At 68.7% G+C, this 112381-nt stretch carries 116 protein-coding genes and 1 pseudogene; 56 read left to right on the top strand and 61 right to left on the bottom strand.

Features of this window, described 5'->3' with window-relative positions; translation table 11 throughout:
• Positions 1-199: 199 nt before the first annotated feature.
• Positions 200-1327 (top strand): phosphoserine transaminase, encoded by a 1128-nt coding sequence (gene serC, locus SK571_RS17290; RefSeq protein ID WP_319985116.1) that lies wholly within the window; start codon positions 200-202, stop codon positions 1325-1327.
• A gap of 63 nt (positions 1328-1390) precedes the next feature.
• On the opposite strand, the gene SK571_RS17295 is transcribed toward serC, so the two are convergent.
• Positions 1391-2503, bottom strand: a complete 1113-nt coding sequence (locus tag SK571_RS17295; protein WP_319985432.1) for an ABC transporter permease — start codon at positions 2501-2503, stop codon at positions 1391-1393.
• 146 nt (positions 2504-2649) lie between these two features.
• Here SK571_RS17295 and SK571_RS17300 point away from each other — a divergent pair, with 146 nt between their 5' ends.
• A complete protein-coding gene (locus SK571_RS17300; RefSeq protein ID WP_319985433.1) occupies positions 2650-3771 on the top strand; it encodes an RNA-guided endonuclease InsQ/TnpB family protein in 1122 nt (373 codons plus the stop codon).
• 41 nt (positions 3772-3812) lie between these two features.
• Here the strand turns inward: SK571_RS17300 and SK571_RS17305 are convergent, their stop codons facing one another.
• The 3 genes from SK571_RS17305 to SK571_RS17315 are packed head-to-tail and all read right to left on the bottom strand — an operon-like array spanning position 3813 to position 6006.
• Entirely contained in the window at positions 3813-4463 is a 651-nt protein-coding gene (locus SK571_RS17305) for an ABC transporter ATP-binding protein (protein WP_319985117.1), read from the bottom strand.
• Positions 4460-5500 carry a peptidoglycan-binding domain-containing protein gene (locus SK571_RS17310; RefSeq protein WP_319985118.1) on the bottom strand — a complete coding sequence of 347 codons (1041 nt, stop codon included), beginning with the start codon at positions 5498-5500 and terminating at the stop codon, positions 4460-4462. The genes SK571_RS17305 and SK571_RS17310 overlap by 4 nt, the downstream gene beginning before the upstream one ends.
• Before the next feature lie 8 nt (positions 5501-5508).
• On the bottom strand, positions 5509-6006 hold the full coding sequence (locus tag SK571_RS17315; protein WP_319985119.1) for a hypothetical protein: 498 nt from the start codon (positions 6004-6006) through the stop codon (positions 5509-5511).
• An 89-nt stretch (positions 6007-6095) separates the two neighbouring features.
• Here SK571_RS17315 and SK571_RS17320 point away from each other — a divergent pair, with 89 nt between their 5' ends.
• The 7 genes from SK571_RS17320 to SK571_RS17350 all read left to right on the top strand — a co-directional run bounded on the left by SK571_RS17320 (position 6096) and on the right by SK571_RS17350 (position 10667).
• On the top strand, positions 6096-6755 hold the full coding sequence (locus SK571_RS17320; protein WP_319985120.1) for a response regulator transcription factor: 660 nt from the start codon (positions 6096-6098) through the stop codon (positions 6753-6755).
• Positions 6752-7891 carry a sensor histidine kinase gene (locus SK571_RS17325; protein ID WP_319985121.1) on the top strand — a complete coding sequence of 380 codons (1140 nt, stop codon included), beginning with the start codon at positions 6752-6754 and terminating at the stop codon, positions 7889-7891. Before SK571_RS17320 ends, SK571_RS17325 begins: the two co-directional genes overlap by 4 nt.
• Before the next feature lie 101 nt (positions 7892-7992).
• Complete coding sequence (sepH, locus tag SK571_RS17330; RefSeq protein WP_319985122.1) at positions 7993-8922, top strand: septation protein SepH; 930 nt, start codon at positions 7993-7995, stop codon at positions 8920-8922.
• A gap of 16 nt (positions 8923-8938) precedes the next feature.
• Positions 8939-9304: a hypothetical protein gene (locus SK571_RS17335; protein ID WP_319985123.1), complete on the top strand. Its 366-nt coding sequence runs from the start codon at positions 8939-8941 to the stop codon at positions 9302-9304.
• A 42-nt stretch (positions 9305-9346) separates the two neighbouring features.
• Positions 9347-9754, top strand: coding sequence for a hypothetical protein (locus tag SK571_RS17340; RefSeq protein ID WP_319985124.1), 408 nt, complete (start codon positions 9347-9349; stop codon positions 9752-9754).
• Between the two features lie 96 nt (positions 9755-9850).
• Positions 9851-10282 carry a hypothetical protein gene (locus SK571_RS17345; protein ID WP_319985125.1) on the top strand — a complete coding sequence of 144 codons (432 nt, stop codon included), beginning with the start codon at positions 9851-9853 and terminating at the stop codon, positions 10280-10282.
• Positions 10248-10667, top strand: a complete 420-nt coding sequence (locus SK571_RS17350; protein WP_319985126.1) for a hypothetical protein — start codon at positions 10248-10250, stop codon at positions 10665-10667. The genes SK571_RS17345 and SK571_RS17350 overlap by 35 nt, the downstream gene beginning before the upstream one ends.
• On the opposite strand, the gene SK571_RS17355 is transcribed toward SK571_RS17350, so the two are convergent.
• Positions 10657-10881 (bottom strand): hypothetical protein, encoded by a 225-nt coding sequence (locus tag SK571_RS17355; protein ID WP_319985127.1) that lies wholly within the window; start codon positions 10879-10881, stop codon positions 10657-10659. The two genes, SK571_RS17350 and SK571_RS17355, sit on opposite strands and share 11 nt — an antisense overlap.
• Before the next feature lie 157 nt (positions 10882-11038).
• Between SK571_RS17355 and SK571_RS17360 the strand changes: the two genes are divergently transcribed.
• The 3 genes from SK571_RS17360 to SK571_RS17370 all read left to right on the top strand — a co-directional run bounded on the left by SK571_RS17360 (position 11039) and on the right by SK571_RS17370 (position 15445).
• Positions 11039-12778, top strand: coding sequence for an ABC transporter ATP-binding protein (locus SK571_RS17360; protein ID WP_319985128.1), 1740 nt, complete (start codon positions 11039-11041; stop codon positions 12776-12778).
• Entirely contained in the window at positions 12775-14616 is a 1842-nt protein-coding gene (locus tag SK571_RS17365) for an ABC transporter ATP-binding protein (protein WP_319985129.1), read from the top strand. Before SK571_RS17360 ends, SK571_RS17365 begins: the two co-directional genes overlap by 4 nt.
• 235 nt (positions 14617-14851) lie before the next feature.
• The gene (locus tag SK571_RS17370) at positions 14852-15445 is read left to right on the top strand and encodes a DUF2537 domain-containing protein (protein WP_319985130.1); all 594 of its coding nucleotides are present in this window, start codon (positions 14852-14854) and stop codon (positions 15443-15445) included.
• A gap of 9 nt (positions 15446-15454) precedes the next feature.
• Here SK571_RS17370 and SK571_RS17375 read toward each other — a convergent pair whose 3' ends face one another.
• A complete protein-coding gene (locus SK571_RS17375; protein WP_319985131.1) occupies positions 15455-16246 on the bottom strand; it encodes a TrmH family RNA methyltransferase in 792 nt (263 codons plus the stop codon).
• Between the two features lie 209 nt (positions 16247-16455).
• Here SK571_RS17375 and SK571_RS17380 point away from each other — a divergent pair, with 209 nt between their 5' ends.
• Positions 16456-17952 (top strand): glutamate--cysteine ligase, encoded by a 1497-nt coding sequence (locus SK571_RS17380; RefSeq protein ID WP_319985132.1) that lies wholly within the window; start codon positions 16456-16458, stop codon positions 17950-17952.
• Between the two features lie 6 nt (positions 17953-17958).
• On the opposite strand, the gene SK571_RS17385 is transcribed toward SK571_RS17380, so the two are convergent.
• The 3 genes from SK571_RS17385 to SK571_RS17395 form a co-directional block, all read right to left on the bottom strand.
• On the bottom strand, positions 17959-18924 hold the full coding sequence (locus tag SK571_RS17385; RefSeq protein WP_319985133.1) for a hypothetical protein: 966 nt from the start codon (positions 18922-18924) through the stop codon (positions 17959-17961).
• A gap of 80 nt (positions 18925-19004) precedes the next feature.
• Entirely contained in the window at positions 19005-19415 is a 411-nt protein-coding gene (locus SK571_RS17390) for a hypothetical protein (protein WP_030467775.1), read from the bottom strand.
• 5 nt (positions 19416-19420) lie between these two features.
• Positions 19421-21064 (bottom strand): ABC-F family ATP-binding cassette domain-containing protein, encoded by a 1644-nt coding sequence (locus SK571_RS17395; protein ID WP_319985134.1) that lies wholly within the window; start codon positions 21062-21064, stop codon positions 19421-19423.
• A 90-nt stretch (positions 21065-21154) separates the two neighbouring features.
• Here SK571_RS17395 and SK571_RS17400 point away from each other — a divergent pair, with 90 nt between their 5' ends.
• Complete coding sequence (locus SK571_RS17400) at positions 21155-21775, top strand: superoxide dismutase (protein WP_319985135.1); 621 nt, start codon at positions 21155-21157, stop codon at positions 21773-21775.
• Positions 21776-21906: 131 nt separating this feature from the next.
• Here SK571_RS17400 and SK571_RS17405 read toward each other — a convergent pair whose 3' ends face one another.
• Both SK571_RS17405 and SK571_RS17410 read right to left on the bottom strand, forming a co-directional pair.
• Positions 21907-22671 carry an ABC transporter permease gene (locus SK571_RS17405; RefSeq protein ID WP_319985136.1) on the bottom strand — a complete coding sequence of 255 codons (765 nt, stop codon included), beginning with the start codon at positions 22669-22671 and terminating at the stop codon, positions 21907-21909.
• 6 nt (positions 22672-22677) lie between these two features.
• Positions 22678-22941: a DUF2530 domain-containing protein gene (locus tag SK571_RS17410; protein ID WP_319985137.1), complete on the bottom strand. Its 264-nt coding sequence runs from the start codon at positions 22939-22941 to the stop codon at positions 22678-22680.
• Between the two features lie 16 nt (positions 22942-22957).
• Here SK571_RS17410 and SK571_RS17415 point away from each other — a divergent pair, with 16 nt between their 5' ends.
• From SK571_RS17415 to SK571_RS17425, 3 genes are read left to right on the top strand one after another with little or no spacing between them, the layout of a single operon-like run.
• Complete coding sequence (locus tag SK571_RS17415; protein ID WP_319985138.1) at positions 22958-24391, top strand: NCS2 family permease; 1434 nt, start codon at positions 22958-22960, stop codon at positions 24389-24391.
• A 40-nt stretch (positions 24392-24431) separates the two neighbouring features.
• Positions 24432-24857, top strand: a complete 426-nt coding sequence (locus SK571_RS17420; RefSeq protein ID WP_406601993.1) for a MarR family winged helix-turn-helix transcriptional regulator — start codon at positions 24432-24434, stop codon at positions 24855-24857.
• A gap of 58 nt (positions 24858-24915) precedes the next feature.
• Positions 24916-26196 carry an MFS transporter gene (locus SK571_RS17425; protein WP_319985139.1) on the top strand — a complete coding sequence of 427 codons (1281 nt, stop codon included), beginning with the start codon at positions 24916-24918 and terminating at the stop codon, positions 26194-26196.
• A 191-nt stretch (positions 26197-26387) separates the two neighbouring features.
• On the opposite strand, the gene SK571_RS17430 is transcribed toward SK571_RS17425, so the two are convergent.
• Positions 26388-29162 carry a sacsin N-terminal ATP-binding-like domain-containing protein gene (locus tag SK571_RS17430; protein WP_319985140.1) on the bottom strand — a complete coding sequence of 925 codons (2775 nt, stop codon included), beginning with the start codon at positions 29160-29162 and terminating at the stop codon, positions 26388-26390.
• Positions 29159-29896, bottom strand: coding sequence for a DUF3027 domain-containing protein (locus tag SK571_RS17435; protein WP_319985141.1), 738 nt, complete (start codon positions 29894-29896; stop codon positions 29159-29161). The genes SK571_RS17430 and SK571_RS17435 overlap by 4 nt, the downstream gene beginning before the upstream one ends.
• Positions 29897-29954: 58 nt before the next feature.
• Here SK571_RS17435 and SK571_RS17440 point away from each other — a divergent pair, with 58 nt between their 5' ends.
• The 3 genes from SK571_RS17440 to SK571_RS17450 are packed head-to-tail and all read left to right on the top strand — an operon-like array spanning position 29955 to position 32680.
• Positions 29955-30707 carry a glutaminyl-peptide cyclotransferase gene (locus SK571_RS17440; RefSeq protein WP_406601994.1) on the top strand — a complete coding sequence of 251 codons (753 nt, stop codon included), beginning with the start codon at positions 29955-29957 and terminating at the stop codon, positions 30705-30707.
• Positions 30708-30711: 4 nt separating this feature from the next.
• Positions 30712-32214, top strand: a complete 1503-nt coding sequence (locus SK571_RS17445) for an MFS transporter (RefSeq protein ID WP_319985142.1) — start codon at positions 30712-30714, stop codon at positions 32212-32214.
• Between the two features lie 31 nt (positions 32215-32245).
• The gene (locus SK571_RS17450; protein WP_319985143.1) at positions 32246-32680 is read left to right on the top strand and encodes a DUF2771 family protein; all 435 of its coding nucleotides are present in this window, start codon (positions 32246-32248) and stop codon (positions 32678-32680) included.
• Here the strand turns inward: SK571_RS17450 and SK571_RS17455 are convergent, their stop codons facing one another.
• Positions 32681-33265, bottom strand: coding sequence for an HD domain-containing protein (locus SK571_RS17455; protein WP_319985144.1), 585 nt, complete (start codon positions 33263-33265; stop codon positions 32681-32683). It lies immediately after the preceding gene.
• 13 nt (positions 33266-33278) lie between these two features.
• Positions 33279-33668, bottom strand: a complete 390-nt coding sequence (locus tag SK571_RS17460) for a cold-shock protein (RefSeq protein ID WP_266042053.1) — start codon at positions 33666-33668, stop codon at positions 33279-33281.
• Between the two features lie 124 nt (positions 33669-33792).
• Here SK571_RS17460 and SK571_RS17465 point away from each other — a divergent pair, with 124 nt between their 5' ends.
• Positions 33793-33996 carry a hypothetical protein gene (locus SK571_RS17465; protein WP_319985145.1) on the top strand — a complete coding sequence of 68 codons (204 nt, stop codon included), beginning with the start codon at positions 33793-33795 and terminating at the stop codon, positions 33994-33996.
• On the opposite strand, the gene SK571_RS17470 is transcribed toward SK571_RS17465, so the two are convergent.
• Positions 33968-34585, bottom strand: a complete 618-nt coding sequence (locus SK571_RS17470; RefSeq protein ID WP_319985146.1) for an HAD family hydrolase — start codon at positions 34583-34585, stop codon at positions 33968-33970. The two genes, SK571_RS17465 and SK571_RS17470, sit on opposite strands and share 29 nt — an antisense overlap.
• Positions 34586-34637: 52 nt before the next feature.
• On the opposite strand from SK571_RS17470, the gene SK571_RS17475 reads away from it, so the two are divergent.
• Together SK571_RS17475 and SK571_RS17480 are read left to right on the top strand one after the other, a co-directional pair.
• The gene (locus tag SK571_RS17475; protein WP_319985147.1) at positions 34638-35180 is read left to right on the top strand and encodes a TetR/AcrR family transcriptional regulator; all 543 of its coding nucleotides are present in this window, start codon (positions 34638-34640) and stop codon (positions 35178-35180) included.
• A gap of 55 nt (positions 35181-35235) precedes the next feature.
• Positions 35236-36438: an Nramp family divalent metal transporter gene (locus SK571_RS17480; RefSeq protein ID WP_319985148.1), complete on the top strand. Its 1203-nt coding sequence runs from the start codon at positions 35236-35238 to the stop codon at positions 36436-36438.
• Here the strand turns inward: SK571_RS17480 and SK571_RS17485 are convergent.
• A complete protein-coding gene (locus tag SK571_RS17485) occupies positions 36420-37370 on the bottom strand; it encodes a Gfo/Idh/MocA family protein (protein ID WP_319985149.1) in 951 nt (316 codons plus the stop codon). The two genes, SK571_RS17480 and SK571_RS17485, sit on opposite strands and share 19 nt — an antisense overlap.
• Before the next feature lie 21 nt (positions 37371-37391).
• On the opposite strand from SK571_RS17485, the gene SK571_RS17490 reads away from it, so the two are divergent.
• Complete coding sequence (locus tag SK571_RS17490) at positions 37392-37766, top strand: YccF domain-containing protein (protein WP_319985150.1); 375 nt, start codon at positions 37392-37394, stop codon at positions 37764-37766.
• Positions 37767-37823: 57 nt separating this feature from the next.
• Here the strand turns inward: SK571_RS17490 and SK571_RS17495 are convergent, their stop codons facing one another.
• The 5 genes from SK571_RS17495 to SK571_RS17515 form a co-directional block, all read right to left on the bottom strand.
• Entirely contained in the window at positions 37824-38216 is a 393-nt protein-coding gene (locus SK571_RS17495) for a VOC family protein (protein ID WP_319985151.1), read from the bottom strand.
• Between the two features lie 79 nt (positions 38217-38295).
• The gene (locus tag SK571_RS17500; protein WP_319985152.1) at positions 38296-39894 is read right to left on the bottom strand and encodes an AMP-binding protein; all 1599 of its coding nucleotides are present in this window, start codon (positions 39892-39894) and stop codon (positions 38296-38298) included.
• Between the two features lie 14 nt (positions 39895-39908).
• Positions 39909-40694, bottom strand: a complete 786-nt coding sequence (locus SK571_RS17505; protein ID WP_319985436.1) for a metallophosphoesterase — start codon at positions 40692-40694, stop codon at positions 39909-39911.
• 53 nt (positions 40695-40747) lie between these two features.
• Positions 40748-41539, bottom strand: coding sequence for an HAD-IIA family hydrolase (locus SK571_RS17510; RefSeq protein WP_319985153.1), 792 nt, complete (start codon positions 41537-41539; stop codon positions 40748-40750).
• 4 nt (positions 41540-41543) lie between these two features.
• The gene (locus tag SK571_RS17515; RefSeq protein ID WP_319985154.1) at positions 41544-41990 is read right to left on the bottom strand and encodes a MarR family winged helix-turn-helix transcriptional regulator; all 447 of its coding nucleotides are present in this window, start codon (positions 41988-41990) and stop codon (positions 41544-41546) included.
• Positions 41991-42105: 115 nt separating this feature from the next.
• Here SK571_RS17515 and moaA point away from each other — a divergent pair, with 115 nt between their 5' ends.
• Positions 42106-43164: a GTP 3',8-cyclase MoaA gene (moaA, locus tag SK571_RS17520; protein ID WP_406601995.1), complete on the top strand. Its 1059-nt coding sequence runs from the start codon at positions 42106-42108 to the stop codon at positions 43162-43164.
• Complete coding sequence (locus SK571_RS17525; RefSeq protein WP_319985155.1) at positions 43161-43424, top strand: MoaD/ThiS family protein; 264 nt, start codon at positions 43161-43163, stop codon at positions 43422-43424. Before moaA ends, SK571_RS17525 begins: the two co-directional genes overlap by 4 nt.
• On the opposite strand, the gene SK571_RS17530 is transcribed toward SK571_RS17525, so the two are convergent.
• Positions 43388-45823 carry an ATP-binding protein gene (locus tag SK571_RS17530; protein ID WP_319985156.1) on the bottom strand — a complete coding sequence of 812 codons (2436 nt, stop codon included), beginning with the start codon at positions 45821-45823 and terminating at the stop codon, positions 43388-43390. The two genes, SK571_RS17525 and SK571_RS17530, sit on opposite strands and share 37 nt — an antisense overlap.
• A 464-nt stretch (positions 45824-46287) precedes the next feature.
• On the opposite strand from SK571_RS17530, the gene SK571_RS17535 reads away from it, so the two are divergent.
• On the top strand, positions 46288-46929 hold the full coding sequence (locus tag SK571_RS17535; protein ID WP_319985157.1) for a transglycosylase family protein: 642 nt from the start codon (positions 46288-46290) through the stop codon (positions 46927-46929).
• Positions 46930-47383: 454 nt separating this feature from the next.
• On the opposite strand, the pseudogene SK571_RS17540 reads toward SK571_RS17535, so the two are convergent.
• The 4 genes and pseudogenes from SK571_RS17540 to SK571_RS17555 all read right to left on the bottom strand — a co-directional run bounded on the left by SK571_RS17540 (position 47384) and on the right by SK571_RS17555 (position 50470).
• Positions 47384-48276 (bottom strand): annotated as a pseudogene (locus tag SK571_RS17540) (molybdenum cofactor biosynthesis protein MoaE).
• Positions 48273-48746, bottom strand: coding sequence for a cyclic pyranopterin monophosphate synthase MoaC (gene moaC / locus SK571_RS17545; RefSeq protein ID WP_266042020.1), 474 nt, complete (start codon positions 48744-48746; stop codon positions 48273-48275). The pseudogene SK571_RS17540 and the gene moaC overlap by 4 nt, the downstream one beginning before the upstream one ends.
• Before the next feature lie 48 nt (positions 48747-48794).
• Positions 48795-50177, bottom strand: a complete 1383-nt coding sequence (locus tag SK571_RS17550; RefSeq protein ID WP_319985158.1) for an NAD-dependent malic enzyme — start codon at positions 50175-50177, stop codon at positions 48795-48797.
• Positions 50178-50284: 107 nt separating this feature from the next.
• Complete coding sequence (locus SK571_RS17555) at positions 50285-50470, bottom strand: hypothetical protein (RefSeq protein ID WP_266042018.1); 186 nt, start codon at positions 50468-50470, stop codon at positions 50285-50287.
• An 86-nt stretch (positions 50471-50556) separates the two neighbouring features.
• On the opposite strand from SK571_RS17555, the gene SK571_RS17560 reads away from it, so the two are divergent.
• Positions 50557-52809, top strand: a complete 2253-nt coding sequence (locus SK571_RS17560) for a helicase-associated domain-containing protein (RefSeq protein WP_319985159.1) — start codon at positions 50557-50559, stop codon at positions 52807-52809.
• Positions 52810-52926: 117 nt separating this feature from the next.
• Positions 52927-53238, top strand: a complete 312-nt coding sequence (locus SK571_RS17565) for a hypothetical protein (RefSeq protein WP_319985160.1) — start codon at positions 52927-52929, stop codon at positions 53236-53238.
• 143 nt (positions 53239-53381) lie between these two features.
• On the opposite strand, the gene SK571_RS17570 is transcribed toward SK571_RS17565, so the two are convergent.
• From SK571_RS17570 to SK571_RS17585, 4 genes are all read right to left on the bottom strand, one after another.
• The gene (locus tag SK571_RS17570) at positions 53382-53987 is read right to left on the bottom strand and encodes a GTP-binding protein (protein WP_093605474.1); all 606 of its coding nucleotides are present in this window, start codon (positions 53985-53987) and stop codon (positions 53382-53384) included.
• The gene (locus tag SK571_RS17575) at positions 53968-54552 is read right to left on the bottom strand and encodes a DUF742 domain-containing protein (RefSeq protein WP_245983028.1); all 585 of its coding nucleotides are present in this window, start codon (positions 54550-54552) and stop codon (positions 53968-53970) included. Before SK571_RS17575 ends, SK571_RS17570 begins: the two co-directional genes overlap by 20 nt.
• Before the next feature lie 216 nt (positions 54553-54768).
• Positions 54769-55188, bottom strand: coding sequence for a roadblock/LC7 domain-containing protein (locus SK571_RS17580; RefSeq protein ID WP_030470879.1), 420 nt, complete (start codon positions 55186-55188; stop codon positions 54769-54771).
• Positions 55185-58526, bottom strand: coding sequence for a nitrate- and nitrite sensing domain-containing protein (locus SK571_RS17585; protein ID WP_319985161.1), 3342 nt, complete (start codon positions 58524-58526; stop codon positions 55185-55187). The genes SK571_RS17580 and SK571_RS17585 overlap by 4 nt, the downstream gene beginning before the upstream one ends.
• A gap of 484 nt (positions 58527-59010) precedes the next feature.
• Here SK571_RS17585 and SK571_RS17590 point away from each other — a divergent pair, with 484 nt between their 5' ends.
• Positions 59011-59988: an ABC transporter substrate-binding protein gene (locus tag SK571_RS17590; RefSeq protein WP_319985162.1), complete on the top strand. Its 978-nt coding sequence runs from the start codon at positions 59011-59013 to the stop codon at positions 59986-59988.
• 58 nt (positions 59989-60046) lie between these two features.
• On the opposite strand, the gene SK571_RS17595 is transcribed toward SK571_RS17590, so the two are convergent.
• The 4 genes from SK571_RS17595 to SK571_RS17610 all read right to left on the bottom strand — a co-directional run bounded on the left by SK571_RS17595 (position 60047) and on the right by SK571_RS17610 (position 62812).
• On the bottom strand, positions 60047-60868 hold the full coding sequence (locus SK571_RS17595) for an LppU/SCO3897 family protein (protein WP_319985163.1): 822 nt from the start codon (positions 60866-60868) through the stop codon (positions 60047-60049).
• 83 nt (positions 60869-60951) lie between these two features.
• Complete coding sequence (locus SK571_RS17600) at positions 60952-61509, bottom strand: LppU/SCO3897 family protein (RefSeq protein WP_319985164.1); 558 nt, start codon at positions 61507-61509, stop codon at positions 60952-60954.
• 182 nt (positions 61510-61691) lie between these two features.
• The gene (locus tag SK571_RS17605) at positions 61692-62174 is read right to left on the bottom strand and encodes an LppU/SCO3897 family protein (RefSeq protein ID WP_319985165.1); all 483 of its coding nucleotides are present in this window, start codon (positions 62172-62174) and stop codon (positions 61692-61694) included.
• 50 nt (positions 62175-62224) lie between these two features.
• Complete coding sequence (locus SK571_RS17610; RefSeq protein WP_319985166.1) at positions 62225-62812, bottom strand: LppU/SCO3897 family protein; 588 nt, start codon at positions 62810-62812, stop codon at positions 62225-62227.
• A gap of 109 nt (positions 62813-62921) precedes the next feature.
• On the opposite strand from SK571_RS17610, the gene SK571_RS17615 reads away from it, so the two are divergent.
• A complete protein-coding gene (locus tag SK571_RS17615) occupies positions 62922-64562 on the top strand; it encodes a DNA repair helicase XPB (RefSeq protein WP_319985167.1) in 1641 nt (546 codons plus the stop codon).
• Positions 64559-64987: a hypothetical protein gene (locus SK571_RS17620; RefSeq protein WP_319985168.1), complete on the top strand. Its 429-nt coding sequence runs from the start codon at positions 64559-64561 to the stop codon at positions 64985-64987. The genes SK571_RS17615 and SK571_RS17620 overlap by 4 nt, the downstream gene beginning before the upstream one ends.
• Here the strand turns inward: SK571_RS17620 and SK571_RS17625 are convergent.
• Positions 64961-65629: a phosphonatase-like hydrolase gene (locus SK571_RS17625; protein WP_319985169.1), complete on the bottom strand. Its 669-nt coding sequence runs from the start codon at positions 65627-65629 to the stop codon at positions 64961-64963. The two genes, SK571_RS17620 and SK571_RS17625, sit on opposite strands and share 27 nt — an antisense overlap.
• A complete protein-coding gene (locus SK571_RS17630) occupies positions 65626-66372 on the bottom strand; it encodes a GntR family transcriptional regulator (protein ID WP_319985170.1) in 747 nt (248 codons plus the stop codon). The genes SK571_RS17625 and SK571_RS17630 overlap by 4 nt, the downstream gene beginning before the upstream one ends.
• Here SK571_RS17630 and SK571_RS17635 point away from each other — a divergent pair.
• The 4 genes from SK571_RS17635 to phnE are packed head-to-tail and all read left to right on the top strand — an operon-like array spanning position 66355 to position 70200.
• Positions 66355-67896 carry an FAD-dependent oxidoreductase gene (locus tag SK571_RS17635; RefSeq protein WP_319985171.1) on the top strand — a complete coding sequence of 514 codons (1542 nt, stop codon included), beginning with the start codon at positions 66355-66357 and terminating at the stop codon, positions 67894-67896. The two genes, SK571_RS17630 and SK571_RS17635, sit on opposite strands and share 18 nt — an antisense overlap.
• Positions 67896-68783: a phosphate/phosphite/phosphonate ABC transporter substrate-binding protein gene (locus SK571_RS17640; protein ID WP_319985172.1), complete on the top strand. Its 888-nt coding sequence runs from the start codon at positions 67896-67898 to the stop codon at positions 68781-68783. The genes SK571_RS17635 and SK571_RS17640 overlap by 1 nt, the downstream gene beginning before the upstream one ends.
• A complete protein-coding gene (locus SK571_RS17645; RefSeq protein ID WP_319985173.1) occupies positions 68783-69400 on the top strand; it encodes a phosphonate ABC transporter ATP-binding protein in 618 nt (205 codons plus the stop codon). The genes SK571_RS17640 and SK571_RS17645 overlap by 1 nt, the downstream gene beginning before the upstream one ends.
• Positions 69397-70200: a phosphonate ABC transporter, permease protein PhnE gene (gene phnE / locus SK571_RS17650; protein WP_319985174.1), complete on the top strand. Its 804-nt coding sequence runs from the start codon at positions 69397-69399 to the stop codon at positions 70198-70200. Before SK571_RS17645 ends, phnE begins: the two co-directional genes overlap by 4 nt.
• On the opposite strand, the gene SK571_RS17655 is transcribed toward phnE, so the two are convergent.
• A complete protein-coding gene (locus tag SK571_RS17655) occupies positions 70118-71629 on the bottom strand; it encodes a trypsin-like serine protease (protein ID WP_319985175.1) in 1512 nt (503 codons plus the stop codon). The genes phnE and SK571_RS17655 overlap by 83 nt on opposite strands.
• Positions 71630-71758: 129 nt before the next feature.
• Here SK571_RS17655 and SK571_RS17660 point away from each other — a divergent pair, with 129 nt between their 5' ends.
• The 5 genes from SK571_RS17660 (at position 71759) to SK571_RS17680 (ending at position 75730) form a co-directional block, all read left to right on the top strand.
• Positions 71759-72439 (top strand): response regulator transcription factor, encoded by a 681-nt coding sequence (locus SK571_RS17660; protein ID WP_266042003.1) that lies wholly within the window; start codon positions 71759-71761, stop codon positions 72437-72439.
• Positions 72436-73812 (top strand): ATP-binding protein, encoded by a 1377-nt coding sequence (locus SK571_RS17665; RefSeq protein WP_319985176.1) that lies wholly within the window; start codon positions 72436-72438, stop codon positions 73810-73812. Before SK571_RS17660 ends, SK571_RS17665 begins: the two co-directional genes overlap by 4 nt.
• 83 nt (positions 73813-73895) lie before the next feature.
• Entirely contained in the window at positions 73896-74327 is a 432-nt protein-coding gene (locus SK571_RS17670; protein ID WP_319985177.1) for a GerMN domain-containing protein, read from the top strand.
• Positions 74328-74335: 8 nt separating this feature from the next.
• A complete protein-coding gene (locus SK571_RS17675) occupies positions 74336-75268 on the top strand; it encodes an o-succinylbenzoate synthase (RefSeq protein ID WP_319985438.1) in 933 nt (310 codons plus the stop codon).
• 45 nt (positions 75269-75313) lie between these two features.
• Entirely contained in the window at positions 75314-75730 is a 417-nt protein-coding gene (locus SK571_RS17680; protein WP_319985178.1) for a DUF6892 domain-containing protein, read from the top strand.
• Here SK571_RS17680 and SK571_RS17685 read toward each other — a convergent pair.
• The 8 genes from SK571_RS17685 to SK571_RS17720 form a co-directional block, all read right to left on the bottom strand.
• Complete coding sequence (locus SK571_RS17685; protein WP_319985179.1) at positions 75727-76818, bottom strand: CapA family protein; 1092 nt, start codon at positions 76816-76818, stop codon at positions 75727-75729. The two genes, SK571_RS17680 and SK571_RS17685, sit on opposite strands and share 4 nt — an antisense overlap.
• A gap of 26 nt (positions 76819-76844) precedes the next feature.
• Positions 76845-77441 (bottom strand): SRPBCC family protein, encoded by a 597-nt coding sequence (locus SK571_RS17690; RefSeq protein ID WP_319985180.1) that lies wholly within the window; start codon positions 77439-77441, stop codon positions 76845-76847.
• A complete protein-coding gene (locus SK571_RS17695) occupies positions 77438-78262 on the bottom strand; it encodes an FAD binding domain-containing protein (RefSeq protein ID WP_319985181.1) in 825 nt (274 codons plus the stop codon). The genes SK571_RS17690 and SK571_RS17695 overlap by 4 nt, the downstream gene beginning before the upstream one ends.
• Positions 78259-80685, bottom strand: a complete 2427-nt coding sequence (locus SK571_RS17700) for a xanthine dehydrogenase family protein molybdopterin-binding subunit (RefSeq protein WP_319985182.1) — start codon at positions 80683-80685, stop codon at positions 78259-78261. The genes SK571_RS17695 and SK571_RS17700 overlap by 4 nt, the downstream gene beginning before the upstream one ends.
• A complete protein-coding gene (locus SK571_RS17705; RefSeq protein ID WP_258947081.1) occupies positions 80682-81215 on the bottom strand; it encodes a (2Fe-2S)-binding protein in 534 nt (177 codons plus the stop codon). Before SK571_RS17705 ends, SK571_RS17700 begins: the two co-directional genes overlap by 4 nt.
• Positions 81216-81295: 80 nt before the next feature.
• Positions 81296-82387 (bottom strand): XdhC/CoxI family protein, encoded by a 1092-nt coding sequence (locus tag SK571_RS17710; protein WP_319985183.1) that lies wholly within the window; start codon positions 82385-82387, stop codon positions 81296-81298.
• Positions 82380-83354 (bottom strand): vWA domain-containing protein, encoded by a 975-nt coding sequence (locus SK571_RS17715; RefSeq protein ID WP_319985184.1) that lies wholly within the window; start codon positions 83352-83354, stop codon positions 82380-82382. The genes SK571_RS17710 and SK571_RS17715 overlap by 8 nt, the downstream gene beginning before the upstream one ends.
• Complete coding sequence (locus SK571_RS17720; RefSeq protein ID WP_319985185.1) at positions 83351-84181, bottom strand: AAA family ATPase; 831 nt, start codon at positions 84179-84181, stop codon at positions 83351-83353. Before SK571_RS17720 ends, SK571_RS17715 begins: the two co-directional genes overlap by 4 nt.
• 29 nt (positions 84182-84210) lie before the next feature.
• Here SK571_RS17720 and SK571_RS17725 point away from each other — a divergent pair, with 29 nt between their 5' ends.
• Positions 84211-84594, top strand: a complete 384-nt coding sequence (locus tag SK571_RS17725; RefSeq protein WP_319985186.1) for a VOC family protein — start codon at positions 84211-84213, stop codon at positions 84592-84594.
• Between the two features lie 84 nt (positions 84595-84678).
• A complete protein-coding gene (locus SK571_RS17730) occupies positions 84679-84909 on the top strand; it encodes a PspC domain-containing protein (protein ID WP_319985187.1) in 231 nt (76 codons plus the stop codon).
• On the opposite strand, the gene SK571_RS17735 is transcribed toward SK571_RS17730, so the two are convergent.
• The 5 genes from SK571_RS17735 to SK571_RS17755 form a co-directional block, all read right to left on the bottom strand.
• Positions 84910-86280, bottom strand: coding sequence for a beta-N-acetylhexosaminidase (locus SK571_RS17735; protein WP_319985188.1), 1371 nt, complete (start codon positions 86278-86280; stop codon positions 84910-84912).
• Complete coding sequence (locus tag SK571_RS17740; protein WP_245777631.1) at positions 86277-87110, bottom strand: carbohydrate ABC transporter permease; 834 nt, start codon at positions 87108-87110, stop codon at positions 86277-86279. Before SK571_RS17740 ends, SK571_RS17735 begins: the two co-directional genes overlap by 4 nt.
• Positions 87107-87991 (bottom strand): carbohydrate ABC transporter permease, encoded by an 885-nt coding sequence (locus tag SK571_RS17745; protein ID WP_319985189.1) that lies wholly within the window; start codon positions 87989-87991, stop codon positions 87107-87109. The genes SK571_RS17740 and SK571_RS17745 overlap by 4 nt, the downstream gene beginning before the upstream one ends.
• 2 nt (positions 87992-87993) lie before the next feature.
• Positions 87994-89271, bottom strand: coding sequence for an extracellular solute-binding protein (locus tag SK571_RS17750; protein WP_319985190.1), 1278 nt, complete (start codon positions 89269-89271; stop codon positions 87994-87996).
• Between the two features lie 79 nt (positions 89272-89350).
• Positions 89351-90010, bottom strand: coding sequence for a copper homeostasis protein CutC (locus SK571_RS17755; RefSeq protein ID WP_319985191.1), 660 nt, complete (start codon positions 90008-90010; stop codon positions 89351-89353).
• A gap of 355 nt (positions 90011-90365) precedes the next feature.
• Here SK571_RS17755 and SK571_RS17760 point away from each other — a divergent pair, with 355 nt between their 5' ends.
• Positions 90366-90971: an RNA polymerase sigma factor gene (locus SK571_RS17760; protein ID WP_030480626.1), complete on the top strand. Its 606-nt coding sequence runs from the start codon at positions 90366-90368 to the stop codon at positions 90969-90971.
• A gap of 5 nt (positions 90972-90976) precedes the next feature.
• A complete protein-coding gene (locus SK571_RS17765; RefSeq protein ID WP_169746023.1) occupies positions 90977-91453 on the top strand; it encodes a carboxypeptidase regulatory-like domain-containing protein in 477 nt (158 codons plus the stop codon).
• A 143-nt stretch (positions 91454-91596) separates the two neighbouring features.
• Here SK571_RS17765 and SK571_RS17770 read toward each other — a convergent pair whose 3' ends face one another.
• Entirely contained in the window at positions 91597-91794 is a 198-nt protein-coding gene (locus SK571_RS17770) for a DUF397 domain-containing protein (protein ID WP_319985192.1), read from the bottom strand.
• A 23-nt stretch (positions 91795-91817) separates the two neighbouring features.
• Positions 91818-92702, bottom strand: a complete 885-nt coding sequence (locus SK571_RS17775; RefSeq protein WP_319985193.1) for a helix-turn-helix domain-containing protein — start codon at positions 92700-92702, stop codon at positions 91818-91820.
• A 407-nt stretch (positions 92703-93109) separates the two neighbouring features.
• Here SK571_RS17775 and SK571_RS17780 point away from each other — a divergent pair, with 407 nt between their 5' ends.
• From SK571_RS17780 to SK571_RS17795, 4 genes are all read left to right on the top strand, one after another.
• Positions 93110-93448, top strand: a complete 339-nt coding sequence (locus SK571_RS17780) for a hypothetical protein (protein ID WP_319985194.1) — start codon at positions 93110-93112, stop codon at positions 93446-93448.
• Positions 93449-93542: 94 nt separating this feature from the next.
• Complete coding sequence (locus tag SK571_RS17785) at positions 93543-94082, top strand: hypothetical protein (protein ID WP_319985195.1); 540 nt, start codon at positions 93543-93545, stop codon at positions 94080-94082.
• Positions 94083-94137: 55 nt separating this feature from the next.
• Positions 94138-94890 carry a DddA-like double-stranded DNA deaminase toxin gene (locus SK571_RS17790; protein WP_319985196.1) on the top strand — a complete coding sequence of 251 codons (753 nt, stop codon included), beginning with the start codon at positions 94138-94140 and terminating at the stop codon, positions 94888-94890.
• Positions 94887-95441 carry an Imm1 family immunity protein gene (locus SK571_RS17795; protein WP_319985197.1) on the top strand — a complete coding sequence of 185 codons (555 nt, stop codon included), beginning with the start codon at positions 94887-94889 and terminating at the stop codon, positions 95439-95441. Before SK571_RS17790 ends, SK571_RS17795 begins: the two co-directional genes overlap by 4 nt.
• Positions 95442-95686: 245 nt before the next feature.
• Here SK571_RS17795 and groL read toward each other — a convergent pair whose 3' ends face one another.
• The 4 genes from groL to SK571_RS17815 form a co-directional block, all read right to left on the bottom strand.
• Entirely contained in the window at positions 95687-97306 is a 1620-nt protein-coding gene (groL, locus tag SK571_RS17800; protein ID WP_319985198.1) for a chaperonin GroEL, read from the bottom strand.
• A 236-nt stretch (positions 97307-97542) separates the two neighbouring features.
• Positions 97543-98766 carry a serine/threonine-protein kinase gene (locus SK571_RS17805; protein WP_319985199.1) on the bottom strand — a complete coding sequence of 408 codons (1224 nt, stop codon included), beginning with the start codon at positions 98764-98766 and terminating at the stop codon, positions 97543-97545.
• A 68-nt stretch (positions 98767-98834) separates the two neighbouring features.
• Complete coding sequence (locus tag SK571_RS17810) at positions 98835-99041, bottom strand: cold-shock protein (protein ID WP_090014840.1); 207 nt, start codon at positions 99039-99041, stop codon at positions 98835-98837.
• An 88-nt stretch (positions 99042-99129) separates the two neighbouring features.
• A complete protein-coding gene (locus tag SK571_RS17815; RefSeq protein WP_319985439.1) occupies positions 99130-99771 on the bottom strand; it encodes an AIM24 family protein in 642 nt (213 codons plus the stop codon).
• Positions 99772-99842: 71 nt separating this feature from the next.
• Here SK571_RS17815 and moeA point away from each other — a divergent pair, with 71 nt between their 5' ends.
• The 4 genes from moeA to pssA all read left to right on the top strand — a co-directional run bounded on the left by moeA (position 99843) and on the right by pssA (position 104361).
• Positions 99843-101039 carry a molybdopterin molybdotransferase MoeA gene (gene moeA / locus SK571_RS17820; protein WP_319985200.1) on the top strand — a complete coding sequence of 399 codons (1197 nt, stop codon included), beginning with the start codon at positions 99843-99845 and terminating at the stop codon, positions 101037-101039.
• Positions 101040-101068: 29 nt separating this feature from the next.
• Positions 101069-102493, top strand: a complete 1425-nt coding sequence (locus SK571_RS17825) for a M48 family metallopeptidase (protein ID WP_319985201.1) — start codon at positions 101069-101071, stop codon at positions 102491-102493.
• Between the two features lie 204 nt (positions 102494-102697).
• Positions 102698-103393: a phosphatidylserine decarboxylase gene (locus SK571_RS17830; RefSeq protein WP_089908648.1), complete on the top strand. Its 696-nt coding sequence runs from the start codon at positions 102698-102700 to the stop codon at positions 103391-103393.
• Positions 103393-104361 carry a CDP-diacylglycerol--serine O-phosphatidyltransferase gene (pssA, locus tag SK571_RS17835; protein ID WP_319985202.1) on the top strand — a complete coding sequence of 323 codons (969 nt, stop codon included), beginning with the start codon at positions 103393-103395 and terminating at the stop codon, positions 104359-104361. The genes SK571_RS17830 and pssA overlap by 1 nt, the downstream gene beginning before the upstream one ends.
• 66 nt (positions 104362-104427) lie before the next feature.
• Here pssA and SK571_RS17840 read toward each other — a convergent pair whose 3' ends face one another.
• Positions 104428-106041: a LamG domain-containing protein gene (locus SK571_RS17840; protein WP_319985203.1), complete on the bottom strand. Its 1614-nt coding sequence runs from the start codon at positions 106039-106041 to the stop codon at positions 104428-104430.
• 112 nt (positions 106042-106153) lie between these two features.
• On the opposite strand from SK571_RS17840, the gene SK571_RS17845 reads away from it, so the two are divergent.
• Complete coding sequence (locus tag SK571_RS17845) at positions 106154-108316, top strand: AAA family ATPase (protein WP_319985204.1); 2163 nt, start codon at positions 106154-106156, stop codon at positions 108314-108316.
• Between the two features lie 362 nt (positions 108317-108678).
• On the opposite strand, the gene SK571_RS17850 is transcribed toward SK571_RS17845, so the two are convergent.
• The gene (locus tag SK571_RS17850) at positions 108679-109287 is read right to left on the bottom strand and encodes a LytR C-terminal domain-containing protein (RefSeq protein WP_319985205.1); all 609 of its coding nucleotides are present in this window, start codon (positions 109285-109287) and stop codon (positions 108679-108681) included.
• Entirely contained in the window at positions 109287-109565 is a 279-nt protein-coding gene (locus SK571_RS17855; RefSeq protein WP_089910320.1) for a DUF3263 domain-containing protein, read from the bottom strand. Before SK571_RS17855 ends, SK571_RS17850 begins: the two co-directional genes overlap by 1 nt.
• A gap of 108 nt (positions 109566-109673) precedes the next feature.
• Between SK571_RS17855 and SK571_RS17860 the strand changes: the two genes are divergently transcribed.
• On the top strand, positions 109674-110255 hold the full coding sequence (locus tag SK571_RS17860) for a peptide deformylase (protein WP_319985206.1): 582 nt from the start codon (positions 109674-109676) through the stop codon (positions 110253-110255).
• Positions 110256-110258: 3 nt separating this feature from the next.
• Here SK571_RS17860 and SK571_RS17865 read toward each other — a convergent pair whose 3' ends face one another.
• A complete protein-coding gene (locus tag SK571_RS17865; RefSeq protein WP_319985207.1) occupies positions 110259-111203 on the bottom strand; it encodes an aldo/keto reductase in 945 nt (314 codons plus the stop codon).
• Positions 111204-111274: 71 nt separating this feature from the next.
• On the opposite strand from SK571_RS17865, the gene SK571_RS17870 reads away from it, so the two are divergent.
• A complete protein-coding gene (locus tag SK571_RS17870) occupies positions 111275-111877 on the top strand; it encodes a LysE family translocator (protein WP_319985208.1) in 603 nt (200 codons plus the stop codon).
• The last annotated feature ends 504 nt before the right edge of the window (positions 111878-112381 follow it).

Genomic DNA, 112381 nt, shown 5'->3' on the forward strand with positions numbered 1-112381 from the left:
GTCGTCGGCAGCGTCAGATGTGTATAAGAGACAGCCCGCGTCCTCATATCGGGCATATGGGGGCGCGGGGCCGACGCCGCGAGGTGCCCTGCTGAGCGCCGGAAGACGCGGCTGAGGCCAGTGGTCACAGCACTACCACTCCGGCAACGGCGCCGGTCAGGTCCCTGAAGCTCGTCAATCGCCCCGGAGGCGTGACCACATGACCCAGACCGCCGATCCGACCTCGTTGGTGCTTCCCGCCGAGCTCAAGCCGTCTGACGGCCGCTTCGGCTGTGGACCGTCCAAGGTGCGTCCCGAGGCCGTCGCGGCCCTCGCATCCGAGGGTGCGGCACTGCTCGGCACGTCCCACCGGCAGAAGCCCGTCAAGAACCTCGTCGGCCGCGTCCGCTCCGGACTGCGCGAGCTGTTCCAGCTGCCGGACGGCTACGAGGTCGTGCTCGGCAACGGTGGCACCACGGCGTTCTGGGACGCGGCGTCGTTCGGACTGGTCCGCGAGACCGCGCAGCACTTCACCAACGGTGAGTTCTCCTCCAAGTTCGCGAAGGTCACGCAGACCGCGCCGTTCCTGAAGGACTCCCTGGTCACCAAGGCCGAGCCGGGCACCTCGCCCGAGCTCTTCTACGCCGAGGGCGCCGACCTGGTCGGCTGGGCGCAGAACGAGACCTCGACCGGTGTCGCGATGCCCGTGACCCGCATCGAGGGCTCCGGCGACGCGCTGATCGCGATCGACGCGACGTCCGGTGCCGGCGGCCTGCCGGTCAAGGCCGAGGACTTCGACGTCTACTACTTCGCGCCGCAGAAGTCGTTCGCCTCGGACGGCGGCCTGTGGCTCGCGCTGATGTCGCCGGCCGCACTGGCCCGCGTCGAGGAGCTCAAGGACCGCTGGGTGCCGGAGTTCCTGTCGCTGCCGACCGCGCTCGACAACTCCACCAAGGACCAGACGTACAACACGCCGTCGGTCGCCACGCTCTTCCTGCTGGCGCACCAGATCGACTGGATCAACGGCAACGGTGGCCTCGACTGGTCGGTCGCGCGCACGAAGGACAGCAGCGACCGCCTGTACTCGTGGGCCGAGAAGACCGCGTACACCACGCCGTACGTCGAGAAGGCCGCTGACCGCTCGCAGGTCGTCGGCACGATCAACTTCTCCGACGAGGTCGACGCCGCCGTCGTGGCGAAGGTCCTGCGCGCCAACGGCATCGTGGACGTCGAGCCGTACCGCAAGCTCGGCAAGAACCAGCTGCGCGTCGCGATGTTCCCGGCCATCGAGCCGAACGACGTCACGATCCTGACGCAGGCGATCGACTGGGTCGTCGGCCAGCTCTGAAGTTCCTGACGCAGTAGCAACCTGGGGCGCACCGACTCGCTTGTCGGTGCGCCCCAGGGCTTTTCAGGCGAGTGCTTCCGTGGGCGACTGACGAGCCGCCCGCACCGCGGGATAGACGCCGGCGATGGCGCCGATGAGGATCGCCGAACCCACTCCCCCGAGCAGGGCCGGCCACGGCAGTGCCGCCGGCCATTGCTGACTGATCGAATATCCGGCCGTGACCGCGATTCCCACGATCACGCCGACCAGTCCGCCGAGGCCGGACAGCAGCACCGACTCGGTCAGGAACTGCCACCGGATCTGCCGCCGGGTCGCCCCGAGCGCCCGCCGCAGACCGATCTCCCTCCGGCGTTCCAGCACCGAGATCACCATCGTGTTCGCCACGCCGACGCCACCCACCAACAACGCGACTCCGCCCAAGCCCAGGAACAGCGCGTTGTAGGAACTTTCGGCCAGCTGCTGCGCTTCCAGCGCCTCAGACGGCCGCGACACCTTGACCTCGTTGGACCTCTGCGGGTTCAGCGTCGGCCCGAGCAGGTTGCGGACGTTGTCGACCTGGTCAGGGGACGTGCGCACGTAGACCGTGTTCGCGTTGCCCTCGAACCCGAACGCCTCCTTCGCCGCCTCCCAGCCGACCAACGCCGACCTGTCGATCTCCGGGGCGAGCGGCAACGGCCCGAGGATGCCGACGACGGTGAACCACTGCCCGTCGATCCACACCTGCACGCCGGGCTCGTCCACACCCAGGCGCGACGCCGCGGTGGCCCCGAGCACCAGCGACTTCTCGCCCGGCGACAGCCACCGGCCCTTGCGGACCTCGGCGCCCAGCACCTTCAGCAGGTCCTTCTCCGCCGCCTGCACCTGCAGCCCGAGCGTGTCGCTCGTGGGCACGAGGTCGTTCTTGCGGATGCTCGCGGAGAGCTTGCCCGTGGCACTGGCCGCCGACACCGCACCGATCCGCTTGGCCATCGGCACCGCCGTCTCCGGCAGCTTCGCGTCCTGGCCGAAGAAGTCCTGGCCGGGTGCCGCGGTCAGGAGGTTGGTGCCCAGCTTGGACATCTTCGCCTGGAGGGCCGCCGCGCTGGAGGCCGGGATGCCGACGACCGCGACCACGGCGGCGATGCCGATCGCGATGCCCAGGGCGGACAGCACCGCGCGGATCGGGCGGGTCCTCATGCCGAAGAAGCCGAGGCGCAGCAGGTCGATCACAACGCCCTCCGTGTAAAAGCCCGGACCCAACGAGTCATGTCGGTTCCAGTAGGTTGTCTGTCGTGCGAACGGCGTACAAATGCCGGGCCTACCCGACCCCCGAACAAGCTGCGGTGTTGTCCCGTACCTTCGGGTGCGTACGTCTCGTGTGGAACAAGACGCTGGCCGAACGGATCCGCCGCTACCGCACCGAGAATGCGCCCATCTCGTACCGGGAGACCGACTCCACACTGACGAAGTGGCGACGAGGTGAAGATCTCGCGTTTTTGGCGGAGGTGTCTTGTGTGCCGCTGCAGCAAACCTTGCGGCACCAACACATGGCGTTCCAGAACTTCTATTCTGGGCGGGCTCGGTACCCGAGGTTCAAGCCGCGTGCAGGCCGCCAGAGCGCGCACTACACCCGCTCGGCGTTTCGGATGCGCAGTGGCTCGCTCACGGTGGCCAAGACCAGCACACCGTTGAGGTTCACCTGGTCCTTCAACGACATCGACGTGACCGAGCTGGATCCGACGATGGTCATCGTCTCGCGCGAATCTGATGGCCGATGGTACGTGACCTTTGCCGTTGACATCGCCGACTCCGCCGTCGCCCATCCGACGAACCACGCGATCGGCGTCGATCTCGGGCTGAAGAACTTCCTGATGACCAGCGACGGCGTGCGGGTTGCCAATCCACGAAAACTGGCAGTTAAAGCCCGAAGTCTCGCCCGTTACCAGCGCAGACTTGCTCGCTGCCAGCGCGGCAGCAGTAACCGACGAAAAGCCAGGACCAAGGTCGCCCGAGCTCACCGAAAGGTTCGCAACGCTCGACAGGACTTCCTGCACCGCACCAGCACGGCGTTGGTGCGGTCCGCCGATCTGATCGCGATCGAGGACTTGAACGTTTCCGGCATGGTCCGCAACCACCGCCTTTCCAGCGCCATTTCCGACGCTGGATGGGGCGAGTTCCGGCGTCAGCTGGAGTACAAGTGCGAACGCGCCGGCCGTACGCTGGTCGTGATCGATCGCTGGCACCCGTCCAGCAAGACCTGTTCTGCCTGCGGGCACCTGCTCGCCGAGTTGAAACTTTCCGCCCGGCACTGGTCGTGTCCAGGCTGTCGCACCCGGCACGACCGGGACCTCAACGCGGCGAAGAACATCCTTGCGGCTGGTCGAGCCGTAGCCCGAGCTCGCTCGGGCGATGCCTGCGGAGCTGATGTCAGACGGCAAGGGTCCTCCTTCCGCGATCGGCTGTGAAACAGGAAATCCGTGCCGTGAGGCTCGGGGCGTTAGCGAAGTCAAACGATCACTCCGTCCCGCACCTCGACGCGACGTGGCGCCCACGCGGCGATGTCCCGGTCGTGCGTGATCAGCACGATCGTCGTGCCGTCGGAGTTGAGGCTCTCCAGCAGCTCCAGCACACCGGCACCGTTCTGCGTGTCCAGGTTCCCGGTCGGCTCGTCGGCCAGCAGGATCCCCGGTGTGTTCACCACGGCCCGCGCGATCGCGACCCGCTGGCGTTCACCGCCGGACAGCTCGTGCGGCTTGTGCAGGGCACGGTGGATCAGTCCGACTCTGTCCAAAGCGGACATCGCCAGTGCCCGTCTCTTCGACCGCGGCACGCCGGCGTAGACGAGTCCGGAGGCCACGTTCTCGATCGCGGACAGTCCGTCGGTGAGGAAGAACTGCTGGAACACGAACCCGATCGTGCGCGCCCGCAACGCCGACAAGGCGTTGTCCGACAAGGTGGAGATGTCGTTGCCGTCGATCTCGACCTTGCCCGTCGTCGGCTTGTCGAGCGTGCCCATCAGGTGCAGCAGCGTCGACTTCCCCGAGCCGGACGGCCCCACGATCGCGAGCATCTCCCCGCCCCCGACGGTCAGGGAGACGTCGCGCAACGCCTGCACACCACCGGGATACGTCCGGCTCGCGTGGTCGACGGTGATCACTCGGTGGTCACCACCTTCATGCCCTCGCGCAGGCCCTCGCCCTGCACCTCGACCTGGCCCTTGGCGAAGATGCCGACGGTGACCGGGATGGTCTTGCCGTCCTCGGTGACCACGCCGTAGCCGCCCTCGTCGAGCGCGAGGAGTGCGCCGATCGGGACCGCGAGCACGTTCTGCTTCTTCGCCACCGTGAAGAGGGCGTTGACGGTGCCGGTCTCGACACCCTCGGCGGCCTTGGGGTCGTCGACGGAGATCGTCAGCACGATCTTCGGCTTCTGGCCCTGGTTCGCGTCGCCCGTGGTGCGGGTGATGCCGGTGATCGTGCCGGTGGTGGGCTTGCCGCCGGTGATCGACAGCTCGACCTTCTCGCCCTGCTTGGCGAGGCGCTGCTTGGACTGCTCCAGTTCGACGGTCACCGCGCGTTCGGTGCCGGTGACCTTCATCAGGTCGCCGCCGGCGGGGGCGCCGAGCTGAGCGGTCAGGGACGAGACGCGGATCGCTCCGGGCTGGACGACCACGTCACCGGAGCCGAGTTTTCCGTTCTGCTCCAGGCCGTTGGCCTTCTGCCACTTCTTCAGCGCGGAGGCCGTGTACGAGGTGAACTTCTCGTCGGGGGCACCGAAGTCCTTGAAACCGAGTGCGGCGAGGTTCTCCTCCACCACCTTGACGTCGGGTCCGTTCGACATGCCCGCTTCGAGATCGCGGTAGAGCGGCATCGCGCCGTAGAACAGCGGCACCGGCTTGGCGTCCGACCAGAACACCGGTTTGCCCTGGTCGATGACGGCGCCCTGGTCCGGCAGCCCGGTGATGGTGCCACTTTTCCGGCTGGCCAGCGCTCGTTCCGCGCCGAAGCCGAGCTGGCCGGTCACCTGCTGCTGGTCGGCCAGGTTCGTCTTCTTGACCTGCGTGGTCTTGGACGGGTCGTTCTGCAGCGGTGCGGCGTTGGCCTGGTTGGACGCGATCCTCGTGAGCACCACGACCCCGCCGGTGCCGAGCACCACGGCGGCGACGAGTGCGGCGACGACGATCTTCCTGTTCACGCGGCGCTTCATCCGACGGGCCTCGCCGCGACCATGCCTTCACCGAGGCCGCAGTCCTTCATGTCCTGCTTGACCTTCTCGTTCTCCATGTCGGGGAACTCCCTGACCTCGGCCGTGCCGCCGCCCTCGAACTTCGGGTCGGGCCAGTCGTGTCCCTTGTCGCGCATGCACTTCGCCTGCTGGCGCATCTTGTCCTGCTCCTCGGGCGACGGTGGCTTCATCTCGCCGCCGTTGGGCAGGTGCTCCTTGCAGGCCTCGTGGGCGGTCTTCATCTTGTCCTCGTCGATGGCCGCGGCGTCGCCGCCGGGCATCGCCTCGATCACGATGCCGCCGCCGTCCTCGCTCGACTTCGGGTCCGGCATGTCGATGCCGTTCTGCCGCATGCACTGGGCGAACTTGACCATGTCGCCCTTCTCGTCCTTCTGCGCGCCGTTCGGCTGCTCTTTCGACCCGCAGGCGGTGAGCGCCAGGAGCAGGCCCAGCAACACTGCGATGGTGGATTTCATGGGGACAGGTCTACGGAGGGCATCATTCGGCGGCGTTAAGCGAAAGGCCTTATCCGGCGCTTATGCCCGTTGCGCGGAAAATGGGCGTCATGCGTGTGCTGGTGGTCGAGGACGAACAGCTGCTCGCGGACACGATCGCCGAGGGGTTGCGCAGGTTCTCGATGGCGGTCGACGTCTGTTACGACGGTGAGGCGGCGTTGGAACGGGTGGGGGTGCACGCGTACGACGTCGTGGTGCTCGACCGCGATCTTCCCCTCGTACACGGTGACGAGGTGTGCAAGGCGGTGCACGCGACCGGAGGTGAGGCACGGGTGCTGATGCTGACGGCGGCGGCCGAAGTGGACGATCGGGTGGCCGGGCTCGGGATCGGCGCCGACGACTACCTGACCAAGCCGTTCGCGTTCGCCGAGCTCGTGGCCCGCGTGCAGGCGCTGGGCCGGCGGGCTCGTCCCGCCTTGCCGCCGGTGCTGATGCGGGCGGGGGTGACGCTGGACCTGCCGCGGCACCAGGCGATGCGCGAAGGGAAGTTCCTGCCGCTCTCGCCGAAGGAGTTCGCCGTGCTGGAGGTGCTGATGCGGGCGGAGGGCAACGTGGTGAGTCCCGAGGAACTGCTGGAGAAGGCCTGGGACGAGCACGCGGACCCGTTCACCAACGCCGTGCGGGTCGCGGTGATGACCCTGCGCCGCAAGCTGGGCGCGCCGCAGGTCATCCAGACCGTGCCCGGCGCCGGCTACCGGTTCGGCTCATGACGCTGCGGACCAGGCTGACCGCCTGGTACGCGGGGGTGTTCCTGATCGCCGGCATCGCGCTGGTCGCGCTCAACTACTGGCTGCTCGCCGACTGGATGCCGCTGGACGGCAGGGCGGTCGCCCGCGCCCTGCCCGCCCAAGCGGAGACGTATCCCGGTGTCGCCTCGATCGAGGCCGGGGTGCTGCCCGCCGACACCCTCGTGGTCAGCGGCGCCGACTTCGCGGCGGACACGATGAGGACGGTCCTGTGGCAGTCGATCGTCGCTCTGCTGTTCGCCGCCGTGCTCGCCGTCTGGCTCGGCTGGGTGGTGGCCGGACGGGTGCTGGCGCCGTTGCACTCGATCACGTCGACCGCGCACCGGCTGGAGGCCGAACGCCTGGACCAGCGCATCGAGCTGGACGGGCCGCCGGACGAGCTGAAGGAGCTCGCGGACACCTTCGACGGGATGCTCGACCGGCTCGCGTCGTCGTTCGACAGCCAGAAGCGGTTCGTCGCGAACGCCTCGCACGAGCTGCGCACGCCGCTGGCCGTGCAGCGGACGTTGATCGAGGTGGCGCTGGCCGCACCGGACGCGACCGACGAGATCCGCCGTCTCGGTACGCACCTGCTCGACACGAACGAGCGCAGCGAGAAGCTCATCGACGGGCTGTTGCTGCTCGCTCGCAGTGACCGCGGCCTCGCCACGCGTGAGCTGGTGTGGCTGGACGAGGTGATCGACGACGAAATCGAGTCGTGCGCGGCTCTGGCTTCGGAGAAAAAAGTCACGTTTGCGGTTCGGACTCGCAGGTATCTGGTCGACGGTGATCCGGTCTTACTCGCCCAGCTCGTCGGCAACCTGTTGCGCAACGCCGTGCTCTACAACAAGCCGGGCGGTTCGGTCTCGGTGGAGCTTGATCGAGAACTGGTGGTCACCAACACCGGTCCCACCGTGCCTGCCCAGGCAGTACCCGGATTGTTCGAGCCGTTCCGCCGGCTCCGGGACCGCACCGGGACCGCCGGATCGGGCCTCGGACTGTCGATCGTGCAGTCCGTGGCGCGGGCGCACCAGGGCGCGGCGAAGGCTCGTCCGAACGGAGGAGGAGGCCTCGTGGTCCAGGTGAACCTTCCGGAAACGGGAGTGCGGCAACCCTCGTGAACTGGCAAGATCACGTAGAGATATCGGCGAGTCTCCCACTCATCGGCGACTCGTTGTCCTAACGTTGTCTGCTGGCGAGGTGCGAATTCAGGGAGGCCACGATGCGAGCGCTGCGAGTCATCGGGCTCGACGAGGACGGCAAGTCCGTCATCCTCGAGGACCCCGAAAACCGCGGCGAGCGCTTCACGCTCCCCGCGGACGAGCGCCTTCGGGCGGCCCTGCGCGGTGATCTGGCGCGCCTCGGCCAGATGCAGATCGAGTCCGGCGAGGCCCAGATGCGGCCCCGGGAGATCCAGGCCCGCATCCGTTCCGGCGAGTCGATCGAGCAGGTCGCGGCCGCGTCCGGGATGCCGGCGCACCGCATCGAGCGCTTCGCCTACCCCGTTCTGCTGGAGCGTTCGCGCACGGCCGACATGGCCCAGCGCGCGCACCCGGTCCGTGAGGACGGCCCGGACGTGCAGACGCTCGGCGAGGTCGTCGCGCACTCGTTCGGCCTGCGCGGACACGACCTGTCCGACACCAGCTGGGACTCGTGGAAGGGCGACGACGGCCGCTGGATCGTGCAGCTGCACTGGAAGACCGGGCGCTCGGACAACCGCGCGCACTGGGCGTTCCACCCCGGTGCGCAGGGCGGCACGGTCACGGCGCTCGACGACGCCGCCGTCGACCTGATGGACCCGAACCCGAACCGGACGCTGCGCACGGTGCGTCCGGTGACGCAGCTCGCGCGGCAGGCCCTGGAGGCGACTCCGGTGCTCCCGCCGATCCCCCTCGACGAGGAGCCACTGCCGGTCCCGGCCCAGGCGTCCGCTCCGGTGGCGGCTCCGGCCGTCGCCGAGAAGCCGGTTCAGGAGAAGCTGCCCGAGCCGGAGCCCGCTCCCGCCCCGCCTCCACCGCCGGTGAAGAAGGAGCAGGAGCCCGCCGCGGAGAAGCCGGTCCGCAAGGACCCTCCTCCGAAGCGGGGCAAGAAGAACCACCCCATCGTCCCTTCGTGGGAGGACGTTTTACTGGGCGTGCGGTCGAACCGCTGAGTGAGAAGCTGACGCCGTGGGACGTCGTGTCGCGCTGGCTGCCGGAGTGGGTGCACTCCTCGGGCTGGCCTGGTGGGGAATGTTCGAGCTCATCAGCTCGGGCGCGGTCTGCACGTTCGAGGAGTGGGGCTGTCTCGGCGCCTTCGTGACCGCTGTGCCGATCTTCGGCGTGGTGGCGATGGTGCTGGGATGGCTCGCGTTGCGTTCGCTGAGCGTGTCGCGGGCGGGGCTGGTGGCCCTGCCCGCGACCCTCATGGCGGTCGTCGCCATGATCCTTCTGCTCGGTCTGTCCTTCCTCGCCTTCGCGGTGTTCGCCGCGCTGTACGCGTTGATCGCCGTGCTCACGGCTCCGCGTCGTGAAGGTGCTGTAGAGGGTTCGTGAAGACCAGGCCGGTCACGGCCTTGATCAGGTAGCTCTTGGCACATGTTGTTGCGCGCGGTCCTCGGGGCCGTCACCGGAGCGGTGGCCGGCTTCGGGTTCCTGTCGACCATGACCTTGATGATCAGGTACTGCGACGGTGGGCCGAGCCGCACCGGGTGCGGTGAGGTCCTGCTGCTGATCCCGCTCCAGTTCCTGTTGTGGGTGGCGGTGGCCGGGATGCTCGTCGTGGCCGGGTTCCGGTTCCTGCGGCAGCGTCACGGCGGGTGGGTGGTGGGGATCGCCCCCGTGCTGTGGGTCGTGCTGGTCTACGCGGCCTCCTACGCGATCCACGAGTACCTCGACCTGTACCAGGCGGAACGCGGCCCAGCGCTGATGGTGGCGGTGGTGATCACGGCGTGCGTCGCCTACGCGATCGCCGCGCTGGGGGCGGGGCGGGCGCCGCGGTGCTGACGCGGGCGCTGATCGGTGCCTTCGGTGGCGTGGCAGGTGCGGTAACCAGCCGTCCAGACCCTGGCGAGGCGGCCGCCCGATCGTCATGATCTGCCCATGAGGGGGCTCCCGGCGACGATGGTCGCGGCGGTGGTGGGGGCGTTGTGCGCGGCGGCGTGGTCGACGTCGTTCGTCCCCCTCGGCCATTCCCTGTGCCCGGGCACCAGCGCGATCGGGTGTGTGAGTTTCATCTTCCTGTGGATGGCCCCGGCGTCGGCGGTCGTGTGGGCGCTCCTTGCGTGGGCGCTGCTCCGACTCGCCCGGTTCACCCCTGCCTGGCCGATCGCCCTCGTGGGACCGGTGGGCACGTTCGTGCTGGCGCTGGCCGGCGGGTTGGGCTCTCTGATGTTGCGCCACCACATCTCCGAGAACCACAGCGTCATGGTGGTCACGATCTCAGCAGCCGGCGGCTACGCCTTGGCTGCTGCGGCGACCGCTGGTTACGGTGGACGGCGTGACGGAGCAGAGCACCGCGGGCAAGACGGGTAGGGCAGGACGCCGGCTGTTGTTCCGGGTCGTCCTGTCGATGGCCGTCGGGGCCGGGCTGGTGCTCGGGTGGACGTGGGCGTACGAGTCGGGCTTCCTGAAGTCGTGGCTCGACAGCACGTCGATGTCGACGTTCCTGCTGCTCGTGCTGATCGGGCTGCCGCTCGCGCTCGTGTCGTCGCTGGTGCTGGCCGGGCCTGTCCTGAGGATCTTCGGGGTGCGGCCGGTGTGGCCGATCATCCTGCTCGGGCCGATCGTGCTGGGCATCGGGCTCTACTTCAAGGTGCACGAACCCGTCCTCGGGTGGTTCACCAACAGGCACCACGCCGAGGCGTTGCTCGCGGCGGTCGCCTACGGGCTGGTCGGCCTGTTCACCTTCAAGAGGTAGCCGGCACCTCGTCGAGCAGGTGCAGGTCCCAGCCCTCTCGTTCGCACCAGTCCTCCGCGTCCTCGCGGGAGACGACCATGGCGTGTCTGGGGCGTGCGCCGGCGAGCCGGTCCCAGCCGTCCGGGGCCAGGACGAAGTTCACTCCGTCGCGTGAGGCGATGAGCCGTCCGTGTGGAAACGCCATCGTCTGCTCGGTTCGCAGAAACCGCGTCATGGTGGCCATCGTGCCCTTGACCTCGACCTAAGTCGAGCCAGCAGGCTCCGGTGGGGCGAAAAACCGGATGCCGAGTGTCGGTCGGACTTCGTACTTTGGAGACGACCTGGAGGGGGCCCGTCGCGTGAGCGATCAACGTAACTCGACAATCAGGACCTTGCGGAGGTTGTGGCCGTACGTGCGGCCGCACCGCGCACGGATGGCTGTCGTGCTGTCGGCGACGATGCTCGCGATGCTGTGCGGTCTGGGCATCCCGCTGCTGACGCAGCGCATCGTCGACGGTCCGATTCAGAACAAGCAGACCGGTCCGCTGCCGTGGCTGATCCTGGGCGTGCTGGTGCTCGGCATCGGCGAGGCGGCGCTGTTCTACATCCGGCGCAAGATCGTCGCCCGGCCGGCGGCCGAGGTCGAGGCGCGCATGCGGTTCGACCTGTACAAGCACCTGCAACGGTTGCCGGTGTCGTTCCACGACCGGTGGCAGTCGGGCCAGCTGTTGTCGCGTGCGACGAACGACCTCACGACCGTGCGGCGGTTCGTGGCGTTCGCGATCGTCTTCCTGATCGTGAACACCGCGGTCGTGCTGATCGGGCTGGGCATCATCGCGGCGCTCTCGCCGTGGCTGCTGATCGTGTCGCTGTGCGGCGCGTTGCCGTTGATCGTCATCTCGTACTTCTTCGAGGCGAAGTTCAAGGTCGTCGCGCGCAGGGCGCAGGACCAGTCGGGCGACCTCACCACGACGGTCGAGGAGTCGGTGCTCGGCATCCGGGTGCTCAAGGCGTTCGGGCGCGGGCCGGAGCTGTCGAAGCGGTTCCTGGCGCAGGCCCGTGAACTGCGGACGACCGAGCTGAACAAGATCTCGATCCTGGCCGCGCTGTGGTCGGTGCTGATCGTGCTGCCGGAGCTGTCGATCGGGGGCATGCTCGCCGTCGGCGCGGTCGGCATCGTGCAGGGCTGGATGACGGTCGGCACGCTGGTCGCCGCGGTCGCGGTGAGCGCGTACCTGCGCTGGCCGATCGACTCCATCGGCTGGTTGCTGGCGGAGACGAACCAGACCGCCTCGGCGCTGGAACGTTACTGGGAGGTCATCGACTCCCCCGTCGCGATCACCGGCCCCGCCTCGCCCGCGCCGCTGCCCACGCCGCTGCGCGGGCACGTTCGTTTCGAGGGCGTGCGGTTCGCGTTCGACGACGGCCGCGAGGTGCTGTCGGGCGTCGACCTCGACCTGCGTCCCGGTGAGACGGTGGCGCTGGTCGGTGCGACGGGGTCGGGCAAGACGACGCTGACCGCGCTGGTGCCGCGGCTCGCGGACGTGACCGGCGGCCGGATCACCATCGACGGCACCGACGTGCGGGACCTCTCGCTGGAGGACCTGCGGACCGTCGTGGGCACGGCGTTCGAGGAACCGGTGCTGTTCTCCGCGTCGGTGACCGAGAACGTCGGCCTGGGCCTGCCGGACGTCACCGAGGCCCAGGTGCGCGAGGCGTTGCGGGTGGCCAAGGCGGAGGAGTTCGTGGACGCCCTGCCGTGGGGTCTCGCGACCCGGATCGGTGAGCAGGGCCTGTCGCTGTCCGGTGGTCAGCGGCAGCGGCTGGCGCTGGCCCGCGCGGTCGTCGGCAAGCCGGCGGTGCTGGTGCTGGACGACCCGCTGTCCGCGTTGGACGTGCACACCGAGGCCGAGGTGGAGGGCGCGCTGCGGCGCGTGCTGAGCGAGACGACGGCGTTGGTCGTGGCGCACCGGTCGTCGACCGTGCAGCTGGCCGACCGCGTGGCGTTGCTGGTCGACGGCAAGATCGAGGCGATCGGCTCGCACCGGGAGTTGTTGGACACCAACGACGAATACAAACGTCTTCTGTCCAGCATGGACGATGAACTGGTCGAAGAGGAGGTGGCGTCGTGAGTGAAGTTGTCGCACCTGTTGCGGCTGAAGAAGAGTGGCGCGGCGTCGCCGCTGAGGAGATCGACGAGATCTCGTACTCGACGGGTCTGCGCCTGCAGGCCCGCTCGCGCCGCCTGCTGGGTTCGTTGCTGCGCCCGCACATCGCCCGCACGTCGCTGGCGATCGCCGCGGTCGTCAGCGGCAACCTGGCGGCGCTCGCCGGCCCGCTGCTGATCGCCGCCGCCATCGACCGGGGCATCCCCTCGGCGGTGGGCGGTGATGCGGCGATCCTGATCTGGTGCGTCGTGGGCTACGGGGTCTGCGCGCTGCTGATGACGTTCCTGCGCTGGGCGTTCCTGCGGATCTCCGGCCGGGTGGGCCAGGACCTGCTGCTGGACCTGCGCGGCCGGATCTTCCGGCACTCGCAGGGCCTGTCGGTCGGCTTCCACGAGTCGTACACGTCCGGCAAGGTCATCTCCCGGCTGACCAGCGACGTCGACGCGTTGCAGGACCTGCTGGAAGAGGGCCTGGACAGCCTGTTCAACGCCGCGCTGTCGGTCGTGGGCATCGCGGTCATCCTGATCTGGCTCGACGCCCCGCTGGCGTCGGTCGTGATCGGCGGCTTCGTGCCGCTGTACTTCCTGTGGCGCTGGTTCCGCCGGCGTTCCATGGAGGCGTACCGGGGCACGCGCGGCGCGATCGCCAAGATCATCGTGCAGTTCGTGGAGTCCATGAACGGCATCCGCGCGGTGCAGGCATTCCGGCGCCAGCCCCGCAACGAGCAGATCATGGCGGGCTTCAACGGCCAGTTCCGCGACGCGAACACCGACGCGCTGGGCGTGATGGCCACGTTCGTCTCGACGATCCGCGCGATCGGCAACGTGTCGCTGGCCGTCGTCCTCGCCTGGGGCGCCTACCGGGTGGCGGACGGCGCCATCGAACTGGGCGTGCTGGCCGCGTTCATGCTGTACCTGCGCCGCTTCTACGACCCGTTCGACGAGCTGGCGATGTTCGCGAACTCCTACTCCTCCGCCACCGCCGCCCTGGAGAAGATCTCGGGCGTCCTGGAGGAGCGGCCGTCCGTGCCGGAACCGTCCTCGCCGGTGGCCATGCCACACGCCAGGGGCGCCGTCCGGTTCGCCGACGTGGAGTTCCGGTACCCCGGCACGTCCCGGCAGGTGCTGCCGCGCTTCTCGCTGGACGTGCCCGCGGGCCAGACCGTGGCCCTGGTGGGCGCGACCGGCGCCGGCAAGACCACGGTGGCGAAGCTCGTCGCCCGCTTCTACGACCCGTCGGCGGGTTCCGTGCAGCTCGACGGCACGGACCTGCGCTCGGTGACGGACACGGACCTGCGCCGGGCCGTGGTGATGGTGACGCAGGAGAACTTCCTGTTCTCCGGCTCCGTGGCGGACAACATCGCCCTGGGCCGCCCGTCTGCTTCGCGGGCGGAGATCGAGGCCGCAGCGGCCGAGGTGGGCGCACACGAGTTCATCGCCGCCCTCCCGGACGGCTACGACACGGACGTCCGCAAACGCGGCGGCCGCCTGTCCGCCGGACAGCGTCAGATGGTGGCCTTCGCCCGCGCGTTCCTCGCAGATCCGGCGGTACTGGTCCTGGATGAGGCAACATCATCCTTGGACGTACCCACCGAACGCGCCGTGCAGGCCGCCCTGGAAACAGTGCTCGCGGACCGGACGGCGTTCATCATCGCCCACCGCCTGTCGACGGTCCTGATCGCGGACCGCGTCCTGGTGCTCGATGGTGGCATTGTGGTGGAAGACGGCTCCCCCGAGGAGCTGATCGGTGAGCGGGGCCGGTTCGCCGCCCTGCACACGGCCTGGCGCGACTCGCTCGCGTAGGCCTGAAGGTCGCGTTCGCGCCAATGGGGATCTGGCGCGAACGCGACCTCACGACTCCCCGCGTGGCCCGGCAGTCGCACGGCCAAGACATGGCGAAGCCCAGCACCCTGCCGCGCAGGGCAACGGCGGAGCCGAGCACGGCCCCACACCACCCGCACCGCCAAAGCCCTCATCCGTTCTCCCCACCCTCCCCGTCCGATAGGTTCTGCCCGAAAGCCAGATCAAGGAGGGCTCTGTGGAGTTGCGAGTCCGGGACGGCCGTGCCGTGCTCGCCGGAGAAGACGATTCCGGTGAGCGCGAGGTCGACCCGCACAGCCTGCCCCTCGGTGCCGATCTCGCCGAGGCACTGCACGAGTGGGCGAAGGTCGCCGACGCGGTGGTGCGCACCGAGACGCCGGCCGGCGGCGTGGCCAGCGCGCTGGTCGCACGCAGAGGCAAGCAGCTCGCGGGCAGGCTCGCCGCGGTCATGAACTCCCCCGTCAGCTACACCGACCCGATCAGCGGCGACCTGCTCACCGTCGACGCACCCGAGGCGCCGGCCGAGGTTCCGGTCATCACCGAGGCCGAGCCGGAACCGACGCCGTGGGGCACGGGGCTCACGGTCAGCGTCATCACGGCCGCGATCGTCACGGTGACCGTCGTGTCGCTGTCGCTGGGTCTGGGTGAGACCAGCCGGTGGCTCGCACTGGTCGCGAACGTGCTGGTGGTCGGTGGCCTGGCGCCGAGTGTCTGGCTGGGGCGCAGCGTGCCGGTGTGGCGCTGGGTCGCGTACGGCGTCGTGACCGGGGTGCTCGTCGCCTGGCTCGCGCTGATCCTGACCTTGCTCTGAGAACAGGCTCTAAAGCAGGGCGTAGAACGCCACCGCGCCCGCGGTGGCCACGTTCAGCGAGTCCACGCCTGACGACATGGGGATGCGCACGGCCAAGTCGGCGGCGTCGATGGCCTCGTCGGTGAGGCCCGGGCCCTCCGAGCCGAGCAGGACCGCCACGCGACGGCCGCGCAAACCCGCATCTGCAAGATGCAGGGCGGACGGGCGGGGCGTCAGCGCGGCAACTGTATAACCCTTTTGCCGCAACAGGTTCAGCGCCGCGGGCCACTGATCCGTGGTAGCGAAGGGCACGCGCAGCACGTGCCCCATCGAGACCCGCACGCTGCGCCGGTACAGCGGATCGCTGCAGCCCGGGCCCAAGATGACGCCGTCCACGCCCAGTGCCGCGGCGTTGCGGAAGATCGATCCGAGGTTCTCGTGGTCGCCCACGCCTTCGAGCACGGCGAGGCGCTGGGCACCCGAGACCAGCTCGTCGAACGGCACCGCGGGAGCGCGATCGGCGGCCGCGAGTACACCCCGGTTCAAGTGGAAACCGACGACCGACGCCATAACCTCTGCTGACGTCACGTAGGCGGGAACGTCCAGGTCAGAAAGGTTGAGCGCCTCGATCCTGCGCCGCACCCCGAGCAGCCCGCGCACCGGGTACGGCGACGCCAGCAGACGTTCCACCACCACGACACCCTCGGCGATGACGAGACCCCGTCCTCCCGGCCGGTCGGGCCTGCGATCGGCCGTCGACAGGTCGCGGAAGTCGTCCAGCCGGGCATCAGCCGGGTCGTAGATCTCGATCACGTCAGCCACGCCGGAAGTTTCGCATCCGGCCTGGCGTGGAACAGGCCAGGTAGTCCGGAGGGCGGAACCGCACACGCCCGACCAGCGGATGATCGCTGGTTGTTACCTCCACGTGACAGAGAGCACCGTTTTGGGCGATGTAAAGGGGGATTCCGCTGTGTCACTTTTGGCGTTCCGCCTGGCCCGCGCCCACCGGCGCCGAGCGAAGGGGTAGCGGCATGGGAAGTGAAGTGTCCAGCCGCACTTTCACCAGAGACGACCGCCAGCACTATCGGGAGAAGATGCAGCGGAGTCTCGACGCACTGGCCACGATGCTGGCCGAAGACACGTTCTCCTTTCCCCGTCGCCAGATGGGGCTCGAGATCGAGCTGAACCTCGTCGACGACGCGATGCGGCCGGCGATGGCGAACTCGGAGGTCCTCGAGAAGATCGACGATCCCTCCTACACCCTGGAGCTGGGACAGCAGAACCTGGAGATCAACGTCCCCCCGCGAGAGCTCGCCGGGGACGAGATGCTCGGCCTGGAAGAGGAACTGCGGCAGTCGCTCGACAACGCGGACTCCAAGGCCAACGACGCGGGCGCCAACCTCGCCATGATCGGCCTGCTGCCCACGTTGCGGGAGCGGCACTTCGACCGCAAGTGGCTCTCCGAGGCACCGCGGTACGCGCTGCTCAACGACACCATCTTCAAGGCCCGCGGCGAGGAGATGGTGCTGCACATGGAGGGCCCGGCGATGCCGGGCAAGGGCCCGGAGAAGCTGCTCAGCTACGCGGACTCGATCCTGCCGGAGGCCGCGTGCACCTCGGTGCAGCTGCACCTGCAGGTCGAACCGACGCACTTCGCCGCGCACTGGAACGCCGCGCAGTGCCTGGCCGGGGTCCAGGTCGCCATCGCCGCGAACTCGGCCTTCCTGCTGGGCAAGGCGCTCTGGCACGAGACCCGCATCCCGCTGTTCGAGCAGGCCACAGACACCCGTCCGGACGAGCTGAAGAACCAGGGCGTCCGTCCGCGCGTGTGGTTCGGTGAACGGTGGATCACGTCGATCTTCGACCTGTTCGAGGAGAACGTGCGCTACTTCCCCAGTCTGCTGCCCGAAACCGACGACGAGGACCCGTTGGAGGTCCTGGAAGCCGGTGGTGCGCCTCGTCTTTCCGAGCTTCGGCTGCACAACGGCACCATCTGGCGCTGGAACCGCCCGGTCTACGACGTCGTCGACGGCGTACCGCACCTGCGCGTCGAGAACCGGGTCCTGCCCGCGGGCCCCACGGTGCTCGACACGATGGCCAACGCCGCCTTCTTCTACGGCGCACAGCGCGCGCTCACCTCGCAGGAACGTCCACTGTGGACGCAGATGTCGTTCCAGGCTGCCGAGGAGAACCTCTACACCGGCGCCAGGCACGGCATGCACGCCCAGCTGTACTGGCCGGGCATCGGCTGGATCCCGCCGGACGAGCTCGTGCTGCGCCGGCTCCTGCCGATGGCGCACGAGGGCCTGCGCGACTGCGGTGTCTCCGACGAGGCCCGCGAGCGCTACCTCGGCGTGATCGAGCAGCGTTGCCTCGCGCGGCGCACGGGATCGTCGTGGCAGCGGGAAACCGTTGCGCTGCTGGAAGAACGCGGCATGTCGCGGGACTCGGCGCTGTCCGGCATGCTCAAGCGGTACATGGAGCTGATGCACGCGGGCGAACCCGTGCACACGTGGCACGTCGGCTAGTCCGGTTCACCACGTCGTCAGCTTGCTTTGGAACGCCCGCAGGATGTCGTTGGGCAGGCCCGTCGCCGTGACCGGCCTGCCCTGCACCTCGACGCTCGACTCCGCGCCCACGAAGACGACGACCGCCAACCGCGGGGTGTACCCGATCATCCAGGCGTGCCGGACCACGTCCCCGTCCTTCACCTCGACGGGCAGGCACGCCGCCTCCCGGTGGTCGCCGCACAACGGATCGGCCCGCAGCTCCTCGGTGACCCGCGCTGCGAACTCCTTGCTGCGCCCAGGATCCAGGCCCAGAGCTGGCCTGGACGCGATCGCCGCCCGGTACAGCGTCTTGCCGCCGGCCTCGGTGACGTGGGTGATGAAGTGCGTGTCGTGGTGCACGCCTTCAGCCGCGAAGGTCGCGTAGGCGGTCGCGACGTCGAGCGGCCTCAGCAGTGCCTCGCCGGTGGCGAGCAGCTCCGTCCTGCGGCCCTCGACCTCCGCGCTCTCCGGCACCCCGGCCGCTCGCATGAGCGCCACCGATCCGAAAGGCCGCGTCGTGTCACCGGCCGCCCTGACCACGCCACCGGCGTAGTCCACGGCGGGGTCCAGCCCCGGCACGTACGCCCGCACGCTGCCATTGGCCGGGTCGACCGCCGTGATCGACGCCGGGCGTGCGGCCGCCAGCTGACGGATCACCTCCGTCGCACCGGCCTGCGCCTTCGAGTCGATCGTCGTGACCACCAGCGCACCGCCCGCGGCGCGGAGCTGGTCGAGAGACGTCCCGATCGTCCCGAGTTCCCGCAGCACCTGCTGGACCAGCGGTGTCTGCGGCTGACCGGAGCGCCACAGCAGCGAGCCGTCCGAGTGCTGCAGCACGACGTCACCGGCGGCGATGGCCTCCGGTGAAGCCTCAGGCCGTTGCCACACAACAGCTCCGACGACCGCCGCGACGAGAACCAGCGCGCCCGAAGCGGGCAGGAACCGCTTCATCGAATCCCCCAACGAGAAACTCCCCCAGGGGATCGAATGTAGCGGTGCCGTCCAGCCTCAGGCCTTGATGTCCGGGAGCGCTAGCGGCGGCGGCCCGCCTTCAGCGGTGCGACGTCCGCACCGTCATGGGAGATGCGGCACTCGTCCGGGGTGACGGCCTCGACCGCCAGCGTCAGCTCGCCCTTCACCCCGGTGTAGATCGACTCGCCGCGTGACGCCAGCGAGGCGTGCACGCGGTTGGAGTCGGTGAAGTCGCGTTCGTCCTTCACCCGTTTCTTGCCGGTCTCCTCGGGCCTCGTCGCGCTGCGGAGGTTGACCTCCAGCCACGCGGCGACCTCGGCCGGCGACGTCAGCACTTCCTCTGGGGTGCGTTCCAGCCGAACCTGCCGAGGAGAGGCGTGGTCGAGTGACGTGTGCTCCACATAGGCGTGCCAGTGGGTGTTGCGCATCGACCAGGTCTGTTCGACCGGCCAGTCCTCCTCGGTGGTCATGTGTCCTATCTTCCACCCTTCACACGAGGAAACGTGAGAAGGTCGCGGACGTTGATCTCGTGATCCACCCGCACGGCCGCTGCGAGCCGCCGATCGTGCGTGACCAGCAACAACGTTCCCTCGTAGCTTTCGAGCGCCTGTTCCAGCTGTTCGATGGCCGGCAGGTCGAGGTGGTTCGTAGGTTCGTCCAGGACCAAACAGGTCGTGCCGCGCGCCTGCAGCAGGGCCAGCCCGGCGCGGGTGCGTTCACCCGGTGAGAGCTCCCGTGCCGGCCGCAGCACGGCGTCGGCACCGAGCCGGAACTTCGCGAGCAGCGTGCGCACCTCGACGTCCGGCAGCCCGGTCGCGTCGGCCACGATCCGCAGCGCGGTCTCCTCGCTCGCGAACTCGGCCCGCAGCTGGTCGACCTCGCCGACGACGACACCGGGGCCGATCGAGCGGTCTCCCCGCGTGAGCGGGACGCGGCCGAGCAGCGCGCCGAGCAACGTCGACTTGCCGGAGCCGTTGGGCCCGGTGATCCGCCACCGCTCGCCCGCGCCGATCGTGAGGTCGATCGGCCCGAGCGTCACGTCGCCGCGACTGACCACGGCCTGACGCAAGGTGAACGCGACCGAGCTACCGCGTCCCGCCGACGGCAGGGTCAGCCGGAGCTGCCACGCCTCGCGCGGTTCCTCGACCTCCTCCATCCTCGCGAGCTGACGGTCCACAACGGACGCTTTGGCGGTCAGGCCCTCCGCGCCGCGTTTGCGGGCGGCCCTGATGTTGCGGTCCGGTTCGTCGTTCTGCGCCTTGGCACCCGTCGCCCGGCGCACACCCTTGCGCGACCACTCCCGCACCTGCCGGCTGCGCTGCGTCAGCGAGTCGCGCTTGGACTCGTACGCCTCGTACTCCTCGTGCGCCCGGCGTTCCGCGTTCGCCTTCTCCTCGACGTAGGCGTCCCAGCCGCCACCGAACACGGTGAGCTCGTGCGAGAACTCGTCCAGTTCGGCGATCGCGGTCGTGGTGCGTGCGAGGAACTCCCGGTCGTGGCTCACCAGCACGATCGCGCCCTGGTAGCCACGAACGTGGGACTCCAGCAGATCGAGCCCGGCAGCGTCGAGGTCGTTCGTCGGCTCGTCGAGCAGCAACACGTCGGCGCGCGTGAGGAGGACCGCCGCGAGCCTGAGCCGTGCCTGCTGACCGCCGGACAACTCGTCCGGCTCCCGGCCGTCGAGCAGGTCGGCCCGCAGCCCGAGGCGTTCGCAGACGACGTCAGCGCGTTCGCCGAAGTCACCGGCACCGATGGCGGTCCAGTGGTCGAACGCGTCGGAGTAGCGCTCACCGCCGCCGCCCGCGAGTGCTTCGGCCTCCCGCTGCAACCACTGCTCGGCCTGCGCGACGCCGGTGCGGCGGGCGAGGTGGTCGCGCAACGACTCTCCAGCCATGTGGAGGGTCTCCTGCGTCAGGTGCGCGACAGTCCCGGTGCGCGAGACGGATCCGGATTCCGGGGCCAGCTCACCGGAGAGCAGACGGAGCAACGTGGACTTGCCGACGCCGTTGGGCGCGATCAGGCCGACGCGGTCACCAGGCGAAACATCGAAATCAACCTCCGAGATCACGGTCCTCGGACCGAACGACAGCGAAATGTTCCTGGCTGTCAGCACGGACACGCTTCGAAGGTACGGGCACCCGCAACTGGTTTACTCGACCTTGTTGCTAGTAAGTTGCAAGTACCAATGGATTGCAATTGGGGAGATGTTATGGCCCAGTACGTGCTGCCGGATCTCGACTACGACTACGGCGACCTCGAGCCGGCGATCATCGGCGAGATCAACGAGCTGCACCACGGCAAGCACCACGCGGCCTACGTGAAGGGCGCGAACGACACGCTGGAGCAGATCGAGGAAGCCCGCGACAAGGAGTCCTTCGGCTCCATCGTCGGCCTCGAGACCACGCTGGCGTTCCACCTGGCAGGCCACGCGCTGCACCAGGTGTGGTGGAAGAACCTCTCGCCCCACGGCGGCGACAAGCCGGTCGGCGAGCTCGCGGCCGCGATCGACGAGCACTTCGGCTCGTTCGACAAGTTCCGCGGCCAGCTCAACGCCGCCGCGTCATCGATCCAGGGCTCCGGCTGGGGCATCCTCGCGTGGGAGCCGATCGGTCAGAAGCTGGTCACGCTGCAGCTCAAGGACCACCACTCGAACCTGTCGATCGCGACGACGCCGCTGCTCGCGTTCGACATCTGGGAGCACGCGTACTACCTGCAGTACCGCAACCTGAAGGCCGACTACATCTCGGCGCTGTGGAACGTCGTCAACTGGGACGACGTCAGCGCCCGCTTCGAGGCGGCGCGTGCCGGCCAGAACGGCCTGCGGCTCTGACTCCCTGAAGCTTCGGCAGTGGATGCTCCGACAAGCCCCTGCTGCCGGACACGACGAGGCCCCCCTCTGCCCAGAGGGGGGCCTCGTCCGTTCCCGAACTGACTGCCGCTCCCACCACGAAGCGACGAGACTTAGGTTAGCCTAACTTGGCCGTCTTGGGAAGTCCTCCTGATCAGACCCCGCGAGACCAGTTCGACCACGGTCGCCACGGCGGCGGCTTCGACGGCCAGCAGGGCCAGGAGCACCACGATCTGGAGAGCGCCGGCCTGCCAGACCGGCGCACCGCCCAGCAGCATCCCGACAAAAGCACCCGGAAGGGTGACCAGCCCGACCGTTCTGGTCTGGTCGAGAGCCGGGATCAACGCCTCCGCGGCCGGCTGCCGGACGATCAGGCAGACCGCGGCGCGTTCACCGAAGCCCAGCGCGCGGGCCGCCTCGTACTCGCCGTGGCGATCCCTGAACGTGTCGAGGGCCCTGCGCGCCGACAGCGTGGTGGCGGTCATCGCGCCGCCGATCAGAATGCCGCCCACCGGGATCAGCGCGATGCCCCTGACCGGGAGCAGGCCGATGGCGAGCAGCAGACCGAGCGCCGGAACGGTGCCCACCAGGATCGCGAGCGCCACCCAGACGCCCTTGCGCCCGGTCTCGGTGCGGCGGGCCGAGGTGGCGGTGGCCACGGCGGCCATCACGACGAGGAACGCCCACGTGAGCCCGAGGTGGGTCAGGACGAACGTGATCACGGCCGACACGGCCGCGAGCTGGAGCACCGCACGGGCGGACGCCGTGAAGAACGGGCGCACCGCGGTGAGGCCGGTGAAGCGCACGACGGCACCGGCGGCGGCTGCGAAGAGGACGCAGACGATCAGCAGCCGAACCCAGTCGGCGACCAGGACCACGCGCGGCTACACGTCGTCCAGGCCCTGCTGGGCCCCGCGTGACCCTCGCCTCGCGGCCCGGCGTTGCCAGTAGAACACTCCGTACCCGATGATCCCGAGCAAGCTTCCGGACAGGGTCGTCCAGATGAGAGTGCTGTTCGAACGATCAACGAGCAGGACCACGAAAAACCCGAGGAACCACAGCGCGGTACCACCCAGCACCACCGGCACGGGATCTGCCAGCCTGTGCGGCAACGAAGGCGGGTGTGGGGCGGAGTCGCGTTCGGACACATCGTAAGGAGAGCAGATGCTGGACGGGTTCTTCAAGATTTCCGAGCGCGGGTCGACCGTGGCGCGCGAGGTGCGCGGCGGTGTCGTGACCTTCTTCACGATGGCGTACATCGTCGTGCTGAACCCGCTGATCATCGGCAGCTTCGCGCCGACCGGTCCCGGAGCGCACCCCGACGTGCTCGGCAACATCCTGCCGGTCGGCCAGGTGGCCGCGGTGACGGCGCTGGTCGCCGGTGTGATGACGATCCTCTTCGGACTGATCGCCAACTACCCGTTCGCGCTGGCCACGGGTCTGGGCATCAACTCCTTCGTGGCGGTCTCCGTCGCCGCGAAGGTGACCTGGCCCGAGGCGATGGGCCTCATCCTCGTCAACGGCCTCGTCGTCCTGCTGCTGGTCGTCACGGGCGTGCGGACCGCGGTGTTCAACGCCGTGCCGAACGAGCTCAAAGCCGCGATCGCGGTCGGCATCGGCCTGTTCATCACCTTCATCGGCCTGGTCGACGCCGGCTTCGTCCGCCGGCTCCCGGACGCCGCCGGCACCACGGTTCCGGTCGGCCTCGGCATCAACGGGTCGATCGCGAGCTGGCCGACCCTCGTCTTCGTCGTGGGCCTGGTCCTCACGGGCGTGCTGTTCGCACGCAGGATCAAGGGCGCGATCCTCATCGGCATCGTCGCGACGGCCATCTTCGCGATCGTCCTCGAGGCGATCGTCAAGGCGGGCCCGTCCGCCGGCGTGAACGCCAAGGGCTGGAACCTCGGCTACCCCGCCCTGCCCGACCAGGTCTTCGGAGTTCCGGACCTCAGCCTGCTCGGCGACGTGTCGTTCGGCGCCTGGACCAGGATCCCGGCACTGGCCGCCGCGCTGATCGTGTTCACCCTCGTCCTGACCGACTTCTTCGACACCGTCGGCACGATGACCGGCCTGGGCAAGGAAGGCGGCCTGATCGACAAGGACGGCCAGCTGCCCAACGTCAGCAAGGCCCTGTTCGTCGACGGCCTCGGCGCCGTCGCCGGCGGTGCCGCGTCCAGCTCGTCGAACACCGTCTACATCGAGTCGGCGTCCGGCATCGCGGAGGGTGCCAGGACGGGCCTCGCGAACGTCGTGACCGGCGTCCTGTTCCTCCTGGCGATGTTCTTCACACCGCTCTACGAGGTCGTGCCGATCGAGGCGGCCGCTCCCGCACTGGTCATCGTCGGCGCGCTGATGATGATGCAGATCCGCGAAATCGACTTCAGCGACTTCACCATCGCGCTCCCCGCGTTCCTCACGATCGTGGTCATGCCGTTCACCTACTCGATCGCGAACGGCATCGGCGCGGGCTTCGTCAGCTACGTGCTGCTCAAGGCCATGACGGGCAAGGCGCGCGGAATTCACCCGCTGATGTGGATCGTGGCGGGCGCTTTCGTCGTCTACTTCTCGCTGGGACCGATCCAGGCCCTGCTGACCTGACCTTTCGGCAGGAAACTATTTCGTGAGGTATGCTAACTACGTGGCGATCGATCAGCACGGACTGGCGAGCAGGCTGAGGCTTGCCGTCGTGCGCCTGAACCGCCGCCTGCGAGCACAGCGCACCAACTCGTCGGTGTCGCTGACCCAGGTGTCCGCCCTGTCCACACTGCACAAGTGCGGACCGCTGACACCTGGAGAACTCGCGGCGAAGGAAGGCGTGCAGCCGCCGTCGATGACGCGCGTGATCGCCGCCCTGGAGGAGTTCGGCTTCGCGACCAGAAGCCCGCACCCCACCGACGGCCGTCAAGCCATCGTCGAGCTCACGGGCGAAGGCTTGTCGTACCTGCAGGACGAGATCACGGCCCGCGAAGCGTGGCTGGACAAGCGGCTGGCCGAGCTGGACCCCGAGGAACGGGAACTGCTCGCACAAGCCGCCGAAATCATCGACAGGATGGCGGGTCGGTAAGAACGTGTCGGGTTACGCGGGTGGTGGAGCAGACAGTTCGCCACCTCGTCGTACCGGAATGTTCGGTTCGTTAGGCATATACAACTATCGCCTCTACGCCTCCGGCCAGATCATCTCGCTGGTCGGCGTCTGGATGCAGCGAGTGGCCCAGGACTGGCTGGTCCTGGAACTGTCGAACGGCTCCCCCATGGCCCTCGGCATAGCCGCCTCGCTCCAGTTCCTCCCGGTCCTGCTGCTCTCCATGTGGGGCGGCGTCCTGGCCGACCGCATGGACAAGCGCAAACTCCTGCTCTGGCTGGAATCAGCACTGGGCATCTGCGCCCTGGCCCTGGGCATCCTCGACGTGACCGGCGTGGTCGAACTCTGGCACGTCTACCTGCTCTGCCTGCTGCTAGGCGCCTTCTCGGCGGTAGAAACCCCAGTACGCCAGTCGTTCGTGGTCGAAATGGTCGGCCGCGACCAGCTGACCAACGCCGTGGCGATCAACTCGATGATGTTCAACCTGGCCCGCATCATCGGCCCGGCCATCGCAGGCGTGACGATCGTCGCGATAGGCACGGGCTGGGTCTTCCTGGCGAACGCGATCAGCTTCGTCGGCGTAGTGGGCGGCATCTGGCTCATGCGAACAACCCAGCTGCTGCGCTCCGACCCTCTCCCACGAGAAAAGGGCCAGCTCCTCTCAGGCCTCCGCTACGTGAAGAGCCGCCCAGACCTCATGACGGTCATGCTCCTCGTCTTCTTCATCGCCACCTTCGGCATGAACTTCTACATGACGCTGGCGATCATGGCCCGCAACGTCTTCGGAGGCGACGCAGACGCCTACGGCCTGCTCTCCACCCTCATAGCCGTAGGCACGCTCGCGGGCGCAGCCCTGGCAGCCAAACGAAAAACGCCAAAGATGACCGTGTTCATCGGCTCAGGAGTCATCTTCGGCATCCTGGAGATCATCTCGGGCATGATGCCCACGATGCTCCTGACGGGCTTGATGATGATCCCGGTGGGCGTAGCGATGATGACGTTCAACACGACGGCAAACGCCACCATCCAGCTAGCGGTGGAACCAGAGATGCGCGGCCGCGTGATGGGCATCTACATGCTGGTCTTCCTGGGCGGGAACCCGGTGGGCGGCCCGCTGATGGGGTGGCTGGGCGAGATCAACGGCAGAGCCCCGATCATCATCGGCGGAGCAGTATCAACCCTGGTGACGATCACAGCGTGGATCATCCTCGTAAAACGAGGAGACATAGCCAAACCAAGACTGAGAAGAAAAACCCACACAACTAACCGCGAAGCCGAAGGCGAGCCGTCCTTACCAGAAGGCAAGGGCGCAACCCTCTAAGCAACCGCCGGCCGCCCAACGCAACAGGCGTGCCATCTACCCACGCACGGCGTGGACCCCCTGATCAGATTGCCGGGGGTCTGGGGGCAGCGCCCCCCAGGGGAAGCACGCAACCCAAGCCAGCCGCCCGCAAGACGAGCACCCACAACAGGCGCGGCAGGCAAAGCCGACCACCCACAACAGCCGCGAGATCAGCCAAGCAAAGTAGCCGCAGAAGGATCAGTGATCAGCGCAACGAACGTGTGCCGATCCCCCCACCGCCCAGAAACCCAAGCCAACGCCCGCCCAAGCCCTTCAGGCGTGTCAGCGGCATGGGCAACCCCATCAACCATCCACCACTCAACCCGAGCCCCATCAACCAAAAGCTCGTCATGCACAACAACCACACCATCGGGCAGCGCAACCTCAAGCAACTCACAGGCCATCCGCACAGCCCCGAGATCACGCCACTCGACAACCTCACCGACGTGGTCCGGAGACCCCTCGAACTCCTCCGAAGCCAACGCCAGATCCAACAGATCGGCGAGCTCCTCAGACCCGTCAGCGAGCAACACCCGAGAAGCCGGAACAACCCCCAGCAACCAGGGATGATCCAGAACCACAACGTCCTCAGCGGCAACGACCGCCCCGGACAGCACCCGAACCCGCTCAGGCGGCGAGAAATCCCCCTCAGGCAACCCCGCATACGCCCGCAGCACCACGGCGTCGGCGATCACACGCGAAGCATCCCCGAGCCGCTCCAGCACGAACTCGGCATCCTCATCGTCCAAGATCTCCAACGAGGCCCGAACCCCAGCCGCCCGCAGCACATGCTCAGGCAACCCAAGATCCGGCACAACGTCGAAAAGCCCGTCCAGCAACGAGGCACCGGCCAGCCGGTACGAGCGAGGCGCCGCACCACCCAGCGACGCGTAGCGAGCAATCCACCAGCCCGTGTACCCATCAGGCTCGGTAACCGCACGCCAAGTCACCGGATCAGCAGCCAGCAACCGCAACGCCGCAGGCCAGTCGGCAACAAGATCCAGATCCCGAACCCCGACCACCCGACGGGGCTCATCGAGCGCGGACGACCACCAACCGGACTCGTCGGCGAGGTCGTGATCCGGCCCGGACGGCTCGTCGTCGACCACCAGCGAGAACCCGTCGACAACCCCGACCGCGACCAGCGCGGCACGCGGGTAAGTCTCGACGATCTCCTTGGACAGCAACGGAAAAGCATCAGCCTCGACCACGCCCACCAACGGCGAATCAGGCAGAAGCAACTCGTCGGCCCGATGCCACTCGCCGTCGGCGTCCGGCAGAGCCAGCGCACCCAGCCAGGGCTCCTCGCCCGCCCGCACCCCGGCGAGATCCACCAGCCGCAGCACGGTCTCGACCAGGTCCAGCCCGTCCAGCCCGGCCTCGGCGTCCTCCAACGACCGAGCCACGTTCTCACGCAACGACGGATCGGCAAGCAACTCGGCAGCGCCGGCCTCAACGGCTCCCAGCCGCACCAGCAACGGGTGCACAGCGTCCGGGTGTACAACCCTCAAGCCGGGCAACGGCTCATCGGCGATCAGCGTCGTACGCGGCCCAGTGACCACACGCCCATCGGCCAACGGCACCGGCAGAGCCGCCAAAGCCTCACGAACGTCCGGATCCACCTCAGCCAGCGGCGAGAAGGCGGCATAAACGTCACGCCACCAGCCAGGATCACCGGAGACACCGGCCAGAGCCGCGACCACCTCGGAGGTGGTCACCCGCGGAACTTCCAGCGCCGCCAGGGCAGCCGCGTGCACCGGAGCGGACAGCTCGGCGTCCAGCAACCCGGGCAGCGCGTCCTCTACCAGGTCGACGAGCTCCTCGGAGCCGACGTCCAGAACGCGAGCGCGCGAAGGTTCGATCCACTCGCCGGAAGCCAGCGGCAGCCAGGCGGACGCACGCAACGAGCGCAGCACGCCGGCCCGCAGCCGATCGTCCACTTCGGACAGCGGGAAGCCCGGCAGCGGCACGAGCGCGGTCCGCTCGATGGCGGGAACGCGAGCGACGAGAGCCGGGTAGGCGGCAGCGGCGGCGTCCAGCACCGACCACGCGGCGGGACCCGGCAGGATCCGGCGACGCGACGGCTCGACCGGCAGAGTCGCGATCAACCGAGCGGGCAAGGACAACCGCTCGTCGGTCGGGGTCGGCGCGTGCAGCACGTCCTCACCCAGCGCGGCATCCAGCGGGTACGCCCACGACACGGTCCACTGAGGACGGTGCTCGACGCCCTGGACGAGCTCGGAAGGCAGCTCGCCGACAGTGCGCTCGACCAGCCAGCGCGCCGGGCCGACGGTGACCACGCCGTCGTCGGAGACCGAGCGTTCCCACGACTGGGAACCGATCTCGATCCGCTGCAGCCCCGGCAGGGCGAGCAGCAGGTCCGGGACCTCGGCAGCGAGGTCGTCCAGCGACAGGTCGACCTTCAACGGCAGCCGGACCTCGGTCGTGAACCCGTCAGGCACCTCCTCGACGACCGGCCAGACCAGGCGCAACACCGGCACGTCGCCGCCACGCTCGGACGCGAGCTCCGGCACCTCGGCCTGAGTCCGCGCCAGGGAGAACTCCACGCCACCCGACGTGGAGATCACGCGCGGGGCGTCCGACACGGTCAGCACGGCCGCGAAGCCGACACCGAACTGGCCGACGCCGGACTCCTTCGAGGAAGCCCGCAGAGAAGCCAGAGCGGCGACACCGGCAGAAGTCAGCGGGGCACCGGTGTTGGCGGCACGCAGCTCACCGTCGACCAGAGTGATCCGCAACACACCCGGCGTGGAACCGGCCGCGTCGGCCGCGTTCTGGGCCAGTTCGACGAGCAGCCGGTCCCGGTAGCCACCGAGGCGGAGGTCTTCTTCGGCGTTCGCGTCTTCACGGAAACGGGTGGGCGAACCACGCCATGCGGCGAGGACCGAGGTGCGCAGGGCCTCGGTGCCGAACGGATCGGTCACTCCGAATCTTCCAGAACGTCCAGCTGGGCGTCGTCGTAGACGAGGTCGGCCACCGGCACCATCGGGCTGATGTCGACCTCGACCTGGGAGTGCGCGCCGCAGCCGTACTCGACGTGCACGACGTGGCCGTCCGCGGGCGCGATCTCGTTCGCGCAGACGCCGAACGCCGCGCCGAACGCACCGGCCACGCGGGTGTAGAAGCCGCAGGTGCCGCAGTGCGCGGGGGCGCTGCGGGCCATGTCGGAACGCGGGCCGAAGTCCGAGGACGCCCAGCGGTCGGCAGTCTCCAGGCGGCCCTCGCGGGACAGGACGCGGGTGCGGCCGAGGCCGATCTCCAGCGCCACCTCCTCGATCGCGGGGTCGTCGGACTGAACGTAGGCCTCGACCAGGCGCGGGTCGTTCTCCCGGGGCGGCATGAGGTCGCCGACTCCCAGGTCGCCGGCGCGGACGCGTTCGCTCCACGGCACCCACTCGGGGGCGACCAGGGCGTCCTGGCCCGGCAGCAGCACGACCTCGCTGATCGAGACGGGGGAACCCTCGCCGGCGTAGGCGACGGTCACCGCCCAGCTCCAGCCGCGGTAGCCGGCGTGCTCGGCTTCGAAGAGGTGCGTGACGGAGTACTCGTCCTCTCCGTGCACCCCGACATGAGCGCCGACGCTCTCCGCACCCGCCTCTTCTTCTGCGGCGGCGCGGGCGAGATCAACGGCGTCGAGGAGCATCTCAGTCGCGGTCACGTCATGAATTGTGCCGCAGGACTTCGCCGGGACGAAAACTCGTGCCACCCTCCGTTGGGTGCGCTCACCCGTCTGGCTGGTCGTCGTCGCGGTCTTGGCCGCCTGTTCGACGCCACAAGAAGCAAAACCGCAGGTAGAAGTCCTGCAGAAGATTCCGCACGACGCAACGGCGTTCACCCAGGGGTTGGAACTCGTCGACGGCGTCCTCTACGAGGGCACCGGCCTGGAGGGCCAGTCGACGATGCGTGCGCTCGATCCGTCGAGCGGCGACGTCCAGAAGAAGGTCGACCTGCCGCCGGACTTCTTCGGCGAGGGCATCACGGTCGTCGGCGACACCATCTGGCAGATCACGTGGCAGAACGGCATCGCGATCGAACGCGACCGGAAGACGCTGAACGAGCTCCGCCGCGTCGAGTACCAGGGCGAGGGCTGGGGCATCTGCGACGACGGCGGGCGGCTCGTGATGAGCGACGGCACCGCCAAGCTGACCTTCCGCGACCCCAGGTCGTTCCAGGAGACCGGCAGCGTGCAGGTCACCCGCGGCGGCACGCCGCTGACCCAGCTGAACGAGCTGGAGTGCGTCGGCGGCAAGGTCTGGTCGAACGTGTGGAAGACAGACGAGATCGTCCGCATCGACCCGGCCACCGGGCAGGTCACCGACACCTACGACCTCTCGTCGCTCAAGCCCGCCGGCGACGTGGACGTCCTCAACGGCATCGCGCACGTCCCCGGGACCAACGAGTTCCTGGTCACAGGCAAGAACTGGCCGACCATCTTCCGAGTGAGGTTCAACGGGATGGGGCAGGATTGACGGTGTGACCGGCGACCGCGGACGGAGTGACGGACCGACTCCGAAGCGCTACCCGTGGCAGGACGACGAGTACCAGCCGCGGCAGCGTCGCGGAACACCGTCCGAGCACGGTTTCCAGGCCCCACCGCGGCGTCCCCAGAACACCCGTCCGCTGCCCAACCAGGACCAGCGGACGACGCCGACGCCCAAGCCGCCGCGCAAGCTCACGGTCACGCGCGTCGCGTGGTTCCGCAGCAAGCAGCTCTCACAGCAGGCGGTCGCGACGTTCCGGCGCGCGGCCCGCGCGGACGGTGCCGGGAAGTCCGGCATGACGTCGGTCACCTACGCGGTGATGATGAACTACGCCGCCGACGCCGCGATGGCCGTCGCGCTGGCGAACACGTTGTTCTTCAGCGCGGCTACCGCGGAGTCCAAGACCAAGGTCGCGCTCTACCTGCTGATCACGGTCGCGCCGTTCGCGTTGATCGCGCCGGTGATCGGCCCGTTGCTCGACAGGATCCAGCGCGGCCGCAGGCTCGCCCTGGCGGCGTCCTGCGTGCTGCGCGTCGGGCTGGCCGTCGTGATGGCGCTGAACTTCGACAACTGGCTGCTGTACCCGGCGGCGCTGGGCAGCATGGTCCTGTCCAAGTCGTTCACCGTGCTCAAGTCCGCGATCACCCCGCGCGTGCTGCCGCCGGAGATCACGCTGTCCAAGACCAACGCCCGCATGACGATCTTCGGACTCGCGGCGGGCGGGGTGTTCGGCGCGCTCGCCGCAGGTTTCGCGAACCTGTTCGGCTCACCGGGAGCGCTGTGGTTCACCGCCGCGCTGTGCCTCGTCAACGCGTGGCGGTGCATGAAGATCCCGTCGTGGGTCGAGGTGACCGAGGGCGAGGTCCCGGCGACGCTGACGGCCAAGCCCGCCAGGCAACCCATCTCCCGGCACGTCGCGGTCTCGTTGTGGGGCAACGGTTCCATCCGCATGCTGACGGGGTTCCTGACGCTGTTCGCGGCGTTCGTGGTCCGCGAGCAGACCGAGGGCGACGCGGTCCAGCAGCTGCTCCTGCTCGGCGTGATCGCCGGTGCGGCAGGCGTCGGCAGCTTCCTCGGCAACGCGATCGGCGCGCGCCAGCACTTCGGCAAGCCGGACGAGGTGGTCATCGCCTGCGTCGCCACCGCACTGGCCGCCACCATCGTCGCCGCCGCGCTGCCGGGCCTGGTCACCGCCGCGATCGTCGGCCTGCTGGGCGCCACGGCGTCGTCGCTGGCCAAGATCAGCCTCGACGCGGTGATCCAGGACGACCTGCCGGAGGAGTCGCGCGCGTCCGCGTTCGGCCGCTCGGAGACGATCCTGCAGCTCGCCTGGGTCTTCGGTGGCGCGCTCGGCGTGCTGCTGCCCGCGAAGTTCTGGATCGGCTTCCTGGTGCTCGCCGTGCTGCTCGCGCTGGGCCTTGCGCAGACCTGGATGTACCGCAACGGCACGTCGTTGCACAGGCTGGTCCGCAGGCCCTCGCCGGTGACCCCGTAGGCTGCCTGACGTGCGTCGACTTGCTTCTGTAATGGCTGCCAGTGTTCTCGTGCTGTCCGGGTGCTCGTTGCAGCAGCACGACCCCGAGGTCACGTTCTACGCGAACGGCAAGACCATCCGCATCGAGCCGACGATCTACTGCGACGTCGAAGGTGCCAACTGCGCCGAGAAGAACGCGCCCGGCACGTTGAAGGTGCCGGCGGGCAAGGTCGTGCAGATCTCCGTGGACGGCCAGCTCGCGAGCGGCCTCTGGGAGGTCGTGTGCGTGTACGAGAACGCCGCTCGCGTGCAGGAGGGATGCACCTCGCCGTTGCTCGGCAAGGGCGACGACTACACGTACACGCTGGCCGTGCCGGACGACTCCGACCAGCTGCTGCGCATCGAGGTGCACGAGGCGGCCGGCGCGGTGCTGGAGACCGGCCAGCCGCTCATGCGCGGTTCGTGGGTCGTCGACGTCACCCGCTGATCACCGCCTGCCGAACGCTTCCCACCACTCGCTGGGCGCGATCCGCAGGGCGGACTCCATCAGGGCCTTGCCGGTGCCGGTGACCACCGACGCCTGCATGGTCTGGATGAAGCGCTCCATCTTGGAGACGCCGGCGGCCTGGTACTCCCTGGCCTGCAACAACAGTTCCAGTTTGTCCGCGTCACGCGAGCAGCGCGCCTCCGGCGTGTGGTCGAAGCCCTTGGCGGACTCGTGCTCGGCGACGAGTGCCTCGATGTGGGCGGCCAGCGGCGCGGGCAGGTGCTGGACCTGGTCCCGCGCCACGGCTTCCGGCGGCATCTTCACGTCGAGGTAGAGCTTGCCGACGTACGGGATGTCGCCGATGCGTGCCTCGGGCACGTCGTGGAAGAGGCCCAGAGTCGCCGCCCTGTCGGGGTTCGCGCCCTCCTGGACGGCGATCGCGTACGCCAGAACGCCCACCCGGAACGAGTGGGCGGCCACCGACTCGGGGTTCTGCACCCCGGCGAAGAGCCACCCCGCTCTGGGCAGGCGTTTGAGCTGGCCGACCTCGTAGACGAACTCGACGATCCTGTCAGCGTCAGACATGACGCTGATCCTTTTACGGATCGAGGTCCCGCGCCACCGCCCGGACGACCTCGGCGATGAGCTTCATGTTCTTCTTGTCGGACGGGTAGCGGCCGCGACGCAGGTCAGGCTGCACCTTGTTCTCGAGCAGCTTGATCATGTCGTCGATCAGGCCGTGCATCTCCTCCGCGGGACGGCGGCGGGCCTCCGCGACGGACGGCGCGGGGTCGACCAGGCGCACGGACAGCGCCTGCGGGCCGCGCCGGCCCTCGGCCATGCCGAACTCGATGCGCTGCCCGGCTTTGAGGCCTTCGACACCAGGGGGCAGGGCGGACTTGCGGACGTAGACGTCCTCGCCACCGTCCTGGGTGACGAATCCGAAGCCCTTCTCCGTGTCGTACCACTTGACCTTGCCGGTCGGCACCGCGCTCACCATTCCCTTGCATCTGCACAACGAACGCGCCCAGGGGCGTACCCAGGACGCGTCCCACCAGAGTAGCCAGAAGACCTCGGGGAAGGCACCTCCGTTAGCGCACTATCCTGCTCTTATGACCGCTCCGAAGTTGATGCCGCTGGCCATCGGCCTGTTCGCCGTGGGCGTACTGGCGATCATCGTGGTCTTCGCGCTGTTCCTCGCCGGCCACAGCGACCTGCCCGTGGCGCTGAACGTCGCGGCCACCTACCTGCCGGCGATCGGGCTGGGCCTCGGGATCATCGCGGTGATCAGGAAAGCACGCCAGAAGAAGTCCTGAGCCACTCCGGGAACTCGCGCAGGTCCTCCAGCACGACCGCGGCGCCCGCCTCCGCGAGCTCCGCACGCGAGCACGGCCCCGTGACGACGCCGACGCCGAGTGCCCCGGCTGCCGCGGCTCCGCGCATGTCGCCGATGTGGTCACCCACGTAGACGGCGGCGCCGTGCAGCTTGAGCGACTCGGACTTGCCCGTCGCCCACAGCTCGCCGTAGAGGTGGTCGACCTCCCAGCCCATCGCCTCGAGGTGCAGCGCGGCGTTCTTGCGGTACTTGCCGGTGACGACCATGGTGCTGCCGCCCAGTTCCCGCACGCACTGCAGGGCCATCGCCGCTCCGGGCAGCGCGACGGTCGACGGGATCACGACCTCCGGGTACAGCTCGCGGAAGAGCGAGACCATGTCCGGGACCTCTTCCTCGGGCACGCCCATCTCGCGGTAGATCATGTCGAGGGGCGGGCCGAGGTTCGACGCGAACTTCTCGCCGTCGAGGGCGTACCCGGTGCGGGCGCCCACCTCGTTCATCACGGCGGCCATTCCCGGTCGCGGGTCGATGAGGGTCATGTCCAGGTCGAAACCCACGGTGAACGGCACAGAACCTCACTCTACGTCTTTACAAAAACCATAACTGTGTAAAGGTGAAGTGGTGAGCGACATCACCGAGCTCTTGCTGGACTCGGCCGCCGACCTGTTGGCGGCCCGAGGCTTCCACGGCCTGCGCATGATCGAGGTCGCCGGCCGCGCCGGCGTGAGCAGACAGACCGTCTACAACGAGTTCGGCAACAAGGAGGGGCTCGTCCAGGCCGTTGCGGTCCACAAGACGGAGGAGTACCTGACCGGGATCGCGTCCCGGCTCCAGGAGGACCCCGACCCGTGGGAGGCGATGCGGTCGGCGTTCCGCTTCACCTTCGAGCAGACCGAGAAGGACCGGCTGGTCTCGGCCGTGCTGACCGGGCAGAACGCCGAGGACCTGCTGCCGTTCATCACGATCCGCGGCCATCCCATCCTGTTCCACGCGACCGAGGTCGTCGAACAGCACCTCAGCAGGCACTTCCCCGGCCGGCACGTGCGGTTCACGGCGGAGACGACCGTGCGGCTCGCGCTGAGCCACCTGCTGATGCCGAGCGGCGACCTGGACGGCGCGATGGACGCCGTCGTCAGGGTCGCCAGAGTGACGATGGACGCATGACCGCCTGACCGCCGGTCCCTTGTTGCAATAATCCTGCAACAATGGGAGGTGTCCGGTGGTCGCTGTCTCGGCGCGCCTGCGCGCGGGCGCGGCGTTGCTCGGTCCGGCGTTCGTCGCCGCGATCGCGTACGTCGATCCGGGCAACGTGGCCACCAACACCGCGGCGGGCGCGACGCACGGGTACCTGCTGGTGTGGGTGCTGGTCGTCGCGAACGTCATGGCGGGGCTCGTGCAGTACCTGTCGGCGAAGCTCGGCCTGGTCACCGGGAAGTCGTTGCCCGAGGCGGTGCGGGACCACCTGCCCCGCCCGGTGCGGCTCGCGTACTGGGGCCAGGCCGAGGTCGTCGCGATGGCGACCGACCTGGCCGAGGTGCTCGGCGGGGCGATCGCGCTCCACCTGCTCTTCGACCTGCCGCTGCTGCTCGGTGGCGTGATCACAGGTGTGGTGTCGACGATTCTCCTGCTGGTGCAGGACAAGCGCGGGCAGCGGCCGTTCGAGCGTGTGATCACGACGATGCTCGTCGTCATCGCGGTCGGGTTCATGGCCGGGCTCTTCGTGTCGCCGCCGTCGGTTTCCGGCGCCGTGTCGGGTCTGGTGCCGCGGTTCGACGGCGCGGACAGCGTGCTGCTCGCGGCGGGCATGCTCGGGGCGACCGTCATGCCGCACGCCGTGTACCTGCATTCGGCCCTGGCGCGCGATCGGCACGGCAGGAACCCGTCGGTGCTCGGCGCGACGAAGGTCGACGTCGTGCTCGCGATGGTGCTGGCCGGCGCGGTCAACATGGCCATGCTGCTGCTCGCCGCTTCCGCGTTGCAGGGGAAGGCCGGCGTGGACACGCTCGAAGGAGCGCACGCCGCGGTCGGCAGCACCCTGGGCGGCGGGATCGCGCTGCTGTTCGCACTGGGCTTGCTGGCGTCGGGTTTCGCGTCCACGGCCGTCGGCTGCTACGCCGGTGCGGTGGTGATGGACGGACTGCTGCGCGTGCGGATTCCGTTGCCGGCAAGGCGTTTGATCACGCTGGTGCCCGCCTTGGCGATCCTGGCGCTCGGAGTCGACCCGACGCTCGCTTTGGTGCTGTCGCAGGTCGTGCTGTCGTTCGGCATCCCGTTCGCGCTGGTGCCGCTGGTCTGGCTGACCGCGCGCCGGTCCGTGATGGGCTCGTTCACGAACCGGCGCTCCGTCACGTTCGCCGCGTGGGTGGTGGCCTTCGCGGTCGTCGTGCTGAACGTGGTGCTGATCTACTTGACGCTGGCGTAGCTGACACCGAGCTGGCGCAGCGCCTCTTCGAGCGTGCGCATGACCTCCACGGTGTTCTGCCAGGTGATCCGCGGGCTTTCCGTGAGTGCCGCGGCGACGCACTCCTCGACCGCGCGGATCTGGTGCTGGTAGCCCTCGTCCTCGATCGCGTGCTCGACGCCGTTGATCACGACGGCGGTCGGGTTGAACATCGGGTCGACGAGCTCGATGCGACCCAGGGTGCCGACGATCTCCGCGCGGGCTCCGGTGTTGGCGACGAGCGAGCAGCTGAGCAACGCGTGGGCACCGTTGTCGTAGGCCAGGAAGATGCCGGCGTCAGCGTCCACTTCGGTCGGTGCGAGGCTGCCGTGCGCGTGGATGTGCGTTGGCACGCCCAGAAGTTGATGGGCGAGCGCGACCGGGTAGACACCGAGGTCGAGCATCGCGCCACCACCGGCCTCCTTGGCCCACAGGCGATCGCCGTCGCTGAAGGCGTGCCGGAAGCCGAAGTCGGCGCGGATCATCCGGACCTCGCCGATCTCACCGTCCCGCACGGCCTGCTCGACCTTCTGGACCAACGGGTTGAACCGCGTCCACATGGCTTCCATCAGGAAGAGGTTCCTGGAACGTGCCCGTTCGATCATCTCCTCGGCGTCCGCGACCGTGAGCGCGAAGGCCTTCTCGCACAGCACGTGCTTGCCGGCGTCAAGCGCGGCGAGCACGACCTCGTGGTGCTGGCCGTGCGGCGTGGCGACGTAGACGATGTCGACGTCGGGATCGGCGAGCAGGTCGCGGTAGTCGCCGTACGCGCGCTCGATGCCGAACTTCTCGGCGAACTTCCGGGCCTTCGTGATGTCACGCGAGGACACCGCGAGCACCTTGGCGCCCGCCTTCAGCATGTCGGCGGTCACGGCATGCGCGATTCCACCTGTAGCGATCACACCCCACGTCATGGGTTGAGCTTAGATGGAGGCATGCGCCTCATCCTGAACGTGATCTGGCTGGTGCTCGCCGGTTTCTGGATGGCCGTCGGCTACGCGGTCGCCGGCATCATCTGCTGCATCCTGATCATCACGATCCCGTGGGGCATCGCGTCGTTCCGGATCGCGAACTACGCGCTCTGGCCGTTCGGGCGCGAGGTCGTGGACAAGCCGGGCGCGGGCACCGGATCGCTGCTGGGCAACGTCATCTGGATCATCGTCGCCGGTCTCTGGCTCGCGATCGGCCACATCGTCACCGGCATCGCGCTGTGCGTGACGATCATCGGCATCCCGCTCGGCGTCGCGAACTTCAAGCTGGTCAAGGTCTCGCTGGTGCCGCTGGGCAAGGAGATCATCGAGGTTCCGTGAGGGTCTCCCGCGTCCCGTCGGGGGCGTGACGCGGGAGACCACTCAGTGGCACGGCCGTCAGACTTCGCTGTCCGACAGCTCGTGCAGGCACAGGATGTTGCCCTCGGTGTCGTGGAACCACGCCGCGCGCTCGGTGCCCATGACCGCGATGTGGTTCGTGGTCTTGAAGTCGGGCAGGTCGTAGTCGTCGAAGCGCACGCCCCTGCCTTCGAGCTCGCGGATCTCGCCTTCGAGGTCGGGCACCTCGAAGCTCAGCACCGTGTGCCCGGTCTGCGCACCCTTCTCCGCAGGCATCAGTCCCAGCGCGTCACCCTGGCCGAGCGCGAAGATCCGCGTGCCGTCGGGGTTCGTGGTGACGGGCTTCAGGCCGAGCATGTCCGCGTAGAAGCGGCCGGCGCGTTCGGCGTCCTCGACGGGCAGCATCGTCGTGGTTCTGGTGGCGGTGAGCATGCGCGCCTCCTTCGACGGAATCCATCGATGCTGCGCCCGTCGCACCGCTCTGACAAGGGCTTTTTCGGTCACGCAGGGGTCACTGGGCGTGGCCGGTGCCGTCGTCGAGGCCGAGCAGTTCCACCGACCTGGCCCGCATCTCCACCTTGCGGATCTTGCCGGTGACCGTCATCGGGAACTCGTCCACCACGTGCACGTAGCGCGGGATCTTGTAGTGGGCGAGCTTGCCGGCGCAGAACTCCCGGACGGCCTCGGCGGTCAGCCCCGAAACCCCGTCGCGCAGGCGCACCCAGGCCATCAGCTCCTCGCCGTACCTGGTGTCCGGCACACCGATCACCTGGGCGTCGAGCACGTCGGGGTGCGTGTAGAGGAACTCCTCGATCTCACGCGGGTAGATGTTCTCGCCGCCGCGGATGACCATGTCCTTGATGCGGCCGGTGATGTTCACGTAGTCGTCGTCGTCCATCACCGCGAGGTCGCCGGTGTGCATCCAGCCCGCCTGGTCCACGGCTTCGGCGGTCTTCTCCGGCTCGTTCCAGTAGCCGAGCATCACCGAGTAGCCGCGCGTGCACAGCTCTCCCGGCACACCGCGCGGCACCGTGCGGCCCGTGTCCGGGTCCACGATCTTGACCTCCAGGTGCGGGCCGACCCTGCCGACCGTCCCGACGCGACGGTCGAGGGAGTCGTCGGCGCGCGTCTGCGTCGACACCGGGGAGGTTTCGGTCATGCCGTAGCAGATGGAGACCTCGCGCATGCCCATGCGTTCGACGACCTGCTTCATCACCTCGACCGGGCACGGCGAGCCCGCCATGATGCCGGTGCGCAGGCTGCTCAGGTCGTAGCCGTCGGCCAGGTCGAGCATCGCGATGAACATCGTCGGCACGCCGTAGAGGCTGGTGCAGCGCTCTTCCTGAACGGCCGCAAGGGTTTTCGCCGGGTCGAACGCGGGCGCCGGGATCACGACGCAGGCGCCGTGGCTGGTGGCGGCGAGGTTGCCCATGACCATGCCGAAGCAGTGGTAGAACGGCGGCACCACGCAGATGCGGTCGTGCTCGGTGTAGTTGATCAGCTCGCCGACGAAGTAACCGTTGTTGAGGATGTTGTGGTGCGAGAGCGTGGCGCCCTTGGGGAAGCCCGTGGTGCCGGACGTGTACTGGATGTTGATCGGGTCGTCGCGGTCCAGCTCGACGTCCGGGACCTCCTCGCCGGTCCACTGTGGATCGTCGACGTACACGACGTGGCGCAGCCCGGGACAGCGCGGCCGCGCCTGTTCGATCATGGCCGCGTAGTCCGAGGTCTTGAACGACCGCGCGGACACCAGCGTGTGGACGCCCGCCTGGTTCAGCACGTACTCCAGCTCGTGCACCCGGTATGCCGGGTTGACGTTGACCAGAATCGCGCCGATCCGGGCCGTCGCGTACTGCACGAACACCCACTCGGCGCAGTTCGGCGCCCAGATCCCGACCCGGTCGCCCTTGCGGACGCCCAGCGCGTGCAGCCCGGCGGCGGCGCGGGAGATCTCCTGCGCGAGCTCCGCGTACGTCCACCGTCGATCTGTCGCCTTGTCGACAAGTGCCTCACGATCGCCGAAGCGCGCGACCGTCGCCGCGAGGTTCGCGGGGATCGTGTCGCCCAGCAGCGGGGCGGCGGACGTGCCCGAGGAGTAGCTGGAGGTCATCCCTCAGACGGTAGTCAGGCCCCGGCGTATGGCAAGGGCACGACCAGGCACGGACCGCCGCTGTAGAGGCCCGCGTCGATCGCCAGGACCTTGTCGCCGGCGTAGACGAGGGGTCCGTCGATCTGGTCCGGCGGCACCCCGAGCTGGTCGGCGATGACGCTGTGCCCGTGCACGATCGTGCTGCCGCCGAGGGTCGCGAGCAGCTCGTCCGCGATTTCGGGACCCTGCGGACCCCGGAACGCGTAGCGGGTCGTCATCTTGCGCCAGCACTCCCACCAGTCGACGAGGTCGTCGCCCTTGAGCACGTGCCGGACGGCCTCGTTGACCTCTTCGATCGAGGACCCCCATTCGAGGTAGGCCGCCGTGTCGGAGTGCATCAGCAGGTGGTCGTCGCGCAGCTTCAGGACGGGCCTGTTCGTCAGCCACTCGACGTGCTCGTCGGTCAGCCGGTCCTGGTCGCTGCGCAGCCCGCCGTTGAGCAGCCAGCTGCGCGCGAACGACCGCGGCCCCATGCTGTCGGGCACCTGCTCGTCGCCGAACCGGTACATGCCGAGCAGCAGCACCTCGTGGTTGCCGATCAACGAGCTGACCGCGCCACCGGCCTCCGCCGCCTCCTCGCCGAGGCGCATGACCAGGTCGATCACGCCCACGCCGTCGGGCCCGCGGTCCACGAAGTCGCCGAGGAACCACAGCTCGGCCTCGCCACCCGTCCAGTGACCGTCCTCGTCGCACAGCTCCGCGACGTGCAGGGCCCTGGTCAGTTCTGCGAGATGCCCGTGCACGTCACCCACGACGTACATCGGGCGTCGATCCGTGTCCACCTCCGCGACGATAGGTGATGAACCCTCGCGCGTCAGTGGTCAGTCCAGTCGCCGAACGGGTCCTCAGAGTGACCGACGAGCTCCGCGATCGACTTCAGCACGCGCGTCGGCCGGTACGGGAACATCTCGGCGGACTCGGCGGTGAAGACGCCGGACAGCACGAGGATGGTCGACAGGCCCGCTTCCAGGCCCGACCGCACGTCGGTGTCCATGCGGTCGCCGATCATCAGCGCCTGCTCGGAGTGCGAGCCCAGGGTGCGCAGGGCCGAGCGCATCATCAACGGGTTCGGCTTGCCGACGTAATACGGCTCACGGCCGGTGGCGCGCTCGATCAGCGCCGCCACGGCGCCGGTCGCGGGCAGTGAACCCTCGCGCGACGGGCCGGTCGCGTCGGGGTTGGTCGCGATGAACTTCGCGCCCTCCTCGACCAGGCGAATGGCTTTGGTGATCGCGGTGAAGCTGTACGTGCGGGTCTCGCCGAGCACCACGTAGTCCGGGTCGCGGTCGGTCAGCACGTAGCCGATCTCGTGCAGCGCCGTGGTGAGGCCGGCCTCGCCGATGACGAACGCCGAGCCGTTCGGGCGCTGCGAGTCGAGGAACTTCGCCGTGGCCAGCGCCGAGGTCCAGATGGACTTCTCCGGGATGTCGAGGCCGGTGCGCTGCAGGCGGGCGCGCAGGTCCCGTGGCGTGTAGATGGAGTTGTTCGTGAGCACGAGGAACGGGGTCTCCGACGCCCGCAGCTCCGCGACGAACTCGTCCGCTTCCGGGATCAGGTGCTCCTCGTGCACGAGGACGCCGTCCATGTCCATCAAGTAGTGCCACATGGGTCTAAGTATCGATCACGCGCTTGCGAAACGTCTCGGTCTGGAGCTTGAGATAACGCTCGATCACCTGAAGTTCGTCCTCGTCGAAGTGGCCGAGGACCTCGACCAGGCTGTCGCGGGCCTTCTCGAACGGCTCGCCGAACTTGTCCAGGTCACCGACCGTGACCTCGACCAGGACCTTGCGGCGGTCGTGAGGATCGCGGACACGTCGGACATATCCGGCACGCTCGAGGCGGTCGATCACGCCCGTGACGGCACCGGTGGAGAGACCGGACAGCTCGGCGATCCGGCCCGCGGTGAGCGGTCCTTCCGCCCGCATGGCGAGATCGAGGCACTTCTCGTCGGTCGCGGACAGGCCCATCTGCTCGGCGACGCGAGCGTGGAACATGACGGTGAGCGCGCTGTGCTCCCGCATGTACCAGGTGAACCTCTCCAGCACCTCAGGTTCCATGTTGAACATCTTAGCCGCTAAGACAATTCGTTGTCAGAGTGCTCCAAACGGGCGGAACGTGAGAAACCTCGTTTGTGGAGTCACCTACAAGGAGTTGTTCATTAAGCTAAATAAGGTGACAGCAGTGGAGTTGGGACTACCGGTCGTGCGCGGCACACCGGACGCGTCCGCACGCCCGGACACACCGCTGCTCGTCGACAGGTTCGGGCGGGTGGCGAAGGACCTCCGGGTCTCGCTGACCGACCGGTGCAACCTGCGCTGCACCTACTGCATGCCCGCCGAGGGCCTCGACTGGCTGCAGAAGGACGAGCTGCTCACCGACGCCGAACTGATCCGGCTCATGCGCATCGCCGTGGTCGACCTGGGCGTCACGGACATCAGGTTCACCGGCGGCGAGCCGTTGCTGCGCCGGGGCCTGGAGCAGGTCATCGCCGCGACGGCCGAGCTCGAACCGCGTCCACGCATGTCGATGACCTCGAACGGCATCGGCCTCTCGCGGCGCGCCCAGTCGCTGAAGGACGCCGGCCTGAACCGGATCAACGTCTCGCTCGACACCCTCGACCCGGACCGGTTCGCGACGCTGACCAGGCGCGACCGCATCACGGACGTGCTGGACGGCCTCGACGCCGCCCGCGAGGCCGGGCTGGAGCCGGTGAAGGTCAACTCCGTGCTGATGCGCGGCCTGAACGAGGACGAGGCCGTCCCGCTGCTGCGGTTCTGCGTCGAGAACGGCTACCAGCTGCGGTTCATCGAGCAGATGCCGCTCGATGCGCAGCACGGCTGGACGCGCACGAACATGGTCACGGCCGATGAGATCCTCACGAAGCTCTCGACCGCGTTCGACCTGACCCCGTCGGAGGTCCCGCGCGGCGGTGCGCCGGCCGAACGCTGGCTGGTCGACGGCGGCCCCGCGGTCGTCGGCGTGATCGCGTCGGTGACCAGGCCGTTCTGCGCCGCCTGCGACCGCACCCGGCTCACCTCGGACGGCCAGATCCGCAACTGCCTGTTCAGCCAGGGCGAGACCGACCTGCGCACGCTGCTGCGCGACGGCTCCCCCGACGCCGCGATCGCGGACGCCTGGCGTGCCACGATGTGGGCCAAGGCGGCCGGTCACGGCATCAACGACGCGGGCTTCTCGCAGCCCGACCGCCCCATGAGCGCCATCGGAGGATGACAGTGACGGCCGTGAAGATCCGCTACTTCGCAGGTGCGCGGGCCGCGGCCGGGGTGGCCGACGAGGACCTGCAGCTCGACACCTCCGAGCCCACCGTGGCGCTCGTGGTCAGCACCATCGGCGAACGGCACGGCTCGAAGCTCGGCAAGGTCCTCGCCGCGTCGAGCTTCCTGCTGGACGGCGTCGCGGTGCGCGACACGTCGGTGCGCGTGCCCGCGGGGTCTCAGCTGGACGTGCTGCCGCCGTTCGCGGGCGGCTGACCCAGCCTCTCCACCCACGCCAGGCGACCGCTCTCGCGCGCCAGTTCCACTGCCCGAAGCCTGTGTCGTTCCGCTTCCACGGTGTCTCCCACCGCCAGGTGGATCTCCGCGAGCTCAGCCTCGACCTGCACCCGCCTCACCCGCAGCTGCCCGCGCTCCGCGATCTTGTTCGCCTCGGTGGCGCACAGCAACGCCGCCGGCAGGTCGCCCAGCACGCGGTGGTCGGCCGCCAGCCCGGTGAGCGCCTGGACCTCACCGCGCGCGAACGCCGCGTCCCGGCACCCCGCCAGCGCCTGCTCGTGCTCCACGAGTGCCTCGCCGGTCCGCCCGAGCCGCCGCAGCACCGTGCCGAGGGTCGAACGCGCGTCCGCTTCGGCCAGGTCCTTCACGGTACCGGCGGCGACGTCGACCGCCTTCCGTCCGACGGTCTCGGCTTCTTCCAGCCGGTCCTGTTCGAGCAGGAGGAACGCACGGGCGTCCAGTACGCGGGATTCGAACGTCGGACCGAACTCGGGGGTCGTGAAGGGCTCCACCTCGTCCAGGTACCTCGCCACCTCCTCCAGGTCACCGATGAAGAGGTGGACGATCGCGAGGCCGTGCAGACAGAACGCGATGCCCGCGGTCAGCTTCGCCTCGACCGCCATCCGCAACGCCTCCTCGCCGCGGGAGACGGCGAGCTCCAGGGGGCCGAGGTCGGTGAGGACGCAGCTCAGGTTGAACAGCGTGTTCGCGGTGCGGGTGATGCCCAGCGACTCGTGCATCGCGGCCGCTGCCTCTGCCAGGTTGCCGAGTTCCCAGTGGATGATGCCCAGATTTCCGACGTACGGCGCCAGGGAGTCGAGGTCGGCACCTTCACGGGCCAGTGCGACCGCGCGCTCGTATTCGGGCAGCGCGTCGACGAACCTCCCGGACCGCCAGTGCGCGAGACCGAGCGAGCCGCGCATGCCCGCCTCGGCGGTGGTGTCACCGAGGCGCCTGGCCGCCCTCAGCCCCGCCTGGGCGGCAACGTGCCAGTCGGCCGCGTTCGCGGCGTGGTGCAGGAAGTACGCGCGCATCGAGTCGGCCAGTTGCCAGGCGATCGGCTGGTCTCCCGCCGCGAGCACGGCGGCGACCACGTTGGCGCGTTCGGCGTCGAGCCAGGCGAGCGCACGCGGCATGTCGCTCACGTCGTGCGCGGGCAGGTCCGCCGGGATCTGCGGCATCGCCATCCGGTGCAGCTCCGGGTTCAGCATGCGGCCCGCCGCGTCGGCGTTCATCAGGTAGTACTCGTACAACCGGGCCGGCGCGGGCGCGCCGAGACGGAGCGCGTACACCCTGAGCAGGTCGTGCAGGCTGTATCGCCCCGCGGAGCGTTGCACGAGGTTCGCGGTGACGAGTTGCTCCAGTGCAACCGCGGCGTCCTGGCCGAGCAACGCCGTGGCGCCCTCGACCGAGAAGTCGGGACCCGGCACCTGGCCCAGCAGCCGGAACAGCCGTTGGGACCATTCCGGTTGCGCCAGGTAGGACAGTTCGAAGGTGGCTCGGACGGCCGCGTCGCCCTCGATCTCCAACGCTTCCAGCCTGCCCTCGCCACGCAGGTCGGCGAGGTAGTCGCCGATGTCCCGGTCCGCCAGGTGCGCCGCGGCGATGCGCAACGCGAGCGGGAGGTGGGCACACAGCCCGATCAGCTCCGCGCGATCGCCGGGCCCGCCGGCGACGCTCATGTTGTCGAGCAGCGCCTGCGCCTCTTCGTCCGCGAGGACGCCGACCAGGAGTTGCTCGTGCTCGGGCAGATCGGTCCGGCTGGTCACGATCGCCCGGCACCTCCGTCCCGCCGGCAGCAGCGGGCCGATCAGCTCGCGAGCGGCGTTGTCGATCACCACGAGCACCGCGCGGTCCGCGGTCAGCTGCCGGTACAGCGCGATCTGCGCCTCGAGGTCCGCCGGGACGTGCTCGGCGCCGAGCGCGCGCAGGAACCACGACAGCGCCTGCTCCGCGGTCACCGGATCACCCTCCGAGAAGGCGCGGAGGTTCACGTGGAGCTGGCCGTCCGGGAAGCGCTCGCTCAGCCGGTGCGCGACGTGGACCGCGAGCGAGGTCTTGCCGATTCCCGGCGGCCCGGTGATGGCGAGGACCGGGGCCCGGCTGTCCAGCGCCCGTGCGATCTGGTCGTCACGCCCGACGAAGTCCGGCAGGTCTGCGGGCAGCTGACGCGGTCCCGGCCTGCGCACGACCAGCCGGTACCCGGAGGGCTCGGTGACGACCTGTTCGGTGGCGCGCAGCCGCTGCACGAGGTTGCGCAGTGCCTGCCGGGGGTTCGCCGGCCGGTCCGCGGGCCACACGGCGTCGATCAGCTCGTCGAACGACACGGGCTGACCCGGCGTGGCGGCCAGGGCCTGGCGGAGCGCCTCGATCCTCATGCCTCTGATCTTGGCGAGCAGATCTCCACCAGTCGATCGGGCGCTGCGGCCGCAGGGCCGTTTCTGGCCACCACTCGACCGTGGACAGCCGTCTCCGACGGCCCGACACGCGTGAGCCACGCCTCACTTTCCGTGATAGATCTCGGTCGATCTCGGATTGGAAACAGACCGATAACGACGCCTTTGAGCTGCTGTTTTGTAGGCTCATCACAACAAACCAAAACGTTACTGTGATACGCATCACAGCACGAAACATTTGGAGAGCGGCTCGGCGGTTACGTACGGTCGCTCCTCGGCTGGCCCGAACCAGCCGCAAGCACCATCCGGAGGACCGAACACCGAACCCAGTCCGAGGGTTCTCCGGCACATACCCCGAGCGAGAGAAACCGCCGGACTGGGACGCAGGAACGCACCGGGCCCCGAACCCGAGTTCCTGACCGCAGGTGAGGTGGACCGAGAGGCACATGGCTTTCAACCGAGGCAACAAGGGCAAGCAGAGTTCCGCCGCTCGCACTATCGCCAAGGTCGCGGCTGTCGGCATCATCGCCGGCGCCCCTCTGGGCCTGGCCGTTGGCACCGCCAACGCCGCCCCCGTGAACTGGGACGCCCTCGCGCAGTGCGAGGCAAGTGGTAACTGGGGCGCCAACACGGGCAACGGCTACTACGGCGGCCTGCAGTTCACCCAGCAGACGTGGAACGCCTACGGCGGCCAGGGCAACCCGGCCAACGCCTCCCGCGAGCAGCAGATCGCTGTCGCCGAGCGCGTCGCCGTCGGCCAGGGCGTGAACAACGCGTGGCCGGCCTGCAGCCGCAAGCTGGGCGCCAACTCGGCTCCGGCCGCCAGGACCGCCCCGGCACCGCAGCAGCAGCGCAAGGTCCAGCCGCAGCAGCGCCAGGCCGCGCCGGTGCAGCAGGCGCCGGTCGTCGCGCTCGAGGGTTCGAAGACGAACCCGAGCGGCAACTACGAGATCAAGGCAGGCGACACCCTGTCGAAGATCGCGGACGCCAACAAGGTCGCCGGCGGCTACCAGGCCATCGTGGAGAAGAACAAGGGCTTCATCACGAACCCGGACCTGATCTTCCCGGGCCACAAGATCCTGATCTGAGCCTCCTCAGGCTCGGACCGATCTGATCGGCCGCACGATCGCCGGCCCGTTCAAGTGGGCTGACACAGGACCAGGGATCTCACCGTTACCCCCCGACGGTGAGGTCCCTGCCTGCATTTCCGGGGTGGGACGGGTCCACAGCGCGCCAGATGAGCCGGGGCGAGCCCTGCCAGGTTGTCCGCACTAGTGGTGTGTCGCAGCTAATTCTTGGATTAGTGACGAGTGGGAGGGACGCCGGCAGGTGGCCGAGCTTCGATCATGGCTGTCACCTGCACGGTTGGCGGTACTTGAGGTGATCAGCAAACGATTGCGCCGGCAGTTTTCTACCGCCAACTCGGCGGCAAATGTGTGTGAGAGCGCGACCTCTTCGCTGGAACCGGCGCCAGCAATCGCAAGGCGACCTCTTCGCTGGTACAGGAACCAGCCGCCCGCAAGCCCACCCGCGAGGCCAGCCTCAGGGGCAGTTGACCCACTCGTCCTCGCCGCCAGGAAATACCTGCCGCTTCCACACCGGCAACCGAGCCTTGACCTCGTCCACCAGGTCAGCACAGAGGGAAAACGCTTCCCCCCGATGCTCGGCGGCCACCGCACAGGCCAAAGCCACATCACCGATCTTCAACGGCCCGACCCGGTGCGAGACAGCGATCCCGTGCACCCCGGAGTACTTCGAGGCCAGCGACTCGACGACCTCGGCCACCACGTCCGAAGCGGACGGGTGCGAGTGGTACTCCAACTCCAGCACCGTCCGCCCACCGTCGTGATCCCGCACGACACCGGAGAAGGTGACCACGGCACCGGCCCGGTCAGACCCGACCAGAGCCGCGTGCTCCTCCACCGACAACGGCTCCTCGGTCACCACGGCCCGCAGCACCACGCTCATTTGTGGTCACCTCCACGCAGTTGGTCGAGAGCATGCTCGACGACCGAGGCGAGCACGTCCAGCCCGTCCCGCACCCCGCCGGTCGATCCGGGCAGGTTCACGATCAACGTCCGCCCGGCGACCCCGGCGACGCCACGCGACAACACAGAGCCGGGCACCCGCGGCCAGCCCGACATCCGGATGACGTCGGCCAGGCCGGGCACCTCGTAGTCCAGCACCGCGCGAGTCGCCTCGGGCGTCCGGTCGGTCGGGTTGATGCCGGTGCCACCGGTCGTCAGCACCAGATCGGCGCCGGCGGACACCGCGGCCGTCAGCGCCTCGCGCACCGGATCGCCGTCCGGCACCACCACCGGCGAGGAGACCGAGAACCCGCGCTCCTCTAGCCATTCGACGATCAGAGGGCCGCTGCGATCGGCGTAGACCCCGGCTGCGGCGCGGTTGGACGCGGTGATCACCACCGCCTTCACGGGCGTTCCCACAGGCCGGACTTGCCGCCTTCCTTGCGCTCCACCCGCACCGCGTCCAGGGACGCGGCGGGATCTACCGACTTCACCATGTCGTGGAGCGTCAGGCCGGCCACGGAGACCGCGGTCAGGGCTTCCATCTCCACGCCCGTGCGGTCGGTGGTGCGGACGGTGGCGGTGATCAGCACGGCGGACGGCGCCAGTGCCAGGTCCACCACCACCGACGACAACGCGATCGGGTGGCACAGCGGCACGAGTTCCCAGGTGCGCTTCGCGGCCATGATGCCCGCGATCCGGGCCGTCGCCAGGGCGTCGCCCTTGGGCAGGCCGTCGGCGCCCAGCAACTCAACCACTTCGGCGGTCGTGTGCAGGATCCCGGTGGCCACGGCGGTCCGGGTGGTCTGCTCCTTGCCGGAGACGTCGACCATCCGGGCCGCGCCTTGGGAGTCCAGGTGGGTGAACTGCTTGGTCATACGGCGATCGTATGCCTGACCCGCGCGAACGGCCCGTGCCGAAATCCCTTACGAAGTCGCTGCCTTGCGCACCGCTTCGGCCACCGCCGGAGCGACGGTGTTGTCGAAGACCGACGGCACGATGAACGATGCGTTGAGGCGATCGCCGTCCACCACGTCGGCGATGGCCTGCGCGGCGGCCAGCAGCATCGCGTCCGTGATGGTGCGGGCGTGCGCGTCCAGCAGGCCGCGGAAGACGCCGGGGAACGCCAGCACGTTGTTGATCTGGTTCGGGAAGTCCGAACGGCCGGTCGCGACGACGGCGGCGTGCTGCTGGGCCTCCATCGGGTCGATCTCCGGGTCCGGGTTGGCCAGCGCGAACACGATGGCGTCCTTCGCCATGGTCGCGACCTGGTCCGCGCCGAACAGGTTGGGAGCGGAGACGCCGATGAACACGTCCGAGCCGACCAGCGCGTCGTGCAGGCGGCCGGACTGGTTGTCCTTGTTCGTGGACGCGGCGATGGACTTCAGGTTCGAGTCCAGGCCGGGACGGTCGCGGTGCACGATGCCGTCGACGTCCACGGCGATGATGTCGCCCGGCGTCTGGGCCTGCAGCAGGCGGATGATCGCGGAACCCGCGGCACCGACGCCGCAGACCGTGATGCGGCAGTTCTTGATGTCCTTGTTGACGACCCGAAGCGCATTCCTGAGTGCAGCCACGACGACGATCGCGGTGCCGTGCTGGTCGTCGTGGAACACCGGGATGTCGAGCTTCTCGCGCAGGCGGGCCTCGATCTCGAAGCAGCGCGGCGCGGAGATGTCCTCGAGGTTGATGCCGCCGTACACGGGAGCGATGAGCTCGACCGCGCGGATGATCTCCTCGGTGTCCTGGGTGTCCAGGCAGACCGGCCAGGCGTCGACGCCGGCGAACTTCTTGAACAGCGCGGCCTTGCCCTCCATCACCGGCAGCGCGGCGGCGGGGCCGAGGTTGCCGAGACCGAGCACGGCCGAACCGTCGGTGACGACGGCGACGGTGTTGCGCTTGATGGTCAGGCGGCGCGCGTCGTCCGGGTTCTTGGCGATGGCCTCGCACACGCGGGCGACACCCGGCGTGTACGCGCGGGAGAGGTCGTCACGGTTGCGCAGCGGCACCTTGGACGCGATCTCGATCTTGCCGCCGAGGTGCACGAGGAACGTGCGGTCCGACACCTTGCGGACGACGATGCCGGGCAGCGTCTCCAGCGTGTCGGTGATGTCCTTGGCGTGGTTCGCGGACAGCGCGTTGCACGTGAGGTCGATGACGACGCGGTCGTTGTGCGACTCCACGACGTCGAACGCCGTGATCACACCACCGGCGCGGCCGACGGCCGAAGTGAGGTCACCCGCGGCGCTCGCTGACGGCGGCGCCTCCAGACGAACGGTGATCGAGTAACCAGGGCCGGGGACCGGCATCGTCGTCCTCCCACGAAGTACAGCTCAAGCGGGAAACGAGCCTATCCCCGGCCCCTTTGCGGTACTCACCCGACTCGGCGAGTTTTAAGACCGGCCTGACAATCCACTCAGGACTTGTTGATCTCGGTCACCGGGTGCTTGTACGGGAGGTCCTCCGACGGCAGCGGGAACGTCACCGTGCCGAACGGGGAGAGCGCACCCTGCAGGTCACTGGTCAGTTCGGTGACGGGGTGACCGCCGTCCGGGCCATCCGGCCAGTGCGGGTCGACCCGTCCAGGGCGTCCTTTCGCCACGTTCTCCTCCTCGGTCGTGCCTGCTGACGGGCACAAGTGTGACAGAGCACGATGTGTTCTCCGGCGACCCATATACCGTGGTGAGAATGTCCGGCATCACACTCGCCGACTGGCTGCGCGCCCAGGACGACGTTGCTCTCGTCGCGCTGCTGCGCGCGCGCCCCGATCTGGCAACGCCCCCACCTGCCGATATGTCCGTGCTCGCGACACGGGTCGGCACCAGGGCGTCGATCGCGCGTGCCTGCGAGGACCTCGACACCTTCACGCTGACCGTGCTCGAGGCCCTGGTCGTGCAGGGTGCGGACGCCGGGCCCGTGGCGTTGACCACACTCGCGCAGATCCTCGGGCCGGATGTGAAGCCCAGGCCGCTCAAGCAGGCGGTCGCAAGGCTGAGGTCCCTCGCCCTCGCCTGGGGCGACGACGACGCGCTGTCGATCCCTCCCCTCACCCGCGAGGCGTTCGGCTCCTATCCCGGTGGCCTGGGCCGCGGGACCGGGCAGACCTACGACCTCACCGGCATCACCGAGGGCGAGCAGCGGGTCCTGCAGAAGCTCGCCGCCGGACCGCCCATCGGCGACACCAAGGACGCCTCCCGCGTCGTGCCGCTCGAGAAGGCCGAGACGCCCGTGCAACGGCTGCTCGCCCGCGGCCTGCTGCTGCGCCGCGACCCCGGCACGGTCGAACTGCCGCGGGAGATCGCCCTCGATCTGCGCGGCGACCGCCCTCTCGGCCCGATCCAGGTCACCGAGCCGAAGCTGAAGACGACCACGCTCCAGCAGAGCAGCGTCGACGCCACCGGCGCGGGTGAGGCCCTGGAGCTCGTCCGGCACGTCGAGAACCTCATCGCGAGCTGGTCGGCCGAACCGGCGCCGGTGCTGCGGACGGGCGGCCTGGGCGTCCGCGAGCTGCGCAAGGCAGCCAAGGACCTCGACGTCGACGAACGCCGCGCCGCCCTGCTGATCGAGCTCGTGGTCGGCGCGGACCTGGCCGCGAACACCGAGGCCGCGGAACCCGAGTGGGTGCCGACGACCAAGGCCGACGTCTGGCTCGCCGCGACCACCGAGGTCCGCTGGGCCACGCTCGCGCACGCCTGGCTCGACCTGCCGCGACTGCCCGCGCTGATCGGCCGCCGCGACGAGAAGGACAAGCTCTTCAACCCGCTCGCGGACGAGATCCGCCGCGCCCAGGCCCCGCGCGACCGGCGCTGGATCCTGGAGGCGCTCGGCGCGTTCCCCAAGGGCACCTCGATCGCGACCCCCGCCGACCTGGCCGTCCTGCTCGGCTGGCGCGCACCGCGCCGGGGCGGCAGGCAGCGCGACGAACTGGTCCGCTGGACGGTCGAGGAGGGCACCGCGGTCGGCGTGCTCGCCCTCGGCGCGATCACCAGCGCGGGCCGCGTGCTGCTCGACGAGGGCCCCGGCCACGCCGCGAAGTCCCTCGGGGACGCCCTGCCCGCTCCGCTCGACCACGTGCTGGTGCAGGCCGACCTCACCGTCGTCGCCCCCGGCCGTCTCGAACCGGAACTCGCGGACGAGCTGGCACTGGTCGCGAACGTCGAGTCGGCCGGCGGCGCCACGGTCTACCGGATCAGCGAGACCACCGTCCGCCGCGCCTTCGACGCCGGACGCACCGCCGACGAGCTGCAAGAACTCTTCAAGACCCGTTCGCGCACGCCCGTCCCGCAGTCGCTGACCTACCTGATCGACGACGCCGCGCGCCGCCACGGCAGGTTGCGCGGCGGGGCGGCGGGCTCGTTCCTGCGCTGCGACGACTCGGTGCTGATCAGCGAGGTCCTCGCGCACCCCGAGGCCGCGCGGCTGGAGCTGCGCCGGATCGCCCCGACCGTGCTCGTCAGCCCGTTGCCGCTGGCGGACGTGCTGGACGGGCTGCGCTCGGCCGGGTTCGCCCCGGCGGCGGAGGGCCCGGACGGCCAGGTCCTCGACCTGCGGCCGGGCGGCCGCCGGACCACGCCGAGGCAGCGCAGTGCCCGCAAACCGGTGTCACCCGCCGTGCACCCCGACGAGCGGTTGGGTGAACTCGTCCGGCTGGTCCGGGCCGGTGATCGCGCCGCCGCGACACCACGGGGTGAACGGATCGCCGTTCCGGGACACCTCGGCGCCGGTCCGTCCGCCACCCTGTCGTTGCTCCAGCAGGCGGCACGGGCGCGCCGCAGGGTGCTCGTCGGGTTCGTCGACTCCCACGGCACGGCGGCACAGCGCGTGATCGAGCCGCACGTGGTGGGGGGTGGCGTGCTGGAAGGCTACGACCACAGCTACGGAGAGGTGCTCAGGTTCCCTCTTCATCGCGTCACGTCCGCCGCTTTGGTGGACGAGGACTGACGGTCGGTCATCCCCCGATAGGAAACCTCGACCACCCTTACGTGGGCGTTGCGCCACCTAGCGTCGATTGACGTGGACGTACCCGAGACACGTTCATCGACCTAGGAGGACTCCACAATGGTCAGCACCCGGCCGGCGATCCAAGTCGCCGCCACCCTCACAGCCCTGGCCTTCGCCTTGCCGTTCTCGTCCGGCACCGCGGCGGCCGCCCCGATCACGCAGGACGACAACGCCGCCCACGTCCGGGTGGACACCGCCCCCAGGACCGACGACATCGGCCTCGGCATCGGCCTCGGGATCAGCACCGGTCACCACTGGCACGACTGGGACGACGACTGCGACGACTGGGATGACGACTGGCACCACGGTCATCACGGTCTGCTCGACGGCATCTTCATCGGCATCGGTGTCGGTCTGCACATCGGCTGACAGCGGCGAAGAACGGCGAAGGGACGACCGCTTGGACGGACAACCGAGCTGAGTCAGGACACAACGACGAGGCGAGCGCCGTTCCCGAAGGTGGCGCTCGCCTCGTTCAGTTGTGTGTGCGGTCGTACTCCGGCGGAAGGAGTTCAGCCCGCGCGGACGGACATCCACTGGCGCATCGCGTGCTCCACCAGCGTGATGAGCGTCTGCTTCGTCGACTGCCGGTTGCGCGCGTCGCACGTCACGATCGGCACCGACTCGTCGATCGTGAGTGCTTCGCGCACGTCCTCCAGCCTGTGGTGGAGGAGGCCGTCGAAGCAGTTGACGCCGACGACGTACGGCAGCTGCCGGTCGTCGAAGAAGTCGATCGAGGCGAAAGCGTCGGCCAGGCGGCGGGTGTCGACCAGCACGATGGCGCCGATGGCACCACGCACGAGGTCGTCCCACATGAACCAGAACCGGTGCTGACCCGGTGTACCGAAGAGGTACAGGATCAGGTCGCTGTCGAGCGACACGCGGCCGAAGTCCATCGCGACGGTCGTGGTGACCTTGTTGGGCGTGGCGGAGAGGTCGTCCACCCCCGCGCTGGCCTCGGTCATCACCGCCTCGGTGGTCAACGGGACGATCTCGGACACCGAGCCGACGAACGTCGTTTTGCCCACACCGAAGCCACCCGCCACCACGATCTTGGCAGACGTCGTCGGCTTCCGTGCGCCCTCGGCGCCCTGGGGACTAGAGCTTGCGAAGCCCACTGAGCACCCTCTCCAGGAATTCCATGGAAGGCCGGTCCCCCACGACCAGACCGCCCTGGTGAATCAAAACCAAACCCATGCTTGCCATGTCGCCGATCAACACCCGCACGACGCCAAGTGGCAAGCGTAGGAGTGCCGCGACCTCGGCCACCGACCGCGTGTCCACACACAGCCCGCAGATCGACCTGTGCTCGGGAAGTACTGCGGCATCCCGTTCGAGGCCCTTTTCGCTGGTCGAAATCAGCGCCTCGATAGCAAGGTCGTAGTCGGGCCGTGTGCGTCCACCGGTGCGTGTGTAAGGCCGCACCAGTGAACCCGAGTCCGCAGAAGCATTCTCCTCCGGACGCACTTGAGGCTGCGCACCGGTGCTGTACGCCGGTTGGCCGCCAGTGCTGTAGACCGGATGCGGACCGGTTGTGTACGGCAGTTGTTCCGGCACCGCTTCCGGCATCTCGTGCTGGCCGAAGAGGTCCGCGCCGGGGCCACCGAACAGCCCGGAGCCGTATCCGTCTATGTCGAACCGGTTCGGCACGTCGTCGTACGGATACGACGACGAGTCGTCCACCTCACGCTGAGACATATCGCCTAGCCCTTGCCCTGTAACCCGCTCATCGTGGGGCGCGTCCTCGGTTTCCTCTGGTTCTTGGGGTATCGCGTCAGGCTCGTCGAACTGGAACCCACCAGAAGCCCACTCCTGGTAGTTGAAGTTCCTACCGAAGCCCCGGCCTCTAGCGCCAGATCTACCAGCCATTTGTTCTCACCCCTGAACTTCAGATGAGGTCTAGCGACGGACCACACCCTGAAGCTGCGCGCGCAGCTCAGGGGTGAGTTGTTGACCGACTCTCTCCACCAACAGCGTCATCTCGTAGGCCACGAGGCCGATGTCGCAGTTGGGCGCCGCCAGGACGGCAAGGCAAGAACCGTCACTGATCGACATGAGGAACAGGTAGCCCCGCTCCATCTCGACGACCGTCTGGTTGACCCCGCCTGCTTCGAAGCAGCGGGCAGCACCCTGGGTGAGGCTGACCAGTCCGGACGCGACTGCGGACAGCTGCTCTGCACGGTCCCGGGGCAGGCCCTGGGATCCCGCGAGCAACAGCCCGTCCGCGGACACCACAACGGAATGTGCCACTCCGGGCACCCTCCGCACGAAGTCGGTGATAAGCCAACCAAAGCTGCCTGGCTGCGCTGCGGTCGTCACTCCTGCTCCTCGTTCTGCCGGCTCGATTGGTCACCAGCGTATGCCTCGATCAATGCGTGCCGGCCTCGCTTGACACCACTCTGCAGGCTCGACATCCGTCCGCGCACCGCGTCAGCGGTACGGGGCGGCAGCGGCGGGCGCTGTGCTGTCTGCGACAGGGACTGCTGCTTGGGTGCTGCAGATCCTGGCACGAGCTGAGCCTTCGGTGTCCGTTTCGGCAGTCCTGCCGTGGTCTTCGTCTCCGGCGTCTTGTTCAACAACGCCTGAGCCGCGTGCCATCCCTCATCGGCAGGCGATTGCCAAGCCGACTCGGAAGTGGGTGCCGCCGCTGGAGTCTCCTCCACAACGGGCTCGGGTTCCACAACTCGCTCCTGCTCGGCGGGTGCGGGTACTTCCTCAGCCGCCGGCTGGACCTTCGAGCGCGGCGTGCGCACCGGAAGACCAGCGGCCGACGTGGTGGTGGGTGCCACCGCCGGTACAGGCTTGCGAGTCCGGGTCGGCAGCTCCGGTTCGGGCCCGTCCGAGAGCGGCGGGGTCGACGGAGGCTCGTCGATGTACTCGACGGAGCGCTTGTCGGTCCCGCCGAGCCTCGACTCGACGTGCCCGTTGGTGGCGGCCGGTGCATCGTCCTCAGCGGCCGCAGGGACCGGCTGAGCGGCCGATGCGGACGTCTCGCTGCCCACGGCCTGGAACCACTGCGACAGGACGGCCTCGTAGATCGGGAGGCGTTCGGTCGGGGCGTCCAGGTCGTGCTCGATCTTCTTGCGCGAGGCTTCCGAGGTCCCGTTGCGGTGACCCATCCCGATGTCGAGACGACCCTCGTCGGCCGAGGCGCGCGAGATGCCGTTGGACGAGGCGGGCTCGTCCTCGATCGGCGGGATCGGCACGAACTGGGTGGTCTCGTAGCCGGGCTCGAAGGAGATCTCGCCGGCCTCTTCGTTGCGGTCCTCGTAGGCCGTGAAGAGGGTGGGCTCGCCGAACGAACCCTCCGGCTCGACCGCCGCGAGCTGGTCGCGGCGCCACCGCTCGGACGGCGTCACGTCCTCGATCGGCGGGTCGCTGTAGACCGGGATCGCCGTCGCGCCCGCACCGGTGTCGGTGATCGAGCTGGGCACGAAGTTGACCGGGATGCCCGGGTTGCTCGGGCTCGACTCGTCGATGCGCGGCGTGACACCGGTGGCACCGCCGAAGGCGCCGGCGATGCCGCTGGCCCTGACGGCGGTGGTGCCGATCTCCGTCGTGTGCTCGGCCTGCGGCATCGGCGCCGGCAGCGCCGGTGCCGACGCGGACGGCGACATGCCGAACGCGGAGGCCAGCGAGCCGGAACCGGACGGCGGGGTCGAGACAGGCGCCTGGCCGGGGATCGCGGTGAGCGTCTCCGGCACGATCACCAGCGCCGTCGTGCCGCCCTCGATGTCCTCGTTGCCGCGCAGGCGGACCTTGATGTCGTGGCGCTTGGCGAGCCGCGCGACCACGTACAGGCCCATTCGGCGGGAGACGGCGACGTCGACGTCCGGCGGGTCGGCCAGACGCTCGTTGGCGTCGATGATCTCCTGCTCGCCCATGCCCACGCCGCGGTCCTGGATCTCGATCGCCAGCTCGCCCTTGCGGGTCTTGGCCGTGCGAACGGTGACCTTGGTGACCGGGTCGGAGAACGCCGTGGCGTTGTCCAGCAGCTCGGCGATGAGGTGCACGAGGTCGTTGACCGCGCGGCCCTGGACCGTGAGGTCCGGGGTCTGACCGACCTGCACGCGGGCGTACTGCTCGACCTCGGAGACCGCAGCGCCGAGAACCTCGGCGGCCGGGACGGGCCGGGTCAGGCGCCGCGAGAGGTCCGTACCCGAGAGGACCAGCAGGTTCTCCGAGTTGCGGCGCATACGCGTGGCGAGGTGGTCCAGCTCGAACAGCGAGGCCAGCTGGTCCGGGTCCTGCTCGTCCTGCTCCAGCCGGTCGATCAGGTTCAGCTGGCGCTCGACCAGGGCCTGCGACCTGCGGGACAGGTTGACGAACATCGCGTTGACGTTGTCACGCAGGAGGGCCTGCTGGGCGGCCAGTCGCACCGCTTCACCGTGCACCGCGTCGAACGCGCGCGCCACCTGGCCGATCTCTTCCCGCGTGTGCACCGGCACCGGTTCGACGGCGGTCTTGGCCGCGTTCTCCGGGTTGGGGTCCGCGAGGATCCGCTCGACCGCGTCGGGGAGACCGTGGTCGGCGACGTCGAGGGCCGTGCGGCGCAGCGTGCGCAGCGGGTTGAGGATCGAGCGGGCGACGAACAGCGCCATCAGCAGCGCGAGCGCGAGGATCACGAGCACGATGCCGGATTCGACGTACGCCCTGGTGCGCGTGTCGCCGGCCAGGTCGTCGGTCTTGGTCTGCAGCTGCTCGACCAGCAGGTTCTCGACGTCACGGGTCAGGTTGACCGTCAGCGTGGCGGCGATGTCCCACTTCTCGGGCGTGACCTGCGTGAAGTCCTTCTGGCCCGCCTGCTGGTTGATCGCCGATTCCTGCATGTCGTTCGCGTTGTCGACGATGAGGCCGGTGACGGTGTCGTCGTAGATCTTGGCCTGCTCGGGCGTCGCGGACTTGCGGAAGTCGTTGCGGGCCGCTTCGAGCTCGGCGTCCGCTGCCTGCAGGGAGCGCAGCTGGGACGGCGTGAACGCCTTGCGCTGGAAGACGTCCAGGAGGATCGCCCGCTTGAGCGACTCCTGCTCCTTGATGCGCGCGATGGCGTTCGTGGTCAGGTGCAGTCGCACCAGTTCCGGGTCGTTGATCTCGGAAATCGTCTGCTCACCGAGGCCGATGAGCGTCTCGATGGACTCCGAGTAGGTGCGCTGGACGGCCTCGGCGGGGTACTGCGTGTCGCGCACCGAGTTGCGGAGGCTGTTCAGGCGGTCGAGCTGCTTGGCCGCGACCTGGAAGCGCTCGACGGCAGCCGAGTTCAGGTCGGAGCTGAGCTCGGCGATCCTGTTGCTGAACGCCTCGCTGGTGTCATTCACGCGGCGCAGCTGCCGTTCGAGAACAACCCTGTCGAGCTTCTTGTTCGACGCGACGTAGCTGACCGACAGGTCGCGTTCGCGCTGCAGCTGCTGCACCAGGTCCGCGACCGCGGTCTCGAGGCGGATCTGGTTCGCGAGGTTGTTGAACTCCGTCGCGGCCTGGAGGTCGCCGCGGACTCGCAGACCACCCAGTGCGAGCGCACAGACCGTCGGGATGAGCAGAACGGCGAGCAGCTTGGTGCGCAACCGCCAGTTGCGCAGGCGCCATCCCGCGGATCGGGTAGATCCTGAACCGGGTCCGGCACCGGCGTCGTGCTTCACCGAGTCCGGTGTCACGTTCATCGGTCCGTTACCCAGCGCAGCCAGTCCGTCACCCGATTCGGGCCTTTCGGAGCGTGTGGTGTCACCCACGCCAAACTGGCTGGGACCTCTCTCACGTCGGGCCACTCTGGGCTTCCTCTTCCAGCAGCAGTGTCCCGGTCTCTCCCCAGGACCGAGCATGGACTCGTCAAACGGGCCGAATTGCAGCACAGGGGTTGTTCGCCCGGTGAGGCGCCCTACCCCGTCTGAAGACACGTCGGTCTACTACGACCTGTGCCACCCGAGCCGGAAGGGTAATGGTCACCCCCTCCCCGGGGGAAGTCTCCAGAAGCACTCACCGTATCGAGATGGGGTGTCGTTTCATACGTTCAGGTGGTTAACATCCCCGGATGTCGGCACACCCCACGTCCGTCCGAACTCGCAGTTGGGACTGCGGACGCCCTGGTCTGTGGCGACGCTCACTGATCAATTCGAAGCTACCCAAGCCCTACCGGCGAGAGGTGCCATGGCTACCCGAGCCAAAGCTCTGCGGCTTTCTGCAGTGCTCATCACGTGTGTTCTGACCGCGAGCTGCGGCCTGTTCGGAAGCTCCTCGAACGGCGGCAACGCGGACGTGGAGCGCAACGTCATCCGCATCGGCGTGCTGCCGGTCGTCGACGTGGCCCCGTTGCGGATCGCGCTGACCGAGAAGCTGTTCGAGAAGGCCGGTCTGCAGGTCAACCTGGTCACCCAGCCCAGCGAGGCAGAGGCCATCAAGCAGCTGGACACCACGCTCGACCTCACGTGGGCGACGCACGTCAGCCTCTTCCGCGCGGTCGCCGAGGGCACCGAACTGCAGCTGCAGGGTGAGGCCTACCAGGCCGGCCCGAACTCGATGGCGCTCGTCACGTCGGCCTCGTCGGACTACGACGACCCCGGCAAGAAATCGGCTCCGACCATCGCCGTGAACAGCGAGACCGACATCGGCGCGCTCACCACGCGTGCCGTGCTGGACACCGCCGCGGTCGAGAAGCAGAAGATCAAGTTCAAGCCGATGGCGTTCGCCGACATGGAGGCCGCACTCACGGCCGGCCAGGTCGACGCGGCGTTCATGATCGAGCCCTTCATCACGAAGGCGCAGCGCAAGATCGGCGCGAAGATCGTCACCGACACCGCCCGCGGCCCGACACTGGACTTCCCGATGTCCGGCTACGCGTCGTCGAAGAAGTTCGCCGAGGCGAACCCGAAGACGATGAAGGTGTTCCGGGACGTGCTGCGCGAGGCGCAGCAGCGCGCGCAGGCCAACAAGCTCGCCGTGCAGGACTCGCTGACCGGCTACGCGGACGTCGACGCACCGACCGCGGCCCTCGTGTCGGTCGGCACGTTCCCGCTGTCGCTGAACCCGATCCGGCTCCAGCGCGTCGCCGACATGATGGACACCGAGGACGTGCTTTCCGGGCGTCTGGACGTGCAGCAGCTACTGCCGCCAGGCACTACCAACTAGTTGTTTCCTGGCATGAGAAATGGCGGACCGGAGAACCGGCCCGCCATTTTTCGTGCGGTCACTGTCCGCCAGCAGCCGAGATGCAGTAGGTGATGCCCGGAGCCGGTTCCGCGTAGGCGATGGCCGTCGCCTCACCGCAGTCCGCGGTGGCCGCCCGGACGACCTTCTCGACCTTCAGGACCTTCTGGACGGCGAACTCGTTGTTGCCCTTGGAACAGTCGACGGGCTTCATGCCCTCCATGTTCATCTTCACGAGCTCTTCCTCGTAGCACTTGCCCTCTTCGAGCTTCTCCACGAGGCAGAGCTTCAGCGACGAGCTGCGCCGGCCGGACTCGGTGTACTCGGCGTAGTCCTCGCTCGGGCACGCCTCCGACGTGGACTTCATGGCCTTGGCGATGAAGTAGTTCGCCTCGGCCGAGGAGCAGTCGACCTTCTTGTACTTCGGGCTGAACGTGGTGCCCGTGACGCTCGCGCAGTCGCCCGGCTTGGCCGACGGCTCGGTGATGGCGCTCAGGCCGCCGCCGATCAGGACCTTCACCAGGATGCCGACGCCGACGAGCACGACGATGGTGACGATCGAGCCGATGATCTTGCCTGCGCCGCTCTTCTTCGGCGGCGGGCCGTAGGGCATCGGCTGGCCCAGGGGCTGGCCGGGCATCTGGCCGGGAGGCGGGCCGTACGGGCCCGGCTGCTGGGCGTACGGGTCGCCGGGCTGACCGGGCTGTCCTGGCTGGCCGTAGGGCTGACCGGGGTAGCCCTGCTGGGGCGGTTGACCGTACGGGTTCGGCTGGCCGGGCTGCTGGCCGTACGGCTGCTGCGGCTGTCCACCGGGAGGCGGTCCGTAAGGCCCTGGCTGCTGGGGGTAGTTGGGGTCGGTCAATGGATTCCTCTCGGATGAGTCACGCGAAAGACAGCGAAACCGGAGCCGTGGGACACGACTCCGGTTTCGCTGGATCAAGCCTGTTACGCGGGCGCGCCGAGGCAGTAGTGCAGCTTCGCCTCGGGGAAGGACTGCGGCTCCTCACCCTCCACGCACTGCGGAGCGGCGGTGTCCTTGACGACCTTCGTCACCTTGAAGGCGGCCGACTCGGTGCACTCGACGGCCTTCGCGCCGACGCCGCCGGTGTTCTCGGCGTAGCACTTGCCCTCGGAGAGAAGCGGCGCGAGGCACAGCTTCGTCTTCGGGCCGCGGCGCTGCGACTGCGTGTACTCGTCGTAGCCCTTGCCGCACACCTCGCTCGTGCCACCGGCCTTGCCGACCGTGTAGTTCGCATCGGCGGCGCCGCAGTCGACCGGCTTGTACTCAGGGCTGGTCGACGTGCCGGAGACGACGGCGCAGTCGCCGACCTTCGCCTGCGCGACGTCGCTGCTGAAGTAGTTGAACGCGTAGAACGCGCCACCAACGACGATCAGGCCGACGATGTAGGTCAGGATCCGCTTGCCGATGCTCGACTTCTTCGGCGCGGGCTCCTGCGTGGGCTCCGGCGCTGACGCGGGCGAAGCGGATTCAGTCGTGCTCATGCGGTTCTCTCATTTCCCAAATACCCCAGATGGCCCATGCCCCCCGACACAGCCGGAGCAGAGAGTGCCATGTGGCTCAGGAAAACGCTTGAGCTTTACGGAAACGTTACGGCCGCTTGGATCACATGAGTGGTCGCGGTGCAGTAGGTCGGCTGACGCGGTCCACGTGGTCCGAGGGGCGGCTACTGCTTCTGGTCGCCGCGTTCCAGGCAGAAGGTGACCGCGGGCTCCGGGAAGACCGCCGCGCGCGAGTTTCCGCAGACGGCGCGGTCGGCCTTGCCGCTGAACACCTTGGCGACCTTCACCGAGTCCTTCGTGGAGCAGTCGACCTTGGCGATGCCGCTCTCGGAGTCCTGGCCGTAGCAGGCGCCCTCGACGAAGTTCGGCATCAGGCACAGGGTGGCGTCGCCCGTGTACGTCGAGTAGTCCATGCCGCCGGACGGGCAGGCCTTCTCGTTCCAGTCGAGGATCTTGGCGATCTTGACGTTCGCCTGCTCGGAACCGCAGTCGAGCGCCTGGTAGGTCGGGTTGTCGAGCGCGCCGGAGATCCGCGCGCAGTCGCCCTCGCGTGCCGCCTTCGCCACGTCGCCCAGCTGGTTCAGGACGAACCCGCCGAGCAGCACGAGCACGATGACAGCGGCAACACCCAGGCCGACCTTCTTCATGGCCTGGGTATCGGCGTCAGACGGGGTTCAACTCAACTGAGTTCACCCGATCAGGATCCTTCGTGGACACCCATGCAGTAGACGGAGGCCGGCTCGCTGAACCTCAGCTCGCTGGAGCCCTCAGGGCACACGGAGCCCTCCTCGGGCAGCCCGTCGACCTTCTTCACGATCTTCACGGGCGAGTCCTTGGTGCAGGCCTCCTTCTTGAAGGCGCCGTCGTCGCTCGACGTGTAGCAGTTGCCCTCGGCGAGGTTCGGCATCAGGCACATCGACTTGCCGCCACCGGACGACATCTGCTCGTAGATGCCCTCGGCGGGGCACTGGTCCTCGGCGTTGGCCAGCACGGCGGCGACCCGGTGCGTCGCGGCGGCGTCGTCGCAGCTCTTCGACGAGATGTCCCAGTCGCCGTCGGGCTTGTCCACGTCCTTGGGCGAGGCGCTCACGCAGTCGCCGACACCGGTGGTGTTGAGTGCCGTCAGCCCCCACACGCCACCGCCGACGAGCACGACCGCCAGCACACCGACGATGACGAACTTCAGCCAGCTGTTCTTCTTGGGCGACTCGTCGGTCTCGGTCTCCGCGGGTTGCGGGGTCACCACGGCCGGCGGCTCGACGGGATCAGTCGACTCGGTGCTCATGGGCGAGAACGTACGACACGGCATGTTGGCTTCGTGTGTCGCCTCACAGTTGTCGTCGCCAGTTGACGCAGGTCGAACGCATTTGGCGTCGTCAGGGAGACTTGTCGGCGTGACCGATGGCCCATTGATCGTCCAGTCGGACAAGACGCTGCTGCTCGAGGTCGACCACCCGCTCGCCAACGACGCGCGCACGTCCATCGCGCCGTTCGCCGAGCTGGAGCGGGCTCCGGAGCACGTGCACACCTATCGCGTGACGCCGTTGGCCTTGTGGAACGCGCGAGCGGCCGGGCACGACGCCGAGCAGGTGGTCGACGCGCTGGTGCGGTTCAGCCGCTACCCGGTGCCGCAGCCGCTGCTGGTGGACGTGGTCGACACCATGGGCCGATTCGGGCGACTGGTGCTGACCAACAGCCCCGCGCACGGGCTGGTCCTGCACTCCAACGACCGCGCGGTGCTCGAGGAGGTGCTCCGCAACAAGAAGATCGCGCCGATGTTCGGGGCCCGCATCGACGACGACACCGTCATCGTGCACCCGAGCGAGCGCGGGCGGCTCAAGCAGCTGCTGCTCAAGGTCGGGTGGCCGGCCGAGGACCACGCCGGGTACGTCGACGGCGAGGCGCACCGGATCGAGCTGGAGGAGAACGACTGGAAGCTGCGCGACTACCAGCGGATGGCCGCCCAGGCGTTCTGGGCCGGCGGCAGCGGCGTCGTCGTGCTGCCCTGTGGCGCGGGCAAGACGCTGGTCGGCGCGGCGGCGATGGCCGAGGCCCAGGCGACCACGCTGATCCTGGTCACGAACACCGTGGCGGGCCGGCAGTGGAAGCGGGAGCTGATCGCGCGCACCTCGCTCACCGAGGAGGAGATCGGCGAGTACTCGGGTGAGCGCAAGGAGATCCGCCCGGTCACGATCGCGACCTACCAGGTGATCACCCGCAAGTCGAAGGGCGAGTACAAGCACCTCGACCTGTTCGACTCGCGCGACTGGGGCCTGATCGTCTACGACGAGGTCCACCTGCTGCCCGCGCCGGTGTTCCGGATGACCGCCGACCTGCAGTCGCGTCGCCGTCTCGGCCTCACCGCGACGCTGGTGCGCGAGGACGGCCAGGAGGGCGACGTCTTCTCGTTGATCGGGCCGAAGCGGTACGACGTGCCGTGGCGCGACATCGAGGCGCAGGGCTGGATCGCTCCCGCCGAGTGCACCGAGGTCCGCGTGACCCTCACGGACAACGAGCGCCTGCAGTACGCGACGGCAGAGCCGGAGGAGCGCTACAAGCTCTGCTCGACGGCCAGGACCAAGATCCCGGTGGTCAAGCGGGTGCTGGAGCAGCATCCCGGCGAGCCGACGCTCGTGATCGGTGCTTATCTGGACCAGCTCGACGAACTGGGCGAGGAGCTGGGGGCGCCGGTGATCAAGGGATCGACGAAGAACAAGGAACGCGAGGAGCTGTTCGACCAGTTCCGCAGGGGCGAGCTGAGGACCCTGGTGGTGTCCAAGGTCGCGAACTTCTCCATCGACCTGCCCGAGGCGTCCGTCGCCATCCAGGTGTCCGGCACGTTCGGGTCCCGGCAGGAGGAGGCCCAGCGCCTCGGCCGGATCCTGCGCCCCAAGGGCGACGGCCGGCAGGCGCACTTCTACTCGGTCGTCGCGCGCGACACGCTCGACACCGACTACGCCGCCCACCGGCAGCGGTTCCTGGCCGAGCAGGGCTACGCGTACAAGATCGTCGACGCGGACGACCTGGTCGGATGACGTCCTGGTGGATGTGGAACCCGGCCGGGACCCCGCCTGTGCGGCGGTTCCGGTCGGAGGAAGCACTCGCCCGGTCGGCACCGGACACGCAGGTGGTCCGGTCCGCCGACTTCACCTGCCCCGCACAACGCCGCCGCGCCACCGCCGCGCGTTCGGACTTCCTGCGAGTGACGGGCGACCCGGTGCAGGTCGCCCTGGTCGAGCAACGGCTGTGGACGCTGCTCGTGGCGTTGCGCCGGGCCCAGCCCCTCCGCGACGCGCTGGCGAGCGCCGTGCCGAGGCCGGGCCGGGCGGCGCTGGTCGCGGAACCGTCGCGCGAGCTGGCCGAGTTCGACCGGCGCTTCGACCAGTTCGCGGACGCGCTGCGGGTCCTGGTCGCGGACCCGACCCCCGAGCAGCTACGCCACACCGCCGCCCTCGACTAGGGCCGGGATCTCGGCGACGGACTTCAGCAGGTGCGTGTGCCGGACGGTGCCGAGCTCCTCCGCCGTCTGGCTGCCGCTGAGCACGCCGACGACGAACGCCGCGCCCGCGTTCGTGCCCGCCTGCAGGTCTCTCGTGGTGTCGCCGGCGGTCAGCACACGCCGGACGTCCCGGACGCCGGTCAGCTCCATCGCCCGGTGGATCATGTACGGCGCCGGACGACCGGCTTTCACGTCGTCCACGCAGACCACCGCGTCCAGCACGCCCTCGCGCCAGCCCAGGACGTCGAGCAGGCCGTCCACGACCGGGCGGTCGAAGCCTGTGGTCAGCGCGACCTTGACGCCGTTGCTCCGCAGACGTGCCAACGCTTCCGGCACACCGGGGATCGGCGTCGGCGGCATCTCGGCGTAGTACTTCGCGAGCCGTTCGTGGAAGTCCTGGAACTCGGCGTCCACTTCGGACTTCCCGAGCATCGACGAGATCGCCTCGTACTTGTCGGCGCCCATCCACTCGCCGACGTCGTGCGCCGATCCGCCGGCCGCGATCACGGTGTCCGCCAACGCCTTGTAGACGAGTCCGTGCTCTTCCACCGTGGTGCCGGCGATGTCCAGCACCACCAGGTCGACCTTCATCGCGCCGTTCACGAGGCCCTCCAGTCCCGCAGCAGCGCCGGGTGCGCCTGCTGGGAGTTCTCGATCGAGAAGCTGACCATGTCCGGGCGGTAGCGGTCGTCGGAGTACTCGACCGGCCGTCCGTCCATTCCGGACGCACGCCGCCGTTCCCGCAGAAGTGGCGCCCCCAAGGCGACTTCCAGCAGCTCGCTGTCCTGCGCGTCGGCGGCGACGGCGTCGATCTGGTGCCGCGCCACGGTCATGTCGACGCCCTGCTCCCCCAGGTACGCGTAGAGCGAGCCGCTGTCGCAGTCGAAGTCGAACAGCAGGCGCCCCACCGGTTCCACGAACGTCGTGCGCTCCAGCATCGTCGGCCTGCCGTCGATCAGCCTCTGCCTGAGCAGTTGCACCACCGGCGTGCCCTCGTCGAGCTGGAGGGCGTCGGCGATGTCGACGTCGGCCGGGCGGCGCGCGATCTCCAGAGTCCGTTGCCCCGGAACGTGTCCGAGGCCCGCGGCCCAGCTGGAGAACGACAGGAACGTCTCGAACGGCTGCGACAGCGTGTGCCGGCGCACCACCGCGGGCTTGCCGCGGCCGCCGCCGATCATGCCCTCGGCCCTGAGCGACGTCAGCGCCTGCCGGACCGGCGCGCGCGAGGAGTTCCACTGCGCGCCCAGCTGCGACTCGGACGGCACAGGATCTCCGACGGCCAGCTCACCGGAGGCGATGCGGCGGCGCAGGTCGGCCGCGATGCGCTCGTGCAGGGGCATCTCCATGTTGCTGAGGATACATGTCATAACAAGTCTGAACTCCAAGTGAACACATCAGAACAGCCATTGCTTCTGGTTCTGTCGCCGCTCATCGTTCTTGTCATGACAAGTGTGGACCTGGTGGTCGTCGGCGCGGGGATCGTCGGGCTCGCGCATGCTTGGCACGCGGTGCAGCGGGGGCTTTCCGTGGCCGTGGTCGAGCGTGACGAGCACGCCGTCGGGGCTTCTGTGCGCAACTTCGGGCACGGGTGCTTCACCGCTCAGGACGGGGTGGCTTTCTCGTACGCGATGGCTGCGCGTGCCGAGTGGTTGACGCTTGCTCGCGAGGCCGGGTTCTGGTTGCGGGAGTCCGGGTCGCTTGTCGTGGCTCGTGAGGCGGACGAGCTCGCGGTGCTGGAGGAGTTCGCCGAGATCCGCGATGTCGAATTGTTCAACAATCCCACACGCAGATCGTTCAACAACGCGGCCGTCGGATCGTTGAACAATCCACTCCAAGGATCGTTCAACAATCCCACAACCTGGTTGTTGAACAGTTCTACGGCCGAACCGGTCAGCAAGCCCGCCGGTGGATCGCCGAACGACACGCATGTTGGATCGTTGAACAACCCCGCAACCGGATTGTTGAACAGTTCTACAGCCGAACCGGCTAGCAAGCTCGCCGTCGGATCGTTGAACAACGCGCCTGTTGGATCGTTCAACGATCCGCGTGCCGGATCGTTCAACGATGTGCGTGCCGGATCGTTCAACGATGTGCGTGCCGGATCGTTCAACGATCCAACCGGAGGATTGTTGAACGATCCTTCGATCCTCGGCGCCGCGCTCCTCCCCCTCGACATCCGCGTCAACCCACGCGAAGCCGTCCACGCGATCGCCAGGTTGTTGAACGATCGCGGCGTCACGTTCCACTGGTCGACCAACGTGCTCACCGTCGAGCCGGGCCTGGTCCGCACCTCCCGCGGCGAGATCCGATGCCGCGCGACGGTCGTCGCTGTCGGCCACGACGTCGACAGGTTCTTCCCCGAGATCGCCGAAGAGCGCGAGATCCAGCGCTGCCAGCTGCGAATGCTGCGCGTCGCGCACGGCGGCGTGATCGACCCGGCCGTGCTGACCGGGTTCTCGATGCTGCGCTACGACGCGTTCGCGCGGTGCCCGAGCATCGAGAAGGTCCGCCGGCGCCTCACGAACGACCACCCCGAGCTGGTCGAAGCCGGGCTGAACCTGATGTTCACCCAGCTCCCCGACGGCTCGCTGACGATCGGCGACACCCACCACTACAGCCGCACGGTCGACCCGTACCGGTCCAAGGACCTGGACGACCTGGTGCTCACCGAGACGGCTCGGCTGCTCGGCGTTCCCTCGCTGCACGTGCTCGAACGCTGGCGCGGCATCTACGCGTCGGCCCCCGAACCCTTCCTGACCGCGACGCCCGCTCCCCTCACCAGGGCCGTCTCGGTCACCTCCGGCATCGGCATGACCACCGCGCTCGGCCTCGCCCCGGCCGTGCTCGACGACCTCCTCCAGGAGATGTGATGAGAACCCTCGGCGTTGTTCTCGCTGCGGCGTTGGCCCTGACGGCTTGTGGCACCACGAACTCCGCTTCGAGCGGCGGTGACTGCCCGAACGACGGCAAGGTGCGGTTCGGCGTCGAGCCGTACGAGGACCCGGCGAAGCTGAAGCCCGCCTACGAGGTGCTTGCGAAGGCGTTGGCCACCAAGCTCGGTTGCGAGGTCGAGCTGCAGGTCGTCGACGACTACGCGGCCGAGGTGCTGGCGATGCGCAACGGCAAGCTGGAGATCGCGCAGTTCGGTCCGCTCGGCTACGTGTTCGCGTCGCAGAAGGCCAAGGCGGAGCCGATGGTGTCGTTCGCGGACGGCGCCGGGAAGCTCACCAGCTACACCGCCGGCATCTGGGTCGCGAAGGACTCGCCCGCGCGGACGATCGAGGACCTGGCCGGCAGGTCGCTCGCCCTGAGCAGTGTCGGGTCGGCGTCCGGTGACGCGCTTCCCCGCTACGGCTTGAAGAAGCACGGCGTCGCCGACGTGAAGCTCGACTACGCGGGCGGGCATCCCGAGGCGATGCTGTCGCTGATCAACGGCAAGGTCGACGCCGCGGAGATCAACAGCCAGCAGCTCGCCACCGCCAAGGGTGCCGGCACGTTCGACGAGTCGAGGTTCCGCCAGATCTGGAAGTCCGAGCCGATCCCGAACGACCCGATCACCGTGCGCGGCGACCTCGGCCCGGCGTTCAAGGACAAGGTGCGCAAGGCGTTGCTGGAGCTCTCGCCGGCCGACGTCGAGAAGGTCGGCGCGTTCCTCGACGTCACCCCGCCCGGACCGCTCGTGCAGGTGGACAACGACACGTACAAGGTGCTCTTCGACCTCGCGACCACGCTGGGGCTCAAGGAAGAGGACGTCTGATGCTCGCCATCCGCGGCCTGCGCAAGTCGTTCGGCGGCCGCACCGTGCTGGACGACTTCGACCTCTCGGCCGAACCAGGTGAGTTCGTGGCGCTGCTCGGGCCGAACGGCTCGGGCAAGTCCACGGCGTTGCGGTGCGTGGTCGGGCTGGAGACCCCGGACGGCGGCGAGATCGAGGTGGGCGGGAACGCCGCGATGGTGTTCCAGAAGATCCACCTGGTCGGCCGTCGCAACGCCCTGGACAACGTCTGTTCCGGTGCTCTGGGGCGGCTTCCGCTGCACCGCTCGTTCTTCTTCCCGCAGGACGTCCGGGAAGAGGCGATGAGCTGCTTGGAGAGGGTCGGGCTGGCGGACCGTGCGCTGGAACGGTGTGCGCGGCTGTCCGGTGGGCAGCAACAACGTGTGGCTGTTGCGCGGGCCTTGTGCCAGCGCGCCAACGTGATCCTCGCCGACGAACCGGTGTCGGCGCTCGACCCGCAGGCCGCGGTGCAGGTGATGGAGCTGCTGAAAGCTTTGGCAGAACAAGGAATGGCGGTGGTGGCGGTGCTGCACCAGCCGGAACTCGCGCGCACCTACGCACATCGTGTCGTTGAGATGAAGGCGATGGTCGCGGCATGAACGTCACGGCTTCTCCGAAGCTCGCGGTCCCTCGCCGCCGCTGGCCCGCACCCGTCGTCTGGGCCGTGGTGGCGGTCTTCCTCGCGGTGCACGTGCTTGCCTGGCAGGCCACGGAGTTCTCGCCCGGCGCCCTGATCGCGGGCTGGGAGGGCATGGCCGACTTCCTCGCCGAGTCGCTGCCGCCGGACTTCTCGGTGCTCGGGAAGTCGCTGGAAGCAGCGGTGATCACGCTCTACATCGGACTGCTGGGCACCACGTTCTCGATCCCGTTCGCCTTGGCCCTGGCTCTGCTGGCTTCCAGGGCGACGACGTCGGCGGCGTGGGCGCAGCAGGTGGCCCGTGCGGTGCTGTCGTTCCTGCGCTCGGTGCCGGACGTGGTGTTCGCGCTGATCTTCGTGACGGCGGTGGGGCTCGGGCCGTTCGCGGGCGTGCTGGCGCTGGTGTTCCACAACACCGGCGTGATGGGCAAGCTCTGGGCCGAGGCGATGGACGAGAGCGACCGCGGGCCGCGCGACGCGTTGAAGGTGACCGGTGCGTCCGGTCCGCAGATCGCGCTGCACGCGGTGCTCCCGACCGTGCTGCCTTCCCTGGCGGGACTTCTGCTCTACCGGCTGGACGTGAACGTGCGGTCGTCGCTCGTGCTCGGCCTGGTCGGCGCGGGCGGGATCGGCTTCCTGATCAACCAGTCGATCAAGCTGTTCCGGTTCGACGAGATGGTCACGCACATCCTCGTGGTGCTGCTTCTCGTGGTCGTGGTCGACCAGGCTTCTGGCTGGGTGCGCAAGCGGCTAGGTGCTTGACCTGCTGGCCGTAGCGGGTGCCTTGGCGCACGGTCACCGAGCCGTCCGCTGCGACCTCGCAGGGGTTGTTCGCCGTGCACTGCTCACCGCTGTCGTTGCCGGTGCTGTGCACGCCGACGACGGTGACGCCGTCCTTCAACACGATCGGCGAGCCCGAACCGCCGTGTGACGGGGTGCACGCGGGGTCGTACCGGTAGGCGTTGTCCTGCGTGTAGCCCTCTTCGCGCAGGTGCGGGACGACGGCTTCGATGGTGCAGCTGAAGCGCTTGCCGTTGCCCGAGGAGATGATGTCGACGCGTTCTCCCGGCCTGGCTGGCCTGTCCGAGAGCCTGAAGATCTTCACGCCCTTGGCCTTGAGCTGCGCGTAGGTCTGGTCGAGCTCGAAGAGCGCGGTGTCGGTGCCGGTCATGGTCGCCGAGACGAGACGTCTCGTCTCGGCCTTGGCCTGCTGGTAGCCCTGACGGTCGCCGATGGTCACCCGCAGCGCGACCGCGACGTCCCTCAGGGTCTCGCCGGGCGCGGGGCGGTCCGGGACGCAGTGGCCGTTGGTGAGCAGAAGCGCCTGGTCACCGGGCTGGCTGTGATCGGTCCTGACCACGGACGCCGAGCAGACTCCTGCCAGTGACGCGGCGCCCTCGAGGTTCGGGACGGGAGTGTCCGGCGGGTTGATCCTCCCGGTGACGACGTCGTCGATCCAGCTCTTGAAGTGGTGGACGTCGGTGTACATGACCGGCCGGTCGTCACCGCCCGACCCGCTCACGAGGCCGGCGATCACCCAGCGGTCGCCGTCGCGGACGAGCGCGGGGCCGCCCGAGTCCATGTTCGTGGCGGCGACGCTGCCGTCCAGCGCGCCGACGCACAACTCGCGATCAGCGTGGATGCCGTCGCAGGCGGCGGTCGGCTGGATCACGGTGTCCGCCTCGCGCAGCTTCCGCGGATAGCACTCGGGCGCACGGCGGTCGCACGTCATGCCCCAGCCGATGATCCGCACCACCGCTCCTTCGGAGGGCCGGGCCGACGGCAGCGCGACGGGCTTGGTCCTCGCGTTCTTCCTCAGCTTCAGCAGGCCGATGTCGCCGTCGTGGACGGGATTGGGCGAGTAGGTGATGAACCGCTCGACCTCGATCACCTCGCCGCCGCTGCCCGCGTCGAGCGTGCCGAGCCGGACCGACCAGTTCTTCGGCCTGCCGACCTGGGCGAGGCTCGGGTTGTTGCGGGTGCAGTGGCCCGCGGTGACGGCCCAGCCCGGCGCGACCAGCGTGACGCCGCAGGTGTGGCCGTCCGCGCGTGGCGAGTCGGGGCGCTGCAGCGAGCCGGAGAACGGGTACGGCGCCTGGGCTTCGACGCCGCCTCTGATGGCCAGCGCCGGGGTGGCGGTGGTGATCACCGCGATGGCCGCGAAGCTCATCGCCAGTAGCACTTTTCGCATGTCACAGAGGCTGTCGAAGCTGTGTCCGCACGGCGTGATGGCTGTGCAACAACTGCGCACGGGCGGTCGTTACGCAACGATGACGTCGCACGAACGTCCCCATGAGACCCGTCGGGAAGGCTGGAGGGCATGCCGCGCGTACTGCTGATCGAGGACGACGAGGCGGTCCGCGAGGGACTGTCGCTCGCCCTGACCTACCAGGGACACACCGTGGACGCGGTGCGCACGGGCGAGGAAGGCCTCGAGCTGCTGGGCAGCGTCACGCCCGACGTCGTCGTGCTGGACCTGATGCTGCCGGGCGTGGACGGGTTCGAGGTGTGCCGCCGCATCCGCGCCTCCGGCGACCTCCCGATCATCATGCTGACCGCGCGCAACGACGACATCGACGTGGTCGCGGGCCTGGAGGCCGGCGCCGACGACTACGTGGCCAAGCCGGCCCAGGCCCGCGTGCTGGAGGCCCGCATCCGCGCCGTGCTGCGCCGTTCGTCCGCCTCCGTCACCGAGGTCGTGGCCGAGCGCCACGGCGACCTGACGATCGACCGCGAGGGCCTCGTCGTGACGCGGTTCGGCAAGCCGGTCTCGTTGGCACCGACGGAACTGCGGCTGCTGCTGGAACTCTCCTCTTCGCCCGGCCGCGTGATGTCACGGCAGCAGCTGCTGGGTTCCGTGTGGGACCAGGGCTACCTCGGCGACTCGCGGCTGGTCGACGCGTGCGTGCAACGGCTGCGTTCGAAGATCGAGGACGACCCGGCGGCGCCCGTGTACGTCCAGACCGTGCGGGGCTTCGGCTACCGCTTCGGACCGCTGTGACGCTCCGCCTGCGACTGCTGCTCGCGTTCGCCCTGCTGACCATCGTGACCGCCGCGGCCGTCGCCGGTGCGGGGTACGTGCGGGCACGCGACGCGATCGTGCAGCGCGCCCAGGACAACGCCGTCATCGAGACCACGAACCGCGTCGAGCAGCTCTACCCGCTGCCCACGCGGGCAGTGGACGCCGCCACCCTGGAACGGGTCGCCGCACGCGTCTCCGGGCGTGAAGGCCAGGCGTTGGCTTACGGCAACGGGACTTCCGCCGGTGGCATGAACCCGTCCGTGATCACGGCGGAGCTGCGTTCGCTCGTGTCGACCGGACGCGTCGGCTGGCAGCGCGTGTCGTACGCGAACGGTGTCTGGCTCGTCGTGGGCATGCAGCTGCGGGTGTCGTCCGGCGCCCCGTCGGGCATCGAGGTGTACGTGCTGCGGCCGTTCACGTCGGAGATCGAGTTCGTCGACGAACTGGCGCGCAACGCGTGGCTGATCGGCGGCGCCGTGCTGCTCCTGGCTCTGGGACTGGGTTTCCTGGCGGCCCGCGGTGTGCTGCGGCCCGTGCGGGAGTTGCAGCTGGCCGCCTGGAAGCTCGGGCAGGGCGACCTCTCCGCTCGGGTGCCGGTGCGCGGCCGGGACGAACTGGCCTCCGTCGCGTCGACGTTCAACAGCACGGCTTCCTCGCTGGAGCACCACGTGGGCGAGCTGCGGCGGATGGAGGCCGACGCACGGCGGTTCGTGGCGGACGTGTCGCACGAACTGCGGACTCCTCTGGCCGCGATGACGGCCGTGACCGACGTGCTGGACGCCGAGACCGCGTCGCTGCCGGGCGTGGCGGGGCAGGCGGCGCGGCTGGTGAACCGGGAGACGCTGAACCTGACGCGGCTGGTGAACGACCTGATCGAGGTCACCAGGTTCGACTCGGGGACGGCGGCTCTCGCGCTCGACGACGTCGACGTGGCCGAGGTGGTGCGGACGTGCCTGCGGATGCGCGGCTTCTCGGAGGTGTCCGCGTCGCTGCCGGACGGGGTGCGCGCACGGCTGGACCCGCGGCGGCTGGACGTGATCGTGGCGAACCTGGTCGGCAACGCGCTGCGGCACGGTTCGCCGCCGGTGTCGGTCGAGCTGTCGGTGGTGGGGCCTTCGCTGGTGATCGAGGTGGCGGACTCCGGGCCGGGGCTGCCCGACGAGGTCCTGCCGCACGTGTTCGCGCGGTTCTACAAGGCCGATTCGTCGCGGGGGCGGTCGGAGGGCTCGGGGCTCGGGCTGGCGATCGCGTGGGAGAACGCGCGGCTGCACGGGGGCACGCTCGTGGCGGCCAACCGGCCGGGTGGCGGTGCTTTGTTCACGCTGCGGCTGCCGCTGGACGGTGCGTCGTGAGGCCGAGAACTGTCGGTGCCGCCTGGGAGAATGGAAACAGGGGGACCCCCGGGAGGGGACCCCTGCGTGAGCTTGGGCTCGCGGTGCTCGTCCTCGCCGTCCTCACCGCGTGCGGCATCCGTCCCACCGACCCGATCCCGGGCCTCGAAGCCCCCAGCGGCCCCGTCGAGAACACCTCGCCGTCGCTCTACTGGGTCTCCGCCGGCGGCAGGGTGGTGCCCGTCGGGCGTCCGGAGGGCAGCCTGAGCGGGTTCGACGTCGTGGCGCTGCTCGCGCAGGGGCCCACCAACGCCGAGCAGAGCCGCGGGCTGGTCACCGAGGTGCCGTTCGACGCCGCGCCGGCCACCGTGGACCGGGTCGCGAACGGCCTCGACGTGAACCTTTCGAGCGACGTCTCGCAGCTCAGTGCGCCTGCTGTGCAGCAGATCGTCTGCACGTTGCTCGCGGTTCAACCGGTCGGCACGGTGAACCTGCGCGGGGGCGGGCATTCGCTGGAGCTCCAGAAGTGCGCTTGAATCGGGCCGTGCACGTCTACTCCATCCCGATGCGCGTCCGGTTCCGCGGCATCACCCAGCGCACCGGCCTGCTGTTCGAAGGACCGGCCGGATGGGGTGAGTTCTGCCCGTTCGAGGAGTACGACGACGCCGAGGCCGCGGCCTGGCTCGCCTGCGCGCTGGAGGCCGCGAACGAAGGCTGGCCGGCGCCGGTCCGGGACCGCGTCCCCGTCAACTGCACCGTGCCCGTGGTCAGCCCCGAGAAGGCGCACGAGATCGTGGCGAGGTCGGGCTGCTCGACGGCCAAGGTGAAGGTCGCCGAGTCGACGCTGGAAGAGGACTGCGCCCGCCTCGAAGCGGTGCGGGACGCGCTGGGGCCTCAGGGCGCGATCCGGGTCGACGCGAACATGCTGTGGGACGTCGACACGGCCGTCGCCGCGATCAAGGCCATGGACAAGGCCTCGGGCGGACTCCAGTACGTGGAACAGCCGTGCCACACGTTGGAAGAGCTCGCGGCCGTCCGCAGGAGGGTCTCGGTGCCGATCGCCGCGGACGAGTCGATCCGCAAGGCCGAGGACCCGCTGAAGGTGGCCGTGTCGGGGGCGGCGGACATCGCGGTGATCAAGGTCGCGCCGCTCGGGGGCGTGCGGAAGGCGCTGGAGGTGGCCGAGGCGTGCGGGCTGCCGTGCGTGGTGTCGTCGGCGCTGGAGACTTCGGTCGGGATGGCGGCCGGGGTGGCGTTGGCGGCGGCACTGCCCGAGCTCGACTACGCGTGCGGGCTGGCGACGTTGCCGTTGCTGGACGGGGATGTCACGAGCGATTCGCTCGTGCCCGTGGACGGTTACTTGCCGGTGCTGGCGAAACCACCCGTCCCGGACCGCGTCGAGGAGTTCGAGAGCGACGTGCTCACGCAGGCCTGGATCAACCGGTACGACAGGGTGTTCAGCACGCTCAGCCGTTGAGTCGATCAGAGGGAACCGGGTCATCGCCGCCTATACGATCCGGGCATGAGCCAGTCGATCCCCTTCGCCGACACCAACTTCAAGCTCGCCGTCGTCCACGAGCTGATGTACAACCAGGGCCTCCTGCCGAAGTTCAGGTTGACCACGTACGCCGCCGAGAAGGGCTTCACCTACGACGCCTGGGGCGTCGGGGCGGTGCCGGAGGCTATGGCCTACTTCGAGGCGCTCGAGGTCCCCGTCGAGCTCGCGGAGAAGATCACCGAGATCGAGATGGACGGTGGCAACCGGATCTACATGGAGATCGCTCCGGGCTGGGACGGCGAGGACGAGCTGTTCGACGTCGACGAGTTCTCCGACGTGCGGCACTTCCCCAACCTGAAGTCGATGACGCTGCTCTACACCGGCAACGAGGAGGCGCTGGAGATGCTGCGCGCCCGCGGGATCGACGCGGACTGGCTCTAAGGCTTGCCCCTGGCCAAGCCCTGCTCGGCCGCGCCCAAGCTGAACACGATCCTCTCGGTCCGGTTGATCGCCTCGGTCCGCCGCGGGGTAGCAGGCACCCGAGTCAGGTCCACCAGCCGGATGGGCGGCCCCAGCTCCACCAGAGTGGGCGTGTAGGAAGCCTCGACCACGGACCACCCGGCGGGTCCCTGCTCGAACTTGAACCGCGCGATCGTCCCCTCCTCGGTGACACCACGAGGTTCGGCGTGCCGGGCGACCTCGTTGCCGAGCCCGTACGCGACCCACTTGTTGCCGATCTTCTCGAACGGCTGCACCACGTGCACGTGCGTCCCGATGATCAGGTCCAGGGCGGGGTCGGCGAGCAACTGCCGGGCCAGCGCCTTCTGGTCCGCGGTCGCCTCGTGCTGGTACTCGTTGCCCCACTGCACGGACAGCACGACGACCTCGGCACCGGCGGCACGAGCGGCTCGTGCGTCAGCCAGGATCTTGGTCGCGTTGATCTGGTTCGCGCGCCACGGCTGAGGTAGCGGGATGCCGTTGAAGCCGTAGGTGAACGACAGCTGTGCCACCTTCACGCCGTTCGCGTCCAGGATCAGCGGCGCCGCCGATTCCTCCTGCGTGCGGAACGAGCCGGTGTGCTTCAGGCCGACGGCGTCCATCGCGTCCAGCGTCGTCGTGATCGCCGAGACGCCGCGGTCCAGCGTGTGGTTCGAGGCGGTCGAGCACGAGTCGTAGCCCACGTCGACCAGGCCCTTCGCCACCTCGGGCGGGGCCAGGAAGGCCGGGTAGCCGAAGAACGGGCCCTCCTTCGGGCCCAGCGGTACCTCCAGGTGGCACAGGGAGAGGTCGGCCTTCAGGGTCTCCTTGATGCCCGAGAACAACGGCAGGAAGTCGCGCCCGGCCGCGCCTCCGTCGGCGACCGCCTGGTCGGTCAGCGCCGGGTGGATCAGGATGTCGCCACCGGCGGTGAGCACGAACGAGCGCGGCGGAGGCGGGCCCTGGGAGGTCGATGCCGGCGGTGCGGGCGCCGAGGTCATGACGACCGGCGAACCCGTGCACGCGGACAGCAGCAGGCCGGTGGTCAGCACTAACGCCGGCCACCGGACCGCTCGCTTCAGCGCCGCCGCCTGCGTCGCAGGACCACGAACAGCACGACCGCCAGCGCTGCCGCCGCGATGGGCAGCACGCGCTTCAACACCGGAACGCCTGCCGTGTCGATCAGATCGATCGGCTCGTCGGGTACCACTCGGAGATGCTGCTGTTGCGCCACCTCGTCAGGATCCACGGATCCCAGCGTGCTCGCCAGGCATTCCGCGAACTGGTCGACGAGCCTGCCGCTGACCTCGGCGATCAGGCCGCGACCGAGTTGGGCCGGACGGCCCGTGACCGACAGATCGGTCTCGACCTCGACCGAGTCCCCGACCACGAAGGTCACCACGGCCGATGCCGTGCCGTTGCCGCGGGTGTCCTTGCCCGCGGCCTTCATGACGGCACGGCGCAGCACCGGGTCGATCTCGACGAACTCGCCGCTCCCCCGGTACAGCAGTCGCACCGGGCCGAGCTTCACCTTCACCTCCCCGCTGAACGTCTTGCCGTCCACCGAGGTCAGGGTGGCGCCGGGCAGGCACGGCGCCACCCGTTCAGGGTCGATCAGCGCCTCCCACACCTCCTCGGCGGGCGCCGGCGACGTGAACGAGTGCGTCAACTTCATCCCGCGACCGCCGCAGTCAGCGCGCGGCCGGTCAGCACCCGAGCCAGGTTGTCCTTGTAACCGTCACCCGAGGACGCGCGCAGGGCCGCCTCCGAGATCGCCTCAGCGGAAGCCGGCTGCCCGACCAGGGCCGCCTCGACCTCGGTAGCGCGCAACGGCCCGGACCCCACGTTGGTGAGGCCGACCCGGGCAGCGGAGATGGACCCGCCGCGCACCTGCACGGCCGCGGCGACCGCGACGATCGACCAGGCCTGCGCGACCCGGTTGAGCTTCTCGTAGTGCGCACCCCAGCCCGTGTACTTCGGCATGCGGACGTCGATCAGGATCTCGTCGGGTGCCAGCGCGGTTGTGAAGTAGTCGACGAAGAACTCCGCCGCGGGCACCTCACGATGTCCCGAAGGCCCAGCGATGATCATCACGGCGTCCAGGGCGAGCACCGGTGCCAGGAGGTCGCCTGCCGGGTCCGCGTGGCACAGCGAGCCGCCGAACGTGCCGCGGTGCCGGATCTGCGGGTCCGCGATCGTGTCCGTGACCAGGCGGAGCAACAACGCGTGGTCCTGGACCAGATGATCGCGCTGCACCTCGTAGTGCGTGGTCATGGCACCGATGAGCAACGAGTCGCCGTCGTCGCGCACGCCCGTCAGCTCGGTCAGGCCACCGATGTCGATCAACGCCGTGGGTGCCGCCAGCCGCATCCGCAGCACCGGCACGAGCGACTGCCCGCCCGCGATGACCTTGGCGTCCTCGCCCTCCTCGGCGAGCATCCGCACGGCTTCGTCCACAGAGGACGGGAACAGGTACTTGAACTCCGCCGGGATCACGACTGTCCTCCCTGCGCGTCGATGGAGCCGAGCCCACCCGCGGCCACGTCACCCGCACCTGGGTCCGAACGCCCCTGCAGTGCGGTCCACACGCGTTCCGGCGACATCGGCATCTCGATGTCCCGGACGCCCAGGTGCCGCACGGCGTCCAGCACGCTGTTCACCACGGCAGGTGTCGAGGCGATCGTGCCCGCCTCGCCGACTCCCTTGGCGCCCAACGGGTTGGAGGTCGCCGGTGTGGTCGTGCGGTCCGTCAGGAACGCCGGCAGGTCCGCCGCGCACGGCACAAGGTAGTCGGCGAGCGTCGCCGTCGTCAGCGTGCCCATCTCGTCGTGCGTGGCCTCTTCGTACAACGCCTGCGCGATGCCTTGCGCCAGCCCGCCGTGCACCTGACCGTCGACGATCAGCGGGTTCATGACCGTGCCGACGTCGTCCACGGCCACGTACCGGCTGATGCGCACCATGCCCGTCTCGGTGTCGACTTCCGTTGCGCACAAATGGGTTCCGTGCGGGAACGAGAAGTTGTCCGGGTCGAACGTGGCGTCGGCGTCCATGCCGGGTTCCATGCCCTCGGGCAGGTCGTGCGCGACGTGCGCGGCCAGCACCACGTCGCCCAGCGAACGGACCGTCGACGTGCCGCGGACGGAGAACGAGCCGGAAGCGAACTCCACGTCCGCCTCGTCGCACTCCATCATGTGCGCGGCCAGCGTCCGCGCCTTGGCCAGCACCTTGTCCGCCGCGTGCACCAGGGCCGTGCCACCGACCGCCAAGGACCGCGACCCGTAGCTGTCCATGCCCTTGTGCGACGTCGCCGTGTCACCGTGCAGCACCTCGACGTCGTCGAACGGCACGCCGAGCTTGTCGGCGACGATCTGCGACCAGACCGTCTCGTGGCCCTGCCCGTGCGGCGAGGTTCCGGTGATCACCTCGACCTTGCCGGTGGGCAGCATGCGGATCGACGCGGTCTCCCAACCACCTGCGCCGTAACGCAAAGCGCCCAGCACGCGGGACGGCGCGAGGCCGCACATCTCGGTGTAGGTGGAGATCCCGATGCCGAGCTGGACCACATCACCGGAAGAACGACGCCTTGCCTGCTCCTCGCGCAGTTCGTCGTACCCGAACAGCTCCATCGCGCGAGCCGTCGCGGCCTCGTAGTTGCCGGAGTCGTAGGTCAGGCCGGCGACCGTGTTGAACGGGAACTCCTCGTGCTTGATCCAGTTCATCTCGCGGATCTTCATCGGCTCCACGCCGAGCTCGACCGCGAGCTCGTCCATCATCCGCTCGATCGCGAACGTGGCCTCGGGCCGTCCGGCGCCGCGATAGGCGTCCGTGGGCACCTTGTTCGTGAAGACGTTCGTGCAGACGAACCGGTAGGCGGCGAACTTGTAGATCGAGTTGAACATGAACGCGCCCAGGATCGGCACGCCCGGCGTGACCAGGCGCAGGTAGGCGCCCATGTCGGCGAGCAGCTCGACCTTCAGGCCGGTCACGGTGCCGTCGCGGCGGGCGGACAGCGTGATCTTCTGGATCTGGTCGCGGCCGTGGTGCGCGGACAGCATCGACTCGGTGCGCGACTCCGTCCACTTCACCGGGCGGCCCATGCGGCGGGCGACCAGCAGGCACAACAGCTCTTCCGGGGTGACCTGGAGCTTGCCGCCGAACCCGCCGCCGACGTCCGGCGCGATCACGCGGAGCTTGTGCTCGGAGATGCCCGTGACGGCGGACAGCATCCACCGCAGGATGTGCGGGATCTGCGTCGCCGACCAGACGGTGAACATGCCCGCGGTCGTGTCCACGACGACCGACCGCGGTTCCATGAACGCCGGGATCAGCCGCTGCTGCCGGAACGTCCGCTCGATCACGACCTCGGCGGAGGCGATCTCGTCCTCGACGTTCGTCCCTGCCCCCGCCTCGGCGGAGTCGAAGATCCACGTCGCGCACTTGTTCGTGCCGAGATCCGGGTGCACCAGATCGTTGTCCCGCAACGCTTCTTCCATGTCGAGCACGACCGGGAGCTCGTCGTAGTCGACGTCGATCGCTTCCAGCGCGTCCGCGGCGTGGTACGCGCTGTCGGCGATCACGAGAGCGACGGCCTCGCCGGCGAAGTTGACCTGGTCCACGGCCATGGCGGGCGCGGGCGGCGACTTCATGTCCTCGGTGATCGGCCACGCGCACGGCAGAGAGCCCTGCTCGGCGGCGAAGTCCTCACCGGTCAGCACCACGGCCACACCGGGCATCGCCGTGGCGCGGCTGACGTCGATGCCGGTGATGCGGGCGTGGGCGACGGGACTGCGCAGCACGGCCATGTGCAGCATGCCGGTCAGCTGGAGGTTGTCGGTCCACCTCGTCTGGCCGGTGATCAGCCGGGCGTCCTCCTTGCGGAGCCTGGCCTTGCCGATCTCCGGTTCCGCTGTGGCGGTCATTCGCCACCTACCGGCTGCTTGGAGCTGATGTGCTCGTCGCTGTGCTGTTCCTGCTTCGGGCCCGCGCCTGGTTTCATCCGCTGGGCGGCGTCCTGAACCGCGCGCACGATGTTCTGGTAGCCCGTGCAGCGGCAGAGGTTGCCCTCCAGGCCTTTGCGCACGGTCTCGTCGTCGGGATCGGACTCGTCGGCGAGCAGGTCGATGGCCTGCATGATCATGCCGGGAGTGCAGAAACCGCACTGCAAAGCGTGGTTGGAGTGGAACGCCTCCTGCACCGGATGCAGCTTGCCGTCGCGAGCGAGGCCTTCGATGGTGGTGACCTCGTGCCCGTTCGCCTGCACGGCCAACATCTGGCACGACTTCACGCTGTGGCCGTCGAGGTGGACGGTGCAGGCGCCGCAGTTGCCGGTGTCGCAACCGACGACGGTGCCGGTCTTGCTCAATCGCTCCCGTAGGTAGTGGACGAGCAGGAGGCGGGGTTCGACCTCGTCGGCGTATGTCACTCCGTCGACGTTGACCGAGATGTGCATTGACCCCTCCCAGGGGTGGTGGGCCTTGAGTGACGAGGGTCACTCCAGCTTGCTCCCTGTTTGCGGGTTCAACAACCCGATCAGTGATGAATCGGTTCACCAAGATCGACCAGACGCCGTCCGGATCCCTTCCACCGCAAGGAAATGATCTCCGCGGCGATCGACACCGCCGTCTCCTCCGGTGTCCGCGCGCCCAGATCCAGGCCTATCGGCGAGGCCAAAGCCTCTAGCTCACCCTCGGTCAAACCTGCTTCCCGCAACCGTTGCAGACGATCTTCGTGCGTTCGGCGGGAACCCATCGCACCCACGTAACCGACCTTGAGTCGCAACGCGACCTCCAGCAGCGGCACGTCGAACTTCGGATCATGGGTCAGCACGGCGATGACCGTGCGTTCGTCGAGCTTGGACGCTTCGGCCTGCAGATACCGGTGCGGCCAGGCGACGACGACCTCGTCCGCCTCGGGGAACCGGCTGCGCGTGGCGAACACCGGTCGCGCATCGCAGACGGTGACGCGGTAGCCGAGGAACGCGCCGAGCCGGGCCATCGCCGCGGCGAAGTCGATCGCTCCGAACACGAGCATGCGCGGCGGCGGTTCGAACGAGTTCACGAAGACGCTCATGCCCTCGCCGCGCCGCTGACCGTCCGGCCCGTACTGCAGCACGCCGCTCCGTCCTGAAGCGAGCATCCCGCGCGCGTCGTCCGCGACGGCGTCGTCGATCCTCGAAGACCCGAGGCTGCCGTCACGGCGGTCGGGCCAGACGACCATGCGCCGCCCGATGCCGTCCGGGTGCTCGACGACCGTCGCTACGGCCACCGGCTCCTCCGCGCGGACCGTCTCCACCACCTCACCGAGCTGGGGAAACGTCTCGGCGTTGATCTTCTCGACGTAGATGTCGATGATCCCGCCGCAGGTCAGCCCTACCGCGAACGCGTCGTCGTCACTGACCCCGTACCGCTGCAGAACAGGCCCCTCGGTCTCCTGCGCAAGCTCGTACACCGCACCCTCGACACACCCGCCGGACACGCTGCCGACCGCCTCGCCGTCCTGCGTCACGAGCATCGCCGCACCCGCGGGCCGGGGCGCCGAGCTGAAGGTCGCGACCACCGTGCCGACCCCGACCGTCTCGCCGTTCGCCACCCGTTCGGCGAGGTCGTAGAGGACATCACGCACGGCGCACCTCCTTCAGCAGTTCTTCCAACGCGTGCACGCTGTGGCCCGCGACCATCGTGTCGACGTGCGGGAGCGCCGCCTGCACACCTCGCTGGACAGGCCGGTAGCCGGACTTGCCCGCGTGCGGGTTGGCCCAGATGACCTTGTGGCTCACGCGCCTCAGCCTCGCCATCTCGGTCGCCAGCAGGCTCGGGTCGCCGCGTTCCCAGCCGTCGCTGAACAGCACGACCACCGCACCTCGTTGCCACCACTGCTGGTTGAACCGCCGCAGCGCGTCGCCGAGCCGGGTGCCGCCCTCGTAGTCGGGGATCGCGCGGCCGGCGGCCCGCAGCGCCCGGTCCGGGTCGCGTTCCCGGAGCTGACGGGTCACGCGGGTCAGCCGGGTGCCTATCGTGCGGACCTCGACGGGCATCGCGTGGGCGACGACGTGCGCGAACCTCAGCAGCGCGTCCGAGTAGGCCGCCATCGAGCCGGACACGTCGATCAGCAGCACCAGCCGGCGTGGTTTCGAGCCGCGCCGGCGATGCCGCGGCAGGGCGATCTCGCCGCCGGTCTCGATCATCGCGCGCACCGTGCGGGCCAGGTCCATCCGGCCACGACGGGCCTTGCGGAGCCTGCGCGACCGCCGGCGCGGCGGCAGCGGGTTCAGCCGGGCGATCAGCGGTGCCGCGTCGAACTCGGAGATGTCCTTGTGCTTCAGCACTTCCACGTCGGACGCGGCCACGCCGACGGTCATCGAGTCGAGTTCGACCGTCGTGCGCGGACGGGGCGGGGTGCCGCCGAAGTACGCCCGGTACGCGGCGTCGTAGCGCGGCAGGTCGTCCGGGTCGGCACACAGCGTGAGGCGCCCGGCCCAGTAGAGGTCGACGTGCTCGGTGGCCCGCAGGAACGCCTGCACGCGATCGGGCCCGCACTGCAGTCCGGCGCCCCGCAGGACGCGCGTGAACCCGACGCAGGCTTCCGTCACCCCACGATTGTGCTCCCGATCACGCGTTCCGCGTCCTCCCGGTACTTCAGGACCGCCCCGAGGGTCGTCGCGTCCGGTTCCGCGCGGCCCAGCGCCTGCAACGCCCGCGCCCAGTCGAGCGACTCCGCGACGCCCGGCGGCTTCAGCAGGTCGAGGCCCCGCATCTTCTGCACGGCCTCCGCGACCCGGACGGCGAGCCGTTCGTCGAGGCCGGGCAGGGTGCGGCGCAGGATCGCGACCTCGCGCTCCAGCGACGGGTGCTCCAGCCAGTGGTAGAGGCAGCGGCGCTTCAACGCGTCGTGCACCTCGCGGGTCCGGTTCGAGGTCAGCACGGTCAGCGGGGGCGTCGTCGCCCTGATCTCGCCGAACTCGGGGATGCTGACCGCGTTCTCGGACAGCACCTCCAGCAGGAACGCCTCGAACTCGTCGTCCGCCCGGTCGATCTCGTCGACGAGCAGCACGCACGGCGCGCTCTCCAACGCCTGCAGCAGTGGTCTGGCGAGCAGGAACCGTCGTGTGTAGAGGGACGCCTCGTCCACCTCGCCGCGCGTCTCCAGCACCCGCAGGTGCATGAGCTGGCGCGGGTAGTCCCAGTCGTACAGGGCCTGCGTGGCGTCGATGCCCTCGTGGCACTGCAGGCGGATCAGCGGCACGTCCATCGACTTGGCCAGCGCGAGCGCGAGCGAGGTCTTGCCGGTGCCGGGTTCGCCTTCGAGGAACAGCGGCCGCCCCATCCGGACCGCGAGGAACGCCGCCGTGGCGATCCCGCCGTCCGGCAGGTACCCCGCGTCGTCGAGCCCTGACGCAAGCTCCTCAGGGGACTGCATGGGCCTCAGGGTACGACTAACCTGAACGGATGGGGTCGATCAAGAAAGTCCAGATCACGTTCGACTGCGCGGAACCCGTGCGCGTCGCCGAGTTCTGGAGCCAGGTGCTCGGGTACGACGCTCCGCCGGAGAGCGACGGTTCGTGGTCGGCGGTCGCCGACCCGACGGGTGAGGGCCCGCGGTTCTACTTCCAGCGCGTTCCCGAGAGCAAGGTCGTCAAGAACCGGGTGCACGTCTGCGTGCGGGCCGGCACCGGGCTCGTCGGCGCGGAACGCCTCGCCGTGCTCCAGGCCGAGCGTGCCCGGCTGGAGGCGATCGGCGCGGTGTGCGTGCGCGTGATGGAAGCCGACGAGGAGAACGAGTCCTGCATCGTGATGCAGGACGTCGAGGGCAACGAGTTCTGCCTCGACTGAACCCTGGGGTCACCACCCCGGATCAGGGTCGGGTTCGGGGTGGTCACCGATGTGCCGGAGCTCGAAACCGGCGACTCTAGGTGCATGACGAACAACGTGCTCAACGACGCGACAGCCCAGGTCAAGAAGCTCCGCAGGAGTCGCAGCGACAAGATGCTCGCCGGCGTCTGCGGCGGCGTCGCCAAGATGATCGGCGTGGACGCCGCGATCCTGCGGATCATCCTCGTGGCGGCGACGCTGCTCGGGTTCGGCACCGGAGCGCTCCTCTACGTCGCCGCCTGGATCCTCATGCCCGAGGAAGACGTTGCGATGTGATCACCGCGGGAAACCGGGCACACCGGGTAGTCGCTGCCAGGGGTGGGGACCGTTGAGGGGCCGGTACTCCACCCCCAGGGCGTCGAGCCTGGGGAGGTGGTGCTCCTGCAGCCGCCGCACGAACCCGGGATCCTTCTCCGCCGGGGACCACACGACCTCGGCGAACGCGGCCAGCCTCGGGAACGCCGCGTAGTCCACCCGCCGGGCCGAGTCGAGGTGCTCGGTCCAGATGTTCGCCTGCGCGCCCAGCAGCCGTCCGGGTTCCTCGCCCGTGAGGCCTTCTGGCACCGGCTCCCACGCGTAGACGTCCTCCAGCGTGGTCACCGTTCCCACCGGAATCGGTTCGCCGGGCGAGTCCGACTGCCGGTAGTCCAGGTAGACGTGCTGCTCAGGGCACATGACCACGTCGTGACCCTCGCCCAGCGCCGTGATGCCGCCCTCGACGCCGCGCCACGACGCGACGACCGTGCCGGCAGGCAGCGGACGGGCGTCCAGGACCTCGTCCCACCCGTACGGCCGCCGGCCCTTGCTCACGATGTGCTCCGCGACGGCCCGGACCAGCACGCCGTCCTCGTGGCCGGGAGCCTCGTCGCCGCCGAGCCCGATGACCTCCGCGGGGAAGACGTCCATCAGCTCGTCGAACACGTTCCGGTAGAAGTCCACTGTGGACTCGTCGGCGTTGAGCACGCGTTCGTTGACGCCCCAGTCTGTCCAGACACCGCCACCGTGCACGCCCAGTTCCGGGTAGGCCGCGATCGCCGCCTGCGAGTGGCCGGGGATGTCGATCTCCGGGACCACCGTGACGTGCCGCGCCCGTGCGTACTCGACGATCTCCCGCAGGTCCTCCTGCGTGTAGAAACCACCGTGCGGACGTCCTTTCATGCCCGCGGAACGCCGGTCGCCGAACCGCGAGTCCTCGCGCCACGACCCGACCTCGGTGAGCTTCGGGTAGCGCTTCACCTCGAAGCGCCAGCCCTGGTCGTCGGTGAGGTGCAGGTGCAGGACGTTGAGCTTGTGCACCGACAGCAGCTCGACGTACCGCAGCACCTCCCGTTTGGGCAGGAAGTGCCGCGAGACGTCCAGCATCACGCCACGCCACTCGAACCGCGGGTAGTCGACGACCTCGCACGCGGGGATGACCGACGGTTTCTCCCCCGCCGCGCGGAACGCCTGGGCACCGAGCAGCTGCCGCAACGTCTGCAGCGCGTTCATCTCGCCGGCCGCGTCGTTCGCCTCGATCAGCACACCGTCGTCGGACGAGAGCAGCCGATAGCCGCCGGGAGGGCCGTCGACGAGAACGGTCTCCCAGCCCTTGTACTCGCAGTGCCTTCCACCGTCCACGTAGGACACCGGGCGTGGCAGCAGGTTCATCCCTTCACCGCCCCCGCGAGGCCGGACACGAGCCGGCGCTGCACGAGCACGAAGAAGATCAGCACGGGGATGGTCATCAGGGTGGAGCCCGCCATGATCGCGCCCCAATCGTTCTGGTCGGGTTTGACGAACACCTGGAGAGCCAGCGGCAGGGTCTGGTTCTCCACGGCCGAGATGATGAACGTCTTGGCGAACAGGAAGTCGTTCCAGGCGTGGATGAACGACAGCACCGACGTCGCCACCAGGCCGGGCGCGACGAGCGGGAACAGCACCTGCCACAGGAACCGGAACCGCGAGGCGCCGTCCAGGGTGGCGGCCTCCTCCAGTTCCACCGGCACCGCGGCGACGAAGCCCCGCAGCATCCAGATCGCGAACGGCAGGCTGAAAGCCAGGTGCACCAGCACGAGCGAGCCGAGGTGGTTCAGGCCGAAGACCGGAACGCTGTCGCCGACGGACCGCATCAGGAAGAACAGCGGCACGGTCAACGCCTCGACCGGCACCATCTGCACGACCAGCAGCATGATCAGCAACGTCGTGCGGCTGCGGAACCGGAAGCGGGTCAGCGCGGTCGCCGCGAGGAACGAGATCAGGATGCTCAGAGCGACCACGATCAACGCGACGATGATGCTGTTCATGAAGTAGCGCCCGAAGTTCGCCACGGTCAGCGCCCGCGTGAAGCTGTCGAGCGTCGGCCTCGTCGTCCACGGCACCGGGTCGGCCGAGATGATCTCGTCCTCCGGCTTGAACGCGGACAGCACCATCCAGAACAGCGGGAACGCCACCACGGCGGCGATGATGAGGACGAAGCCCTCGGTCAGCCAGCGCCTCACAGGACCTCCCCCGACCGCCGCAGCGCGCGGAGGTAGAACATCGTGATTCCCAGCAGCAGCACGGTCATCACGACACCGATGGCCGCGCCCAGGCCGTACTCCGACGCCGCGAACGCCTGCTGATAGGCGTAGACGTTGAGCACGAGGTTGCGTCCGGCGATGCCGCCGCCGTTCGTCATCACGTAGATCTGCGTGAAGACCTTGAAGTCCCAGATGATCGACTGGATCGTCACCACGAGGATGATCGGCTTCAGCAACGGGAGCGTGACGCTCCACGCCGTGCGGAACGCCGACGCGCCGTCCAGTGCCGCGGCCTCCAGCACCTCGCCCGGAATCGCCTTGATGCCCGCGAAGAGCGTCACCATGACGAACGGGAACGAGCACCAGATCACCTGTGCGGCGACGAGTCCGAACGCCGTCCACTTGTCGAACGTCCAGGAGAAGCCCTGGATGCCCAGGACCTCGTTCACGAACCCGAAGTTCGCGTCGAACAGGAAGAGCCAGATCGTCGAGCCGGCGACGGCGGGCGTCGACCACGCGCCGAGCGCCGCCAGGAACAACGTCATCCGGACCCACGTGCGGACCCTCGTGGCGAGGATCGCGAGAAAAGCGCCCACTAGCAACGTGCCGACCACGCAGACCGCCGCGAAGGCGACGGTCTGCCCGAGCACACCCCAGAACTGCTGGTTCCCCAGCAGGTTCCGGTAGTTCCCGAGACCGAGGAACTCGAGCGGCGCGCCGCCGCTGACCTGTTCCTGGCCGTAGTCGTAGAGCGAGATGAGCACCAGCTGGTAGATCGGGTAGGCCAGCAGGCCCCCGAGAACCAGCAGCGCTGGAGCCAGGTAGGCGAACGCGGTCCGCCCCTGGCCTTTGGCCGTCATGCTCACGACGTGAAGGCCGCGTTCATCGTCTTGGCGGCGTCGGCGGTGGCCGTGTCGACGTCCTTCGCGCCGGTGACGATCTCCTGGAGCATCGTCGGCACCACGGTCTGCGCCTCGATCTTCGCCCACGCCGGCGTGACGGGGACGAACTTCGTGCCGGACTGCAGCGTCTTCGTGAACGGCTCCAGGAACTTGTCGGACTCCGCGACCTGCTTCTGCACGTCGGTGAACGTCGGCAGGTTGCCCATCGCCGTGTACATCTTCTGCTGGTACTTCTTCGACGCGAGCAGCTGCGTGAACTCGTTGGCGAGCGTCTTGCGCTGCGTGCCCTTCATGACGCCGAGCAGGTTGCCGCCGGCGAACGCGGGCGCGACCGAGCCCTTGGTCTTGCCGGGCAGCGGCACGACGCCGTACTTGCCAGCAGCGGAAGAGGCGTCGACGGACTTGCGGTTGAAGTCGCCGCCGATCGTCATCGCGGCCTTGCCCGCGCGGAACGCCTCGACGCTCGCGTCACCGCCGTTGCCCGCGCAGGTGGCGGGCGGGCAGATGTCGTCCTTGATCAGCTCGGTGTACTTGGCGACACCGGCCCTGGACTCGGCGCTGTCGATCGCGGCGGTGAACTTGCCGCCGTCGGACTTGGCGATGTCCCCGCCCTGCGCCCAGATGAACGGCAGCGCGGCGAACAGGTACTTGCCGCCGGCGGAGATGCCGATCAGTTCCGGCTTCTTCTGCCGGATCTCACGGGCGAGCGGCGCGATCTCGTCCAGCGTCGTCGGCGGCTTGAGGCCGAGCTCGGTGAACACGTCCGTGCGGTAGTACAGCGCGCGCACGCCGACGAACCACGGCACGCCGTACGTCTTGCCGTCGACCTTGGCCGTGTCGAGGATCGTCGGGACCAGGTCCTTCGACTCGTCCCACTTGCTCAGGTCGAGCTCCGAGAAGCCACCCGCGGAGACGTAGCCCGCCAGGTCGGTGTTGCCGAACTCGGCGACGTCCGGCGCGCTCTTCGGGTCGCTGAAGGCGGCCTTGAAGCGTTCCGCCCGGCTGGACACCTGGATGTACTGCACGTCGACGGTCACGCCGCTGTGCTTGCCCTGGAACTCCGAGATCGCCTCCTTGACCACGGCCTCCTTGGGGCCGCGGTTGACCTCGTCGAACAGCCAGACCCGCAGCTGTCCCGTCTGCTCGTCCGTGCCCGAGCTCGTCGGACCTGACTGCACCGGTGCGCAGGCGACCACCGCGCCCACGCCCAGCACGGCCACAAGTGCCTTCAGCCTCATCGCGCCCTCCGCATTGCATATAGTGCAACAGCCATTTCACATGGAGCAACGTGACTGTAGAACGGCGAAGGGCAAGGGTCTAGACCAGACGATTGACCCATTCCCGAACTGATGCCGAATCGACCGCCGAGTCCCATCCGGACGGCCGGACGGCGCTGCCAACGTGAAATCCGTTCACGCCCGCCGCCAGCAGTTCCGGCACGTGCCGGGCCTGCAGACCGCCGCCGACGAGCAGCGCGGGTGGGGCCTGGGTGACGAGTTTCTTGAGGTTCTCGATGCCGTCCTCGACGCCCTTCGCGCTGCCGGCTGCGAGCACGGTGTCGCACCCGAGGGTCTGCACGGTCGCCCAGGACCGGAAGACGTCGTTGGAGTTGTCGAGTGCACGGTGGAAGGTCCAGGCGCACCCCTCCAGTTCGGCGACGAGGTTGAGCGTGACGCCCTCGTCGATCTCCCCTCCCGCGTCGAGGAAGCCGAGGACGAACTCGGTGGCGCCCGCCTCCCTGAGTTCGGCCGCGCTCCGGCGCAGCGCCTTCAGGTCGCCGGGCGCGAACCCCTTGGCGTCCCTGAGCATCACGCGAACGGGGATGTCCACGGCTGCGAGGACCTCTTTGAAGGTGACGACCGACGGCGTGAGGCCGTCCGAGGCCATGTCGGCGACCAGTTCGAGCCGGTCGGCGCCGCCGGCCTGTGCGGCGTCGGCGTCCTGCGCGTCCAGTGCGATCACTTCAAGAATCGGCATGGTCTAGACCATAACGGTCTTCGCCGTGTGCTTTCGCGAATCGGGAGCGCACAGGCCGTCCGGCGCGTCAGAGGCTGTATCTGCTCGCCTGAGTTCCGCTCTTTTCACATGAGCGCTTGGTTCAGGCGTGGAGCACGCGTCAGCCGGTTCGAGGGGTGCCGGCCGGCGCGGGCTCCCACCACTGGCGGCCCGTGACTCGGAGGGGGATTCACGGGCCGCTGGCGTACCCGGAGGAAGATGAGGCTCATCCTGGCGGTAATACTGCTCCAATCGAGTGAATTTTGTATCTACCGCCCAGTTAGCCCTTCATGAGTTGGCGGACGGCGCTGACAGGGCGGCCGATCGGAGGTGCTGCATGGACGAGCTGCACACGGCGGATGACCGTCCGCCGTGGGACGGGCTTGAAGGCACCGAACGGCACGCGGTCTGCGTGGCGGCGGCACGCGAGGGCAACCGCCACGCGCTGGACGTCCTCGTGACAGAACTGACCCCGCTGCTGTGGCACGTGGCGCGCGGTCAGGGCCTCGACCGAGCCGCCGCGGAGGACGTCGTGCAGACCGTGTGGCTCGCGTTCTTGAAGAACATCGAGAACATCAACGAGCCGAAAGCCCTGGTCGGCTACCTGGTTGTCACGACGAGGCGTGAAGCACGCCGAACTTGGACACCCAACAAGCGGGAAACACACCTGTCCGACGAATACGCCGAACAGCTCGAGTCCGACACCGGCCTGCCCGAGGACGTGACGCTTCTGGACGACCGCGACCGCCGCCTGTGGCTCGCGTTCGGCCGGCTGACCACGAGGTGCCAGGAACTGCTGCGACTCACCGTGCTCGCGGGCCGCGCCGAGTACCGGGCAGTCGCCGAGGCACTGGCCATGCCCCACGGCAGCATCGGTCCGACCAGGGGACGGTGTCTGACTCTGCTGCGCAACTACCTGGAGACGGAAGGAGGATCGCGGTGAACGAGATCGACCCGCGCGACGACCGCAGGGGCCCCGAGGACACCGCAGTCCTCTCCGAACTGAACAGGCTGGTCGACGAACTGGACCCGCCGCCCGCCGACCTGGTGGACCGCGTGAAGTTCGCGATCGCCCTGGAGTCCCTGGACGTCGAGGTCGCCCGCTGGGAACGCGCCGGTTCGTTCGCCGGGGTCCGGGGCGGGCAGACCGGCACGATCACCTTCACCGTGGACAACCTGACGTTGATGGTGAACTTCACCTCGACCGGGTCACGGCACCGGATCGACGGGTGGCTGGTGCCGGCCGGGGAGCACGAGGTCGAGGTCCGGGTGGCCGATCACCAGTCGTCCTGCACACGGGCTGACGACGGTGGACGGTTCGTGTTGCCCGACGTGCCGGCTGGGACCACCCAGATTCTGGTGCATTTGGTGAATTCTCGCGGGGAGCCTGGGCGGACTGTTGTCACGCCCACGATCATGCTTTGAGTCTTCTGGTTTTCACGGCGGTTTACTGGGGTTCTGGGGTCATCGGCTGTTCCACGGTTGCCGTGGGGGCACTTTCCGAGAGGAGCGTTGGGCGGCCACTGCGGCTGTAGCCCCAGACGGCCGCCCGACGCCGTGATCGACCGTCAGAAACGGCCGGTCTTGGTCGCGTTCAGGAAGAAACTCAACGCGTTCTCTCCGAAGATCAGTACATCTCCTTCGGCGTTCTTGCTGTCGCGCGCGGCGGCGTACCCGCCGATCAGAGCCAGCTCGACGCACTGGCCTCCGTTGGGACCAGAGCGGCTCGACTTGCGCCAGGCCGCCGTGCTCAGGTCCGGGATCATGCCCGTACCTCCTCGTCTTGCCGTCACAGTTGCGTAGCAACAGTATCGAGCAGCTCAACGGACTTCTGCGGCGACAAAGCGCTGTTCAGCAACGACTGCCAGGTCAGTTCGTAGGACTCGATGCGACCGGCCTCGGACACGAAGAGCCCGTCGGTCAGGTTCTCGTTGTAGGCCACGACCTGCCCGTCAGGCCGGGTGAACAGGGTGAACGGCAACCCGCAAGCCGCATGAGCTCCCGCGGCGAACGGCACGACCTGCACGACCACCGGCCCCGAGTCCCCGCGCCGCTTGCCGCCTCCCCGCTTGCCCCCGCTCAGTTCGATCAAGTGGCACAACTGGTCCCTCATGGCCCCCGCACCACCCACTTCACGCCGGACGGCTCCCTCGCTGAGCAGGAGGTGGAGCCGTGGCGGATGTTCGCCAGTCAGACGTTTGTCCAGGAGGTGCTTCCGCGCCATACGTGCCTGCACGAGACGCGGAACGTCGCCGGGACGATGCAGCGGACTGGCCTCGATCATGCTCCGCATGTACGTCTCGGTCTGCGCCAACCCGTTCACGGTTTCCGGGTCGTAAGCGCGGATCAAGCTGGCGCTCTCCTCGGTCCCGAAGTACTTGCGCAGGCTGTCCGGCACGGCACTGCCCCACGGCGTCGGCGGCCGGCGTTTCTTGGCCTCCTTGCCGAGAAGCTTGAGCTCTTCGCGTTCCTTGGCCTCGACACCGAGAAAGTCCAGGAGTCTGTCCAGTTCGGACGGATTGACGCCGACTCCACCGCTCACGATGCGGAACACCTTGGACACCGAGCAGTCGAGCATCTCGGCCACCTCGGACTTCTCCACTCCGGCGCGTTCCATCAGCTCGCCCAGCCGCTTGCCGAGGCTCTTCTTGAAGTCGGACGGACCCTGCGTCATCGCTGCTTCTCCTTCTAATCACGGACAGTCTGCCCGATCACCGCTGGTTCGCAGTTCGCTCGATCGGGCGTCTATCAAACCTGCAATCGCCACTTTATGGTCGTCTTGCTTGCAAATCCTGTTCGCAGGGTGCCGCGAGTGTCCGCCCTGGGCCTACTTCGTCACAGTTGCGGCCCAGGGCGGGCCCATACCAAGGAGGTGAGCGCGCATGACCGGGCCGAGGCGAACCGTTCGTGTGGTCGTGATGCTGACGCTCGCCGAGGCCTCCGTGCTCGCACGGGCCGCGGTGGTGGTCACTTCCTCCTTGGACTGCAAGGACGTGAACGCGGCGGAACAAGGACTTCGCACGTTTCGCGACGCGGTCGGCCAAGCACTGGCGAGCGACGTAAGTCGCGGAGGGAACGGCGATGAGCAACATGGTCTTGTTCGGCGAACTTCGTCAGCGTCTCGACGAGCATCTTGACCTGGTCTCGCGGGTAGCGGCCGAAGGCGACGCCGGGTCCGCTCTGTCGGTGATGAGACAGGACGTCCCAGGTCTGGTCGCCGCGCTGCGCGTGTTCGCCGACGAACATCGGCCTGACGAGAACGGTTGCTGCCGGAAGTGCCGCGGCGGGCCGTTCTGGCGCAGGGTGGCGGCGCCATGCCGGATGTTGCTCAACGCGCTTCTGGCGTCCGGCGCGGCCACGACGACGACACGGGAACACGGGTGGTTCCGTCCGCGCGGACACAGGTCATGCGAGTCGTGAACGCAGAAGCACGGCCCTCCGAGCTGGCCCGCATCGTCGCGCCGTACATCACGCAGTGGGGCTCCGAGCAGGATCTGACGCCCAAGCTGGTGACATGGCCTCGCGGCGGCACGGCTATGCGAACGAACTGGAAAGCGACCGCGACGACCACGGTGTTCTGTGGCAACAGGTGACCGCACGACACGGACTGGGCAGGCCCGAGTTCGGCAAGGTGCACCCCGGGCGGCAGCGGCGGGCGATGATCGAGCTTCTCTGTCAGGTGTGCGCCGGACCGGCGGATCGAACGCGTGACGGCGTCCTGTGGTTGCTGCGGGACCACCGAGGAGATTGGAAGGGTTGGCCGGACGGCATGGGTTCGGTCGATCCTCCCGTGTGCGCGCCCTGCGTGACTATTTCGTTGCGGCGGTGCCCAGCGCTTCAGCGAGGCGCCGTCGCGGTGCGAGCCCGCGAGTTCCCGATAGCCGGCGTGCGAGGCACGTTGTATCGACAAGGCCCGCTCGTGCCCGCCGTGGTCGGTATCGCGAACCTTCCGTATGAAGATCCGAAGGTCCGGTGGATGGTTGCGGCCTCCCAGATCCGTGAACTGCGGCGCTGCACTTTCGTCGCGACCGAAGAACTCCTGTGCCAGGTTTGAACCGGCAGCATTCGACGCGTTCGGCTTCAGCGGAACTGCCGGGAAGAGAGCACGGGTGGCATCGTTCGAAGAGGTCGCAGCTGCATTGGACCAGGTTCTGGGCACAGCCGACCGAGCGAGGGAGGCTCTGGCCCAAGCAGGGCGGTTGGTCGAAGAAGCAGCGGACCTGCTCGAGGATGTGGCGTACGGCGCGGGTCACCTCGAAGATGACTTCAACCAGACTGTTCAGGCCTGGCGGGATGTCGCTGCGGGCGCTGCTGAGCTGGCCCAGGTCATAACAGCCGGCTGCCGGGTGACCGAGCAGTACCGGAAGCCCCTTCAAGGGGACCTATCCGTGCGGTCACCGGAAGAGCCCGTTCTTCGAACGCACCTGCCGAAATCCACATCACAGGCCGTGTCGACGCCGGTGCCATCACTGGATGGCGCATGGATCGAAGAGCAGCGATCACAACTCCCGACCTACGTCACCAGCGGAATCTACCGGGACGAGGACGGCAACGCCGATCTGGTCCAGAGTGGACAGGAACCTGACGGGGAACACCTTGCAATCGGCGCTCATCTCCAGCCACTGGGGTTCCCAATGGGCGGCAAGGGACGTGTGGCAGCCACTGAACACGTCGAGGTCAAGGTGGCCTGGCGGCAACGCAACGCAGGGATCACACACACCGACGTGGTGATCAACAACGAATTGTGTGTCGGCCTGTACTCGTGCCGCAATGTGTTGCCGTATGTACTTCTACCGGGACAAACAATGACTGTTCATGGTCCGGTAGAATCCGAGACCTTCACCGGAAGGGTTCTGCCGTGAGAAATTCTCTCGACGCGTACTACTTCACTCCCGACAACCGCGGCCGGGAACCGGTGACGGTGGACTCCGAGTTGAAGCTGGAACAGATGCTCGCCGAGGTAGTGGCGAACAGGCAACCTCAACCGACTGTCGTGTACGTACAGGGCCGACCAAGGACCGGTCTTCTGCAACTGCCAGACCATCAACTCAAGTTCGACATCGACGAGTTGCACGGGGTTGCGGCCATCCATGCGATGGGACCACCCAGTTTCGTGACCCAGGACAGTGCAGCGGTGATGTCCGAGGAATCGCGTGACCGAACCGGGGAAGATGCCGAGAACGGCGAGATGCGTGCGTGGGTCACTCTCTGGAAGGGCTCGCACGCACCGGCCATGCCTGCTCCGCAAGTGGCCGAGGGCGACATCACCCTGTACGTGGACGTGGACACTCGTACCCGGTTCCCGGCTGATGCCGCCATTCCGTTGGAGAAGCTGCGAGAGGCACTCCAGGAGTTCGCAGAAACGGGCAAACGCCCCACCTGTGTGGACTGGCAGGAGTCGGACGTCTTCTGACCGATCGGCAGAGACCACCGCGGAAGTGGCAAGGCTGAGTACAGCGATGATCCGTGGGGTTCAGGATCGTCACCAGCCGTGCCGACAGGTTGATGAGGGGAGCTTTCATCAACGTCAGGACCGCGCAGCGCCTGGCCCCGCGTAGTACGCGCGAGCGGGGGGAGACGGTTCGCGCGTTGAATGCCGAAAGGCCCGGCTCGCCGAAGCGAACCGGGCCTTTCAGAGGTGAAGCGTTGCGGACGGACTCAGAAGTCCATGCCGCCGGCGTCCGGCGCGGCGGGCGCGGCGTTCTTCTCCGGCTTGTCCGCGACGACGGCTTCCGTCGTCAGGAACAGGGCGGCGATGGACGCGGCGTTCTGCAGCGCGGAGCGCGTGACCTTGGCCGGGTCGATGATGCCGGCCTTGATCAGGTCCTTGTACTCGCCGGTCGCGGCGTCCAGGCCCTCGCCCGAGGGGAGGGACTTGACGCGCTCGACCACGACGCCGCCTTCGAGGCCGGCGTTGACGGCGATCTGCTTCAGCGGCGCCTCGACGGCGACCTTGACGATGTTGGCACCAGTGGCCTCGTCGCCCGTGAGCTTCAGGCCGGCGAAGGCGACCTCGGCGGCCTGCAGCAGCGCGACGCCACCACCGGCGACGATGCCCTCCTCGACGGCGGCCTTGGCGTTGCGGACCGCGTCTTCGATGCGGTGCTTGCGCTCCTTGAGCTCGACCTCGGTGGCCGCGCCCGCCTTGATGACGGCGACGCCGCCGGCGAGCTTGGCGAGGCGCTCCTGGAGCTTCTCGCGGTCGTAGTCGGAGTCCGACTTCTCGATCTCGGCGCGGATCTGGTTGACGCGACCCTGGATCTGGTCGGCGTCACCGGCACCCTCGACGATGGTCGTCTCGTCCTTCGTGACGACGACCTTGCGGGCCTTGCCCAGCAGCGAGATGTCGGCGTTCTCCAGCTTCAGGCCGACGTCCTCGGTGATGACCTGGCCACCGGTGAGGGTGGCGATGTCCTGGAGGATGGCCTTGCGGCGGTCACCGAAGCCGGGCGCCTTGACGGCGACGGACTTGAAGGTGCCACGGATCTTGTTGACGACCAGGGTCGCCAGGGCCTCGCCCTCGACGTCCTCGGAGATGATCAGCAGCGGCTTGCCGCCCTGCATGACCTTCTCGAGGAGCGGGAGCAGGTCCTTGACCGTGGAGATCTTGGAGCCGAACAGCAGGATGTACGGGTCCTCGAGGGTCGCTTCCTGACGCTCGGGGTCGGTCACGAAGTAACCGGAGATGTAACCCTTGTCGAAGCGCATGCCCTCGGTGAGCTCGAGCTCGAGACCGAGGGTGTTGCTCTCCTCGACGGTGATGACGCCTTCCTTGCCGACCTTGTCCATCGCCTCGGCGATGAGCTCGCCGATCGTGGGGTCAGCGGCGGAGATGGACGCGGTAGCAGCGATCTGCTCCTTCGTCTCGATCTCCTGGGCGTTCTTCAGCAGCTGCTCGGCAATGGCCTCGACGGCCTGCTCGATGCCGCGCTTGAGGCCGAGCGGGTTCGCGCCCGCGGCCACGTTGCGCAGGCCCTCGCGGACCAGTGCCTGTGCCAGCACCGTCGCGGTGGTGGTGCCGTCACCAGCGACGTCGTCGGTCTTCTTCGCGACCTCCTTGACCAGCTCGGCCCCGATCTTCTCCCACGGGTCCTCGAGCTCGATCTCCTTCGCGATGGAGACGCCATCGTTGGTGATGGTCGGCGCGCCCCACTTCTTCTCGAGCACGACGTTGCGGCCCTTGGGGCCGAGCGTCACCTTGACGGCGTCAGCGAGGATGTTCATCCCGCGCTCGAGACCGCGACGGGCTTCCTCGTCGAACGCAATCATCTTGGCCATTGCGGTGTGTTCCTCCGCCTATGTGGATTCTGGGCCACTGCGGGCACACGCCCACAGCGGAACACGATTCGCGTGGCCAGGCTCGGTGCCCGCGACGGACGACTCCCCGTCAAGTGACGAGAGGCCTCACCAGTCCTAGCCTCACTTCTTGGCACTCGATGGTGCCGAGTGCTAGTTCGTGTTTAGCACTCGGGCACGACGAGTGCAAGCGGCTCCGGACGACTCCCAGGCGACTCTCAGCGTGATGTGCGCACCGGTACAGAGGTCGGCAGCGGCTTGTTCGAGGTCGTCTCGTCGCCGATGTTCAGCGACGGGGCCGAGCTCGTCTTGGGCTGCCTCGCGGGCTCGTCACCAGGCGAAAGGATGACCACCACGATGATGATCACCACGATCGCCACCGCGGCCGCGATGACCGGCGCGAACCACGCGGGACGTTCCTTCTTGCCGGACGACGTGAACGCGCTCACGCCCACCTGGTTCGGCGGGCGCAGCCGGACCGGGTCCTGCAACTGCTGCTGGTAGCCGCCCTGGTACTGCCCCTGCTGCACCGGCATCGGCCCGGAGACCGGCGGTTGAGCGGGGAACGAGCCGGACTGCGGCCCGAGTTGAGCGGGAGCCGAGCCCTGCGCGACCCCGGCGAGAGCGACGCGGGCGGCGTTGATGAGCTCGGCGCAGTTCGCGTACCGCTGCGCCGGGTCCTTCGAGGTGCCCTTGCGGATCACGTCGTCGATCGCCGGCGGCAGCGCCACGAGGTGCGACAACGCCGGGACGACGTTGCTGAGGTGGCCCGCGATGACCTCCTGCACGCCGCCCTGGAACGGGGGACGGCCGGAGAGGCAGGCGAAGAGCATGCAGGCGAGCGCGTACTGGTCGGTGCGGCCGTCGACGGGCTCGCCGCGCAGGTGTTCCGGCGCCGCGTAGGTCGGCGAGCCGAGGAAATCACCCGTTCGGGTGCGGTGGCCGGTGGCGCCGCGGCGGGTCAGGCCGAAGTCGGCGACGTAGACGTGCTCGCGCACGCCCTCCTTCTGGGTCACCAGCACGTTGGCCGGCTTCACGTCGAGGTGCACGAGGCCCTTGCCGTGCAGCATGTCGAGCGCTTCGGCCACCTGGGCGAGCAGCGACAACGTGCGCGCGGGGGTGAGCGGCCCCTCCTTGATGTGCCCGGACAGGTCCTGGCCGTCCACGAGCCGCATCGCGATGTAGAGCAGGCCGTCGACCTCGTCGAAGTCGTACAGCGGCACGATGTTCGCGTGGTCGATCGCGGAGGTGTTGCGCGCCTCGTCGACGAACCGCTCGCGGAACTCCGCGTCGGGCGCCAGGTGCTCACCGATGACCTTGAGCGCGACCTTCCGGCCCAGTCTCACGTCCGTGGCCCGGTACGTCACGCTCATGCCACCGCGACCCAGCACACCGTCGATCCGGTAATGGGCGATTCGCCGTCCGCTCAGGTCCTCCGACACGCGAGGCAGCCTAACGTCCGGCCGGATCGGCGTGCCGGGGGTTGGCCCAAGCTGTGATCAGGTCGGTTCTAACTGGCGCGGCGCACGTCCGAGGCCTGGCTGCGCCCGTCCCGTCCCGCCTGCACCTCGAACTCCACCCGATCGCCTTCTGAGAGCGTCCGGAAGCCCTCCATCTGGATCGCCGAGTAGTGCACGAACACGTCGGGCCCGCCATCGGTCGCGATGAAGCCGTATCCCTTTTCGGAGTTGAACCACTTGACGGTACCGAGAGCCAAGACGTCCTCCTTCAGATCACGCATCTCGCGCAAAGCGCAGAACGCAACGCTAAAAGAAGAAATCTCACGCGGATACCTCCTTACGGAGTCATGAACGAGGGCTGACTCCGTTGGCGCGCAACCAGGTGGTGAGTCGTCGAGGGCCACGAGCCTGGGTCAGCACGGCACCGGGTCCGGCGAAGTCGAACACCAGGCCCTCGCCTGTCTGAATGGATTGCACGCCATCCGGTGCGGAGGGCCGAAGACGGCATTGCACGGTGTCCGCGAACGCCACGACGTGATCGCTGCTGATGGTCACCGCTTCTCCCGCTTCCAGCGTCACGAGGTCGAGTGCGCCGTAGCAGGCGAGCACCACCGCGCCCTGGCCGTGCGCGTAGTTCATGAAGCCCTCGGCGCCCCCGAAGATCGCCTGCATCGGCGGCGCCTCGGGGTTCATCGCGACCGTGCTGCTCGACGCGATCCAGCTGTGCCGGGCGAGGCACCAGCCGTGCGTCCCGTCGAGTTCGATCTGGTGCAGGTCTCCCGGCAGCACGGGCGCCGCGTCGATCCAGCCGCCCTCCGCGCCCGCCGTGCACAGCGCGACGGCCTTGGCGCCCGCGCCCTTCACCTCGACGACGAGCCCGTAGCTGGTGGCCGCGATGGTCAGCGGGTCGGCCAGCACCGCCTCGCCGGGCGCGAGCACGAGTCTCGCCACGCCGAACGTCGGTGTGTGCCTGGTCCGGACCTGCACTGACAACACCTCCGGGAAGAAACGGGGCAAGTCGATCGTCACGATCACCGCGACGTTGGCAGTATGCAGTCGTGTCCCCCACCACTGTCGCCGAACACCGCCAGCGCGTCGCGGAGCTCGTCGGGTCGATGCCCGTGCTGCAGCTCCCGCTCGAGGAGTGCCTCGGGCTCGTGCTCGCCGCCGACGTCATCGCGCCGCTCGCCCTGCCGCCGTTCGACAACTCCGCGATGGACGGGTACGCGGTGCGCGCCGCCGACCTGAGCCGAGACGAGACGGTCCGTCTCGTCGTGGCCGACGACATCCCGGCGGGCCGCACCGAGCTGAACCCGCTGGAGCCCGGCACGGTGCAGCGGATCATGACCGGCGCCCCGATTCCGCCCGGCGCGGACGCGGTGGTCCAGGTCGAGTGGACCGACGGCGGCACCGAGACCGTGGCGATCCACCGGGCCGTGGAGCCCGGCCAGAACATCCGGATCGGCGGCGACGACGTGCAGAAGGGCGACGCGGTGCTGGCCGCGGGCACCGTGCTGCGCCCGTCCACGCTCGGCCTCGCCTCCGCGCTCGGCCTGCCCGAACTCCCGGTCCGCCGCCGCCCGCGCGTGCTGGTCCTGTCGACGGGCTCCGAGCTGGTCGAACCTGGCCGGCCGCTGGAGCTCGGCCAGATCTACGAGTCGAACGGCATGATGCTCGCCTCCTCGGTGCGGGACGCGGGCGGCGTCGCCGTCCAGCTGCGGTTCGTGCCGGACGACGTCGAGGCGTTCCACCAGGCACTGAAGCCGTACCTGGGCTCGGTGGACGTGATCATGACGTCCGGCGGGGTCAGCGCGGGCGCGTACGAGGTGGTCAAGGACGCCCTCGCGGACCACGACGTGCAGTTCACCAAGGTCGCGATGCAGCCGGGCGGGCCGCAGGGCTCCGGCCGCTACGAGGGCGTGCCGGTGCTGTCCCTGCCGGGCAACCCCGTGAGCGCGCAGGTGTCGTTCGAGGTGTTCGTGCGGCCGGCGCTGATGGCGTCCATGGGCCACAAGCAGACCGAACGCCGCACCGCGCAGGCGAGGATCACGACGGGGCTGACGTCTCCGGCGGGCAAGACGCAGTTCCGGCGGGGCCTGCACGACCCCACGTCCGGCCAGGTCGTGACGCCGGTCGGTGGCCCGGGGTCGCACCTGCTGTCAGCGCTCGCGCTGTCGAACTGCCTGATCGAGGTGCCCGAGGACGTGACCGAACTGGCTGCGGGGGCAGAGGTCACCGTGAGATACCTGCAGTAGCAGCAGAACGATCTCTGGGGGATGCAGGAATGAGAGCAGCGCTGGCACTGGTGATGCTCGCCGGGTTCTTCGTGCTCGGGACGGGCATCGTCACGGCGCTGGGTGTGCTCGCGGCCGTCCTCTTCGACCGGGGACAGACCGAGGGCGGCTGGTGGCTCGTGGCGCTGGCGATCCTGGTCGGCGCACCGATGCTGTACGCGGTCGTCGTGGCGGTCTGGGCGCGCCCGCGGGCGGAGGGCGTCCCGCTGACCCGCGCGACGCACCCGGAGCTGTGGCGGCACGTCGACGAGCTCGCGGCGATCGCGGGCACCCGCAGTCCGGACGAGCTCCGGCTCGTCGACAAGGCGAACGCGGGTGTGTGGGAACGCCGGGGCACCCGGTACATGGAGCTCGGCCTGCCGTGGCTGGCCGGGATGACGATCGGCGAGCTGAGGTCGGTGCTCGCGCACGAGCTCGGCCACTACGGCGGCGGGCACACGCGGGTCTCCGCGCTCACCTCCCGCGCGCAGACCGCCCTCGGGCTGGTGTCGAAGACGGACAACGCCTTCGTCGGCGTCCTCTACGCGTGGGCGAAGCTGTACGCGCTGGCCGCGGCCTCGGAGAGCCGCAAGCACGAGCGCTTCGCCGACGAGGTGTCCGTGGCGGCGGCCGGCCGCGAGGCGTCGATGCGGTCGTTGCTGCGCGGCGGCCCGCTGGGCGTCGCCTGGGAGGACTACAAGCGCTGGTACGTGTCGCTGGCCGTGCTGGCAGGGCGCACGCCTCCGTTGCTGGAGGGCTTCCGCGCTTACCTCGACCACCCGCGACGCGTGCACCAGCTGCGCGAGATCGAACCACTGCTGGCCGCGCAGGAACCGTCGTCGGTGTTCAACAGCCACCCGCCGATCCGGGAACGGGTGGCCACCATCGAGCGGCAGTACCCGCGGATCGGCGGCGTCGCCGAGGCGATGGACGAGCGCTCGTCGTGGCCGTTGCTCGGCGGCACGCCACCGGAGGAGGTCGCGGCGCTGGTCGGCGTGCAGGGGCCGCCGATCACCTGGGAGGAGCTCGCCCGGCTGGCCGGGCCGGTGCTGGTCCGCCGTCACGCCGACCTGTTGCGGCACGCGGGCCGGGTGAGCAAGGTCGGCGAGACGGTCGCCGACGTGCTCAGGGCGTTGGAGGGCGCGCAGCTGCACAAGCTGACCGGAGCACCGGTCGACGCGTCGCTGACCCGGGACGAGGTGCACGAGGCCGCCGTCGACGCCGTGACGGAACTCTTCGGGTGCATGGTCGCTGACATGCTCGTATCCACTGACCGCGCGACGCTGGAACTCAACTGGGGCGGGCTCTTCGTGCTGCGGATGCCGGACGGAGCTGCGGTCTACCCGGAGGACCTGGTCGCACCCGCCGTGCGGGACGCCAACCAGGTGCCTGACGTGCGGTTCAGGCTGCAAGCCCTGGGCATCGACGGACTGTGACGGAACGCTCACCCAACGACGTTGTTCACGCCATGTGACGGGGATTACACTGACCGCAGGTGCCGGTAGGCCCGCGCATTCGTCGGGGGATGCACGGGCCTACCGGCCACTTGTCTTTCCGGCAGTCCCGATGGGCGGTTTGGCGTGTTGCCGTAGCGTGATGCCGCCCGACAATCCACGGAAGCTACGGAACCCACAGACACGATGAGCAGCGAGAAGCCCGTCTCACACTTCCTCGAACTCGCGCGCGGCATGGTGCCGCCGATGCACCCGGCTGGGCGCCCGTTCGTCGCCGGTGCGGCGATCGCGACCCTCCTCGTCCGGCTGCGCTTCAAGCGCCTGGGCGTCGTCCTCGCGCTGGTCACGGCGTGGGTGGCGTGGTTCTTCCGCGAGCCGAAGCGCGTGACGCCGACCCGTCCGAACCTCGCCGTGGCCCCGGCCGACGGCACCGTCTCGCACGTGGTCGACGCCGTCCCGCCCGCCGAGCTCGGTCTCGGCTCCCAGCCGATGACGCGCGTGAGCGTGTTCCTCTCCGTCTTCGACGTGCACGTGCAGCGCGTGCCCGCCGACGGCGAGGTCGTCCAGGTCTCGTACCACCCCGGCAAGTTCCTCTCGGCCGACCTCGACAAGGCCTCCGAGGAGAACGAGCGCAACACCGTGTGGCTGCGCACCGTCGACGGCCACGACCTCGTCGTCGTGCAGATCGCCGGCCTGGTCGCGCGCCGCATCGTGTGCGAGGTCGCCGAGGGCGAGAAGGTCACCGCCGGCCAGACCTACGGCCTGATCCGCTTCGGTTCGCGCGTGGACCTCTACGTCCCGCGTGGCAGCCGTGTCCTGGTCGAGGCCGGCCAGCGCACGATCGGCGGCGAGACCGTTCTCGCCGAACTTCCGGAGGCCTGATGGCGCCCAGCGGGCCCGGCGTTCGCCTGCTGCCGAACGCGATCACGGTCCTGGCCATGTGCTCGGGCCTGTCCGCAGTGCACTTCGCGAACGTCGGCATGTGGGGCGCGGCCATCGCGTCGATCGCGGCGGCCGCCGTGTTCGACGGCCTGGACGGTCGCATCGCCCGCCTGCTGGACGCGACGTCGAAGATGGGCGCGGAGCTCGACTCGTTGGCCGACGCCATCTCGTTCGGTGTCGCGCCCGCACTCGCGATCTACCTCTGGAAGTTCGAGGGCAGCCGCGCGGGCTGGGTCATCGCGCTGATCTTCGCGGTCTGCATGGTGGTCCGCCTGGCCCGCTTCAACACGTTGCTGGAGAAGGAACAACCGCCGTTCGCGAAGGAGTTCTTCGTCGGCGTCCCCGCTCCGGCAGGCGGCCTGTTGCTGCTGCTCCCCCTCATCATCGAGGAGCAGGTGCGCACCGACGGCTGGTGGAACTCCCCCGTCGTCGTTGGTGTGTGGACCGTCGTGGTCGCGATGCTGCTGGTGTCGCGCATCCCGACGTTGTCCGTGAAGACCGTGAAGGTGCCGCCGCGCGCGGTCGCGCCTCTGCTGGTCCTCATCGGACTGCTGGCCGCCGCGATCATCACGTACCCGCTGGTGGCACTGATCATCGCGATGGTCGTGTACCTGGCGCACCTGCCGTACTCGGTGCGCCGGTACATGTGGTTGTCCAAGCACCCCGAGGCGTGGACCGTCACGGGCGCAGACCGCCGCGCCATCAAGCGCGCGCACGGTGTCGCCGCACGCCGTCTCGGCCTGCGTCAGCCGTTGCACGGTCGCGTCGCCGGTGCGGCCATGCGCGCGGTGCGCCGGCCACGGCGTGACGCTTCCACCGCTGCGGCGGCGGAAGGTGCGGCGCCCAGTGCCAACGGGCGCCGCCGTTCGTGGCGTCAGCTGGGACTCAGGCGCCAGCCGAAGCGCTGATCACCACCTGAACGAACTGCGGGCCGGACACTTTCCTCGTGTCCGGCCCGCTTTCTCGTTCCTGACTCAGGCGCGGACGGCCTGCGCCAGGATCTGCTCCTCCGACAGCACGCCGGCGTACACGCGGACGTCGTCGATCCCGCCCTTCCAGAAGGAGTCCGCGCCACCGGTGGACGCGCGGCGGCCGAGCTCCAGATCGGACTCGGTCTGCGCCGACCCGCCCGTGAACGAGGCCTTCGTGACGTAGATGCCGTTGAAGTACAGCCGGATCTCGGAGTTGAGCTTGTCGTGGACGGCCGTCAGGTACGTCCACTCCTGCAGTTCCGCACCGTAGGCGGTCTTCACGGTGGTGCCGTCGATCACGAACTCCCACGTCTTCGAGGCTCCGCCGTACCTGAGGTCGAGCAAGGAGGTGTTGTTGTGCACCAGGCTCACGAACGTGCGGTCGTCGCCCTCGCGCGCGTCGAGGTCCAGCCTCGCCCACGCGGAAACCGAGAAGGAGCGGTCCGTACGGATGCGCGGGCCGCGCAACGAGACGTACGAGTCACCGTTGAAGCGCAACGACCTGTCATCACCGTCCTCCTCCCAGTCGACACCGGGACCGATGGCCGAGGACGTGCCGGTGACCTCGTCCGGGGTGAAGCCGCCGCTTCCGTTGAGCTTGTAGTGGCTGCGCAGACCGGCGGCGCTCGCCACCCTCTTGACCTCCGCGTCGTTCAACGTCCGCTGGTGCACCCTGACATCGTCGATGGTGCGGGCGCCGTCGAGGTTCGCGCTGTTCCAGCCGTTCCCGCCGACGAGCAGCCGCGCTGCCTGCCAGCCCTCCACACCGGTGACCTCGGCCTGCTTGACGCCGTCCACGTGCAGCGCGAGGGTCGCGCTGGTGGACTCGTAGGTCCCGGTCAGGTGCGTCCAGACGCCGATCAGCGCCGCATCACGCGAGAGCGCCACGCGGGGAGCGGTCTTGTCCGCGGCCGCGGACATGCCGAACGCCCAGCGCCCAGCCGCGGAGTCGAAGTACAGGCCCGCACTGTCGTCGAGGGCGACGATGCCTCGGGCGCGGGCAGCGTCGTCCACCTTCGCCCACGCGGACACGGTGAAGTTCTTCGACGTGTCGATCGGCGCCGCACCGCTGAGGTAGTCCTGCCTCCCCGGGAACGCGACGGCCCGGTTCCCGTGCCCGAGCACGTGCCCGTCGACGAACCCGTTGGACGTCAACGGATTGCGCCCGTTGGTGTCGACCCACGTGTAGTCCAGCGCCCAGTGCGCCACCGCACCCGCACCCGGCAGCACGAAGAACTCGTACCGCTGCTGGGCGGAGTACTGCCCCGCGCTGTTCACCGACCGGGCGAACAGCTGCTGCACGCCCGAAGCACGCGGCGTCCACTGGATCGTCGCCTTGCCGTCGGCATCGGCGGCGACCTCGTTGTCGAGGGACTCACCGCTGTCGTGGCTGAACGAGTAGACGAACTTCACCACGTCGTTCGCCTGCAGCTCGAACGCCCCCGCGACACCGACACCACCACCGGGATGCGGTGCCGGCGGGTAGGTGAGGGAACTGACCTGCGGCGCCTCGGGCACCTCGGCGGCGTGGGCGACAGGCGTGGCGAAACCGGCCGAAACGGCCAGTGCGAGAACGAGCGCGGGCAGGCGAAAGCCGCGCGCCGGTTTGTGGCGCATCAAGATGACCCCCAGGTCTGTGACGACCGGGCCTGGCCCGGTTCAGGATCACCGTAGCGGTCGGGTCCGACAACTCCAGAAGAGTCCGTTCAGGTCAACTAGAGTCGGCGTCGTGATCACGCTGACGGCTCGCCTGTCCCCGTCCGCACTGGACACCCGGCGCGGCGTAGTCCGCCTCCACCCGGAGGTGCTCGACGCCCTGGGCCTGCGCGCCTGGGACGCGGTGAGGCTGACCGGCGCCCGCGTGAGCGCCGCCCTGGCCGCGGCCGGCGAACAACCACCCGGCGTGGTCCTGGTCGACGACGTCACGCTCACCAACCTGGGCGTGGTCGAGGGCTCCGAGATCGTCGTGGCCCCCGTCCAGGTCACGGCCGCGCGCTCGATCACCGTCGCAGGCTCTCGCCTGGCCACCACGGCCCTCACGCCGGAACACGTGCGCATGGCGCTGACCGGCAAGGTCCTCACCGTCGGCGACAACGTCTCGCTGCTCCCCCAAGACCTGGCACCGCCCCCCGGCGCCAACGTCTCCGAGACGCGCCGCAGGCTGTCCAACGCCATCGGCATGACGTGGACCAACGAACTCATCACCATCACCTCGACCGACCCGGCGGGCCCGGTGGCCGTGCAGCCGTCGAGCGTCGTGGGCTGGCGCTCGGCCCAGGCCCCCGCAGCCGAGGTGACCCCGGTCGTGGTTCAGGAGAAGCACGAGGCGCTCCCCGTCGCCGACCTGGTGGGTCAGCGAGACCAGGCCCGCCGCCTGACCGAGTGGCTGGAACTGATGTTCCGCCAGCCCGACCTCCTCACGAAGCTGGGCGCCTCCGCAAGGCTGGCCGCGATGGTCAGCGGCCCGGAAGGCGTCGGCAAGGCAACGCTCGTCCGCGCAGTGGCCCGTCAGCTGGACGCTTCGCTGGTGGAACTGGCCGCCCCGAGCATCGCCGTCCTGGAACCAGGCGCGATGGCCAAACAGCTGGGCGACGCGATCTCAGGCGTCCCAGAACAGCCCACGGTCCTGCTCCTGACCGACATCGACGCCCTGCTGCCCACCACCCCACCACCGGTGGCCACCGTCGTCCTGGACATCCTCCGCACGGCGATCTCCCGCCCGAACCTGGCCCTGGTGGTCACCTCGGCGAGGGCAGAGTCCGTGGACACCCGCCTACGAGCCCCGGACCTCGTAGACCGCGAACTGACACTCCCCCTCCCGGACGCAGCGGGCAGAACCGAACTGCTGCGCGTACTGCTCCGCGACGTCCCCCTGGAGTCCGATGTGGACTTCGGCGAGGTGGCGGCCCGCACCCCGGGCTTCGTGGCGGCAGACCTCTGCGCCCTGCGCCGAGAGGCAGCAGTCAGAGCAGCCCTGCGCCAACGCGAGGTGGCAGAACCCCGAGTGGGCCAAGAAGACCTGCTGGGGGCCCTGAACACGGTCCGCCCGATCTCCATGTCGGCCTCGGACACAGTGCAAACCGGCGGCCTGACGCTGGACGACGTGGGCGACATGAAGGAGGTCAAGCAGGCCCTCACCGAGGCAGCCCTCTGGCCCCTGCGCTACCCGGACTCCTTCGCCCGCCTGGGAGTAGAACCCCCACGAGGCGTCCTTCTCTACGGCCCACCGGGATGCGGCAAAACGTTCCTGGTCCGAGCCCTGGCAGGCTCAGGCCAGCTGAACGTCCTGACCGTCAAGGGCGCCGAACTGATGGACAAGTTCGTGGGCGAGTCAGAACGAGCGGTACGAGAACTCTTCCGCAGAGCAGCAGACGCAGCCCCGGCCCTGATCTTCCTGGACGAGGTGGACGCCCTGGCCCCACGCCGAGGCCAGTCGTCAGACTCAGGCGTAGCCGACCGAGTGGTAGCCGCCCTCCTGACAGAACTGGACGGCGTAGAACCCCTCCGCGACGTGGTGGTGATCGCCGCAACGAACCGCCCAGAGCTGATCGACCCGGCCCTGCTGCGCCCAGGCCGTCTGGAACGCCTCGTCTACGTGCCACCACCAGACGCAGAGGCCCGCACAGAAATCCTCAAGGCCTCATCCCGCAACACACCACTGTCCAACGACGTGGACCTGACCACCCTGGCAGGCGAACTGGACATGTACTCAGCAGCAGACTGCGCAGCCCTCGTACGAGAAGCAGCACTAACGGCAATGCGGGAATCCCTGGAAGCAGCAGAAGTAACACAAGCCCACCTGGCAAAAGCACGAACAGTAGTGCGCCCATCCCTGGACCCAGCACAACTGGTGTCACTAGCCGCATACGCAGCAAACAGAAGCAAGACCTGACAAAACGCGAGGCCGAAGGCGAGCCGTCCTACCACAAGGCAAGGGCGGTGGGGTCCCATCACGAGTCGCGCCATAGCTCTTGCTGCACCTGAAGAGGGGTGTCAAGCGGACACGCTTTTCGTCCGCTTGACACCCCTCTTCAGGTGTGGCCCGCTCCTGGTGCGGCTCGTGATGGGACCCCACCGCCAACGCACCCGGCAAAGCAACAGGCAGCCGCCCAAAGCAACAGGCGTGCCATCTACCTACGCACGGCGCGGGCCCCCTGATCAGATTGCCGGGGGTCTGGGGGCAGAGCCCCCAGGAAAGCACGCAACCGCAGCCCCGCCAACGCAACAGGGGAACGCAACCCAACCGACGCGACCCTACTTGTTCTTGGAAACACCCTGATAGTCATTGGTGACGATCAAAATGATCCCAGGCGCAGAAGACTGGATCCCGTCGAACCGAGGCTCAACCCGAGCCCGCAACACCGACGCCAACTCCTTGGCAGAAGCTTCCTCATCAGTCCCAGGCCGGAAGTAAACGGTGGTGGTGGGAATGGTCCCACCGGAGTAGTTCCCAGTCCCCTCAACCGTCCACCCGTTGGCCCGAACCTCATCAGAGGCCTTGGAAGCCAACCCGGTAATGGTCGAGTTGTTGTAAATCCGAACCGGAGCCTTGGCCGTCCCAGGTTGAGTGACAGGCGGAGGCGGCACAGCAGCAGAAGAGGTAGGCACAGTAGGCGAACCCGTAGTGGTGCCAGCAGCAGACGACGACGTAGAGGCAGGCGGCTGTTCAGAAGCGGCCTGCGAGGAAGTAGTAGCCACCGGAGGCGCTGTAGAAGACCCCTCGGCAACAGGGGGTGTCTCAGAACCCCCGCTGCTGAACAGGCTGACAACGCCGATCACCAACGCGACGGCGGCGACGCCGAGCAGGGCGAAGCCGGCGGCCTTGGCCGGACGGGACGGGCTTGCGGACTCGGGGGAGGTCATCAGTCCTCGGTGCTCCTGGCGCGGGCGCGAACCCTTTGGCGGCCTGTCCGGACACCGCGCAGCCGTTTGACGAGCATCGGATCGGCAGCCAGGGCGGCTTCGGATTCAACGAGCGCGTTGAGCAGCTGGTAGTAGCGGGTCGCGGACATGTCGAACAGTTCCCTGATGGCCTGTTCCTTGGATCCCGAGTACTTCCACCACTGACGCTCGAACGCGAGCATCGTGCGTTCGCGGCTGGTCAGCCCGTCAGCGGAGGTGAGCGTCTCGGCGTGATCCATCTGGCTCCCCACGGTAGCCACACCATCTCAGGTGCGGGCAATTCAATCACGTGATCGTTCCAACCTACCGCGCGACACCGACAGTTTTGGACGGCATAAAGTTCAGCCATGGCCGTCCACCGCATCCGCATCGCCGGCGACCCCGTGCTCCACAACCCGACGCGCGAGGTCACCGAGTTCGACACCGAGCTGAAGACCCTCGCCGACGACATGTTCGAGACGATGGCAGCGGCTCGCGGAGTGGGGCTCGCGGCCAACCAGATCGGCGTCGACCTGCGGATCTTCGTCTACGACTGCCCGGACGACGAGGGTGTCCAGCACCGCGGTGCGATCGTGAACCCCACGCTCGAGACCTCCGAGGTCCCGGAGACCATGCCGGACCCGGACGACGACTTCGAGGGCTGCCTGAGCGTGCCCGGCGAGGCGTACCCGACCGGACGCGCCCACTGGGCGAAGGTGACCGGCCAGGACCTCGACGGGCAGCCGTTCGAGGTCGAGGGCACCGGCTTCTTCGCACGTTGCCTGCAGCACGAGACCGACCACCTCAACGGCTACCTCTACACCGACCGCCTGATCGGCCGGTACCGGAAGGAGGCCAAGCGGATGCTGCGCGACAACGAGTGGAACAAGCCGGGCCTCTCCTGGGACCCGACCGATCCCGCGAACTTCGACGAGGACGACGAGGACTAGGACTCAGGACCGGGGCCGGAGCACCGACTCCACCTGCGCCAGCTCGTCCGCCGTCAGCGCACCGAACTCCAGCGCACCCGCGTTCTCCTCGACCTGAGCCACCGTCCGGACACCCGGGATCGGCACCAGGCGGGGAGACCGCGCCCAGAACCACGCCAGCGCACCCTGCACCAACGTCCGGCCACCCGACGTCAGCACGTCACGGACAGCCTCACGAGCCGCGAAGTACTCGGGCGACGGCCGACCGTCGACGAAGAACCGCAGCCAGGACGGGTTCGTGACGCGCACGTCGTCCGCGGGCAACTCCGGGAACGTCTCCCGGGCCAGCAGCCCCATCGCCAACGGCCTCCGGCACAGCACCGCGAAGTCCCCCGCGTACATCGCGGGGTTGTCGAACAGCAGGTTGATGTCGGCCTGCGCCGCGATCCCGTGCTCCCCCTCGCAGAAGAACCGCGCCCGCTCGACGTCGTCGGTGCTCCACCCGTAGGCGCGGATCTTGCCGGCCGCGACCAGCGCCTCGCACTCGTCGCGCAGCAGCGCCGCCTCCTCCATCCCCAGGTCGCCCACGTGCAGCTGGTAGAGGTCGATCCGGTCGGTGCCGAGCCGCCGCAGCGACCCCTCGACGGCGCGGCGCAGGTACTCGACCGACCCCTCGTTCCCGGTCATCCGCCTCGACGAGGCGTCGAACCCGCAACCCCACTTCGTGGCGATCAGCACCTGGTCACGCACGTCCGCAAGCGCTTGCCCCACCACCGTCTCCGCGTGCCCGCAGCCGTAGACGTCCGCCGTGTCGAACAGCGTCACGCCCAGCTCCACCGCCCGCCGCAACGCCTTGACCGACTCGCCGTCGTCAGCCGGTCCCCAGCCGACCGGCAGGCCGTCCGGGCCCGAGAACGGTCCACCCATGGCCCACGTGCCGAAACCCAACTTCCCCAGTTCCAAGGTCATGGGACTACCGAACATCCTGGAGTGCGCTCCAGGTCAAGAAACAAGTTGCGGCGACCAGCGACCATCAACGCATGCCCGTCGAAAACATCGTCGCCTTCATCGCGGCCTCGTTCCTCATCGCACTGTCGCCCGGACCTGGCACGGCCATGGTCCTGCGACAGTCGGTGCACGGGCGAAAAGCCGCGCTGGCGACGGTGTTCGGCATGGAGGTCGGCGTCGCCTGCTGGGCCGTCGCGGCCGCCCTGGGCCTGAGCGTGCTGCTCACGGCGTCCGAGATCGCCTTCCACGCGCTCCGGATCGCGGGGGCCGTCTTCCTGATCTACCTGGGCGTCAAGGCCCTGATCAGCAAGAGCCTGCCCGACGCGGCGCCGCCGCCCGCCAGCCACGCGTTCCGCAGCGGCCTGGTCGTGAACCTGGCCAACCCGAAGCTCGGCGTGTTCGCGATCTCGTTCCTACCGCAGTTCGTGCCTGCCGGGGAGGCCGGCCAGGGGGTTCTGCTCTTCCTCGCCGTCGGCTGGGTCCTGATCGACACCGTCTGGTACCTGATCATCGTGTCGATCCTGCACACGATCAGGGGCTGGCTCGGCCGGCCGCGCGTCCGTCCCGCGCTCGAGAAGCTGTCGGGCGGCGTGCTGCTGGCGCTCGGAATCCGGCTGGTACTCGACCCGCGTTGAGATCGGGTTGCCCCGGCGCCAGAAGAGCTCGGGCAACCCGGCCAGCTCGCCGAAGGTGTGGCAGGCCGCCATCGACGCATAACCGCCGGCCAGCACGTGCGCGCGGATCCGGTCCAGACGACCGAACTCGATCACCTCACCGGCGATCAGGAACGGCAGCACCAGCTGCCAGGCCTGCACGACGGCCGGACGACGCCGGTGGGGTGCGCGCAGGGCCGCGCGGGCGACGCGGAGCAGGTGCTCGTTCGCGCTCATCGTGTACGGGTGCGCCGCGTGGTCCCAGTTCCACCGGCGCTCCTCGGTGACGGCGCACCGGACGCACTCGACCGGCCCGGTGCCCAGTTCGGCACCGCAGCGGGAGCACGCCAGCAGCGTCATCGCCCAGTCGACGCAGGTCCAGGGGTACTGGCCGACGTCCGCGGAGGTGACCAGTTCGGCCAGCTCCCGGTCCGCCAGCTGGGACGACGTGCGCAGCGCCTCCCAGTCCGCGAGCCAGAACTGGTC

Origin of the sequence: Lentzea kristufekii, from assembly GCF_033949925.1 — a bacterium.
Classification (GTDB): domain Bacteria; phylum Actinomycetota; class Actinomycetes; order Mycobacteriales; family Pseudonocardiaceae; genus Lentzea; species Lentzea kristufekii.

Excerpts from the sequence above, each read along its gene's own strand:
- SK571_RS17690 (WP_319985180.1), bottom strand. The coding sequence starts at position 77,441 with ATGAAGTTGACGCACTCGTTCACGTCGCCGGCGCCCGCCGAGGAGGTG.
- SK571_RS17400 (WP_319985135.1), top strand. The coding sequence starts at position 21,155 with ATGGCCCAGTACGTGCTGCCGGATCTCGACTACGACTACGGCGACCTC.
- serC (WP_319985116.1), top strand. The coding sequence starts at position 200 with ATGACCCAGACCGCCGATCCGACCTCGTTGGTGCTTCCCGCCGAGCTC.
- SK571_RS17565 (WP_319985160.1), top strand. The coding sequence starts at position 52,927 with ATGGTCAGCACCCGGCCGGCGATCCAAGTCGCCGCCACCCTCACAGCC.
- SK571_RS17525 (WP_319985155.1), top strand. The coding sequence starts at position 43,161 with ATGACAGTGACGGCCGTGAAGATCCGCTACTTCGCAGGTGCGCGGGCC.
- SK571_RS17380 (WP_319985132.1), top strand. The coding sequence starts at position 16,456 with ATGGGAAGTGAAGTGTCCAGCCGCACTTTCACCAGAGACGACCGCCAG.
- sepH (WP_319985122.1), top strand. The coding sequence starts at position 7,993 with ATGCGAGCGCTGCGAGTCATCGGGCTCGACGAGGACGGCAAGTCCGTC.
- SK571_RS17870 (WP_319985208.1), top strand. The coding sequence starts at position 111,275 with ATGCCCGTCGAAAACATCGTCGCCTTCATCGCGGCCTCGTTCCTCATC.
- SK571_RS17645 (WP_319985173.1), top strand. The coding sequence starts at position 68,783 with ATGCTCGCCATCCGCGGCCTGCGCAAGTCGTTCGGCGGCCGCACCGTG.
- SK571_RS17830 (WP_089908648.1), top strand. The coding sequence starts at position 102,698 with ATGAGCAGCGAGAAGCCCGTCTCACACTTCCTCGAACTCGCGCGCGGC.
- SK571_RS17390 (WP_030467775.1), bottom strand. The coding sequence starts at position 19,415 with ATGACCACCGAGGAGGACTGGCCGGTCGAACAGACCTGGTCGATGCGC.
- SK571_RS17465 (WP_319985145.1), top strand. The coding sequence starts at position 33,793 with ATGACCGCTCCGAAGTTGATGCCGCTGGCCATCGGCCTGTTCGCCGTG.
- SK571_RS17705 (WP_258947081.1), bottom strand. The coding sequence starts at position 81,215 with ATGCACATCTCGGTCAACGTCGACGGAGTGACATACGCCGACGAGGTC.
- SK571_RS17700 (WP_319985182.1), bottom strand. The coding sequence starts at position 80,685 with ATGACCGCCACAGCGGAACCGGAGATCGGCAAGGCCAGGCTCCGCAAG.
- SK571_RS17455 (WP_319985144.1), bottom strand. The coding sequence starts at position 33,265 with ATGTCTGACGCTGACAGGATCGTCGAGTTCGTCTACGAGGTCGGCCAG.
- SK571_RS17620 (WP_319985168.1), top strand. The coding sequence starts at position 64,559 with ATGACGTCCTGGTGGATGTGGAACCCGGCCGGGACCCCGCCTGTGCGG.
- SK571_RS17485 (WP_319985149.1), bottom strand. The coding sequence starts at position 37,370 with ATGACGTGGGGTGTGATCGCTACAGGTGGAATCGCGCATGCCGTGACC.
- SK571_RS17605 (WP_319985165.1), bottom strand. The coding sequence starts at position 62,174 with ATGAAGAAGGTCGGCCTGGGTGTTGCCGCTGTCATCGTGCTCGTGCTG.
- SK571_RS17745 (WP_319985189.1), bottom strand. The coding sequence starts at position 87,991 with ATGACGGCCAAAGGCCAGGGGCGGACCGCGTTCGCCTACCTGGCTCCA.
- SK571_RS17515 (WP_319985154.1), bottom strand. The coding sequence starts at position 41,990 with ATGGAACCTGAGGTGCTGGAGAGGTTCACCTGGTACATGCGGGAGCAC.
- SK571_RS17530 (WP_319985156.1), bottom strand. The coding sequence starts at position 45,823 with ATGAGGATCGAGGCGCTCCGCCAGGCCCTGGCCGCCACGCCGGGTCAG.
- SK571_RS17725 (WP_319985186.1), top strand. The coding sequence starts at position 84,211 with ATGGGGTCGATCAAGAAAGTCCAGATCACGTTCGACTGCGCGGAACCC.
- groL (WP_319985198.1), bottom strand. The coding sequence starts at position 97,306 with ATGGCCAAGATGATTGCGTTCGACGAGGAAGCCCGTCGCGGTCTCGAG.
- SK571_RS17855 (WP_089910320.1), bottom strand. The coding sequence starts at position 109,565 with ATGGATCACGCCGAGACGCTCACCTCCGCTGACGGGCTGACCAGCCGC.
- SK571_RS17560 (WP_319985159.1), top strand. The coding sequence starts at position 50,557 with ATGTCCGGCATCACACTCGCCGACTGGCTGCGCGCCCAGGACGACGTT.
- SK571_RS17345 (WP_319985125.1), top strand. The coding sequence starts at position 9,851 with ATGAGGGGGCTCCCGGCGACGATGGTCGCGGCGGTGGTGGGGGCGTTG.
- SK571_RS17535 (WP_319985157.1), top strand. The coding sequence starts at position 46,288 with ATGGCTTTCAACCGAGGCAACAAGGGCAAGCAGAGTTCCGCCGCTCGC.
- SK571_RS17550 (WP_319985158.1), bottom strand. The coding sequence starts at position 50,177 with ATGCCGGTCCCCGGCCCTGGTTACTCGATCACCGTTCGTCTGGAGGCG.
- SK571_RS17865 (WP_319985207.1), bottom strand. The coding sequence starts at position 111,203 with ATGACCTTGGAACTGGGGAAGTTGGGTTTCGGCACGTGGGCCATGGGT.
- pssA (WP_319985202.1), top strand. The coding sequence starts at position 103,393 with ATGGCGCCCAGCGGGCCCGGCGTTCGCCTGCTGCCGAACGCGATCACG.
- SK571_RS17325 (WP_319985121.1), top strand. The coding sequence starts at position 6,752 with ATGACGCTGCGGACCAGGCTGACCGCCTGGTACGCGGGGGTGTTCCTG.
- SK571_RS17630 (WP_319985170.1), bottom strand. The coding sequence starts at position 66,372 with ATGGAGATGCCCCTGCACGAGCGCATCGCGGCCGACCTGCGCCGCCGC.
- SK571_RS17660 (WP_266042003.1), top strand. The coding sequence starts at position 71,759 with ATGCCGCGCGTACTGCTGATCGAGGACGACGAGGCGGTCCGCGAGGGA.
- SK571_RS17415 (WP_319985138.1), top strand. The coding sequence starts at position 22,958 with ATGCTGGACGGGTTCTTCAAGATTTCCGAGCGCGGGTCGACCGTGGCG.
- SK571_RS17510 (WP_319985153.1), bottom strand. The coding sequence starts at position 41,539 with ATGTGGCACTACTTGATGGACATGGACGGCGTCCTCGTGCACGAGGAG.
- phnE (WP_319985174.1), top strand. The coding sequence starts at position 69,397 with ATGAACGTCACGGCTTCTCCGAAGCTCGCGGTCCCTCGCCGCCGCTGG.
- SK571_RS17840 (WP_319985203.1), bottom strand. The coding sequence starts at position 106,041 with ATGCGCCACAAACCGGCGCGCGGCTTTCGCCTGCCCGCGCTCGTTCTC.
- SK571_RS17425 (WP_319985139.1), top strand. The coding sequence starts at position 24,916 with ATGTTCGGTTCGTTAGGCATATACAACTATCGCCTCTACGCCTCCGGC.
- SK571_RS17385 (WP_319985133.1), bottom strand. The coding sequence starts at position 18,924 with ATGAAGCGGTTCCTGCCCGCTTCGGGCGCGCTGGTTCTCGTCGCGGCG.
- SK571_RS17640 (WP_319985172.1), top strand. The coding sequence starts at position 67,896 with ATGAGAACCCTCGGCGTTGTTCTCGCTGCGGCGTTGGCCCTGACGGCT.
- SK571_RS17825 (WP_319985201.1), top strand. The coding sequence starts at position 101,069 with ATGAGAGCAGCGCTGGCACTGGTGATGCTCGCCGGGTTCTTCGTGCTC.
- SK571_RS17600 (WP_319985164.1), bottom strand. The coding sequence starts at position 61,509 with ATGAGCACGACTGAATCCGCTTCGCCCGCGTCAGCGCCGGAGCCCACG.
- SK571_RS17500 (WP_319985152.1), bottom strand. The coding sequence starts at position 39,894 with ATGACCTCCAGCTACTCCTCGGGCACGTCCGCCGCCCCGCTGCTGGGC.
- SK571_RS17355 (WP_319985127.1), bottom strand. The coding sequence starts at position 10,881 with ATGACGCGGTTTCTGCGAACCGAGCAGACGATGGCGTTTCCACACGGA.
- SK571_RS17505 (WP_319985436.1), bottom strand. The coding sequence starts at position 40,694 with ATGTACGTCGTGGGTGACGTGCACGGGCATCTCGCAGAACTGACCAGG.
- SK571_RS17850 (WP_319985205.1), bottom strand. The coding sequence starts at position 109,287 with ATGACCTCCCCCGAGTCCGCAAGCCCGTCCCGTCCGGCCAAGGCCGCC.
- SK571_RS17720 (WP_319985185.1), bottom strand. The coding sequence starts at position 84,181 with ATGCAGTCCCCTGAGGAGCTTGCGTCAGGGCTCGACGACGCGGGGTAC.
- SK571_RS17610 (WP_319985166.1), bottom strand. The coding sequence starts at position 62,812 with ATGAGCACCGAGTCGACTGATCCCGTCGAGCCGCCGGCCGTGGTGACC.
- SK571_RS17770 (WP_319985192.1), bottom strand. The coding sequence starts at position 91,794 with ATGATCCCGGACCTGAGCACGGCGGCCTGGCGCAAGTCGAGCCGCTCT.
- SK571_RS17495 (WP_319985151.1), bottom strand. The coding sequence starts at position 38,216 with ATGCTCACCGCCACCAGAACCACGACGATGCTGCCCGTCGAGGACGCC.
- SK571_RS17760 (WP_030480626.1), top strand. The coding sequence starts at position 90,366 with ATGGACGAGCTGCACACGGCGGATGACCGTCCGCCGTGGGACGGGCTT.
- moaC (WP_266042020.1), bottom strand. The coding sequence starts at position 48,746 with ATGACCAAGCAGTTCACCCACCTGGACTCCCAAGGCGCGGCCCGGATG.
- SK571_RS17450 (WP_319985143.1), top strand. The coding sequence starts at position 32,246 with ATGGCTGCCAGTGTTCTCGTGCTGTCCGGGTGCTCGTTGCAGCAGCAC.
- SK571_RS17315 (WP_319985119.1), bottom strand. The coding sequence starts at position 6,006 with ATGAAATCCACCATCGCAGTGTTGCTGGGCCTGCTCCTGGCGCTCACC.
- SK571_RS17755 (WP_319985191.1), bottom strand. The coding sequence starts at position 90,010 with ATGCCGATTCTTGAAGTGATCGCACTGGACGCGCAGGACGCCGACGCC.
- SK571_RS17655 (WP_319985175.1), bottom strand. The coding sequence starts at position 71,629 with ATGCGAAAAGTGCTACTGGCGATGAGCTTCGCGGCCATCGCGGTGATC.
- SK571_RS17860 (WP_319985206.1), top strand. The coding sequence starts at position 109,674 with ATGGCCGTCCACCGCATCCGCATCGCCGGCGACCCCGTGCTCCACAAC.
- SK571_RS17340 (WP_319985124.1), top strand. The coding sequence starts at position 9,347 with ATGTTGTTGCGCGCGGTCCTCGGGGCCGTCACCGGAGCGGTGGCCGGC.
- SK571_RS17750 (WP_319985190.1), bottom strand. The coding sequence starts at position 89,271 with ATGAGGCTGAAGGCACTTGTGGCCGTGCTGGGCGTGGGCGCGGTGGTC.
- SK571_RS17590 (WP_319985162.1), top strand. The coding sequence starts at position 59,011 with ATGGCTACCCGAGCCAAAGCTCTGCGGCTTTCTGCAGTGCTCATCACG.
- SK571_RS17735 (WP_319985188.1), bottom strand. The coding sequence starts at position 86,280 with ATGAACCTGCTGCCACGCCCGGTGTCCTACGTGGACGGTGGAAGGCAC.
- SK571_RS17780 (WP_319985194.1), top strand. The coding sequence starts at position 93,110 with ATGAGCAACATGGTCTTGTTCGGCGAACTTCGTCAGCGTCTCGACGAG.
- SK571_RS17730 (WP_319985187.1), top strand. The coding sequence starts at position 84,679 with ATGACGAACAACGTGCTCAACGACGCGACAGCCCAGGTCAAGAAGCTC.
- SK571_RS17785 (WP_319985195.1), top strand. The coding sequence starts at position 93,543 with ATGGCCTCGCGGCGGCACGGCTATGCGAACGAACTGGAAAGCGACCGC.
- SK571_RS17775 (WP_319985193.1), bottom strand. The coding sequence starts at position 92,702 with ATGACGCAGGGTCCGTCCGACTTCAAGAAGAGCCTCGGCAAGCGGCTG.
- SK571_RS17585 (WP_319985161.1), bottom strand. The coding sequence starts at position 58,526 with ATGAACGTGACACCGGACTCGGTGAAGCACGACGCCGGTGCCGGACCC.
- SK571_RS17490 (WP_319985150.1), top strand. The coding sequence starts at position 37,392 with ATGCGCCTCATCCTGAACGTGATCTGGCTGGTGCTCGCCGGTTTCTGG.
- SK571_RS17680 (WP_319985178.1), top strand. The coding sequence starts at position 75,314 with ATGAGCCAGTCGATCCCCTTCGCCGACACCAACTTCAAGCTCGCCGTC.
- SK571_RS17295 (WP_319985432.1), bottom strand. The coding sequence starts at position 2,503 with ATGAGGACCCGCCCGATCCGCGCGGTGCTGTCCGCCCTGGGCATCGCG.
- SK571_RS17320 (WP_319985120.1), top strand. The coding sequence starts at position 6,096 with ATGCGTGTGCTGGTGGTCGAGGACGAACAGCTGCTCGCGGACACGATC.